82 protein-coding genes and 1 other RNA gene are annotated in these 85761 nt (G+C 63.8%); 59 read left to right on the plus strand and 24 right to left on the minus strand.

All coding sequences use genetic code 11. The annotated features are described in order from the left end of the window. The first annotated feature begins 292 nt into the window (after positions 1-292). Together ABIB91_RS32455 and ABIB91_RS32460 are read left to right on the plus strand one after the other, a co-directional pair. On the plus strand, positions 293-1411 hold the full coding sequence (locus ABIB91_RS32455) for a DUF2336 domain-containing protein (protein ID WP_219683464.1): 1119 nt from the start codon (positions 293-295) through the stop codon (positions 1409-1411). Positions 1412-1469: 58 nt separating this feature from the next. Beyond that, positions 1470-1721 carry a hypothetical protein gene (locus tag ABIB91_RS32460; protein WP_219683465.1) on the plus strand — a complete coding sequence of 84 codons (252 nt, stop codon included), beginning with the start codon at positions 1470-1472 and terminating at the stop codon, positions 1719-1721. Between the two features lie 147 nt (positions 1722-1868). On the opposite strand, the gene ABIB91_RS32465 is transcribed toward ABIB91_RS32460, so the two are convergent. Further along, positions 1869-2366, minus strand: a complete 498-nt coding sequence (locus tag ABIB91_RS32465; protein ID WP_354170578.1) for a GNAT family N-acetyltransferase — start codon at positions 2364-2366, stop codon at positions 1869-1871. Between the two features lie 162 nt (positions 2367-2528). On the opposite strand from ABIB91_RS32465, the gene soxC reads away from it, so the two are divergent. From soxC to ABIB91_RS32485, 4 genes are read left to right on the plus strand one after another with little or no spacing between them, the layout of a single operon-like run. Further along, positions 2529-3800: a sulfite dehydrogenase gene (gene soxC, locus ABIB91_RS32470; protein ID WP_354170580.1), complete on the plus strand. Its 1272-nt coding sequence runs from the start codon at positions 2529-2531 to the stop codon at positions 3798-3800. Continuing rightward, complete coding sequence (locus ABIB91_RS32475; RefSeq protein ID WP_354170582.1) at positions 3787-4335, plus strand: c-type cytochrome; 549 nt, start codon at positions 3787-3789, stop codon at positions 4333-4335. The genes soxC and ABIB91_RS32475 overlap by 14 nt, the downstream gene beginning before the upstream one ends. Before the next feature lie 10 nt (positions 4336-4345). Then, the gene (locus tag ABIB91_RS32480) at positions 4346-4816 is read left to right on the plus strand and encodes a DUF302 domain-containing protein (RefSeq protein WP_354170584.1); all 471 of its coding nucleotides are present in this window, start codon (positions 4346-4348) and stop codon (positions 4814-4816) included. Positions 4817-4861: 45 nt separating this feature from the next. Beyond that, positions 4862-5215, plus strand: coding sequence for a hypothetical protein (locus tag ABIB91_RS32485; protein ID WP_354170586.1), 354 nt, complete (start codon positions 4862-4864; stop codon positions 5213-5215). A gap of 94 nt (positions 5216-5309) precedes the next feature. Here the strand turns inward: ABIB91_RS32485 and ABIB91_RS32490 are convergent, their stop codons facing one another. Beyond that, positions 5310-6299 (minus strand): alpha/beta fold hydrolase, encoded by a 990-nt coding sequence (locus ABIB91_RS32490; RefSeq protein WP_354170589.1) that lies wholly within the window; start codon positions 6297-6299, stop codon positions 5310-5312. Positions 6300-6556: 257 nt separating this feature from the next. On the opposite strand from ABIB91_RS32490, the gene ABIB91_RS32495 reads away from it, so the two are divergent. Beyond that, on the plus strand, positions 6557-7171 hold the full coding sequence (locus tag ABIB91_RS32495) for a TetR/AcrR family transcriptional regulator (protein WP_354170591.1): 615 nt from the start codon (positions 6557-6559) through the stop codon (positions 7169-7171). Positions 7172-7430: 259 nt separating this feature from the next. Here ABIB91_RS32495 and feoB read toward each other — a convergent pair whose 3' ends face one another. The 7 genes from feoB to ssrA all read right to left on the minus strand — a co-directional run bounded on the left by feoB (position 7431) and on the right by ssrA (position 13011). Continuing rightward, positions 7431-9302, minus strand: coding sequence for a ferrous iron transporter B (gene feoB, locus ABIB91_RS32500; RefSeq protein ID WP_354170593.1), 1872 nt, complete (start codon positions 9300-9302; stop codon positions 7431-7433). 20 nt (positions 9303-9322) lie between these two features. Then, positions 9323-9598 carry a FeoA family protein gene (locus tag ABIB91_RS32505; RefSeq protein ID WP_007600961.1) on the minus strand — a complete coding sequence of 92 codons (276 nt, stop codon included), beginning with the start codon at positions 9596-9598 and terminating at the stop codon, positions 9323-9325. A gap of 140 nt (positions 9599-9738) precedes the next feature. Then, the gene (locus tag ABIB91_RS32510) at positions 9739-9993 is read right to left on the minus strand and encodes a ribbon-helix-helix domain-containing protein (RefSeq protein WP_007600962.1); all 255 of its coding nucleotides are present in this window, start codon (positions 9991-9993) and stop codon (positions 9739-9741) included. Further along, entirely contained in the window at positions 9990-10178 is a 189-nt protein-coding gene (locus ABIB91_RS32515) for a DUF4169 family protein (protein ID WP_354170596.1), read from the minus strand. Before ABIB91_RS32515 ends, ABIB91_RS32510 begins: the two co-directional genes overlap by 4 nt. Before the next feature lie 277 nt (positions 10179-10455). Next, positions 10456-11928, minus strand: coding sequence for a class II fumarate hydratase (gene fumC / locus ABIB91_RS32520; protein WP_219683513.1), 1473 nt, complete (start codon positions 11926-11928; stop codon positions 10456-10458). 87 nt (positions 11929-12015) lie between these two features. Further along, positions 12016-12531, minus strand: a complete 516-nt coding sequence (locus ABIB91_RS32525) for an SspB family protein (protein ID WP_354170598.1) — start codon at positions 12529-12531, stop codon at positions 12016-12018. Between the two features lie 114 nt (positions 12532-12645). Next, positions 12646-13011, minus strand: a transfer-messenger RNA (tmRNA) gene (gene ssrA / locus ABIB91_RS32530). A gap of 84 nt (positions 13012-13095) precedes the next feature. On the opposite strand from ssrA, the gene ABIB91_RS32535 reads away from it, so the two are divergent. The 11 genes from ABIB91_RS32535 (at position 13096) to ABIB91_RS32585 (ending at position 22801) form a co-directional block, all read left to right on the plus strand. Then, positions 13096-13713, plus strand: a complete 618-nt coding sequence (locus tag ABIB91_RS32535) for a chromate transporter (protein WP_354170600.1) — start codon at positions 13096-13098, stop codon at positions 13711-13713. Next, positions 13710-14240, plus strand: coding sequence for a chromate transporter (locus ABIB91_RS32540; RefSeq protein ID WP_007600971.1), 531 nt, complete (start codon positions 13710-13712; stop codon positions 14238-14240). Before ABIB91_RS32535 ends, ABIB91_RS32540 begins: the two co-directional genes overlap by 4 nt. Positions 14241-14335: 95 nt before the next feature. Beyond that, positions 14336-15097, plus strand: coding sequence for a tripartite tricarboxylate transporter TctB family protein (locus ABIB91_RS32545; RefSeq protein ID WP_219683471.1), 762 nt, complete (start codon positions 14336-14338; stop codon positions 15095-15097). A 7-nt stretch (positions 15098-15104) separates the two neighbouring features. Then, positions 15105-16670: a tripartite tricarboxylate transporter permease gene (locus tag ABIB91_RS32550; RefSeq protein ID WP_007600973.1), complete on the plus strand. Its 1566-nt coding sequence runs from the start codon at positions 15105-15107 to the stop codon at positions 16668-16670. Positions 16671-16892: 222 nt separating this feature from the next. Then, entirely contained in the window at positions 16893-17687 is a 795-nt protein-coding gene (locus ABIB91_RS32555) for a thymidylate synthase (RefSeq protein ID WP_354170603.1), read from the plus strand. Between the two features lie 5 nt (positions 17688-17692). Then, positions 17693-18178 carry a GNAT family N-acetyltransferase gene (locus tag ABIB91_RS32560; protein ID WP_354170605.1) on the plus strand — a complete coding sequence of 162 codons (486 nt, stop codon included), beginning with the start codon at positions 17693-17695 and terminating at the stop codon, positions 18176-18178. Beyond that, positions 18178-18687 carry a dihydrofolate reductase gene (locus tag ABIB91_RS32565; protein WP_354170607.1) on the plus strand — a complete coding sequence of 170 codons (510 nt, stop codon included), beginning with the start codon at positions 18178-18180 and terminating at the stop codon, positions 18685-18687. Before ABIB91_RS32560 ends, ABIB91_RS32565 begins: the two co-directional genes overlap by 1 nt. A gap of 153 nt (positions 18688-18840) precedes the next feature. Continuing rightward, complete coding sequence (hflK, locus tag ABIB91_RS32570) at positions 18841-19977, plus strand: FtsH protease activity modulator HflK (protein WP_007600977.1); 1137 nt, start codon at positions 18841-18843, stop codon at positions 19975-19977. Then, a complete protein-coding gene (gene hflC / locus ABIB91_RS32575; RefSeq protein ID WP_007600978.1) occupies positions 19974-20870 on the plus strand; it encodes a protease modulator HflC in 897 nt (298 codons plus the stop codon). Before hflK ends, hflC begins: the two co-directional genes overlap by 4 nt. A gap of 83 nt (positions 20871-20953) precedes the next feature. Continuing rightward, on the plus strand, positions 20954-21160 hold the full coding sequence (locus ABIB91_RS32580; protein WP_007600979.1) for a DUF2065 domain-containing protein: 207 nt from the start codon (positions 20954-20956) through the stop codon (positions 21158-21160). 144 nt (positions 21161-21304) lie between these two features. Beyond that, the gene (locus ABIB91_RS32585) at positions 21305-22801 is read left to right on the plus strand and encodes a Do family serine endopeptidase (protein ID WP_007600980.1); all 1497 of its coding nucleotides are present in this window, start codon (positions 21305-21307) and stop codon (positions 22799-22801) included. A gap of 139 nt (positions 22802-22940) precedes the next feature. Here the strand turns inward: ABIB91_RS32585 and serB are convergent, their stop codons facing one another. Continuing rightward, complete coding sequence (serB, locus tag ABIB91_RS32590) at positions 22941-23846, minus strand: phosphoserine phosphatase SerB (RefSeq protein ID WP_007600981.1); 906 nt, start codon at positions 23844-23846, stop codon at positions 22941-22943. An 11-nt stretch (positions 23847-23857) separates the two neighbouring features. On the opposite strand from serB, the gene miaA reads away from it, so the two are divergent. The 12 genes from miaA to ABIB91_RS32655 all read left to right on the plus strand — a co-directional run bounded on the left by miaA (position 23858) and on the right by ABIB91_RS32655 (position 40120). After that, on the plus strand, positions 23858-24814 hold the full coding sequence (gene miaA / locus ABIB91_RS32595; protein ID WP_219683473.1) for a tRNA (adenosine(37)-N6)-dimethylallyltransferase MiaA: 957 nt from the start codon (positions 23858-23860) through the stop codon (positions 24812-24814). A 330-nt stretch (positions 24815-25144) separates the two neighbouring features. Next, the gene (locus tag ABIB91_RS32600) at positions 25145-26920 is read left to right on the plus strand and encodes an acetolactate synthase 3 large subunit (protein ID WP_354170612.1); all 1776 of its coding nucleotides are present in this window, start codon (positions 25145-25147) and stop codon (positions 26918-26920) included. A gap of 153 nt (positions 26921-27073) precedes the next feature. After that, positions 27074-28057, plus strand: coding sequence for a threonine dehydratase (locus tag ABIB91_RS32605; RefSeq protein ID WP_354170614.1), 984 nt, complete (start codon positions 27074-27076; stop codon positions 28055-28057). Positions 28058-28080: 23 nt separating this feature from the next. Further along, positions 28081-28623: an acetolactate synthase small subunit gene (ilvN, locus tag ABIB91_RS32610; protein WP_354170616.1), complete on the plus strand. Its 543-nt coding sequence runs from the start codon at positions 28081-28083 to the stop codon at positions 28621-28623. Positions 28624-28626: 3 nt separating this feature from the next. Then, positions 28627-29316, plus strand: a complete 690-nt coding sequence (locus ABIB91_RS32615; protein ID WP_354170618.1) for a class I SAM-dependent methyltransferase — start codon at positions 28627-28629, stop codon at positions 29314-29316. 189 nt (positions 29317-29505) lie between these two features. After that, on the plus strand, positions 29506-30396 hold the full coding sequence (locus ABIB91_RS32620; RefSeq protein ID WP_354170620.1) for an EamA family transporter: 891 nt from the start codon (positions 29506-29508) through the stop codon (positions 30394-30396). A 7-nt stretch (positions 30397-30403) separates the two neighbouring features. After that, positions 30404-31006 carry a LysE family translocator gene (locus ABIB91_RS32625; RefSeq protein ID WP_354170623.1) on the plus strand — a complete coding sequence of 201 codons (603 nt, stop codon included), beginning with the start codon at positions 30404-30406 and terminating at the stop codon, positions 31004-31006. Between the two features lie 147 nt (positions 31007-31153). Next, positions 31154-32173: a ketol-acid reductoisomerase gene (ilvC, locus tag ABIB91_RS32630; RefSeq protein WP_007600992.1), complete on the plus strand. Its 1020-nt coding sequence runs from the start codon at positions 31154-31156 to the stop codon at positions 32171-32173. Between the two features lie 351 nt (positions 32174-32524). Beyond that, positions 32525-35908, plus strand: coding sequence for a bifunctional diguanylate cyclase/phosphodiesterase (locus tag ABIB91_RS32635; RefSeq protein WP_354170625.1), 3384 nt, complete (start codon positions 32525-32527; stop codon positions 35906-35908). Between the two features lie 51 nt (positions 35909-35959). After that, entirely contained in the window at positions 35960-37060 is a 1101-nt protein-coding gene (locus ABIB91_RS32640; RefSeq protein WP_354170627.1) for a DUF2336 domain-containing protein, read from the plus strand. A 58-nt stretch (positions 37061-37118) separates the two neighbouring features. Next, on the plus strand, positions 37119-37970 hold the full coding sequence (locus tag ABIB91_RS32645; protein ID WP_007600995.1) for an SDR family oxidoreductase: 852 nt from the start codon (positions 37119-37121) through the stop codon (positions 37968-37970). Between the two features lie 437 nt (positions 37971-38407). Further along, complete coding sequence (locus tag ABIB91_RS32655; protein WP_219683477.1) at positions 38408-40120, plus strand: sulfatase-like hydrolase/transferase; 1713 nt, start codon at positions 38408-38410, stop codon at positions 40118-40120. A gap of 33 nt (positions 40121-40153) precedes the next feature. Here the strand turns inward: ABIB91_RS32655 and ABIB91_RS32660 are convergent, their stop codons facing one another. Both ABIB91_RS32660 and ABIB91_RS32665 read right to left on the minus strand, forming a co-directional pair. Next, positions 40154-41713: a glycine betaine ABC transporter substrate-binding protein gene (locus ABIB91_RS32660; RefSeq protein ID WP_354170630.1), complete on the minus strand. Its 1560-nt coding sequence runs from the start codon at positions 41711-41713 to the stop codon at positions 40154-40156. After that, on the minus strand, positions 41710-42492 hold the full coding sequence (locus tag ABIB91_RS32665) for an ATP-binding cassette domain-containing protein (RefSeq protein WP_354170632.1): 783 nt from the start codon (positions 42490-42492) through the stop codon (positions 41710-41712). Before ABIB91_RS32665 ends, ABIB91_RS32660 begins: the two co-directional genes overlap by 4 nt. 142 nt (positions 42493-42634) lie before the next feature. Here ABIB91_RS32665 and ABIB91_RS32670 point away from each other — a divergent pair, with 142 nt between their 5' ends. Both ABIB91_RS32670 and ABIB91_RS32675 read left to right on the plus strand, forming a co-directional pair. Beyond that, entirely contained in the window at positions 42635-43453 is an 819-nt protein-coding gene (locus ABIB91_RS32670) for an ABC transporter ATP-binding protein (RefSeq protein ID WP_354170634.1), read from the plus strand. Continuing rightward, entirely contained in the window at positions 43453-44238 is a 786-nt protein-coding gene (locus tag ABIB91_RS32675) for an ABC transporter permease (protein WP_007601005.1), read from the plus strand. Before ABIB91_RS32670 ends, ABIB91_RS32675 begins: the two co-directional genes overlap by 1 nt. Before the next feature lie 44 nt (positions 44239-44282). Here ABIB91_RS32675 and ABIB91_RS32680 read toward each other — a convergent pair whose 3' ends face one another. Continuing rightward, a complete protein-coding gene (locus ABIB91_RS32680; RefSeq protein WP_247288096.1) occupies positions 44283-44732 on the minus strand; it encodes a cupin domain-containing protein in 450 nt (149 codons plus the stop codon). Between the two features lie 137 nt (positions 44733-44869). Between ABIB91_RS32680 and ABIB91_RS32685 the strand changes: the two genes are divergently transcribed. The 10 genes from ABIB91_RS32685 to ABIB91_RS32730 all read left to right on the plus strand — a co-directional run bounded on the left by ABIB91_RS32685 (position 44870) and on the right by ABIB91_RS32730 (position 56861). Continuing rightward, the gene (locus tag ABIB91_RS32685) at positions 44870-45895 is read left to right on the plus strand and encodes an ABC transporter substrate-binding protein (RefSeq protein WP_354170636.1); all 1026 of its coding nucleotides are present in this window, start codon (positions 44870-44872) and stop codon (positions 45893-45895) included. Between the two features lie 29 nt (positions 45896-45924). Beyond that, positions 45925-46629 (plus strand): NUDIX hydrolase, encoded by a 705-nt coding sequence (locus ABIB91_RS32690; protein WP_354170638.1) that lies wholly within the window; start codon positions 45925-45927, stop codon positions 46627-46629. Positions 46630-46724: 95 nt separating this feature from the next. Then, a complete protein-coding gene (locus ABIB91_RS32695) occupies positions 46725-48047 on the plus strand; it encodes an ABC transporter substrate-binding protein (protein WP_354170640.1) in 1323 nt (440 codons plus the stop codon). Between the two features lie 31 nt (positions 48048-48078). Continuing rightward, positions 48079-48846 carry an ABC transporter ATP-binding protein gene (locus tag ABIB91_RS32700; RefSeq protein ID WP_354170642.1) on the plus strand — a complete coding sequence of 256 codons (768 nt, stop codon included), beginning with the start codon at positions 48079-48081 and terminating at the stop codon, positions 48844-48846. Positions 48847-48849: 3 nt separating this feature from the next. Then, positions 48850-49554 carry an ABC transporter ATP-binding protein gene (locus tag ABIB91_RS32705; RefSeq protein ID WP_354170644.1) on the plus strand — a complete coding sequence of 235 codons (705 nt, stop codon included), beginning with the start codon at positions 48850-48852 and terminating at the stop codon, positions 49552-49554. A gap of 13 nt (positions 49555-49567) precedes the next feature. Next, a complete protein-coding gene (locus ABIB91_RS32710; protein WP_027519515.1) occupies positions 49568-50449 on the plus strand; it encodes a branched-chain amino acid ABC transporter permease in 882 nt (293 codons plus the stop codon). Then, a complete protein-coding gene (locus ABIB91_RS32715) occupies positions 50446-51465 on the plus strand; it encodes a branched-chain amino acid ABC transporter permease (RefSeq protein WP_354170647.1) in 1020 nt (339 codons plus the stop codon). Before ABIB91_RS32710 ends, ABIB91_RS32715 begins: the two co-directional genes overlap by 4 nt. After that, positions 51425-52384: a polyphosphate kinase 2 family protein gene (locus tag ABIB91_RS32720; RefSeq protein WP_354170649.1), complete on the plus strand. Its 960-nt coding sequence runs from the start codon at positions 51425-51427 to the stop codon at positions 52382-52384. Before ABIB91_RS32715 ends, ABIB91_RS32720 begins: the two co-directional genes overlap by 41 nt. A gap of 1049 nt (positions 52385-53433) precedes the next feature. Then, positions 53434-55764, plus strand: a complete 2331-nt coding sequence (locus ABIB91_RS32725; RefSeq protein ID WP_354170651.1) for a mechanosensitive ion channel domain-containing protein — start codon at positions 53434-53436, stop codon at positions 55762-55764. A 98-nt stretch (positions 55765-55862) separates the two neighbouring features. After that, the gene (locus tag ABIB91_RS32730) at positions 55863-56861 is read left to right on the plus strand and encodes a Bug family tripartite tricarboxylate transporter substrate binding protein (RefSeq protein WP_354170653.1); all 999 of its coding nucleotides are present in this window, start codon (positions 55863-55865) and stop codon (positions 56859-56861) included. Between the two features lie 132 nt (positions 56862-56993). Here the strand turns inward: ABIB91_RS32730 and ABIB91_RS32735 are convergent, their stop codons facing one another. Beyond that, entirely contained in the window at positions 56994-57641 is a 648-nt protein-coding gene (locus ABIB91_RS32735) for a Clp protease N-terminal domain-containing protein (RefSeq protein ID WP_354170656.1), read from the minus strand. A 350-nt stretch (positions 57642-57991) separates the two neighbouring features. On the opposite strand from ABIB91_RS32735, the gene ABIB91_RS32740 reads away from it, so the two are divergent. The 9 genes from ABIB91_RS32740 (at position 57992) to ABIB91_RS32780 (ending at position 67404) form a co-directional block, all read left to right on the plus strand. After that, entirely contained in the window at positions 57992-58309 is a 318-nt protein-coding gene (locus ABIB91_RS32740; protein WP_354170658.1) for an SdpI family protein, read from the plus strand. A gap of 270 nt (positions 58310-58579) precedes the next feature. Beyond that, positions 58580-60232, plus strand: coding sequence for an NAD-dependent malic enzyme (locus ABIB91_RS32745; protein WP_354170660.1), 1653 nt, complete (start codon positions 58580-58582; stop codon positions 60230-60232). A 263-nt stretch (positions 60233-60495) separates the two neighbouring features. Continuing rightward, on the plus strand, positions 60496-60888 hold the full coding sequence (locus ABIB91_RS32750) for a BlaI/MecI/CopY family transcriptional regulator (RefSeq protein ID WP_027570822.1): 393 nt from the start codon (positions 60496-60498) through the stop codon (positions 60886-60888). Beyond that, entirely contained in the window at positions 60885-63404 is a 2520-nt protein-coding gene (locus ABIB91_RS32755; protein ID WP_354170662.1) for a M56 family metallopeptidase, read from the plus strand. The genes ABIB91_RS32750 and ABIB91_RS32755 overlap by 4 nt, the downstream gene beginning before the upstream one ends. Positions 63405-63567: 163 nt before the next feature. Then, the gene (locus ABIB91_RS32760; RefSeq protein ID WP_354170664.1) at positions 63568-65019 is read left to right on the plus strand and encodes a DUF1800 domain-containing protein; all 1452 of its coding nucleotides are present in this window, start codon (positions 63568-63570) and stop codon (positions 65017-65019) included. Positions 65020-65021: 2 nt separating this feature from the next. Then, positions 65022-66272 (plus strand): DUF1501 domain-containing protein, encoded by a 1251-nt coding sequence (locus ABIB91_RS32765; RefSeq protein WP_354170666.1) that lies wholly within the window; start codon positions 65022-65024, stop codon positions 66270-66272. Positions 66273-66302: 30 nt separating this feature from the next. Next, on the plus strand, positions 66303-66527 hold the full coding sequence (locus tag ABIB91_RS32770) for a hypothetical protein (protein WP_007601051.1): 225 nt from the start codon (positions 66303-66305) through the stop codon (positions 66525-66527). A 94-nt stretch (positions 66528-66621) separates the two neighbouring features. Then, positions 66622-67137, plus strand: coding sequence for a septal ring lytic transglycosylase RlpA family protein (locus ABIB91_RS32775; protein ID WP_354170668.1), 516 nt, complete (start codon positions 66622-66624; stop codon positions 67135-67137). A 111-nt stretch (positions 67138-67248) separates the two neighbouring features. Next, complete coding sequence (locus tag ABIB91_RS32780) at positions 67249-67404, plus strand: hypothetical protein (protein ID WP_198288273.1); 156 nt, start codon at positions 67249-67251, stop codon at positions 67402-67404. A gap of 20 nt (positions 67405-67424) precedes the next feature. Here the strand turns inward: ABIB91_RS32780 and ABIB91_RS32785 are convergent, their stop codons facing one another. The 3 genes from ABIB91_RS32785 to ABIB91_RS32795 all read right to left on the minus strand — a co-directional run bounded on the left by ABIB91_RS32785 (position 67425) and on the right by ABIB91_RS32795 (position 70910). After that, positions 67425-67730 (minus strand): hypothetical protein, encoded by a 306-nt coding sequence (locus tag ABIB91_RS32785; protein ID WP_354170671.1) that lies wholly within the window; start codon positions 67728-67730, stop codon positions 67425-67427. Positions 67731-67817: 87 nt separating this feature from the next. After that, positions 67818-68090: a hypothetical protein gene (locus ABIB91_RS32790; protein WP_018457466.1), complete on the minus strand. Its 273-nt coding sequence runs from the start codon at positions 68088-68090 to the stop codon at positions 67818-67820. A gap of 129 nt (positions 68091-68219) precedes the next feature. After that, a complete protein-coding gene (locus tag ABIB91_RS32795; protein WP_354170673.1) occupies positions 68220-70910 on the minus strand; it encodes a flavin-containing monooxygenase in 2691 nt (896 codons plus the stop codon). Positions 70911-71101: 191 nt separating this feature from the next. Between ABIB91_RS32795 and ABIB91_RS32800 the strand changes: the two genes are divergently transcribed. Together ABIB91_RS32800 and ABIB91_RS32805 are read left to right on the plus strand one after the other, a co-directional pair. Further along, positions 71102-71347, plus strand: a complete 246-nt coding sequence (locus ABIB91_RS32800; RefSeq protein WP_007601066.1) for a hypothetical protein — start codon at positions 71102-71104, stop codon at positions 71345-71347. A gap of 81 nt (positions 71348-71428) precedes the next feature. Beyond that, positions 71429-72889, plus strand: coding sequence for a carboxylesterase/lipase family protein (locus tag ABIB91_RS32805; RefSeq protein ID WP_354170675.1), 1461 nt, complete (start codon positions 71429-71431; stop codon positions 72887-72889). A gap of 17 nt (positions 72890-72906) precedes the next feature. Here ABIB91_RS32805 and ABIB91_RS32810 read toward each other — a convergent pair whose 3' ends face one another. Continuing rightward, positions 72907-73086 carry a hypothetical protein gene (locus ABIB91_RS32810; RefSeq protein ID WP_007601069.1) on the minus strand — a complete coding sequence of 60 codons (180 nt, stop codon included), beginning with the start codon at positions 73084-73086 and terminating at the stop codon, positions 72907-72909. Between the two features lie 156 nt (positions 73087-73242). On the opposite strand from ABIB91_RS32810, the gene ABIB91_RS32815 reads away from it, so the two are divergent. After that, positions 73243-74037 (plus strand): DODA-type extradiol aromatic ring-opening family dioxygenase, encoded by a 795-nt coding sequence (locus ABIB91_RS32815; protein ID WP_007601070.1) that lies wholly within the window; start codon positions 73243-73245, stop codon positions 74035-74037. Between the two features lie 96 nt (positions 74038-74133). Here ABIB91_RS32815 and ABIB91_RS32820 read toward each other — a convergent pair whose 3' ends face one another. Genes ABIB91_RS32820 through glgC form a run of 3 tightly spaced genes read right to left on the minus strand, consistent with a single transcriptional unit; the run spans position 74134 to position 77144 of the window. Further along, positions 74134-74394, minus strand: a complete 261-nt coding sequence (locus ABIB91_RS32820) for a SemiSWEET transporter (RefSeq protein ID WP_007601071.1) — start codon at positions 74392-74394, stop codon at positions 74134-74136. 36 nt (positions 74395-74430) lie between these two features. Beyond that, positions 74431-75885: a glycogen synthase GlgA gene (gene glgA / locus ABIB91_RS32825; RefSeq protein ID WP_354170678.1), complete on the minus strand. Its 1455-nt coding sequence runs from the start codon at positions 75883-75885 to the stop codon at positions 74431-74433. Then, the gene (gene glgC / locus ABIB91_RS32830) at positions 75882-77144 is read right to left on the minus strand and encodes a glucose-1-phosphate adenylyltransferase (RefSeq protein WP_007601076.1); all 1263 of its coding nucleotides are present in this window, start codon (positions 77142-77144) and stop codon (positions 75882-75884) included. Before glgC ends, glgA begins: the two co-directional genes overlap by 4 nt. Positions 77145-77489: 345 nt before the next feature. On the opposite strand from glgC, the gene ABIB91_RS32835 reads away from it, so the two are divergent. Then, on the plus strand, positions 77490-77936 hold the full coding sequence (locus ABIB91_RS32835) for a hypothetical protein (protein WP_354170680.1): 447 nt from the start codon (positions 77490-77492) through the stop codon (positions 77934-77936). 4 nt (positions 77937-77940) lie between these two features. Here ABIB91_RS32835 and ABIB91_RS32840 read toward each other — a convergent pair whose 3' ends face one another. Both ABIB91_RS32840 and ABIB91_RS32845 read right to left on the minus strand, forming a co-directional pair. After that, positions 77941-78144 (minus strand): hypothetical protein, encoded by a 204-nt coding sequence (locus ABIB91_RS32840; RefSeq protein WP_354170682.1) that lies wholly within the window; start codon positions 78142-78144, stop codon positions 77941-77943. Next, the gene (locus tag ABIB91_RS32845; RefSeq protein WP_007601079.1) at positions 78141-78320 is read right to left on the minus strand and encodes a hypothetical protein; all 180 of its coding nucleotides are present in this window, start codon (positions 78318-78320) and stop codon (positions 78141-78143) included. The genes ABIB91_RS32840 and ABIB91_RS32845 overlap by 4 nt, the downstream gene beginning before the upstream one ends. A gap of 202 nt (positions 78321-78522) precedes the next feature. Here ABIB91_RS32845 and ABIB91_RS32850 point away from each other — a divergent pair, with 202 nt between their 5' ends. Further along, positions 78523-81597, plus strand: coding sequence for an ATP-binding protein (locus tag ABIB91_RS32850; RefSeq protein WP_354170684.1), 3075 nt, complete (start codon positions 78523-78525; stop codon positions 81595-81597). Positions 81598-81602: 5 nt separating this feature from the next. Here ABIB91_RS32850 and ABIB91_RS32855 read toward each other — a convergent pair whose 3' ends face one another. Then, positions 81603-82697 (minus strand): catalase family protein, encoded by a 1095-nt coding sequence (locus ABIB91_RS32855; RefSeq protein WP_354170686.1) that lies wholly within the window; start codon positions 82695-82697, stop codon positions 81603-81605. 440 nt (positions 82698-83137) lie between these two features. On the opposite strand from ABIB91_RS32855, the gene ABIB91_RS32860 reads away from it, so the two are divergent. The 3 genes from ABIB91_RS32860 (at position 83138) to ABIB91_RS32870 (ending at position 85603) form a co-directional block, all read left to right on the plus strand. After that, positions 83138-83965 carry a CmcJ/NvfI family oxidoreductase gene (locus tag ABIB91_RS32860; RefSeq protein ID WP_354170688.1) on the plus strand — a complete coding sequence of 276 codons (828 nt, stop codon included), beginning with the start codon at positions 83138-83140 and terminating at the stop codon, positions 83963-83965. A 107-nt stretch (positions 83966-84072) separates the two neighbouring features. After that, entirely contained in the window at positions 84073-84384 is a 312-nt protein-coding gene (locus ABIB91_RS32865; protein WP_007601095.1) for a septal ring lytic transglycosylase RlpA family protein, read from the plus strand. 49 nt (positions 84385-84433) lie between these two features. Further along, on the plus strand, positions 84434-85603 hold the full coding sequence (locus ABIB91_RS32870) for a Gfo/Idh/MocA family protein (protein WP_354170690.1): 1170 nt from the start codon (positions 84434-84436) through the stop codon (positions 85601-85603). The last annotated feature ends 158 nt before the right edge of the window (positions 85604-85761 follow it).

Genomic DNA, 85761 nt, shown 5'->3' on the forward strand with positions numbered 1-85761 from the left:
AGCTCGGTTGCCCCACCTGCCGATATGCCATCCCCAGATCCTCTTCAGATGTCTCTTAGAGAATCGCAGATTCGCGATTTACGCAAAGCCCTCGCAGGCGGGAGAGGGAGCGCACCTTCGCCGGTGGCCCACCGGTAAACTCATTCCCTCGCTTTTTAACGAATTTTGCCCGGCAAAACTGATCTGCCGACTTTACCGGATTCTCGCGTTTGTTCCCTAGTCTCTGTTCCCAGAGGAACTCGGCGTCCTGCGGCACAAGCAGGATGGCTAGCCAAGAACTGGGGTCATCGGGATGAACGGCGCGACAACACTTCTGCAGGATCTGGACGACGCGATCGCACGCGGCACCGACGAAAGCCGGAACAAGGCGTTGTGGCATGCGACCGACATTCTGATCACCGGCCGCTATAGCGACGACGAGATCAGCACGTTCGGCGAGGTCATCGGCCGGCTCGCCGACGAGATCGAGGTTGCTGCGCGGGTGCAGCTCTCCGAGGTCATGGCAGCCTGCGATCACGCTCCGCTCAATGTCATTGCGCAACTCGCGACCGCCGACGAGATCGAGGTCGCAGGCCCCGTGCTGCGCGACTCCAATCGTATCGACGAGAAGCTGCTGATCGAGAGCGCCATGACCAAGAGCCAGTCGCATCTGCTTGCGATCGCCCAGCGCAAGTCGATCGGCGAGGCCGTCACCGACGTGCTGGTCAAGCGCGGCGACCAGGAGGTCGTGACGTCGGTTGCCCGGAACGAGGGCGCGCGCTTCTCCGGCTCGGGCCTGCTCCACATGGTTCGCCGTGCCGAGGGTGACTCGATTCTTGCGGAGCAGCTTGGCCTGCGCAAGGACGTGCCGCGTCACATCTTCCAGCAGCTGATCTCGAAGGCGTCGGAGGACGTCCGCCGCCGACTCGAGCACGAGCGCCCGGAAATGATGGCGCAGATCCAAAACTCGGTGAGCGACGTCACCGGCGACCTGCAATCCAAGTTCGGCCCGTCCTCGCGCAGCTATTTCGTCGCCAAGCGCGTGGTGACGACGCAGTACCGGCAGGGCAACCTCAACCAGGACTCGATCTCGAACTATGCGCGCCAGCACCGCTTCGACGAGGTGCAGATCGGGCTGTCGCTGCTGTCATCGCTGCCTGTCGACGTGATCGAGCGTGCGATGATGGACCGCAATCGCGAGATGATCCTGGTGCTGTGCAAGGCGCTCGATTTCTCATGGGACACCACGATGTCGCTGCTGTTCCTCGGCGCCAAGGATCACCTGATCACGGCGCGCGAGCTCCACGACAACGAGCGCGATTTCGGCAAGCTCAAGATCGAGACCTCGCGCAGCGTCTTGAAGTTCTACCAGTCGCGCAAGACCGGCACCGATCCCGTCACGGGTCGTCAGCCCGAGCTGCAGGTGCACTGAGCGGTCCACCGAACAGGTACACCGAGCATCATCCGGGAATTGGCAGGGAGTATTTGCAATGTTGCCTCAATTCGGCACCGCCGTTCGCAAGAATCCAAACAAGAACCTCAACAAGGCCGCAGCCGGCGAGATCGGCGGGGGAGCAGCGGACCAGGCCTCGGTCGATGCCGCCTGGCTCGTGCTGGAAGCCGCCAACGACCTCGGTGACCACGCCGCGATCGAAGCTTGCCGCCGCGTCATCGACGCCGAGCTGAACGGCACGGTGGCCGGCAGCGCGGATGTCGATCTCGTGCTGGGGTATTTCAGGTAGGACTTCAGGTGTCCAATGGCACGCCAATGCGCCGACAGCGGCGCAGCTGTAGGATGGGTAGAGCCCTTGCGAAACCCATCTTGCCTCCGGGCGTGTTGATGCGTGATGGGTTCGCTTCGCTCTACCCATCCTACGAACTTGCGTCTCTCACCGCCGAATCCGGTAGATGACGACGTTCTCGCCGTGACGGAACGTGGTTCGCTCGAGGAGATAGTTGGCCTTCTCCAGCACGCGGCGCGATGCGCCATTGCCGACATAGACCAGGCCGATGAGGGACGGCAGCTCGTGGTGTAACAGTCCGATATCGGTCAGTGCGGTCGCGGTCTCGCTTGCAAGGCCACGGCCCCAGAATTCGCGCTTGAACGCATAGGCAATCTCGATCTCGTCGATATCGTCCACCAGGATGTGCCGGATGCCCGCTCGCCCGGCGAATGCCCCGTCTTTCGTTCGCAACACCCACAGCCCGAAGCCATGCTGGTCCCAATGCGCCATATTGGCTTCGAGATAGGTCTTCGTCCTCTCCGCCGGGCGCACGCCGCCGAGATATCGGGACACCTCGGCGTCGAGATGCAACGCGACGAGGTCGGCGAGGTGATCTTCACGAAGCCTCTCGGCAGTCAGGTTCTCCGTGCTGAAATGATCCATGGACCCGGATAGCCGCTTTCGGAGCAGGGCAGGATGACGCGCCTTCGCCACCCCTCATGATTTCTAACACATCCTAACGGGCAATTTCGGCGGCATCCGGTCAATGTCCCCATGGAAAAGCGGTGGAATTTCCAAATCAGCACGAAGCTCGACGGAGATTGCATGACGTCCAAAACGCAAATCGAATCACCGCCACGGCCCGCGAGCGTCTCGCGTCGTGGTTTCGTGGGAGGCCTGTCGGCGGGCGTTCTGGGGGCGGTTGCGACCGAAGCGGCGGCGGCGCAAACGCTGGCCGAAATCCCTGATCGCGGGCCCGGCGCCGATCTCGGTGCGCACAGCGAACGATCGCGCTTCGTCAAGATCGATCGCATTCCCGAGGCAGGACCAGGCAAGCGCAACGTCGACCCCAGTGATGCCATCAATTCCAAGACGCCGCATCAGAAGCTGGTGGGCAACATCACGCCAACCGATCTGCATTACGAGCGCAGCCATTCCGGGGTGCCGGACATCGATCCCGCGCAGCACCGTCTGCTCATCCATGGCCTGGTTCAGAAGCCGCTGGTGTTCAGCGTCGACGATCTCAAGCGGATGCCGTCTGTCACGCGCGTGGTCTTCATCGAATGCACGGGAAACGGATGGGAAAACTGGAAGAAGGCGGACCCTGATCTGACGGTGCAGAACACGCACGGCCTCGTCAGCACCAATGAGTGGACCGGCGTTCCGCTGAAGTTCCTCATTGGTCTCGCGAGCAAGGAGAAGAACTCGAACTGGATGCTCGCCGAGGGAGGCGACGGCGCGGGCGTCGACCGCAGCATTCCGCTGACCGACGAAATCGTGAACGAGGCCTTTGTCGCCTACGGTCAGAACGGCGAACCACTGCGCCCCGCGCATGGATTTCCAATGCGGCTGGTGATGCCGGGCTTCGAGGGCAATCTCAACATCAAATGGCTGCGCCGTCTCAAGTTCGGCACTGAGCCCTGGATGACCCGCTGGGAAACGGCGCGCTACACGCAGCTGCTGGCCAACGGCACGGCCCGCCAGTTTCAGCTGAGGATGGAAACCAACTCCGTCATCACGCAGCCCTCGGGCACGATGCAGATCCAGCCCGGCTACAACATAATCTCCGGTCTCGCCTGGAGCGGCCATGGCAAGATCGCCAAGGTCGAGATATCGACCGACGGCGCGAAAATTTGGAAACAGGCGCAGCTGAATCAGCCGGTGCTCTCCAAAGCCCAGGTTCGATTCCAGATGGACTGGGTCTGGGACGGCAAGCCGACACGGATCGTGAGCCGCTCGACCGACGAGCAAGGTAATGTTCAGCCGGACCGGCAGTCCTTCATCGCCGCGATGGGGAGCAATGCGCTGTTCCACTACAACGCCCAGCAGACCTGGAGCATCGACGAGGCCGGGAGGGTGCGCAATGTCCTCGCATGACAATGGGCTTGTCGCAGCGGCTCTCACGCTCAGCCTGCTCGCGCCGCCCGCATTTGCATTCGATTTCGGCCGTCCCGCCACTCCGGAGGAGATCAAGCCATGGGACATCGACGTCGCACCCGATGGCAAGGGTCTGCCTGTCGGCAGCGGGACGGTTGCGCAGGGTAAGCAGGTCTTCGCCGACAATTGCGCGGCCTGTCATGGCGACAACGGCCAGGGCGGGATCAAGGATCGTCTGGCCGGTGGGCAGGGCACACTCGCCTCCAGCGCGCCGGTCAAGACCGTCGGCAGCTTCTGGCCCTATGCGACGACCTTGTACGACTACATTCACCGCGCGATGCCATATCCCACACCGGGTTCGCTCAGCACCGACGACACCTATGCCGTCACCGCCTACATCCTGAGTCTGAACGGCATCGTTCCCCCCGACGGCAAGGTCGACAAGGACAGCTTGCCGAAGATCAAGATGCCCAACCGCGACGGCTTCATTCCGGATCCGCAATTCGATCCGGCAAAACTATTCCGCAACAAATGAGCGTGTGATCATGAGAGTTTCGGCGCTGCTCAAGATCCTTGTTCTGGTTGCTGCGACATGTTTATGGGAGACCCAAGCAATGGCCGTCGACGGACTCATCACGATTAGGAGCAGTTTCGGGCCTGAAGAGACGATGAAGCGGCTGGAAGCGGAAGTGACGGCCAAGGGCCTCACAATATTCGCCCATGTCGATCATGCCACCGGCGCCGCCGCTGCCGGCCTGCCGTTGCGCCCGACCAATCTCATCATCTTCGGGAACGCCAGGGGTGGTACGCCATTGATGCAGCAGTCGCAGACCAGCGGCATCGATCTGCCGCTAAAGGCGCTGGTCTGGCAGGACGAGCAAGGCGCGACCTGGTTGTCCTACAACGATCCGGCGTATATCGCCGGGCGTCACGGCATCGGCGAGCCGGCCAAGGCTGCAATCGTCGCCATGACGGCGGCCCTGCACGCGATCGCGACCACGGTCACCGCACCCTAGCGTGACGGGATAGCCGCGCGACGCATGCGCCATGAGGAGAGATCCATGAACAGCACAGACGGGCAACCGGAATCACCCGCTCCCGGAGACGGCAAGATCGCCAGATGGCTGGTCATAGCGGTGTTATGCGCCTTCCTCGTCGGTGCCGGCGCGCTCGGCTATCTTGGCTGGTTCAGCACGACGACGGAGGTGCCAGCGTCGGGTTATGTCGCACTGGTGCTCGGTGTCGTGTTTTCGCTGGTCGTCGGCATCGGCTTGATGGCGCTGGTGTTCTACAGCAGCCGCAAGGGTTACGACGAACCGGCCGTGCTGATCCAGGAGCCGGAGAGCCATTCGAACGAAGAAGACGTCAGTTCGGGCTCCAGTACACCGAGCGAACGCACTGAGCGAGTACGCTGAGCCGGATAGCTCGGCATCGAGATGCAATGCGACGAGGAGGCCGGCCAGGTGATCTTCACGAAGCCCCTCGGCGCTTAGCCTCGCAAGACCGGGCTCAGCTTCCTGAATCTTTCAACCAGGAGGCAATCGTCTGATTAAGGTAGTCCGGCACTTCATGCTGAATGAAGTGGCCAACGCCAGGTACGATTTTGACCGTGAGATTGTCGGGATTTTCAATCCATGACTTTTCCAAATCAATAGTGCTTAGCAAAGCGTGGCTCTCCTCGATTCCGTGCACATGCAAGACCGGGCATTTGATCGCGGCACCGGTGAGCTTCTTCATGGTTGGATCGAAAAGATTGAGCGCAAGCTGAGAAAACGCGTAGTTGGCTTTGTAATAATTCATCATGGACGTGATGGAGGATTTCGCGAAAGCCTCGATGTATCGACTCCTAACTTGGGGATCGACGACCCAGTATGCCAAATCCTGCGCAGTCAGATTGTCGCCTTTGCCTCGAGCGAAGAACCGTGTGGCGTAGGCGCTGGCCTTGGCCTGCGCGATAGGGTGGTTCCAAGGGAGCAACTCCCTCGTGATGGCGCCTGGATGAGGCACGCTGAGGACGACAAGTCTTTCGATCAGATCCGGATTTTGCCCGGTGAATAGCCACGATAAAGCGGCGCCCCAGTCGTGCCCAATCAGGATGGCCTTGCGCCCGTTTGCCTCTGCATCGATCACGGCGCGGATGTCATCAAGGAGAACCGGAAACTTATAGTTCTCGACACCTTCTGGCCGATCGCTCAAATCGTAACCGCGCAGATCAAGGGCGACCACCTGATAATTTGCTGAAAATTCGTGGAGCTGATTTCGCCAGGAATACCAAAAGTCGGGAAATCCGTGCACAAACACCATCAGCGGTTTTTGATTGGATCCCATGGTGACGTAGTGGATTTTCGTTCCCGCATTCTCCGCATATCTGTGCTGAAGGTTCGGATCCTTATCGATATCAGCGGCAGGCTCACTCAAAGCGGCAGGGATTTTATTGTGCCAGATGGCATCGCCTGACGTCTCTCCGGAAACGACGCGAGTGGACATCCCAGTGAACATGGCAGCTCCTAAAAGCATCATCGCGCAGGATCTAGAGGCCATCTCAGTGATCCCGTTCGCTGGAACAATTGCCGAAACTGAAGTTGCTCGAACTCATGGGTATTTCCTGCGCAGCAATCCGGGAGAGTGTCGTGCCCTCGCATGCAACTTCTGGAGGTCGATTTGAGAGCGGTGTACAGCGGGCACATTTACTATGGTGATCGCCATAGTATGGCGATCACCATAGCGGTGTCAAGCCAGGCGTGTTACGTTGAAGGATGCCCCGTAAGACTGACGCCCGCGCTCGCGCGATTGCCACTGCCGAGCGACTGTTTCGCATCCAAGGCTACACTGCGACGGGATTGAACCAGATCATCGAAGAAAGCGGCTCGCCCAAAGGATCGTTCTATTTTCATTTTCCGCGCGGTAAGGCACAGCTCGCAGAAGAAGCAATCGATCGCTACGTTGCGAGTAGAATTGCTGTGTTGCGGGGCATCTCGGCGAATACGACCGGTGACGCCCTGAGTTTTGTTCGTCAGATTTTCGGCGCGTTCGCGGCCGAAATGGTCGCCTCTGATTTCCAGTATGGATGTCTCATGCAAAATCTGGCGAACGAGCTTCCTGCACTCGACGCTGATCTGACCAAACGAGTCGCGCGCGGATTTGCTGATTCAACCGAGATCGTTGTGGAGCATTTCAGGGGGTGCGGTTTCACTTCCGCCCGCGCTTCTTCGACCGCTTCCGCGTTGGTCGCTGCCGTCGAAGGCGCCCGTACGATCGCCCGCCTGGAACGCACAGCGGCTATATTCGACGCGCTGGCGGATGTGAGTGTTCAGGGGTGGGCGGCGCCCGAGGGGCGACCCGCGGTCAGCTCTCGGCGGAGCGGACGGTAGCTGCAACGGCGGACTTCCTTGCCGCTGCGCGCTATGCGGGCCTATCTTGCCGTCACGGAGCGTCGCGCCAATTCTCCGACAATGCCATCATGCGCCTGTTTTGCCCGACGGCGCAACCGGCGAACAGCCGGTCGCGCGGATTGTACGGGCTCTATCCGGCTACGGTCCGACGATTTTCACACACGCGTAACCCATTGATCTCACAGCATCCGTCTACTGTGCATGGGGTTGTTTTCGCGCTTTTTATTTTCGGGAGGGGCTATCCCGCCCCGAACGCGACCGCGACATTGTAGGTCAGAAGGCTCGCGGCATAGGCCAGCACCAGCATGTAGAAGAAGGTCACGGCCATCCAGGTCCAGCTTCCGGTCTCGCGCCGGATCACGGCGAGCGTGGATGCGCATTGCGGGGCGAAGATGTACCAGGCCAGCATCGATAGCGCGGTCGCGAGCGACCATTTCGTCGCTAGCACCTGGCCGATCTGCTCGGCCGCTTCCTTGCCGCCTTCGATCGCATAGACGGTGCCGAGCGCTGCGACCGCGACCTCGCGGGCCGCCATGCCGGGGATCAGCGCGACCGCGATCTGCCAGTTGAAGCCGACCGGCGCCAGCAGCGGCTCGAGCGCCTTGCCGATGATCGCGGCCAGGCTGAAATCAATCGCCGGCTCGGTGGCGCCCGCGGGCGGCTGCGGGAACGAGGCCAGGAACCAGATCAGCACCATCATCGAGAAGATCGTGGTGCCGGCACGGTGCAGGAACATCTTGGCCCGCGTGTAGACGCCGATCGCGATCGATTTCAGCCGCGGCATCTTGTAGTCCGGCAGCTCCAGCATGAACGGCGCCGGCGCATAGTCGCGCAGCATGAAGAACTTGATGAGGAACGAGACGGCAAGCGCGCTGGTGATGCCGGCAGCGTAGAGGCCGAACATCACGAGGCCCTGGAGGTTGATAAAGCCCCAGACGTCTCTGGCCGGAATGAAGGCGGAGATGATCAGTGTGTAGACGGGAATGCGCGCCGAGCAGGTCATCAGCGGCGCGATCAGGATCGTGGTCAGCCGGTCGCGCTTGTTGTCGATCACGCGGGTCGCCATGATGCCGGGGATGGCGCAGGCAAAGCTCGACAGCAGCGGGATGAAGGCGCGGCCGTGCAGGCCGGCGCCACCCATGATGCGGTCCATCAGGAACGCGGCGCGCGCCATGTAGCCGAAATCTTCCAGCAGCAGGATGAACAGGAAGATGATGATGATCTGCGGCAGGAACACGATGACGCTGCCGACGCCCGATATCACGCCGTTCTGCAGGAAGCTCTGCAGCAGGCCGGCGGGCAGGGTGGCGTGCACGAACTCGCCGAGCGCGTCGAAGCCGGAATTGAGCAGCTCCATCAGCGGCTGGGCCCAGGCGAACACCGCCTGGAACATCACGAACAGGATCGCCGCGAGCACGATCAGCCCGCCGACGGGATGCAGCACGATCGCGTCGATCCGCGCGGTCCAGGTGTCGGGCCGGCTGGGCAGGCTGACGCAGTCTGCGATGATGCGGTCGGCTTCGCGCTGGGTGGCGCGCAAATCGGCCACGCTGAGCGCCCGCCAATTGTTCTCTCCCGGCTCGGCCGCGAGCTTTGCCGAAATCTCGTCGGTCAGCGACAGCAGGTCGGCGGTGCCGCCCTTGCGCACCGCGATCGAGGTGACCACGGGCACGCCGAGCTCCTTGGCGAGCCGCTCGACGTCGACAGTGATGCCGCGGCGGCTCGCGATGTCGAACATGTTGAGCACGAGGATCATCGGCCGGCCGGTGCGCTTGAGCTCCAGCAGCAGCCGAATGGTCAGGCGCAGATTGGTGGAATCGGCCACGCACAGCACCAGGTCGGGCACGATCTCGCCGGTGGCCTTGCCGAGCACGAAGTCGCGGGTGATCTCCTCGTCCGGGCTGCGGCCGCGCAGCGAATAGGTGCCGGGCAGGTCGACCACGGAGACCTGGCGTCCCATGGGCGTGACGAAGAAGCCTTCCTTGCGTTCGACGGTGACGCCGGGATAGTTCGCGACCTTCTGCCGGCTGCCGGTCAGCGCATTGAACAGCGAGGTCTTGCCGCTGTTTGGCGTGCCGACCAGGGCGAGATGAAGTAGGGGCAATTCCATGGAATTAGGGTCCGGTCGCTTCAGGCGACGATGATGGCCATGGCTTCGCGACGGCGGACCGCGATGGTAATGCTGTCGACCCGCACGGCGATCGGGTCGCGCCCGACCAGCCCCTCGTGCAGGACCTCGACCCGGGCGCCCTCGACGAAGCCAAGCTCGATCAGCCGGCTCTCGAGCTCGATGTCCGAGAGCGCCGAACCCGCGTCCTTGGGGGAAAGGTGTTGGATGACGCCGGTATAGCCGCGCTGGGCCAGGCCCAGCGGCATCTGCGGACGCGTATCATGGATGTCGGTCATGCCCTGTATTTTCAACGCAGGGCATCGAGGTCAAGCGCGCTCGGTCGCTGAAACTGCACCTTAGAGTGATTTTAAAGTATCAGCTTCGTGACGGAGGCGATTGGCGCCAAGATCGGGCACCAAGCTCGGCACCAAGTCGGCTACTGGGCCGGGACTTTTTCCGCCTGGATGGCGGCCATGGCGCGGCTCTTGAAGTAGTCGAGCACGAACAGGCGGATCGCCGAGGACAGATTGCCCTGCTGGCGGTTGCCGTCGATCTCGCCGACCAGCTCGGACAGCGTCATGTTGCGCAGGCCCGAGATCTCCTTCATGCCGTTCCAGAACGCCTCTTCCAGGCTGACGCTGGTCTTGTGGCCGGCGACGACGATCGACCGTTTCACGACGGGCGACTTCATGGCAGCTCCTCGCGATCGATCCGGTGCTGGTCCAGGTGCGCCTTCGCCTGGTCCGCGCGCGTCTCCTCCGCCGACCGCTCCGCCTTCGTGCGGCCGAACTTCGTTCGGTTGGCGTCCGCCTGCTTCGCCGTGGCTTGCCGCTCGGCGCGCTTCCGGAAACGATTCAGGTTGATGACGTTCGCCATGTCGCGTCTCCATCATCCGATCCTCCGTGGGCAGGATGAAACATTCAGAAACTGTGCGCCGCACTGCGCCCAATGAGACTTGATCGCCATTCGCTTGTCCTCGTCAATCGACCCTTGGGCCATCAAACGATGAATTCCGCCCCGTTGGGGACGGAGGGGCTGCGTAACACGCAATCCCGCCGCGACATTGACGGTAATCAAATCCCGTCCTTTAAGCCCTACATTTAATGGAGCTTGGGGCTCCGTATCATTACGGATGGCTATCGGAATTCGGAATTTATCCCGGGCTGGTCATCTTCTCGGGGCGCACCAGGCGGTCGAACTCCTCCGCCGAGACGAAGCCGAGCCGCAGCGCCTCTTCCTTCAGCGTGGTGCCGTTGGCATGCGCCGTCTTGGCCACCTTGGCCGCGTTGTCGTAGCCGATCTTGGGGGCAAGCGCCGTCACCAGCATCAGCGAACGCTGCATCAGTTCCTTGATGCGCTTCTCGTCGGCGCGGATGCCGCTGACGCAATGCTCGGTGAAGGAGCGTGCGGCGTCCGCCATCAGCCGGATCGAGTGCAGCATGTTGTAGGCCAGCACAGGCTTGTAGACGTTGAGCTCGAAATGGCCCTGGCTGCCGGCGACCGTGATCGCGGTGTGATTGCCGAACACTTGGCAGCACACCATCGTCATCGCCTCGCACTGCGTCGGATTGACCTTGCCCGGCATGATCGAGGAGCCCGGCTCGTTCTCCGGCAGCATCAGTTCGCCGAGGCCCGAACGCGGACCCGATCCGAGCAGGCGGATGTCGTTGGCGATCTTGAACAGTCCTGTCGCGACCGAATTGATGGCGCCGTGCGCCAGCACATAGGCGTCGTTCGAGGCCAGCGCCTCGAATTTGTTGGCGGCGCTGGTGAAGGGCAGCTTGGTAATCCCGGCAACGTGCTTTGCGAACAGTTTTGCAAAGCGCGGCTTCGAATTGAGCCCGGTGCCGACGGCGGTGCCGCCCTGCGCCAGCGGATAGAGCTCCTTCACGGCGACCTTGAGCCGGGCGATGCCGCTTTCGACCTGCGCGGCATAGCCGGAAAATTCCTGGCCGAGCGTCAGCGGCGTCGCGTCCTGGGTGTGGGTGCGGCCGATCTTGACGATCTTTGCGAACTCCTTCTCCTTCTTGCGCAGCGCGCGCAGCAATTCGCCGAGGGCAGGGACGAGATCGGCGGTGATGCGGCTTGCCGCCGCGATATGCATCGCGGTCGGGAACGAGTCGTTCGACGACTGGCTCATGTTGACGTGATCGTTGGGATGCACCGGCTTCTTGGTGCCGAGCTCGCCGCCGAGCATCTCATTGGCGCGGTTGGCGATGACCTCGTTGAGATTCATGTTGCTCTGGGTGCCCGAGCCGGTCTGCCACACCACCAGCGGAAAATGATCGTCCAGCTTGCCCTCGATCACCTCGCGTGCGGCGCGGATAACGGCGTTGGCGCGGCGCTGGTCGAGCAGGCCGAGCTCCTGGTTGGACTGCGCCGCGGCGAGCTTGACGATGCCGAGCGCGTGCACGAGCGAGATCGGCATGCGATCGGTGCCGATCCGGAAATTCTGGCGCGAGCGTTCGGTCTGCGCCCCCCAATAGCGATCGGCGAGGACCTCGATGGGGCCGAAGCTGTCGGTCTCGGTTCGGGTCGCCGGGCGCGAGGCGCGATCGGTCTTCGAACGGGAAGTCTTCGAGAGGGAAGTCTTCGAGGAGGAAGTTTTGGCCATGAGCACATCCATTCCGCCGCGCGAAATGCCGCGCGGCCTCTTCATGCGCCTCTATATAGGGAGTTTGGCCGCCTGCGACGGGCGCCAGTCCGATCTAGATCATTTCTTGCGGAAACGATCCAATCGCACGACTTCGGCGCCGCCCTGGTTCGGGGCCGCCGGCTCTTCCGTGCCTTCCGCAGGTTCAGTGGCAGGGGGCACCGCGACCGCGGACGGGGCGGGAGCGGCCGGCAATGTCTCGCCCGAGACGTCGGCGACATCGGAAGTCTCGAACTGGAGGCCGAATTTCACGGACGGATCAAGGAAGCTCTTGATGGCGCTGAACGGCACGATCAGCCGCTCCGGAATGCCGCCAAAGGACAGGCCGACCTCGAAGCGGTCCTCGAGCACGGTCAGATCCCAGAACTGGTGCTGCAGGATGATCGTCATCTCTTCCGGATATTGCGCCAGCAGCCGCGACGACAGCTTCACGCCCTCGGCCTTCGACACGAAGGTGATGAAGAAATGGTGCTCGCCGGGCAGTCCCTGGGACGCGGCGTCGGTCAGCACCTTGCGCAACACGCCGCGCAGCGCGTCGCGGGCCAGCACATCGTATCGGATATGATCGGTCGCCATGGTGGTCCTGTTGCATTCCAGGAGCTGGGCCCTGCCGGCCCGACTCGCCAAGCCGCAATAGTACCGCGCCTGACGGGTCAGCAGGAGTCCCCGCGGGGTAGGAAATAAGAGGTAAGTGGAGGCTTCTGTTGCCAGGTGCCTCCGAACCCCGCCTAACGGAGCTTAACCCGTTAGGACTTCAGAATGGTCTTTCAAACTGCGTTACGCAGCCTGAGCAACCGGAGCAAAGTTGTCGTTGGCAACTATTGCATAGCCCGATAACGGCGGAACAATACCGGGAAAAAGAACGCCCTTTACGCCCTCGTCGATCCTATTTCGCCCCCGCCAAAGCCCGCCTCAGGGCTAGCCCGCTGGTGGGCTTTGGTGGAGGCGCCGGGTACCGCCCCCGGGTCCGAATGGTTTATTGCGACGACCGTTTATTTCCATAGCCGGCGAACCGGCACTCCCAATATAGGGGGCAAACGTTTCAAATAACAGGTGTTTCGAGCGATCATTCCGAGGTTCCCTATGGATAGGTTCCCGCCAGGCTTGGCCGCGCGCCGGCCGGCGTTCTAAGCTCCTGACATGTCCGAGGATTCCGCACCGGCCGCCCAACAACCAGTTCAAGAGCCGGACGGTCTGGCCACCAGCGCCGTTCCGCCGGGCTTGCTCGCGCTGTTCCTCGCCTTCGCCCGGATGTCGCTGGCAGGTTTCGGCGGGGTTTTGGTATTCGCCCGGCAGGCCATCGTCGAACAGCACCGCTGGATGACGGCGGACGAGTTCAACGAGACGTTCGCGCTCTGCCATTTCCTGCCCGGGCCCAACATCGTCAATCTGTCGATGGTGTTCGGCGCGCGGCTGCGCGGAATCGCCGGCGGCATTGCCGCCTTTGCAGGGCTGTTGCTCCCGCCCACGCTGATCATGACGGTGCTCGCGATCATCTACGCCCGGTTCGGCGATGTGGACGTGCTGCGCCGCAGCCTCGCGGGCATCTCCTGTGCGGCCGTCGGCCTCTTGATCGCGGTGGTCTTCCGGATGATGACGCCGCTGCTCAAGCGGCTGGACGCCGTCGCGCTCATCCTGATGCTGGGCGTGTTCCTCGCCATCGGCGTCCTTCGCCTGCCGCTCCAGGCCGTGCTTTTGGTCGCGATCCCCCTCAGCGTCGGCGCCATTTTCCTGATGCGGCGGAAGGTAGCAGCATGAACGCGGAGAACCCGATCTGGGCGCTGATCTCGACCTTCGGTCTGATGTCGCTGTTCGCGGTCGGCGGTGCCGCGGCGGCCGTGCCCGAGATGCACCGCATCGCGGTCGAGGTGCATCACTGGATGACCGACAAGCAGTTCGCCGACGCCTATGCGATCGCGCAGCTCTCGCCAGGTCCGAACGTCCTTATCGTCACGTTAATCGGCTATGCCGTCGCCGGCATCCCCGGCGCCCTGGCGGCGACCTTGGCCATGTGCCTGCCCACCGCGCTGCTTGCCTATTATGTCAGCCGGCTCCTCAATCGGCCGAGCCAATCGCGCTGGCCCGGGCTGATCCAGGCTGCACTGGTTCCGCTCTCGATCGGCTTGATGGCGGCGAGCGCCCTGATCCTCGCCGAGTCGACCGATCGCACGCTTGCTGCGCTGCTTCTGACCGCGACGGTTGCAGTGGTCGCATCCGTCTCGCGCATCAATCCACTATGGATTTTGCTGGTCGGGGGCTTGTTGGGTTTTGCTGGCATTGTGTAGTGAAAATGGCTAGGCAGGGATCCGGGCGGGGGCATCGATTTCCAGCCGATTAGAACAACAGTGCTCGTGACTTACGGGTCGCGGAGGAGACATGCATGGCCGATACGATGGGCCACTCGGCGACAGCCAACCGAAACACCTCGGTGGTGATCAGCTTTTGTCTGCTGGCCATAGCGCCGCAGATTTTCGAATTCATCTGGTCGTTCGGGACGATCTTTGGCTGGGGCGCCGGACGTGGCCCGGCCGCCGTGGTGATCAGCCACGCTACGGCGCTGCTCGCGGGCGCGCCCGGCGCGTTGCTCGGGGCGGTCGGCGGTGACGCCAAGAAGGCGTCATCCGATGTGCTGCTGGCGCTGATCTATTCCTATCCGATCTTTGCGGTGGCGATTCTCACGTTCTTCATGACGATCAGGTCGGCGCAGGACTATGTCGGCGGGATCGTGTTGATGGCGCTCGCCTTGTTCGCACTGTGGGCCTCCAGCGATTTGCAGGGGATGCGCGGCTTCTCCTTCGGCGCCGGCACGGCGCCGCGGATGTTTGGCGGGCTGCTCGTCGCACTTGGCGCCGGCATCGCGTTGACGGGACTGCTGACCGACGGGCCGGGCATGGCGCACTATGCCTGGCGTGGGCCGCTCTTTGTGATGATCTCGATCGTCTTCTTCGCGCTGGCGATTCGTCCGCTTGGGGTGGTGGTTACGGCATTCGCAAGCTTCCTGATCGCGGCGATGGGCACGCATGAAACGCGCTGGCTCGAAGCGATCATCGTCGGCGCCTGCCTGACGCTCGGCTGCGCGCTGCTTTTCCCCTACGTGCTCGGGCTGCCGATGCCGATGTTCCCGCGCTTCCTGGTTCAGTGAGGGTGTGATGTTCGATCTCTTCCACAATCTGGGCCTCGGTTTCGGTGTGGTGTTTCAGATCTCCTGGTGGTCACCCTGGTGGCTCTACGGTCTGTCGCTGCCGATCTCGATCAACATTCTCATGTGCCTGATTGGCGCATTGGTCGGCACGCTGGTCGGCGTGCTGCCCGGTATCGGCACCGTCGCAACCGTGGCGATGCTCCTGCCCATCACGTTCGGATTGCCGCCGGTCGGCGCGCTGATCATGCTCGCCGGCATCTATTACGGCGCCCAGTACGGCGGCTCGACCACCTCGATCCTGGTCAATATTCCCGGTGAGGCGACGTCGGTCGTCACCGCCATCGACGGCCATCAGATGGCAAAGCAAGGCCGTGCCGGCCCGGCGCTGGCGATCGCGGCGATCGGCTCGTTCTTCGCCGGCTGCGTCGCGACCGTGCTCATTGCCGTTCTCGGTGCGCCGCTGACCAAGCTCGCGCTGGCGTTCGGCCCGGCCGAATATTTCTCGCTGATGGTGCTGGGCCTGATCTTCGCGGTGGTGCTGGCCAAGGGCTCGGTGCTGAAGGCGATCGCGATGATCGTGTTCGGCCTGATGCTGTCGATGGTCGGCTCTGACATCGAGACCGGCGCCTCGCGCATGGCGTTCAACATTCCGGAGCTTGCCGATGGTCTCGGCTTTGCGACGGTGGCGATGGGCGTGTTTGGCTTCGCCGAGATCATCCGCAACCTCGACGCCGGCGCCGAGATGAACCGCGACCTCGTGCAGCAGAAGATCACCGGCCTGATGCCGACCAGGAAGGACCTGATCGACTCGGCACCTGCGATCCTGCGCGGCACCGTGCTCGGCTCGATCCTCGGCATCCTGCCGGGCGGCGGCGCCGTCATCGCGTCCTTTGCGTCCTACACGCTCGAGAAGAAGATCGCCAAGAACCCGTCGCGGTTCGGCCGCGGTGCGATCGAGGGCGTGGCGGCGCCGGAAAGCGCCAACAATGCCGCGGCGCAGACCTCCTTCATCCCGCTGCTGACACTCGGCATCCCGCCCAACGCCGTGATGGCGCTGATGGTGGGCGCGATGACCATCCACGGCATCGTACCGGGTCCGCAAGTGATGCAGAAGCAGCCGGAGCTGGTCTGGGGCATGATCGCCTCGATGTGGATCGGCAATCTGATGCTGATCATCATCAACCTGCCGCTGGTTGGAATCTGGGTGCGGCTGTTGCGCGTTCCCTACCGGCTGATGTTCCCCTCGATCGTGATCTTCTGCGCGATCGGCATCTACTCGGTGAATAACGCGCCGGTCGACGTCATCCTCGCAGGCGTGTTCGGTCTGGTCGGCTACTGGCTGATCAAGCACGATTTCGAGCCGGCGCCGCTGCTGCTCGGCATGGTGCTCGGACCGCTGATGGAAGAGAACCTGCGCCGCGCGCTGCTGATCTCGCGCGGCGACTGGAGCGTGTTCCTGACGCGTCCGCTGTCGGCCGTGCTGCTCGCGATCGCCGCTTTCCTCCTGGTGCTCACGGTGCTGCCCGCGTTGCGTGCCAAGCGCGACGAGGTATTCACGGAATCCGAAAACTAAGGGCGCCGCGCCTGCGTCGGCGCGTCGTGCCTCGAACCCAGCCGGCAAGTTGGCCAGCAGGATCAATCTGATAGACGAGGGGCGGAATGCTGAGTTCCGCCCCTTGTCGTTTGCACCGGGAACGCTCACTTTTCCGGGTATAATGCGTATCGATGGCGAATCGCCGCTGTCGCAGCGCGGGGGCGGCCGCTAAATTCGCCGCCTCCCCAAAGGCTCACGCACATGCACCAGTATCAGGACCTGCTCGAGCGGATTCTTTCAGACGGCGCCGAAAAGACCGACCGGACCGGCACCGGCACGCTGTCGGTGTTCGGCCATCAGATGCGCTTCAACCTGTCTGCCGGTTTTCCGATGCTGACCACCAAGCGCCTGCCGCTGAAGGCGATCGTGCATGAGCTATTGTGGTTCCTGAAGGGCGATACCAACATCAAATATCTGCGCGACAACGGTGTCACCATCTGGGACGAGTGGGCCGACGCCAATGGCGATCTCGGCCCCGTCTACGGCCATCAGTGGCGCTCCTGGCCCGCGCCGGACGGACGCAGCATCGATCAGATCGCGAACGTGATCGACATGATCAAGCGCAATCCGGACTCGCGCCGCCTGATCGTCTCGGCCTGGAATCCGGCCGAGGTCGACAAGATGGCGCTGCCGCCGTGCCACTGCCTGTTCCAGTTCTACGTCGCCAACGGCAAGCTGTCGTGCCAGCTCTATCAGCGCTCGGCCGACGTGTTCCTCGGCGTGCCCTTCAACATCGCCTCCTATGCGCTGCTCACCCTGATGGTGGCGCAGGTCACGGGCCTGAAGGCCGGCGACTTCGTGCACTCATTCGGTGACACTCATCTCTATTCCAACCATCTGGAGCAGGCGAAGCTCCAGCTCACGCGCGCGCCGCGCGCGCTGCCGGTGATGCGGATCAATCCCGAGGTGAAGGATATCTTCTCCTTCCGTTACGAGGACTTTGAGCTCGTCGGCTACGACCCGCATCCGCACATCAAGGCCGCGGTCGCGGTCTGACGCCGATGTCGCTCAACATCCGCCCTGTGCGTCCCGGCGAAGCCGGGCTGGTTCTTGCTTTCATCCGCGAGCTCGCCGAGTACGAAAAGCTTTCGCACGAGGTCGAGGCGACCGAGGCTGACATCGCCGACGCACTGTTCGGGGAGCGACCGCAACTCCATTGCGCCCTCGCCGAGTGGAACGGCGAGCCGGTCGGCTTCGCGGTGTGGTTTGCGAATTTCTCGACGTTCAGCGGCCGGCACGGCATCTATCTCGAAGATTTGTATGTGCGGCCGTCGCATCGGGGCAGGGGCCTCGGAAAGGCTCTGCTCGTGCACCTTGCCAGGGAATGCGTCGAGAACGGCTGGTCGCGGCTGCAATGGGCGGTGCTCGACTGGAACGCGCCGTCGATCGCGTTCTACAAGTCGCTCGGTGCCGTCATGCTGGAGGACTGGACGCTGTGCCGCGTCACCGGTCCGGCGCTGACACGGCTTGCCGGGAGCGCGACCTGATGGAGATCGTCTTCGTCGTCGCCATCGCGGAGAACGGCGTCATCGGCGCCGGCAACGCGATGCCGTGGCGAATGAAATCCGACATGGCGCGCTTCAAGGCGCTCACGATCGGCAAGCCCGTGATCATGGGCCGCAGGACCTTCGAATCCCTGCCCCGGCCGCTTCCGGGCCGCACCAATATCGTCGTCACGCGCGATGCGGAGTATCGCGCCACCGGCGCCATCGTCACGACATCGACTGCCGAGGCAGACGCCATCGCGCGCGGCGATGCCCTGCGGCGTTCGGTCACCGAGATCGCCGTGATTGGCGGTGCCGAAATCTATCGGCAATGGCTCGATCGCGCCGATCGCCTCGAAATCACCGAAGTGCATGCCCGCCCCGAAGGCGACACGCATTTCGACATCGACAGGGCAGAGTGGGACGAGGTCGAGCGCATCCGTCATCCTGCCGGACCCCACGACAGCGCCGACTACTCCTATGTGACATATCGTCGGCGGGCGGGCCATTAACCGCATTTGCCAATGTTAACATTGACTTTTCTGCCCCCAAGCTTAGCTCGGAGGGCGGCGAGGGCTGCGTTGTAAGGGACCTGCCTGTCCCCTATAAAGCCGGACCGGACAAAGCGGGCGGGGGCAATTTCACCCTGCCGAGGAGAGCGTCGAATGCCGTGGAAGAATCAGGGCGGTGGCCCATGGGGCTCGGGTCCGAAGGGACCATGGGGCAACGGCCCGCAACCGGTCGGGCCAAGGCCGCCGGATCTGGAAGACCTTCTGCGGCGCGGCCAGGATCGCCTCCAGCAGATCATGCCGGGCGGCTATTTCTCCGGCATCGGCATCACGCTGATCGTGCTGCTCATCGTCGCGTTTTGGCTGCTGTCGGGCTTCTTCCGGGTGCAGTCCGAAGAGCTCGGCGTCGTGCTGCGCTTCGGCAAGCATGTCCGCACCGTGGAGCCCGGCCTGAACTATCACCTGCCGTATCCGATCGAGACCGTGCTGCTGCCAAAGGCATTGCGCGTTTCTACCATTTCCATCGGCATGACGCTGATCGACGATCCGGCGCGGCGCGGCCGTTCCATTCGTGACGTGCCGGAAGAGAGCCTGATGCTGACCGGCGACGAGAACATCGTCGACGTCGACTTCACCGTGCTCTGGCGCATCAAGCCCAATGGCGTCGGCGATTTCCTCTTCAACATCCAGAATCCCGAAGGCACCGTGAAGGCGGTCGCCGAGAGCGCGATGCGCGAGGTGATCGGCCGCTCGCAGATCCAGCCGATCCTGACCGGCGCGCGCAACGTCACCGAACAGGGCGTGCAGGAACTGATCCAGAAGACCCTGGACAGCTACGGCGCCGGCATTCAGATCAGCCAGGTGCAGATGCAGAAGGTCGACCCGCCGGCGCAGGTGATCGACGCCTTCCGCGACGTCCAGGCGGCGCGCGCCAACCTCGAGCAGCTGCAGAACGAGGCGCAGACCTACGCCAACCAGGTCGTGCCGCAGGCACGCGGACGTGCGGCGCAGATCATGCAGGCCGCCGAAGGCTACAGGGAGCAGACGGTCGCCGAGGCCAAGGGCCAGAGCTCGCGCTTCCTGAAGGTTTACGAGGAATACAAGAAGGCGCCCGACGTGACGCGTGAACGGATTTATCTGGAGACGATGGAGCGCGTGCTCGGCGGCTCGGAAAAGCTCATCTATGACGGCGGCCAGTCGGGCCAGGGCGTCGTGCCTTATCTGCCGCTCAGCGAATTGACGGCCAAGCGGCCGCCTGCAACCGGCCAGCAGACGACCGGAGGCAACCGATGAGATCTCCGGTCACAGGCATTGTCACGCTGCTCGGCCTCCTGCTCGTCGTGATCGTGGGCTACATGTCCCTGTTCACGGTGGCGCAGACCGAGCAGACCATCGTGCTGCAATTCGGCAAGCCCGTCGACGTCGTCACCGATCCCGGCCTGCACTTCAAGGCACCGTGGAATTCGGTGATCAACATCGACAAGCGCATCCTCGATCTGGAGAACCCGTCGCAGGAAGCGATCGCGTCCGACCAGAAGCGGCTCGTGGTCGACGCCTTCGCGCGTTACCGCATCAAGGACGCGCTCCGCTTCTATCAGAGCATCGGCTCGATCCAGGCCGCCAACATCCAGCTCACCACGCTCTTGAACGCGGCGCTGCGCCGCGTGCTCGGCGAGGTCACCTTCATCAACGTGGTCCGGGACGACCGCGAGAAGCTGATGCAGCGCATCCGCGATCAGCTCGATCATGAGGCCGACGGCTACGGCATCCAGGTCGTCGACGTCCGGATCCGCCGTGCGGATCTGCCCGAGCAGAACAGCCAGGCGGTCTATCAGCGCATGAAGACGGAACGCGAGCGCGAAGCCGCCGAGTTCCGCGCGCAGGGCGGCCAGAAGGCCCAAGAGATCCGCTCCAAGGCCGACCGCGAGGCGACCGTAATCGAGGCGGATGCGAGGTCGCTGGCCGAGCAGACGCGCGGCGTCGGCGATGCCGAGCGCAACCGTCTGTTCGCCGAAGCCTACGGCAAGGATGCGGATTTCTTCTCCTTCTACCGCTCGATGACGGCCTATGAGAACGGGCTGCGCGCGAACGACACCCGCTTCCTGCTGCGCCCGGACTCGGATTTCTTCCGGTTCTTTGGTAACCCGTCCGGCAAGACGGCGACCACGACGCCAGCGAAGCCGTAAGTGAGACAAGGGCGGCAAGTCGGGCCTCAGGTCTGGCCGCCCCTCGTCCAGACAAGAACAGCACAACGGGAGGTTCCAATCCGATGAGGTCCATTGCGTTCACCGACTTCCTCATCGGTTTGGGCATCCTGTTCGTGCTGGAAGGCTTGATGTTCGCGGCAAGCCCGGCCTGGATGCGCAAGGCCATGAAAAGCGCGATGGCCACACCGGACAATGTCCTGCGAGCGGTCGGCATTGGTTCGGCCGTGGCCGGCTTGGTCCTGATCTGGGTTATGCGACGGCCAATTTAGCCGTCGCACCAACGCCAAAGTGAAGGCGAGGGACCGGTTTTCGCCTTATTGTCCGGGTCTTGAGGCCCGTTAAGGTCCGCGCTTGCGCCGTCCCCCCGTTCGAGCGCAGTCTTGACGCCGAATCCTTGCTTCCTGGAGATCACAATGACCGCTGCCACCATTGCCCCGACCCGTTTGCGCTTAGGGCTGGCCGCGCTCGCCGTTGGCGCTTTCAGCGCATTCGGCACACCGGCCTCTGCGCGCGGACCGGACGGCATCGCCGACGTCGCCGAGAAGGTGATCGACGCGGTCGTCAACATCTCGACCTCGCAAACCGTCGAAGCCAAGGGCGGCGGCGGCAATGCCATGCCGCAACTGCCGCCCGGCTCGCCCTTCGAGGAGTTCTTCGACGACTTCTTCAAGAATCGCAAGGGTCCCGGCGGCGGCAGCAAGGGCGGAGAGAATAGCCCGGCGCCGCGCAAGACCAACTCGCTCGGAAGCGGCTTCATCATCGACACGTCAGGCGTCGTCGTCACCAACAACCACGTCATCGCGGACGCCGACGAGATCAACGTCATCCTCAACGACGGGACCAAGATCAAGGCCGACCTGGTCGGCGTCGACAAGAAGACCGACCTTGCCGTGCTGAAGTTCAAGCCGCCGAAGCCGCTGGTGTCGGTGAAGTTCGGCGATTCCGACAAGCTGCGCCTCGGCGACTGGGTCGTCGCGATCGGCAATCCTTTCAGCCTCGGCGGCACCGTGACGGCCGGTATTGTTTCGGCGAAGAACCGTGACATCTCGTCAGGTCCGTACGACAGCTACATTCAGACCGACGCCTCCATCAACCGCGGCAATTCCGGCGGTCCGCTGTTCAACCTCGATGGCGACGTCATCGGCGTCAACACATTGATCATCTCGCCCTCCGGCGGCTCGATCGGCATCGGCTTCGCCGTACCGTCGAAGACGGTCGCGGGTGTGGTCGACCAGCTCCGCCAGTTCGGCGAGTTGCGCCGCGGCTGGCTGGGCGTGCGCATCCAGAGCGTTACCGACGAGATCGCCGAGAGCCTCAACATCAAGCCGCCGCGCGGCGCGCTGGTTGCCGGCGTCGACGACAAGGGCCCGGCCAAGCCGGCCGGCATCGAGCCCGGCGACGTCGTCGTCAAGTTTGACGGCAAGGACGTCAAGGACCCGAAGGATCTGTCTCGCGTGGTCGCCGACACGGCGGTCGGCAAGGAGGTCGACGTCGTCATCATCCGCAAGAGTCAGGAGGAGACCAAGAAGGTCACGCTCGGCAGGTTGCAGGATCCCGACAAGGTGCAGGCCGCAGTGAAGACCGACGAGCCTCCGCCTGAAAAGACCGTGACGCAGAAGGCGCTCGGCCTCGATCTCGCGGCGCTGAGCAAGGACCTGCGTGCGCGCTACAAGATCAAGGACAGCGTCAAGGGTGTGGTCGTCACCAATGTCGACGCCAATTCGGACGCCGCCGAGAAGCGCCTCTCCGCCGGCGACGTCATCGTCGAGGTGGCGCAGGAGGGCGTCTCCAGCGGCGCCGACATCCAGAAGCGGGTCGACCAGCTCAAGAAGGACGGCAAGAAGTCGGTGCTGCTGCTGGTGTCGAACGCCGACGGCGAGCTGCGCTTCGTGGCGTTGAGCGTGCAGTAAGGGGCATGAGTCGCCACACATTCACTGTCATGCTCCGCGAAAGCGGGGCATCCAGTACGCCGCGGCCTTTCCGTATCCTCGCCCTGTCTCTGGAATACTGGATCACCCGCTTTCGCGGGTGATGACAGCGGAGAGGAGGCTACGCCTCCACGAACTCCTCGCGCCGATACCCCTGCGCATACAGCAGCGCGGTGAGATCGCCATGATCGATCCGGGCTGCCGCAGCCGCGGCCACCGCAGGCTTGGCATGATACGCCACGCCCAGCCCAGCCGCCTGGATCATCGCGAGATCATTGGCGCCGTCGCCGACCGCCAGCGAGTCGACGTCGTCGAGATCGAACGACTCCATCAGATCCACCAGCGTCGCGAGCTTTGCCGCGCGCCCCAAAATCGGCTCCTTCACCTCGCCGGTGAACTTGCCGTCGCGGACGACGAGCTCGTTGGCGCGGTTCTCCTGGAAACCGATCCTGGTGGCGACCGCACTGGTGAACAGTGTGAAGCCGCCGGAGACGAGACAGGCATAGGCGCCATGGGCGCGCATGGTCGCGACCAATTCGCGGCCACCCGGCGTCAGCGTAATGCGCTTGGCCAGCACCTCGTCGACGGCACTGGCGGGGAGGTCTTTGAGCAGCGCGACGCGCTCGCGCAGCGCCGGCTCGAACTCGACCTCGCCGCGCATCGCACGCTCGGTGATGGCTGCCACATGGGCCTTCACCCCGACGCAATCGGCGAGCTCGTCGATGCATTCCTGGCCGATCATGGTGGAATCCATGTCGGCGAGAAAAAGCTTCTTGCGCCGGAAGCCGACTGGTTGCACCACGATATCAATCGGTAGGTCGCCGCGAAGCTCGCGGAGCCGCTGTTCGATGGCGTGACGGTCGCCTTCGAGGTTACTGTCGGCGCCGAAGGGGATGTCGACTGCCACCCCGTCGAACAGCCAGTGCGCGGGAGCTGCCTGAGGCAGCACGGCGCGGGCTCCGTCGACGATGGTCGAGTCGAGCGCGGGGTTATTCGGGTTGCAGATCAGCGTGGCAACGAGGGACATTTGAGGTTTTCGTGAGCGAGGGGCAAGTCGGCAGAGGGCATGTTGGCAAGGCCGTGCTTATCGCAGGCCCGACCGCCAGCGGCAAGTCGGCGCTCGCGATCGAGCTTGCGCTCGCTGCGAACGGGGTCGTGATCAATGCCGATTCCATGCAGGTCTACCGCGACCTCCGCATCATCACCGCGCGCCCCACCCTTGGCGACGAGGCGCAGGTGCCTCATCGCCTGTACGGCCATGTCGATGCGGCCGTGAATTTTTCGGCCGGAGCCTGGGTGAGTGACGCGGCGAGGGCGCTTGAAGAGGCGCAAGCCGAAGGCCGCCTGCCGATCTTCATCGGCGGCACCGGGCTGTATTTCAAGGCGCTGACGGCGGGCCTTTCCGTGGTGCCGCCAATCCCCGCCGAGGTGCGCGAGGACGTCCGGGCGCGGCTGGAGCGGAACGGCGTTGAGGCGATGCACGCGGAACTCGCAGCCGCCGATCCCAGGGCGGCCGAGCGATTGAACCTGCGTGACCGCACGCGCATTGCGCGCGCGCTCGAAGTGGTCGAAGCCACCGGCCGTTCGCTGCTGGACTGGCACCATGAGGGGCAGCCGCCGCTCTTGCCCAAGGACAGTTTTCGCGCGGTGTTCCTCGCGCCCGAGCGCGACGACCTCTATGCGCGCATCGACGCCCGCTTTGATGTCATGTTGGAGGCCGGCGCGCTGGAGGAGGTCGAGCGTCTCGCCGCCCGAGACCTCGATCCGCTGCTGCCGGCGATGAAGGCTCACGGCGTGCCGGCCCTGGTCCGGCATCTGCGTGGTGAGCTCAGCCTGGAGCAGGCGGCCACCATCGGCCGCGCCGACACCCGCCACTACGCCAAGCGGCAGTTCACCTGGTTTCGGCACCAATTGCCCGAATTCGAGTGGGTGAAGCCGGAGGGGGTGCGGGGCTGGCTGGCGGCGGCGGTGAACGCGGCCCGGGACCCCGGTTGACACGCTTTTGTGCCTCGGTCGCCGAATTTACCTCTCGCCCAACCCCGGGAACGCCGCTACACTGCCAAAATCGCGCAGGAACGGCCGCATCGCCTTGACATCCGGGCTTTGGCCGCTATGTTTCGCGCAACCTTTGGGAAGCCGAGCCGCCGCCATGCGTAATATTATTACCAAACTCCTTATCGCCGTCGTACCCAGGCACACCGCCGGGGGTGGCTAGCTGCCATCCACATGACAGGCGGTGTGCATGGGCCCTCTTCGGGGCCTTTTTTATTTCCGAAAACCCGACACGAACGAAGCCGCTGACAACAGCGCATCCGGAGCAAACCAATGAGCGACAAGAGCCACGATCCGAACCAGATGACCGGCGCCGCAATGATCGTCCGCGCGCTCATCGATCATGGCGTGACCGACATTTTCGGCTATCCCGGCGGCGCGGTGCTTCCGATCTACGACGAGATCTTCCAGCAGAGCGAAGTCCAGCACATCCTGGTCCGCCACGAGCAGGGGGCGGGCCACGCCGCCGAGGGCTATGCGCGTTCGACCGGCAGGCCGGGCGTTGCACTGGTGACCTCCGGCCCCGGCGCCACCAACATGGTGACGCCGCTCACCGACGCGCTGATGGACTCGATCCCGCTGGTCTGCATCTCCGGCCAGGTGCCGACGCATCTGATCGGCAACGACGCGTTCCAGGAATGCGACACGGTCGGCATCACGCGCCCCTGCACCAAACACAACTGGCTGGTGCGCGACGTCAACGATCTCGCAAAGGTGCTGCACGAGGCGTTTTACGTTGCGACCACGGGTCGGCCGGGCCCGGTGCTCGTCGACGTGCCCAAGGACGTGCAGTTCGCGACCGGCACCTATCATCCGCCGCGCAAGTCCGACGTGCATCGCTCCTACGCGCCGCGCGTGAAGGGCGATGCGACGCAGATCCGCAAGGCCGTGGCGCTGCTCGCAGGCGCCAAGCGCCCCGTGATCTACAGCGGCGGCGGCGTGATCAATTCCGGTCCCGAGGCCACCAGGCTGCTGCGCGAGCTGGTCGAGGTCACCGGCTTTCCGATCACCTCCACGCTGATGGGCCTCGGCGCATATCCCGCGTCGGGCAAGAGCTGGCTCGGCATGCTCGGCATGCACGGTACCTACGAAGCCAACATGACCATGCATGATTGTGACGTCATGCTGTGCGTCGGTGCGCGCTTCGACGACCGCATCACCGGCCGCGTCGATGCGTTCTCGCCGGGCTCGAAGAAGATCCACATCGATATCGACCCGTCCTCGATCAACAAGAACATCCGCGTCGACGTGCCGATCATCGGCGACTGCGGCAACATCCTCGGCGACATTCTCCAGGTGTTCAAGGCGGAGGCGAAGAAGCCCGACATCAAGGCGTGGTGGCAGCAGATCGCGCAGTGGCGTGCCCGCAACTCGCTCTATTACAGGAAGAGCAACGACGTCATCCTGCCGCAACACGCGATCCAGAGCCTGTTCGAGGCGACGCGCGGCAGGGACACCTACATCACCACCGAGGTCGGCCAGCATCAGATGTGGGCCGCGCAGTTCTACGGCTTCGAGGAGCCGCATCGCTGGATGACCTCGGGTGGTCTCGGCACCATGGGTTACGGCCTGCCGGCCGCGGTCGGCGTGCAGGTTGCCCATCCCGACAGCCTCGTCATCGACATCGCGGGCGATGCCTCGGTGCAGATGACGATGCACGAGATGTCGACGGCGGTGCAGTACGAGCTGCCGATCAAGATCTTCATCCTGAACAACCAGTACATGGGCATGGTGCGGCAGTGGCAGCAGCTGCTCCATGGCAACCGCCTGTCGCATTCCTACTCGGAGGCGATGCCGGACTTCGTCAAGCTCGCGGAAGCCTATGGCGGCGTCGGCATCCAGGTGCACAAGCCGGGCGATCTCGACGGCGCCATCCAGGAAATGATCTCGGTCAAGCGTCCGGTGCTGTTCGACTGCCGCGTCGCGTCGCTGGAAAATTGTTTCCCGATGATCCCCTCCGGCAAGGCGCACAACGAGATGCTGTTGCCGGAGCAGGCGAACGACGAAGCCACCGCAAAGGCGTTCGCCGGCGGCAAGGCGCTGGTGTGAGCGTGATCGTCACAAATTCCGCTGTCATCGCCCGGCTTGACCGGGCGATCCAGTACGCCGCGGCCTCTCGATCGCTCTCGGGGCCTCTGGAATACTGGATCCCCGCCTTCGCGGGGATGACAGTCGCGAGAGATGGATTGATGAGAAGGTGAAATGTTCGACCTGAACGAGCTCGAACGCGCACATGCGATCGTGGGGCAGGCGGTGCCGGCAACGCCGGCGCACGCCTGGCCGCTGCTCGCCGAGCGGCTCGGCACGCAGGTCCTCGTCAAGCACGAGAATCACACGCCGACAGGCGCCTTCAAGGTGCGCGGCGGGTTGGTCTATCTCGATCGGCTGAAGCGCGAACGGCCGAACATTCCGGGCATCATCTCGGCGACGCGCGGCAATCATGGTCAGAGCCTCGCTTTTGCGGCGAGCCGCCATGGCGTGCCCGCCGTGATCTATGTGCCGCGCGGCAATTCGGTCGAGAAGAACCGCGCGATGAAGGCGTTTGGCGCAGAGCTTGTTGAACATGGCGAGGACTTTCAGGCCGCACGCGAGGAGGCCGGGCGCCACGCGCAGTTCGCCGGACTGCACATGGTGCCGTCGTTCCATACGGACCTGGTGCTGGGCGTGGCGACCTATGCGCTCGAAATGCTCCGGGCCGCGCCCGATCTCGACGTCCTCTATGTGCCGATCGGGCAGGGCTCGGGGATCTGCGGCTGCATCATGGCGCGCGATCTGCTCGGCCTGAAGACCGAGATCGTCGGCGTGCAGTCGACCGAGGCGCCGTCCTACGCGCTGTCGTTCGCGGCGGGCCACGTCGTGACGACCGAGACCAGCAACACGCTCGCGGACGGCATGGCGACGCGGATTCCCGATCCGGAAGCGCTCGCGGTCATCCTCAAGGGCGCCTCGCGTATCGTCCAGGTGACGGACGATGAGATCGCGCTCGCGATCCATGCGTTCTGGACCGACACGCACAATCTCGCCGAAGGCGCCGGCGCCGCCACGCTCGCCGCAGCGCTTCAGGACAAGTCAAGACTGTCGGGCAAGCGCGTCGGTCTCGTGCTGTCAGGCGGCAATATCGATTTCGATCTGTTCCGCGGTTGGGTCGGGACGGATGCGCCGATCGCTGATCGGGCAACGGCGTAAAGACGAGAATAGAGGGGACGACAATGAACCAGCCCGCATCCGCCTACTTCATCGAGGAGCGCCACGACCCGAACGAGACACACACGCTTTCGGTGCTCGTGCAGAACGAGCCCGGCGTGCTCGCGCGCGTCATCGGACTGTTCTCGGGGCGTGGCTACAACATCGAGAGCCTCACCGTCTCGGAGACCGAGAGCCAGAAGCATCTCTCGCGCATCACCATCGTCACCACGGGCACGCCGATGGTGATCGAGCAGATCAAGCATCAGCTTGACCGCATGATCCCGGTCTATCGCGTCGTCGATATGACGCTGACCAAGCGCTCGATCGAGCGCGAGCTGGCGATGGTGAAGGTGCGCGGAGAGGGCGAGCATCGCGTCGAGGCGCTGCGGCTGGCGGACGCGTTCCGCGCCCGCGTGATCGACGCCACCACCGAGAGCTTTGTGTTCGAGATCACAGGCAATACCGAGAAAATCAATCAGTTTATCGACCTGATGCGTCCGCTTGGCCTCGTCGAAGTGTCGCGCACCGGTGTTGCCGCGATTGGTCGCGGGCCTGAAGGAATGTGAGCCATGCTGGCGCGCGACTGGTATTATAACGAGCGGAACCGGATGGGGATCGGGCCTGCTGTGGCGTCGATCTACGACAGCCACGACGATGCCGATCTACGGGCGTGCGCGGCGCTGAAAATGCTCGGCGTCCAGCGCGGCTGGCGCATCGCCGATATCGGTTGCGGCAACGGCGTGCTCGCGACCGAGGCTGCGCTCATGGGCGCCGAGGTCGACGCCATCGACATCTCGCCCGCGATGCTGGCGCTCGCCGAGATCTACGCGCGCGACCGCAAGGCGCCCGTGCGCACGCAGTCCGCCGGCCTGCTCAGCTTCGCCTACCGGCCGGAATCCTATGACCTGATCGTCAGCGAGTTCACGCTGCACCATCTGCCGGATTTCTGGAAGGCGGTGGCGATGTCGCGGATCTATCGCGCGCTCAAGCCCGGTGCCACGTTCTATTTGCGCGACATCGTCTACGCCTCGATGCCCGACGCCTTGGAGCGCGACGTCGAGCAATGGGCCGACTTCGAGATCAAGAACCACGATGTGCCGCGTGAAAGCGTCGTCACCCACATGCGCGACGAGTATTCCACTTTTGGTTGGGTCATGGAGCGGATGCTGACCGACGTCGGCTTTACGCTGGTCTCGGCCGATTACCACGCCCCGATGCACGGCACTTATCTGCTGCGGAAACCCAATTCTTCCACGTAAAGGCCGGCAAGCAAGGCTAAAGCTGTGAGAGCAAACTGCAACTACGATGTAGCTGCGCTCCCTCCCCCGCTTGCGGGGGAGGGCTGGGGAGAGGGTGTCTCCGCAATCGAGAATCCCCAAGAGGAGAGAACCCTCACCCGCGCCTTCGGCGCGACCTCTCCCGCAAGCGGGAGAGGTTAGGAGTTTGGAATGAAGCCGGCCGACATCCTCATCGCCATCCTGGTGGCGGTCATCTGGGGGCTTGCCTTCGTGGCGAGCCGGATCGCGCTCGACGAATTTTCGCCGGAGCTCATGACGGCGATGCGCTTCACCATTGCCGCGGTCCCGTGCCTGTTCATTCGCAAGCCGAAAGTCGCCTGGTCGCTCCTGATCGCGATCAGCTTTACGCTCTTTCTCGGCCAGTTTCTGAGCCAGGCCTATGGCATCGCCCATGGCGTGCCAGTCGGATTGACTTCCGTCGTCGTGCAGAGCCAGGCGCTGTTCACGATCGGCTTTGCCGCGATCGCATTCGGCGAGCGGCCGACGCCGGTTCAGACGCTGGGCATCGTCATCGCAGCAATCGGCCTTTTGATGATCTGCGGCACGGTCGGCTATGATTTCAGCGTCGGTGCCTTCGCGGTGCTGATGATCGCGCCGGTCAGCTTTGCGGTCGGCAATATCCTGCTGCGCGGCGCCCGCGGCGTGCCGATGTTCGATCTGTTCGCCTGGTTGTGCCTTGCCACCGCGGTGCCGCTGTTCGCGCTCACGCTGGTCGTCAATGGACCGACGCCGACCTGGCAGTCGCTGATCCACATGTCGCTCACCGGCCTCATTTGCATGCTGTTGATCGGCGGCATCTCCACCAGTATCGCCTATTGGCTGTGGGGCCGGCTGCTGCGTGACTATCCCACCGCGCAAGTGGTGCCGTTCGCGCTGCTAGTGCCGTTCGTCGGCTCGGCCGCGTCCAGCATCATGTTCGGCGAGCGCTTCGGTCCGCTGCGCCTTGCCGGCATGCTCACGGTGATCGGCGGTATCGCTGTGATGGTGCTGGCGAAGCGCCCCGAGGCGGTCTCCAAAGAACCACAGCCGAGGGCCGCGTGAGGTGAGCATGTCCCAGTCGCTGCTGTATGCCTTCCTCGCCTTCATGGCCGTGATGTATTTCACGCCTGGGCCGAACAACATCATGTTGCTGTCCTCGGGGCTGACTTATGGCTTCCGTCGCACGATTCCCCACATCGCCGGCGTCGTCATCGGCTTCGCCTTCATGATTGCAGCGGTCGGCTTCGGGCTCGGCACAGTGTTCCTGGCTTATCCGATCCTGCAGACCATTCTAAAATATGCCGGTGCCGCCTACCTGGTCTACCTCTCCGCCGTGATCGCTTTATCGGGTCCGGCGAAGCCGGGCGAGGGAGACGGCCGGGGTCCGATGACCTTCCTGGGCGCCGCCATGTTCCAATGGATCAACGCAAAAGGCTGGGTGATCGTGATCGGCACCATCACCGCCTATGCGGCTATCGCCCAATTCCCGCTCAACATCGCGATCCAGACCTTGATCAGCCTGCTCGTGGGCACGGTCTCGACGGTAGCCTGGGTCTTCTTCGGCACTGCACTACGGCCGGTCCTGACCTCCGTGCGGCTGGTCCGCGCCTTCAACATCCTGATGGCCATCCTGCTGCTGGCGTCCCTCTATCCCGTGGTCATGGATGCATGATGCCCCGACTTTCCATGCAGAAACGGGTTTCCCAGGGGGCCGAAAATGCTCTAGACAGCCCCCGAAATCCGCAAATTTCACCGTCCGAGACCTGACTGACAAGACCTGACCAACGGCCGATTTCGGCCCCTGAACGAGGAAACGACCATGCGTGTTTATTACGATCGCGACGCCGACCTGAACCTGATCAAGGGCAAGAAGGTCGTCATCGTCGGCTATGGCAGCCAGGGCCACGCCCATGCGCTGAACCTGAAGGATTCCGGCGTCAAGGACGTGGCGATTGCGCTCCGCAAGGGTTCGGCCTCGGCCAAGAAGGCGGAAGCTGCCGGCTTCAAGGTGATGGAAGTCGCCGAGGCCGCCAAATGGGCCGACCTCGTCATGATGCTGACCCCGGACGAGCTCCAGGGCGACATTTACCGCGAGCACCTGCATGACAACATGAAGAAGGGCGCCGCCCTCGTCTTCGCGCACGGTCTCAACGTTCACTTCAACCTGCTCGATCCGCGCGCCGATCTCGACGTTCTCATGATCGCGCCGAAGGGCCCCGGCCACACCGTGCGCTCGGAGTATCAGCGCGGCGGCGGCGTGCCCTGCCTGATCGCGATCGCCAAGGACGTCTCGGGTAACGCCCACGACCTCGGCCTGTCCTACGCCTCCGCCGTCGGCGGCGGCCGTGCCGGCATCATCGAGACCACCTTCAAGGAAGAGTGCGAGACCGACCTGTTCGGCGAACAGGTGGTGCTCTGCGGCGGCCTGGTCGAGCTGATCAAGGGCGGTTACGAAACGCTGGTCGAAGCCGGCTACGCCCCGGAGATGGCCTATTTCGAGTGCCTGCACGAAGTGAAGCTGATCGTCGACCTGATCTATGAAGGCGGCATCGCCAACATGAACTACTCGATCTCCAACACCGCGGAGTACGGCGAGTACGTCACCGGTCCGCGCATTGTCACCGACGAGACCAAGAAGGAGATGAAGCGGGTTCTGAACGACATCCAGTCCGGCAAGTTCGCCCGCGACTGGATGCTCGAGAACAAGGTCAACCAGACCTCGTTCAAGGCGACCCGCGCCAAGCTCGCCGAACACCCGATCGAGGAAGTCGGCGCCAAGCTGCGCGACATGATGCCCTGGATCAAGAAGGGCGCTCTGGTCGACAAGAGCAAGAACTAACGGCAACGACGTGGTTACCGGGGGCGCGACGGAGCGCCCCCGGGCCTCCGTCCATCTTCGCCGGTTTCCCGCGCTTGCGCGGACGCCGGCCTTGGAATGACGTGGCGAGACGCCGTCCCGCCTCCGCGCGATCTCGCTAATGATCTTAGCTCACCGCGCACGCGAGGCGCCCTGCTGAAACCGGTTTTACACGGTAGTATGGTGCGTTTTTCTAAGCTTTTTCGAACATTGCGACACAGTTACTGCCGTAGTTCCGTACGATTACGGAGTGAATTAGCGATAGGCAACTCAACCAAATCTTAGTGCGACCGGGCGATGGTGGAAGCTGATCGCTCGAACCACAGAAATGTAATGCTGAGAGCTTGGCGAAGGCTGGCCGGGTCGCCGGGATCGTCCGTCACGATCCTGGGGCTGCTGTTTTCTTTCGTTGTCGTCACCCTGTTTCTGGTTGATCTGGCTGCTCGCTATCGAGAAGCGGTCGCCTCTGCGAAAACCGATGCTCTCAATCTTTCGGCCATCCTGGCCGAGCATGCCGCAGTGATGTTCGAAGACATCGATCGTGTCCTGCTCGAGGCGCAGGCAATCCGCAACGATTCCTTGTCCGGAAAATACGCCGACGCCGGCGCGGCCAACACCGCGCTCCGTCAACTGGTCAAGAGCTCGTCGATCCTGGTCGCGGTTGGTTGGACCGACGCATCCGGAGCCGTCGTTGCGCACTCCTACGACCGTGCGCCGCCGCGCGGCAACATCTCCGAAATGCCGCACTTCATCGCGCAACGCGATGGCGCTGGCACCGAGTTGTTCGTTGCGCCGCCCTATCGGTCGGCAGGCGGTGATAAATGGTTCAGTGCGGCGTCGCGCCGGTTGAACAATTCGGATGGGAGCTTTGCGGGCGTCGTGACCGCGCCATTGGATCAATCCTATCTGTTGAAGATCTATCGCAAGATCAATCTGGGCCCGGGCGGCTCCGTCGTGTTGATCCATCGCAACGGACGGATCCTGGCGCGCGTGCCGGAACAGAAAGATGTGCTGGGCATGTCTGTTGCTGGCGGCCCGATGTTTACCCAGTATCTGCCAGTCTCGGAAGCGGGCTCATACGAACTGACGAGTCCCGTCGACGGCATCAACCGCATTGCGGCCTACAAGGCCGTATCCGGGCTGCCGCTGGTTCTGGTCGTGACCTATTCGCGTGATTACGTGCTGCAGCCGTGGTATCGGCATCTCTACACCTTCGGCCCGCCGGCTGCCGCGATCGTCACCATCATCCTGATCGGAACCTTGCTGCTGCGACGGCAAACAAACGCACTCGCGGCCGCGAGTTCCCGTTTCGACGCGGCATTGAGCAACATGCCGCATGGGCTCAGCATGTTCGACGCCGATGAGAAGCTGCTGATCGCCAACAGCCGCTATCGTGAGATGTATGATCTCACTGAGGCGCAGGTCGAACCTGGAACGCCGCTCGGCAGCATCGTCGGCCACTACAAGAGCGCCGGGGGTGATCTCGACGTCAAGGAATTCCTCGACGGCGCAAGACACCGGACTCCGAAGATCGTCATGCTCGCCGATGGCCGGATCATCTCGATCGTGCGTACGCCGATGCAGGATGGTGGCTGGGTCGCGACCCATGAGGACATCACCGAGAAGCGGCGCGACGAGACCTTGCTGGCGGAAAATGCTGCCGAGCTAAAACGCATCAACACGCGTTTCGACGTCGCCATCAGCAACATGTCCCAAGGGCTCTGCCTGTTCGATGCAGACAAAAACCTCGTGGTATCGAATAGTCGCTATCAGCAGATGTACGGTCTGCCCGACGAACTCGTCAGGCCCGGTACGCCCCTGCAACTCATATTGCAGCACTACGTGGATCGCGGCGAATCCAGTCCGCTCAGCGTCGACCAGCATGTCCGGCTGATGCCGACCCAGCGCCAGCAGGACTACGAGCTGAGAGACCACCGGCAGATACTGATCCAGCGCAAGCCGTTGCCGGATGGCGGCTGGGTCGCGACGCACGAAGACGTCACCGAGCAAAAGAGCGCCGAGAGAATGTTGGCGCAGAAGGCCGCTGAACTCGAGGCGATCAACATGCGCTTTGATGCCGCCCTCAACAACATGGCTCAGGGGCTTTGCATGTTCGATGCGGAGCAGAGGATCGTGGTGTCGAACGCGCGCTATTGCGACATTTACCATATTGACCCCGATCGGATAAGGCGCGGAACCACACTGGCGCAAATTCTCGAATATCGCCGCGAGCAAGGCACGCATTTCGTCGATGTCGCGCCGGAGGTCTATCTCGATCAGAACGTCAAGCAGCTCAGTGAGACGCGGGAGCTTGCGGACGGACGGGTGATCGCGATTGCTCGCCACATGATGCAGTACGGCGGTTGGCTCACGACCCACGAGGACATCACCGATCGGGCGAGAAACGAGAAGCGGATCGCATATCTGGCCCAGCACGATCTGCTCACCGGCTTGGCGAACCGCGCCGTGTTTGCGGAAAAGCTCGATGAAGCGGCAAGGCGGTCGCAGCGTCGTGGCACGACGTTTACCGTGCTGATGCTCGATCTCGACAGGTTCAAGCTCGTCAACGATACGCTCGGTCACGCCGCAGGCGATCAGCTGCTGATCGAGGTCGCGCAGCGACTGAGCTCATCACTGCGAGATACCGATGTGCTGGCCCGCCTCGGTGGCGACGAATTTGCGATCATCCAGGAGAACGAAAGCGATCAGAGAGAAGGTGCCATCGCGCTGGCGCTGAAGATCATTCGTCTGGTCGAGCAACCGTTCGATCTTGGCAGCAACCGTGTCAGCGTCGGTACCAGCATTGGCATCGCGTTCGCGCCCGAGCACGGCATCGACGCGGAGATATTACTACAGAAGGCGGACGTCGCGCTCTACGCGACGAAATCCTCAGGCCGGAATGATTTCCGAATCTTCCAGCCGGAAATGACCGTGGCTGCCGACACACAGAAGTCGATGGAGGGCGAGTTGCGGGAGGCGATGGCCCGCGACGAGTTCGAGCTGCACTACCAGCCGGTGATCGAGGCCGGAACGCGCGCGCTGACCGGGCTGGAATGCTTCGTGCGATGGCACCATCCATCGAGGGGCGTGCTGGCGCCTTCGCAGTTCCTCGATGTCGCCGAGCAGGCTGGATTGATGCTGCCGCTCGGTGAATGGATCTTGCAACAGGCCTGCCTGGACGCGGCCGCGTGGCCGGCGCACATCAGAGTCGCCGTCAACATGGGTGCCGCCCAGTTCCACAGGAGTAATGTGCTCGACGTCGTGCTGTGCGCGCTGGTTGAATCGGGATTATCGCCCGAACGCCTCGAACTCGAAATTCCCGACGCTGCGCTCTTGGGCGGGAATCCTGCGGCTCACTTGCTTGCGGTCCGACAACTGAAGAACCTCGGTGTCGGCGTCGTCCTCGACAATTCCGGGCTAGGCTATTCCGCGGCCAGCTACCTCCAGAGTTTCCCATTCGACAAGTTCAAGATCGACCGGGCGATCGTGCAGGGCTGCACGACGCGAAGGGATTGCGCCGCGGTCGTCGCCTCCGCTGTGGCATTGGGGCGCGGTCTTGATGTCACGACGGTGGCCAAGGGCGTCGAGACCCCAGCGCAGTTGGACGCCCTCCTTGCGGCAGGAGTGGACTACGTACAGGGCTATCTGATCGGACGGCCCGTGCCGAATTCCGAAATCTGTTTCGATTCACCGTTACAGGCGCGAAACGTCGCGTGATCCCATGACCTCCGTCGAAATACATGCAACTCAACCGCCAGGACACGAGAGATGACTCTGGAGAACGGTCTGATCGACCGGCTCGAGATCGCACTGGCGAGCCGGGAGCTGTCGAAGCGCGCCGAACTCCTGCGCCAGGTCGCCGATCTCTTCGTGGTCGGCTCAGGCAAGTTCACCGACGAGCAGATCGACCTGTTCGACGAGGTGATGAGCGCGCTCCTCAAGAATATCGAATGCGCCGCGCGAGCGGCGTTCGGGAGCCGGCTTTCAGGATTGCCCGATGCGCCGCGTCGGACGATCCGCTTGCTGGCCTTTGACGACGCGCCCGAGGTGGCGGCGCCGGTCCTGGAGCACTCACCACAGCTCGACGAGGCGAGCTTGGCGGAGAATGCGCGGACCAAGAGCCAGGATCATCTGCTGGCTATCGCCGGCCGCAGCCTGTTGACGGAACCCGTCACCGATGCCCTCCTCGAGCGCGGCAACAACGATGTCGCCATGCGGACCGCCGGCAACGACGGCGCCAGCTTCTCGACTAACGGAATGTCCAAGCTCCTCAGCCGGGCGCGGGACAACGGCGCGCTCGCGATGTGCATCTGGGCTCGGCCCGATATTCCTCGTGAGACCATGTTGAAGTTGTTCGTCCATGCATCTGAGATGGTGAGATCCAAGCTGGAGGCAGCCGATCCCCGCCAGGCAGCTCTGACCCGGCGTGCAATTGCGGAGGGCTCCGATGAGCTGCAAGCGATGGCGCGGGCAGGCTCCAGCGAGCACGCCCGGGCGTTGGCCGAGGTGACGTCCCTGTATTCGAGTGGGCAACTGGACGAGGCACGCGTACTCGGCTTCATCGGCGAGCGAAGCTTGGACAAGACGGCCGTCGCGCTATCGCTCATGAGCGACCTGCCGATCGGAGCGATTGAGCGTGCGGTGGTCCGTTCGCAGCCCGAGCAGATTCTCATCCTCGCGAAGGCGATCGGTCTGTCCTGGGACACGACGAAGGCAATCCTGACGCTTTACCCCGGTGAGGCTCACGAGAGCCGAGAGCGATTGGAGCAGTGCTTCGCGAGCTTCCTTCGGTTGAGTCCAAATACGGCGAAGGCTGCACTCCAGTTCTACAGGCTCCGTGAGCGTGCCGGCCCGGGTCCTGTCCACTAACGGCATTGCGCCCCAGCACCTTTCCCCTGCATGATGCGGGAGCTCTTGGGGGAAGACCATGCGATCCGTCGTCATCACCGGCGCGTCCACCGGCATCGGCTGGGCCATTGCGAAATTTCTGGTCGGGCGCGGCTATCGTGTTTTCGGTAGTGTCCGCAAGCAGGCCGATGCGGATCGGCTCATGGGTGAATTCGGTGCTAACTTCACGCCGCTGCTGTTCGACGTCACCGACGAGGCGGCGGTCCTCGCCGCTGCGCGAAAAGTCCGCGAGGCTCTGGGCGGTGAGACGCTGGCCGGTCTCGTCAACAACGCCGGCGTCGCGGTGGCGGGGCCAGTGCTCGAATTGTCGGTCGACGACTTCCGCCGGCAGATGGAGATCAACGTCATTGGCCCGGTCATCGCGACGCAGGCCTTTGGGCCGCTGCTCGGCGCCGATCCGTCGCTGAAGGGGCCGAAAGGACGGATCGTGATGATCAGCTCGGTCGCGGGCAAGAACGGCAATCCGTTGTCGGCGCCTTACAGTACCTCCAAGCACGCCATCGAAGGCCTGTCGGAGAGCTTGCGCCGCGAGTTGATGCTGTTCGGCATCGACGTCATCATCGTCGCCCCCGGCGCGGTGAAGACGCCGATCTGGAGTAAGGCCGAGCAGATCGATCTCTCAGTCTACCAGAACTCGCCTTATCTGCCGGCGCTGAACAAGGTCAGGGCGTTCATGATGAAGCTCGGCGAGACCGGGCTGCCGGCCGAGCGGATCGCCGAGGTCGTTTTCGAGGCGCTCACCGCCGAGAGGCCCAAGGTTCGCTACCAGATCACGCCGGACCGGATGCGACATTTGATGACGGCCACGCTGCCCAAACGTGTGGTCGACCGCATCATCGCCAAGCGGCTCGGGCTGCTGCCGCAGGGCTGACCGACGTTCAGCCCGCCTCTGCCGCACGTCGGGCCGCGGTTTCGCCGGGGGGCACCATTCCGGCACTTCCCCAACCGCGACGCATCCATGTCAGCGGCGGCCGAGGAGGCGCAGCCGCGCTTTCGGGCCGAGATCGAGGTGGCGCTGGAACAGGCACCCGCCGCCGACCCGGAGGAGGCGAGATCGAGCGGATGGCGGAGAGGGTCATCGACCTCTTCATCGCGGGCATCGCCAAAGCTTAAGCGTGGCTGGCCCATGCGGCCCATTCGCCCATCGCTAACATTAAGCGAAGGTCGGACCGCGACACGCGTTGCTTGTCCGTGACCGTTCAATTACAGTTTTATGACACGGTGCAGGCCTTCCGGCTGCGCCGAACGCCGCAGGCCCGGTCAGCCGGCTCGGCATCACCGTGCCGGACCAGCAGTTGCGTGTCGTCAATGGCGTCCGCGCCCAATCCAGGTCCTTCTGCCACGACCGCCGTATTGGCGAGCGTCGCCGCGCTCGGCATCTGGCGGCTGCTCGCGGTTGCGGCGCCGCATCTCGCCGCGCTCGTCCTGATGTACGAGACCGAGACGGATTTCGGTGCACGGCTCTCCTTCGTGCTGGCCTGGGGCATCCTCAACTTCTTCTGGATCATGCTGCTGCGGCGTCCGGCGCTCTCGGGTGCGCTGTCGCTGACCATGGTCGTGGTGCTGGTGCTGCTGTCACGGCTGAAGCACGACGTCGTGCAGATGACGGTCAACTTCATCGACCTGATGATGATCGACCGCGACACGGTCGCGTTCCTGTTCACGATCTTCCCGAATTTGCGCTGGTCGGTGATCGGGGCCGGCCTCGTCACGCTGCCGCTGATGTATGCGCTGTGGTGGCTCGACCCATTCCGCATCCGCAGGCTGCCGGCGCTCGCCTGCAAGCTCGCCTGCCTCGCCGCGCTGGTCGGCTATTCGCTCTATCATCCGGACGAGGCCTGGCGCGGCTATTACGACGACGGCTATCTCTCGAAGTTCTTCCGCTCCGGCGTCAGCGCGGTCTCCGACTTCGCGCAATACGGCTTTATGGAGTCGGCCGCTTCGACCAACGAACGGCTCAACATGCCGCTGGTCGATGCCTGCCATCCCGCCGGCCGGCGGCCGAACATCATCATGGTCCATGATGAATCGAGCTTCGACATCCGCGCCGCGCAGGGCATCAAGGTGCCGGCTGGCTACGGCAGCCATTTCAAATCCTGGGACGGCAAGGAGCGCACCTTTCTGGCCGAGAGCAATGGCGGGCCGAGCTGGTTCACCGAATACAATGTGCTCGCGGGGTTGTCGTCGCGTTCGTTCGGCCGCTTCGCCTATTTCGTGACGCGCATCGCGACAGGCCGTGTCGAGCGCGGCCTGCCGCTGGCGCTGCGCCGCTGCGGCTACGATACGATGTCGCTCTACCCCGCCTATGGCGGCTTCATGGCCGCGCGCAGTTTTCAGATGACGACCGGCGTCGAACGCTTCCTCGACTCCAAGGATCTCGGCGCCAAGGATGTCGAGCCGGATAGCTTCTTCTACGACAAGGCGCTCCGGCTGATGGGCGAGCGGACGCCGAACAAGCCGCTGTTTACCTTCATTTACCTCGGCGCCAATCATTTCCCCTGGGAGACGCGCTTCCGCCCGGATCTGCTGCCGAACTGGCGCGCACCGGGCAATGTGCCGTCCATCGACGAATATCTGCGCCGGCAGGCGATGAGCGCCGAGCAGTACAAGGCCTTCCTCGCGGGCTTGAAGAAGAATTTTCCCGGCGAGCCTTTCCTGATCGTGCGCTATGGCGATCATCAGCCCGAGTTTGCGCCTGCTATCCTCGAGCCCGGGCTCGACGAGGGTGCAATCGGCAAAAAGCTCGACGCCTACGACCCCCGCCTCTACGCGACCTACTACGCGATCGACGCCGTCAATTTCGACCCGGTGAAGAGCGAGGCCGTGATGGACACGGTCGATGGTCCGTATCTGCCGCTGGTCATCCAGGAAGCCGCCGGCATCCCGCTCGATCCGTCCTTCGCCGAGCAGAAGGAGATCATGCTCCGCTGCAAGGGCATCTTCTACGGCTGCAAGGACGGTGCCGAAGCGAGCCGGCTGAACCGGCTGCTGATCGATGCGGGGATGATCCGCGGGTTGTAGCGTCCTCCAACGTCGTCGAATGAATGGCGCGGCTTACCGCCCACCCACCTTCTCCCACAGCCATTTGGCCACCGCATCCGGGGACGAATTCGCGTCATTTCCGGCGGCGCGTAAATTGGCTTCGCGCATGGTCGCGATGTCGATCTTGCCGAGCAGCGGCTTCAGCGCAGCCTGCAGCCGCTCGTCCCCGGCGCGCTTCGGGGCCAGCAGCAGGATGGCATCGTAGGGCGGGATCGCGTGCCTGGGATCGTCGAGAGCAACGAGATCGTATTTTGCGATCAGCCCGTCGCTGGTGTAGCCCGCGATGACATCGACTTCGCCGCTGGCGACCGCCGCATACATGAAGTCCGGCTGCATCTGGCGCTGGGCGCGGAACGAGAGGCCATAGGCCTTTTGCAGCGCCGCCCATTCGGATCGCGAGAAGAACTCATAGTCGCCGGCGATCGACAGGGTCGAAGCATGCGCGGCGAGATCGGCGATGGTGCGGATGCCAAGCGCCTCCGCCCGCTTCTTCGGGATCACCAGCGCATAGGCATTCTCGAAACCGAGCTCGCCGAGTAGCGTGATGTTCTCCTTCGCAAGCGTCGTCTGCAGCTCCGCCAACAGCTCCGCGCGCGGCTTGATGTCCGTGCGGTGAAGCTGATTGGCCCAGAGCGTGCCGGAATAATCGACATAGAGATCGATATCACCGGCCTTCAATGCCTCGAAGATCACGCTCGAGCCGAGACCGGATCGTGCGACGGCGGAAAGACCGACCGCCTGCAGCCGGTCCCGCATCAACGCCGACAGCACGTACTGCTCGGCGAACGTCTTGGCGCCCACGACATAGCTTTGCGACGAGCGCCCCATCGTCGGCACCAATGTTGCGGCGACCAGTGCCGCGATCCCGGCCGCGCCAAGCGCGGTACGCACGCGGCTGCGCCGGCGCAGGCCGCTCTCGATCAGGCCGAGCAGTTGATCGACGGCGAGCGCCAGCAGGGCCGAGGCAAAGCAGCCGAACAGCACGAACACCCAGTTCTGGGTCTGGAGCCCGGCAAAGATATAATTGCCGAGGCTGGTCTGCCCGATCGGGGTCGACAGCGTCGCGGTGCCGATCACCCACACTGCGGCGGTACGGATGCCAGCCATCATCACGGGGAGGGCCAGCGGCAGTTCGACCATCACGAGCGACTGCCGTGCGGTCATTCCGACGCCTTTGGCAGCCTCGATCAGCGCGGGATCGATGCCGTTGAGGCCGGTGATGCCATTGCGCAGCACCGGCAGCATCGAATAGAGCGCCAGCGCCAGCACCGCCGGCAGGAAGCCGAAGGCGGAGAAGGAGACGCCGAACCAGGCCAGCGTCACGGAGGCCGCGAGCAGCAGCAGCGGATAGAACAGCGCGAGCAGCGCCAACCCCGGCACGGTCTGCACGATGCTGGCGAGCGCGAGCAGGACGGCGCGCGGCGTGGGGCGGTTGCGCGTCAGGATCGCCAGCGGCAGGCTGACGATCAGGCCGAGCGCAAGCGCGGCGAGACTCACCCGCACGTGGTTGCCGAGATAGTCGGGCAAATGCGCCAGCGCCTCGCCCCAGCGCGGATCGGTGAAAAGGCTCATGCCGCCCCGCTCTGCGGCAGCAGCGCGTTCAGCCGTTCCACCTGCCGTCGCGGCGTCCGCAACAGCTCCAGCACGTAGGCGTCGCTGCTTTTCGAGAGCTCCACTGGCGTGCCCTGCGCCAGCAGCTTCCCGCCGCGCATCACCGCGATGCGGTCGGCCAGCAAAATCGCTTCCGTCATGTCGTGGGTGATCATCACGGTGGTCAGGCCGAGCTTGCGGTGCAGCTCGCGAAAATCGTCGCCGAGCGCATCGCGGGTGAGGGGGTCGAGCGCGCCGAATGGCTCGTCCATCAGCACGATCCGGGGCCGTGCCGCGAGCGCCCGCGCCACGCCGACACGCTGGCGCTGGCCGCCCGAGAGCGCATCCGGCAGCCGCTCGCGGTGCGCGGCCCGGTCGAGCTGCACGAGCTCGAGCAACTCATCGACTCGCGTCGCGATATCCGCTGCCGGGACGCCGAGCAGTTTCGGCGTGATCCCGATATTGTCGGCGACGCTCAGATGCGGGAACAGCCCGCCGCTCTGGAAGACATAGCCGATGCGGCGCCGCAGCGCGACCGGATCGACCGATTGGACGTCGTCGCCCTCGACCGTGATCGTGCCGTCATCCGCCTCGATCAGGCGGTTGGCCAGCCGCAGCAGCGTCGTCTTGCCCGACCCCGAGCCGCCCACGACGGCCACAAACTCGCCTTCGGCAACGTCGAGTGACACATCGTCCACGGCCTTGAGCGCGCCGAAGCTCTTGGTGACATGGGCATAGCCGATCATCGGCCTGGACGGCATCGGGCGGGCCTCACTGCGCTGACCCGCCCCAAGGATTGGAGGAGGGAGGGGATGACAACGCCCATGCGTAGCACGCTTGGCGGCTTGATTGAACTTGGCCGCGCGAGCGGCTAAGGCATCGGGCCAAGTTCGGAGGGAACACATGATAACGCCTACGGCAGTGGCGCTGGACGACGCCAAGGTCGCGTTCCAGCTAGGGGACGGGCGGGTCTATACGGCGGTGGAGAAGGCGCATCTGACGGTCGCGCAGGGCGAGTTCGTCGCCATCGTCGGCCCGACCGGCTGCGGGAAATCGACCCTGCTCAACGTCGCGGCCGGGCTGCTCAAGCCGGCTGCCGGGAGCGTCAAAATATTCGACCAGCCGCTCGCCGGGCTGAACCGGGATGCCGGCTATCTGTTCCAGGCCGATGCGCTGTTCCCCTGGAAGACCACGCTCGACAATGTCGCGATCGGGCTCGAAGTCAGCGGCACGCCGCGTAGCGAGGCACTCCCGCGGGCGCAGAAATGGCTGACCTCGGTCGGCTTGGGCGCCTTCGCCAACCGCTATCCTCACATGCTCTCCGGCGGTCAGCGCAAGCGCGTGGCGCTGGCGCAGGTGCTGATCCGCGATCCAAAGATCCTGCTGATGGACGAGCCGTTCGGTCCGCTGGACGCGCAGACCCGGCAGGTGATGGGCAACCTGCTGCTCGACCTCTGGAACGCCGACCGCAAGGCCGTGCTGTTCGTCACCCATGATCTGGAAGAGGCGATCGCGCTCGCCGACCGCGTCGTGATCATGTCGGCGGGGCCGTCCTCCCGCATCATCGGCGACTGGCGCGTGAGCCTGCCGCGCCCGCGCGACATTTTCGAAGTGCGGCTGGACAAGGAATTCCATGCGCTTCATCGCGAGATCTGGAGCGTGCTCAAGGACGAGGTCATGAAGGGCTATGCGCAGTCCACCCAAGCGGCGGAGGCGGTGTGATGTCGCGCGTCACTCTCCTTGCGCTGCAAGTGCTGGTCGCGGTGGTCTGCCTCGCGCTGTGGCAATTACTCTCGACCGTGCCCGTGTTCGGCAAGATCCTGCTGCCGCCGTTCTTCTTTTCCAACCCGGTCGATGTCTTCGCCCAGATCGTCAAATGGTTCTCGTCCGGTGTGATCTGGAAGCATCTCGGCATCACGCTGACGGAATCGATCCTGGCCTTCGTGATCGGATCGGCCGGCGGCGTGCTGATCGGCTTCTGGTTCGCGCGCCAGCCGCTGGTCGCCGCGGTGTTCGATCCCTACGTCAAGATGGTCAACGCACTGCCGCGGGTGGTGCTGGCGCCGATCTTCGCGCTGTGGCTTGGGCTGGGCATCTGGTCCAAGGTCGCGCTCGGCGTCACGCTGGTGTTCTTTATCGTGTTCTTCAACGTCTATCAGGGCGTCAAGGAGGTCAGCCGTACCGTGCTCGATAACGGCCGCATGCTCGGCATGAGCGAGCGGCAGCTGATGCAGCACGTCTATTGGCCCTCGGCGCTGTCGTGGATGTTCTCCTCGCTGCACACGTCGGTGGGCTTTGCCGTGGTCGGTGCGGTCGTCGGCGAATATCTTGGATCGGCGGCGGGGCTCGGCTATCTCATCCAGCAGGCTGAAGGCATCTTCGACGTCGCCGGGGTGTTCGCCGGCATGTTCGTGCTGTCGGCCTTCGTCATCCTGATCGACTTTGGGGTGACATTGGTGGAGCGGAGGCTGCTGGTCTGGCGGCCGACCGTGGACGGGCGCGGCTAGGCCGAAAGGGGCCCGCGCGTCGCGCGAGCCCGGATCGCGAAAGTTCAATCCAGCAACTTGGTGTCGTCGGGCGCCTGCGGCGGCGTCTTGATCGCGATCGCCTTGACCTGTCCGCTGATCGGTTTGGTGCCGCCATGCGGCGTCCCCTTCGGGATGATGACGAGGTCGCCCGGCTTCACCGTGACTTCCTTGTCGCCGAACCAGATCGTGCCGGTGCCCTCCAGAATGTACTGGATCTCGTTGGTGTTGGGATGCATGTGCTTGGGCACATTGCCGACCTGGATCGAGATGGTGGCGCCGTCGGCACTCGCGAACATCTTGGAACGGAAGCCGACGGCGTTGGCGTTTCCGAGCGCGTCGCCCTCCATCTCGCCGGTGTGGATGATCTGCGGAGTGATGTTTTCCGCAGCCAGCGCCGGCCGCAGCAGGTGGGTTGCGCCGCACCCGGCGGCAAAAGCGGTGGCGATCGACAGTCCGATTGCAAGGCGATTCATGGATGATCCTCCCCATCAAGAATTGTTCTTGTGGGCTCATGCTATTGCGCCGAAAGGCCGATGGCCAGCGCCTTCGGTCCTGCTTCTCAAGCCAGCCCCGCTGCTCTATGGTGCCGCCAGCCGAACGGAGGAAACCAATGAAGAACACGATAGCCAGGCTCGCGGGCGCGCTGCTCGCGCTGACGCTCACCACCGGTCTTGCCGCGGCGCAAAGCAAGGTCACCATCGCGATCGGCGGCGGCTCGTGCCTGTGCTATTTGCCGACGGTGCTGGCAAGACAGCTCGGCGAATACGACAAGGCCGGTCTCAATGTCGAGCTCGTGGACCTCAAGGGCGGCTCGGACGCGCTCAAGGCCGTGCTCGGCGGCAGCGCCGACGTGGTCTCCGGCTATTTCGACCATTGCGTCAACCTCGCGGCCAAGAAGCAGGAGCTTCAGGCGTTCGTCGTCTATGACCGCTATCCCGGTCTTGTGCTGGTGGTTTCGCCGTCGCACACGAACGAGATCAAGTCGATTAAGGATCTTGCCGGCAAGAAGGTCGGCGTCAGCGCGCCCGGCTCCTCCACTGACTTCTTCCTGAAGTATATGCTGAAGAAGAACGGGGTCGATCCCGCCAGCACCGCCGTGATCGGCGTCGGCCTCGGTGCCACAGCGGTCGTCGCCATGGAGCAGGGCCAGATCGACGCGGCCGTGATGCTCGATCCGTCCGTGACCGTGCTCCAGGGCAGCCACAAGGATCTGCGCATCCTCTCGGACACCCGCACGCAAAAGGATACGCTCGAGACGTTCGGCGGCGAATATCCGGGCGGCGCGCTGTACTCGACCGCGGCCTGGGTCGCCGGCCACGAGAAGGAGACGCAGGCGCTCACCAACGCGATCCTGGGCACGCTCGCCTGGATCCACTCGCACTCGCCCGAGGAGATCATGGCGAAGATGCCGGAGGAGACGGTGGGCAAGAACAAGGACCTCTATCTCGCGGCACTCAAGAACACGATTCCGATGTACTCCGAGACCGGCAAGATGGATCCGAAGGGCGCTGACGCCGTGCTCGCGGTGTTCAGCGTCGGATCGCCCGAGGTCGCGAGCGCCAAGATCGACGTCAGCAAGACCTTCACCAACAAGTATGTCGAGCAGGCCAAGAAGACCACGGGGAGCGCCAAATAACTGACGCGAAGTCTCGGTAACCAGGCGTCATGACGTCACCGATCATCCATCGCGTCACGACGCTTGATCTTGCCGTGCGGCCGATCGTCTGGCCGTTCGCGGAGGAGCGGCGTGACGAGATCGCGGCGCATTTCGCCGAGAAGCAGCGCGAGCGACCAAAACTCTGGAACGGTGGCGTCCTGCTCGGGCGCGATGCAATGTTCGCCGACGGCCATCTCTCTACGACCTATTTCGAGACGGATTTCGCGAGCTTCCTCGCCTGGCGCGACTGGGGCTTTCCCGACAAGGCCGTGTTCAACGGCTTTGGCATGGGCGCGCTGCTCACCTCCGACGGCGCCTTCGTCATGGGCGAGATGGCGCAGCACACCGCCAATGCAGGCCGGATCTATTTCCCGTCGGGCACGCCCGATCTCGGCGACGTCAGGGGTGACACGCTGGACATTCCCGGCAGTGTGATCCGCGAACTCGAGGAAGAGACCGGCCTGACCGCGGCCGACTATCGGATCGAGCCCGACTGGCATTGCGTCGTCACTGGCCCAACGATTGCGATGCTGCAAATTATCAACCTGGACATGCCGGGTGATGTGGCGCGTGCGCGGATCGAAGCCAATCTTGCGGCCGAGGCCGAGCCAGAGCTGTCGGCTATCCATCTCGTGCGCGGGATGAGTGATCTCACGCCGTCCATGCCGCGATTTGTCACGGCTTTTGTCGAGCAGCAGTTCGCGTCGCGCTGATGCGCGAGGCTTGACATCGCTGCGCCCAGCCCATGTGATGGGTAAAAATACAAAACCAAAAAGAATGCAATGCACAATCGTCTAGGGAGGTTCTGATGCGCGTGCGCATGGCTGCCCGTTTGGTGCGTGGGCTGTTGGTCGCGATATCAGCGACGGGCTTGGCGCTGTCCGCCCAGGCCCAGGATCAAGGCAAAGAGAAGAAGATCAAGATCGGCGTCGTTTTCGATCTGACCGGGCCTCTCGCCGGCGGCGGCTCCGAACTCGGCTATATCGGGGCAAAGATCGTTCTCGACCATTTCGCCAAGACCGGCGTCGAGGGTTACAAGATCGAAGCAGTCTATGCCGATGCGCAGAGCAAGCCCGACATCGCGATCAACGAATCCGTCCGCCTGCTCGAGCAGGAAAAGGTCGACATGGTGCTCGGCTTCTTCTCCTCGGCTCAATGCGTGCCGGTCGCCGCTCGCGTCGAGCAGCTCAAGAAGTTCATGTGGATGACGACCTGCATCTCGTCGGCCGTGTTCAACGAGAAGGGTTATAAATACGTCTTCCGCCCGCAGGCGAGCGGCGATCAATTCGGCATGATGACGATGGATTTCATCGCGCAGAACGCCAAGGCGAAGTTCGACAAGGAGCCGAAGGATCTGCGCGTCGCCATCATTCACGAAGACGGCGCTTATGGCGTCGACGTGTCCAGGGGCAACGAGGCCGGCGCGAAGAAGGCGGGCTTCAACGTCGTGATGAAGGAGGGTTATTCGGCCACCGCGCCTGACCTCTCCGCGCTGGTGACCAAGCTGAAGCGCGCCAAGCCCGACGTCATTTTCCACACCGGCTACAACCCTGATATCACGCTGTTGCTGCGTCAGGCGCGCGAGCAGGGGCTGAAGTTCGGCGCGCTGATGGGACACGGTGCGGGTTACGGCGTCTACGAGAAGCTGAAGGAAGGCATGGGCACGGATGCCACCTACATCTTCAACACCGACCCGATCTCGATCTGGCTTGCCAACCAGAAGACCATGGATCCCAAGCTCCCGCCCGTGATCAAGATGGTCGGCGAGGAGTTCGACAAGATCCGGCCCGGCGTCGCCATCCGCTCGGCGCATGTAGGCATCGGTGCGTCCAACACGTATGTGTTCATGAATGACGTGCTGCCGCGCGCAATCAAGAAATATGGCGGGGTTGATCCGGATGCGCTGCGCAAGGCTGCGCTCGATACCGATATCCCCGAGGGCGGCACCATGCTCGGCTTCGGCGTCAAGTTTTACGGCGAGGGCACGCCGATGGCCGGGCAGAACGAGCGCTCGTTCCCGGTCGTGATCCAGTACATTGACGACAAGTCCTCCGTGGTGTGGCCCAAGAGCCAGGCGCAGCGCGAGGCCGTGCTGCCGTTGCCGAAGGGCACCACCTACAGCAACCAGTAGAGCAAATAAGCGAAGCAAGGAGAGAGGGACGGTGCTGGAAGTCAGCGGGCTGGTGAAGCGGTTTGGCGGCTTCACCGCCGTCAACAATGTGTCCTTCAAGGTCGATCAGGGCGAGATCCTCGGCCTGATCGGCCCCAACGGCTCGGGCAAGAGCACGATCTTCAATATGCTCTCGGGCACGCTGGCGCCAACGTCCGGTTCGATCCTGTTCGGCGGCTCCGAGATCGCAGGCCTTCCGCCGCACCGGATCATCAACACCGGTATCGGTCGCACCTTCCAGATTCCGCGGCCATTCCGCCGCTTGACGATCTTCGAGAACGTCGCGCTCGCCGGATTCTACGGCCAGGGCCGCCACAGCCGTGCCAGGGCCGAGGAGGCGGCCGAGCGATCGCTGGCGATGGTCGGCTTGCCGACCGATCGCCATGCCAGTGTCGATGGCCTCGGCGCAGCCGGTCTGAAAAAGCTCGAACTGGCGAAAGCGCTCGCCACCGCGCCAAAACTTCTGCTGGCCGATGAGAGCCTCGGCGGCCTCGACGAGGCCGAGATGGGTCAGGCGGCCGACATGCTGCGCAACATCCGCGACGAACTCGGCATCACCATCATCTGGGTCGAGCACATCATGGGCGTGCTGATGCGCGTCGTCGATCGCGTCATGGTGCTCGATCACGGCGAGAAGATCTCGGAAGGGTTGCCGAGTGCCGTTGCCGGCGATCCCCGTGTGATCGAGGTCTATCTCGGCACCGATGCCGAGACCACGCAAGCCGCGGCCGCCGCAGCGCGCCGCCGCGCGGGAGGGTAGCCGATGCTGGAGCTCCGCGGCGTCAATGCCGGCTACGGCACCTTCCAGGCACTGTTCGACGTCGATCTCGACGTGAGGGCGGGTGAGGCCGTCGGCGTTATCGGGCCCAACGGGGCCGGCAAGACCACCCTGATGCGTGTCATCTCCGGGCTGATCCGCCCCTCGCGCGGGTCGATCAGAATGGAAGCCGTCGACGTCGTGGCCACGCCGCCACACAAGATCGTCAGCCTCGGGATCGCGCATGTGCCGGAGAACCGGCGGCTGTTTCCGCAGCTGTCGGTCGATGACAATCTCAAGATGGGGGCGTTCATGAAGGAGGCGCGCAGCCATTATGCCGAGCGGCTGGACGTGGTGTTCGACCTGTTTCCGCGCCTGAAGGAGCGTCGCCACCAGATGGCCGGCACCATGTCCGGCGGCGAGCAGCAGATGTGCGCGATCGGCCGGGCGCTGATGTCGAATCCAAAGCTGCTGCTGCTCGACGAGCCGTCGGCGGGGCTCGCGCCGGTCGTGGTGCAGCAGGTGTTCGAGCTGGTGAAGCGGATCCGCGCCAGCGGGCTGACCGTGCTGATCGTCGAGCAGAATGTGCAGCAGGTGCTGCGGGTGGTCGATCGTGCCTATCTGATCGAGGCGGGCACGATCAGGTCCTCGGGCACCTCGGCCGAGATGCTGGCGAGCGACACGGTCAAGGAAGCGTATCTCGGGGTGTGAGGTTCATGCGGGCATGCAAGCATTTCTGGACATTTTCGACATCTACCTGCTGGAGGCCGTGATCAACGGCATCCTGCTCGGCGGCGTGCTGGCGCTGCTTGCGCTCGGGCTCAATTTGATTTTCGGCGTCATCGACGTGACCTGGATCTGCTACGCAGAGCTGGTGATGATCGGCATGTACGCCATGTACTTCCTGGTGCAGTATTACGGCATCAGCTATTTCCTCGCCGCGCCGCTCACTATCCTGCTGGTCGCGTTGCTCGGCGCGGCGCTGCATTACCTCGTGATCGCGCCGCTGCTCACGGCGCCGCCGATCAACCAGTTGCTCGCGACCGGCGGGGTGCTGTTCGTGCTGCAGAGCTTTGCCACCGTTGCCTTCGGCATCGACTTCCGCAACCTCGGCATCCGCCTGCCGGTGCTCGCTTTCGGCGACATGAATTTCAGCTACGCACGACTTCTGTCCTTCCTGGCCGCGCTGGTCGGCATGGTCGCGGTCTATCTGTTCATGACGCGGACTTTCACCGGCACCGCGATCCGGGCGATCTCGCAGGACCGGCAGATCATGGCTCTGATGGGCGTCGATACCAAGCGCATCTATCTCATTACATCCGCGATCGGCGGTGGGCTGGCCGGGCTCGCCGCCTGCCTGTTGGTTCTGCAATATGACGTGCATCCCTTCGTCGGCCTGTCGTTCGGGCCGATCACCTTTCTGATCTGCGTGCTCGGGGGCTTGGGCAATTTCATCGGCGGCTTCATCGCCGCCTTCGTGTTCGCCGAGATCATCTCGCTCGGCGGCCTGTTCTCCGATCTCGAATGGGGCTACGTGCTCGCCTTCGCCTTCTTCATCGTCATGATGTTCATCCGGCCCGCGGGCCTGCTCGCGAGGCGCCGATGATGGGGCGGGGACGGCTTGCAGCTTGGGGTATCGGATTGGCGGCGCTGGTCGCGCTGCCTTTCGTCTATCGCGATCCCTATCATCTGCACATCATGGTGCTGATCCTGATCTGGTCGTTCGCCTATACGTCATGGTCGATGATGGGGCGGTTCGGCCTGGTCTCGCTCGGCCATGGCGGGTTCATGGGCATCGGCGCCTATGTCACGGCGCTGCTCTGGAATCACCTGGGATGGTCGCCCTGGATCGGCATTCCCGTCAGCATGGCCGCGGCCGGCGCGCTGGCGCTGATCGTCGGCTATCCCTGTTTCCGCTTCCGCATCACCGGGCACTATTTCGTGCTGGTGACGCTGGCGCTCTCCGGCATCGTGCTCCAGGTCATCACGGCGACGCGCGATTACACCGGCGGGTCGCTCGGCTACACGCCGAACCGGGCCGCCGGCAACAAGCTCTGGTCGCTGCAATTCGACGACAAGATCACCTGGTACCTGATCGCGCTCGGGGTCTGGCTGTTCGGCATCGTGGTCTGGCACTGGGTCGACCGCAGCATGGCCCGCTATGCGCTGGAGGCGATTTCGGAGGACGAGGACGCCGCGGCCGCCGCCGGCGTCGACGTGACCGCGGAGAAGCTGAAGATCACGCTGCTCAGCGCGCTGATGACGGCCTTGGCCGGCGCGCTCTACTGCCAGTACCAGATGTTCATCACGCCAGACACCGTCAGCGGCATCGCGGTGTCGCTCCAGATGGTGTTCGCGGCCATCGTCGGCGGCCTGTTCGTCTCGCTCGGCCCGACCTTCGGCGCTATCATCACGATTATGCTGGCCGAGACCCTGCGCATCGGCTTCGGCACCAAGGCGGTCGGCTGGGACAATCTCGTCTACGGCGTGCTGCTGGTGCTTTTCATCATATTCCTTCCGAAGGGCATCCTTGGTAGCTTGCTCGATCGATTGAAGCCGCAACGCAAGGTGCCCCGCGCTCATGAGCAAGAAGCCGTCCAAATCGCTCGCCCAGGAACTTGACCGCTACATCACGCCATTCCGCTACGACGGTTCGGGCAAGTTTCATCTCAAGGACCACAAGACCGACGAGAAGGGCGATCTCGACAAGGAGAAGGCGCAGGAGCTTCTCGACGCCAACAAGAAGCGGCTGATTGCGTTTCAGGAGAAGCTCTACGCCCAGGACCGCTGGTCGGTGCTGATCGTGTTCCAGGCGATGGACGCTGGCGGCAAGGATTCTGCGATCAAGGCGATCTTCGAGGGCATCAATCCGCAGGGCTGCGCAGTCAGTGCCTTCAAGGCGCCGAGCAGCAGAGAGCTCGACCACGACTTCCTCTGGCGCCACGCGGTCGCGCTGCCGGAGCGCGGCCATATCGGCATCTTCAACCGCTCCCATTACGAGGAATGCCTGGTGACGCGGGTGCACCCGGAGATACTCGCCAAGGAGAAGCTGCCGCCAAAGCTCGTCACCAAGAGCATCTGGAAGGAGCGGTTCGAGGACATCTCTGCGTGGGAGCGCTATCTCTGTCGCAACGGCACCGTGGTGCTGAAATTCTTCCTCAACCTGTCCAAGGACGAGCAGCGCGAGCGCTTCCTCGACCGGCTGGAGGAGCCGGCCAAGCAATGGAAGTTCTCGATGGACGACATCAAGGAGCGCGCGCTGTGGCCGCGCTACCAGGCGGTCTATCAGGACATCGTCCGGCACACGGCAACGCCGCATGCGCCGTGGTATGTCGTGCCGGCCGATCACAAATGGTTCGCCCGCGTCGTGATCGGGTCGGCCATCGTCGCGGCGCTCGAAAAGCTCGATCTGCGCTTCCCCCGCGCCGACAAGGCCTCGCTGGGCGAATTCGAGGAGGTGCGCAAGGCGCTGGAGAAGGAGGAGAACGAGGAGAAGGCGGGCAAGAAACAAAAAACGCGAAAACAACCCCATGCACAGTAGCGGGGACAGCGAAATCAATGACTTGAAGGCCAGCGCGAGCGCCTGCGGATTTAACGAAATCGTTGACACGTCGGGCAAAACAGGAGCATGATGTCATCATCCCCAAACCCTCAGTACCCGCGCGCCATCCCGTAGCAGACGCGCTCCACATTGGCGGGAAGGGCGGTTCTTGCAATCCGCCGACTTCTCGTATTTCGCTGCAGCGAATCCCTCGCAGGTGAGATGGAACGCGCCCTCAAATGTGATTTGCGCACCATTGATCTTGCTTGACAGTCTTGCGTCACGGGAGGACCATCCCAATGGTCGCAAACAAGCGACGCGCAACGTCCACATCAAGAGCAAGGGGAGGTCTATGACACCACCTCCGCAGAACCAGCCGCGTTAAGTGCGATGGAGCTCGTTCGGACTATCGCATAGCGGCAGAAACGCGAACGGCACGCCGGGCCAAGGTCTAGTGGGCTGCATCAGTGTGGCATGGCCCCTACCTGCCCGGCGCTGTATTCTGCATCACATCGATTGCATCACAGCGATCATGTCGGATGGCCGTGACGAGGCCGCCGCGCTTTTGACATCCTGCTTCTCTCCTCCTCCTCATCGCGTCATTCCGGGCCGACTCCCGGAATGACGCAGGGCGATCGCATATCAGGGCGATCGCACATGACGTCTCGGCGGCGCCTGAGCGAGCGGCTCGTCCTTCGAGACGACCGCTTCGCGGCCTCCTCAGGATGAGGCTCAACTGCATCCATCTGCATTGAAATGCTGCCGCATACGCATCCCCTCATCCTGAGGGCCCGCCGCAGGCGGGCGTCTCGAAGGATGGCCGCAGCCGAGCTTCCAGCCGCGTGCCCGCATTCCAATCGCTGCACGTCCCGCCTTGAAATCGTGGTTCCCGCTTCCTGCACCGCGGCAAATGCCAAGAGAATGTCGCCTCATTGGCCAACTTCCGACACAGCGCCCGGGCGAATAGCGTCGATCCGACATGATGCATGTGCTTCGGCGGTGACGGTCCCGACGTCGCCGTCGCATTCATTTCTCCCAGGGAATCCCTCGTGTCGCATAAGCTTGTCTCCGCGCTTCTCGCCGCGCTCTTGATCGCGATCTCGTCTCTCTCCAGCGTCCGCGCCGCGCCGCCTGCGCCGGCGGCAGATCGCGCTGCCGCGTTGTCGCCCGATGAGGCCAAGCGCGCGCTGGAGACGCTGCAGGACGACAAGAAGCGCGCGCAGATGATCGACACGCTGCGCGCGATTGCCAATGTGTCCGGTGCACAGCAGCCCGCGCCCGAGCCAAAATCGCCGATCCCGCTCGCGGCCGACGGCCTCGGTGCGCAGCTCATGCTCACTGTGTCCGAGGAGATCGGCGAAATTTCGCGAGACGTCGCCGATATGGCCAGGACACTCACGCACTTCCCGGCGTTCTACTACTGGATCGTGCGGACCGCGAACGATCCCGCGGCCTACAATCTCCTGATCGAGATTGGTTGGAAGCTCGCGCTGGTGTTCGGCTGCGCCTTCTGCGCCGAATGGGTGATGTTCCGTCTGATCCGCCGCCCCGTCGCGTTCCTGGAAGGGCGCATGCCGCAAACGGCGCGTCTGCCGGTGCAGGTGTTGCCCATTACCGATCCGCCGTCATCGGTCGCCGATGTCACCCCGGCTCCCGAACTGCACATGCGCCGCCACAGCCTGGCGCGGGCCTGGCAAATCATGCTGCGGCTGCCGCTCGTGCTGGGACGCTTCCTGCTCGAGCTGCTTCCCGTGTTGGTCTTTGTCGGGGTCGCCACGGCGCTGCTCGGCACCGAGATCGGCGAGCCCACCACCGTCCGCCTCGTGATCCTCGCCGTCGTCAACGCCTATGCGTTCTCGCGCGGGCTCATCTGTGTGGTCCGTGTGCTGGCGGGACCGTTCGGCTTGTTTCCGGTCAAGGCCGAAACCGCCGCCTATATCGAGATCTGGGCGCGCCGTATCGTCGGTGTCGGCGTCTCCGGCATCGCCTTTGCGAATGTGGCGCTGCTGCTCGGCCTGCATCGCGGCGGCTATGCCGCGCTCCTGCGCATGGTGATGCTGGTCGTGCATCTCTTCATCGTCGTGATCATCCTGCAATGCCGCCGCCAGGTCGCCGAAGCCATCCGCGCGCCGGCCGACCGGCAGGGGATCGCGGCGGGACTGCGCAACCGCATCGCGGGCGGCTGGCACTATCTCGCCATCGCGCTCGACCTTGCGCTGTGGGCCGTGTGGGCGCTGAACATTCGCAATGGCTATTCGTTGCTGCTGCAATATTTCGTCGGCACCATCGCGGTGGCGCTGATCACGCGTGTCGCCATCATGCTGACGCTGGGCCTGATCGACCGCGGCTTCCGCATCAAGCCGGAGATCCTCCAGCGCTTTCCAGGCCTCGAGATCCGCGCCAACCGCTACCTGCCGCTGCTGCGCAAGATCGTATCCGGCGTGATCGCCTTCATCGGCCTGGTGGCCGTGCTCGAAGTCTGGGGCGTCGACGCCATCGTCTGGTTCTATGGCGGCCAGATCGGCAGCAGGTTGATCTCGGCGGTGGTGACGATCGGACTTGCCGTATTCATTGCAGCGGCGATCTGGGAAGCCAGCAACGCGCTGCTGGACCGCCAGATCAATACGCTGTCGCGCGACGGGCACTATGCCCGCGCCGCGCGGCTGCGGACCTTTCAGCCGATGCTGCGGACGGCTTTGCTGTGCGTGATCGCCACCGTCGTCGGCCTCACGGCGCTCAGCGAGATCGGCGTCAATGTCGCGCCGCTGCTGGCGGGCGCCGGCATCGTCGGCATCGCCATCGGCTTCGGCTCGCAGAAGCTGGTGCAGGATCTCATCACCGGGCTGTTCCTGCTGCTGGAAAACACGGTCCAGGTCGGCGACAGCGTCAGCGTGTCCGGCCTATCGGGCGTCGTCGAGAACGTCTCGATCCGCACGATCAGGCTCCGGGCCGGCGACGGTGCCGTGCACATCGTGCCGTTCAGCGCGGTCACCACCATCACCAATGCCAGCCGTGGCGCCGGCAATGCGTCCGTCAGCGTCAATGTCGCCTACAAGGAAGACACCGACCGCGCCGGCCAGATCCTCAAGGATATCGTCGACGAGATGCGCCGCGAGGTCGAATTCCGCAGCCTGATCCGCGGCGATCTCGAGCTCTGGGGTATCGACAAGGTCGACGGCGCCATGGTGTCGATCGTCGGCCAGATCCGTTGCACCGAGGCCGGCCGCTGGCCGGTGCAGCGCGAATTCAACCGCCGCATGAAGCAGCGTTTCCAGCACAACGGCATCGAGGTCGCATCCGCCACCCAGACCATCCTGATGCACATCGCGCCGCCGGCTGACAGCGCCGCTCATCTGACGCCGCGTCGAGCGGCAGGATAGTCGCTCGGTAAACTTACCGCTTGCCTTGGTTGAACCGGCAGCGTTCACTTCGCCCCAGTTCGCTGACGACATGCGGGCGGTGAAAAAGGGTGGATGGAATGTGGGGGCGGTGGGCTGGACTGCGCGGTCATGTGATCGTCATTTGTGCGTTGCTTGGATGTGCGGCGTGGGCCACACCGGCAAACGCGCAGCCGTTTCCGACGCGGCCGATCACCCTCGTGGTGCCGTTCGCGGCGGGCGGTCCGACCGACACGCTGGCGCGCATCCTGTCCGAACGCATCGCCGCCGAATTGCACGCGACGATCGTGGTCGAAAACGTGGCGGGCGCCTCCGGCAGCATCGCCGGCGCCCGCGTCGCGCGCGCAACGCCTGACGGCACCACGATCACGATCGGCCATTGGGGCACGCATGTGCTCAACGGCGCGATCTTCAAGCTGCCCTATGACGTGATCGCCGACTTCGAGCCGGTCGCGACGATCGCGATGGGCACGCAGCTCATCGTCGGCCGGAAGTCGATCGAGGCCAACACTCTGAAAGAGATGATCGCGTGGCTGAAGGCCAATCCCGGCAAGGTGACTGCCGGCACGGCCGGCGCCGGCACGGGGGCCCACGTCGCCGGTGTCTTCTTCAAGGAGAGAACCGGCACCGACTTCCAGTTCGTGCCCTATCGCGGCGCGGGGCCCGCCATGATCGATCTCGTGGCCGGGCAGATCGACATCATGTTCGATCAGGCCTCGAACTCGCTGCCGCACTACAAGAACGGTGCGATCAAGGCGTTCGCGGTGACGTCACCGACGCGGCTCGCCTCCGCGCCCGATATCCCGACGGTCGACGAGGCGGGGCTGCCCGGTCTCTACATCTCCTACTGGCACGGCATCTGGGCACCGAAGAACACGCCGAAGGAGATCGTTACGAAGCTCAACGCGGCCATCGTCACCGTGCTTGCCGATCCTGCCGTGAAGCAGCGGTTTGGCGAATTGGGGCAGGAGATTCCTCCGCCCGATCAGCAAACGCCCGCAGCGCTCGGAGCCTTCCAGAAGGCCGAGACCGAGAAATGGTGGCCAATCGTGAAGGCCGCTGACATCAAGGCGGAATGACGCTGTCACCTAGGGCGTGTGCTCATCAAGACTGGCCACCTGATGCCTAGTTTGCTGCCAACATCGGGGGAAGGGCGGATGGCCTCCGAGGTAGTAAGATGAGCCAATTCTAGACGTCCGCCTCGACGCGCTTCATCTGCGCCCTGCGCCATCGGTTCCGAATAGTTCCTGATAGGTAATTCCCTGTTCAGCGAGAAAGCGCGCAGCCGGGCTCTGCGTTTCGTAGAGAATTGCCCTAAGGACGTCTGCGCCGGTTACTATGGAGCGACCCACCGCTTTCCGCATAACCTCCGCACGCTGGACAACACGTTGAAAAGCAGCGGTCGGTTTGGGCTCGGCGCGGATCTCCATAATTAATTTCGTCAGGTCGCTGTCGATGTAATCGACAAGTCTCTCCGTTAGCCCAGTAGGATCGGCATTGCAGGTATTAATGGATGCCGAAGCATCAGCGTCTTCTAGTAGCGAAAGAAGAAGATGTTCCAGCGTGGCGTATTCATGATTTCGCTGGTCGGCGAAGCCGATGGCTCGACGTAGCGTCGTGGCAAGCTCTCCCGAAATCAGCGGGGACGAATTGCTTTGCAGGGCCGGCAACGAAGAGACCCTCTCCCGAGGAACAGCTTTCTCCGCCTTGATTGCGGCAGATAGCGTATTCCAATCGGCTAGACCGAACATCACAGCCATGAGTTCAAGGCTTTGGCTAACGGTGATCTTGATACCTTTGGCAGCAAGGCCCGCACGTAGCGTTTGGGCCATGGCCTTAGCGTTGCGGAAGTCGCGCATGTCTCCATCCTTTGCTCGTGAACGAGAAAGAAGTGCCAGAGCTTGCGTTACTGGCCCGACTCGTTCGGGCAAAGGGCTGAAAGCCTTGGATACGTTTACCATCCCCGGAGGGCGCAAGCAGCAGGTCGTATCAACCAAGAGCAAAAAATGGACTAAAGGCGAACTGGCGTCAATCTCCACGATTACGAAAGGCGGGGCTGGCTTCGGCGATGGGCCACAACCGGGCTCAGGTGACGGGTCAACCCGCTGGCAACCACACCGAAAGGAGACGCGAGCGCGTCCATGAAGACAAGCATAGATTGCCAATGCGTCTCGCGCAAAGTTTGCCATGTTTCCGGGAAGCGCAAACCATGTTGCCCGCAGATTACGTTTTTGGCGTGGCTAACGCGCTAGTCCTCACGTTCAACCTTTACTTTGGACCTCGTATCAAGCGCGAACGGGTTGCAATGCAGTGGGGCCGTAACGGCGAGCCGACGTGGTACGCCCCAAAATGGATGGTGATGTGGGGAATGATCGCCTTCATGGCGGCTGTTCGGCTGTTTATTTGGCTGGCTTCCACATACGCGCCGCAACGTGTGCACGGTGTCGAGCTGGACATAGTCATTTTCTCGGTAATTGCCGCAGGCTCCCACCTCTTCGTGTTGATGAAGGCGAGAGCGGCACGGTGAACGAGATTGCGCAAGTCGGCTAAGGGGTCACACGCCGCCGATCGCGCTCCAGGTGGGACCTTAGCTTTGCCTTGGAGTTTGTGAGTACACGTCCTAGGCGGCCTCCTCATGCCGAGGAGCGCCAGCATTGCGGCGTTAACCTTTGCCTCTCACGAATCCTCGCTGCGGTGCGGGATCACGATCCTTGCCGCAGGCTTCTGCCTCCTTGATCTCCAGTGAGCGCTGGCCGACAATGCCTGCCCTTCAATAAGAAACTCCCTGGGGGAATTCGTGAATAGACCTGCTCGGGTCAGCGCCCATTCGACATCGTCCGATTCCGTGCACGGCATGGCGCTGCTGCGCGATCCCCTGCTCAACAAGGGCACCGCCTTCACCGGGCAGGAGCGTGATGCGCTCGGCCTGCGCGGCCTGCTTCCGCCTTGCGTGCTGACGATGGAGACCCAGGTCGAGCGCGTGCTCGTCAATCTGCGCACGCTGCCGACCGATCTCGAGAAATATGTCGCGCTGAATGCGTTGCATGACCGCAACGAGGCGCTGTTCTTCCGTGTCGTCGTCGACAATATCGACGAGATCCAGCCGATCATCTACACGCCGACGGTCGGGCTCGCCTGCCAGAAATACGGCCTGATCTTCCAGCGCCCGCGCGGTATGTTCATCTCCTCGCGCGATCGCGGCCAGATCGCCGAGATCCTGAAGAACTGGCCCTATCCGGCCAAGCTGATCGTCGTCACCGATGGCGAGCGCATCCTCGGCCTCGGCGATCTCGGCGCCAACGGCATGGGCATTCCGGTCGGAAAGCTCTCGCTGTATTCCGCCTGCGCCGGCGTCCATCCCGAAACGTGCCTGCCGATCGTGCTCGACGTCGGCACCAACAACGAAGAGCTGCTGAAAGACCCGTATTATCTCGGCTTGCGCGAGCGGCGGCTCACGGGCGAGGCCTATGACAGCTTCGTCGACGAGTTCATGGTCGCCGCGCGCAAGACCTTTCCGGGTGTGCTGATCCAGTTCGAGGATTTCGCCAATCATTCGGCGTTCAAGCTGCTGCACAAATACCGCGATGAGGCCTGCGTCTTCAACGATGACATCCAGGGCACGGCTGCGGTGGCGCTCGCCGGCCTGTTTTCGGCGCTGCGCGTCAACGGCGGCAAGCTGAAGGACCAGCGCATCCTGTTCCTCGGCGCGGGCGAGGCCGCGACCGGCATCGCCGATCTCGTGACGTCCGCGATGATGGCGGAGGGCGCCTCTGAGGCAGAAGCGCTCCGCCGCAACTGGCTGGTGGATTCCCGCGGCCTCGTCGTCGGCGACCGTGAAGGCCTGTCCGGCCACAAGCTCCGTTATGCCCATGCCGGCCAGGCGCCGATCGCCGACTTCCTCACGGCGATCAGGACGCTGAAGCCGACGGCGATCATCGGTGTTGCCGCCGCCGGGGGTGCCTTCACGCCCGACGTGCTCAAGGCGATGGCCGAACTCAACGAACAGCCGATCGTGTTCGCGCTCTCCAATCCGACTTCGAAGGCCGAATGCTCGGCGGAGGACGCCTACCGCTACACCGGGGGCCGCGCGCTGTTTGCCTGCGGCAGCCCGTATGACCCGGTCAAGCTCAACGGCCGAACCTTCGTGCCGCGCCAGGGCAACAACTCCTACATCTTCCCGGGCGTCGGCCTCGGCGTGATCGCCAGCCGCTCGCGGCTGGTGACGGACGAGATGTTCATGGCGGCCGCGCATACGCTCGCCAATTGCGTCGGCAAGGACGATCTTGCGCAAGGCAGCCTCTATCCGGCGCTGCCGCGCATCCGCGAGGTCTCGGTGCGTATCGCCGCCGCCGTCGCCGATGTCGCCTTTCAGCGCGGGCTCGCGGACGGACCCGCGCCCAATGACGTGAAGGGACTGGTTCAGTCCCAGATGTACGAGCCGAAGTATTGAGCCGCCGCGCGCCCCAACGGCGCGGTTCGTACGCTAATCCTTCCACATCGTCATGCCCGGGCTTGTCCCGGCCATCCACGCGTTGCTCTGGGCACGAAGGACGTGGATGCCCGGGACAAGCCCGGGCATGACGACGGTCGGAATTCAAACCGCGGTTACGTCAGCACGCGATACCATTTCAGGTAGAAACCCCGTTGCGCGGCGCGGTCGTATATGCGACGCTCTGTAGCGCTACAAGAAATTCGAAACCAAGGTAAGCCGCCATGGACGATCGTTTGCCCGACCTGGGCGACCTCGAGCACGAGGTCATGCAACTGGTTTGGGCCCATGGTCCTGTCACGGCGGAAATCGTGCGCGAGAAGCTGTCGCGTCGGCTGAAGGAATCGACGGTCCGCACGGTGCTGCGCCGGCTGGAAGAAAAGGGCTATGCTCGGCACACGGTGGACGGACGCACCTATGTCTACCACGCAGCCGAAGCGCGCGCGCGGGTTGCGGCCAAGGCGGTGCAGCGCATCGTCGACTGGTTCTGCAACGGCTCGATGGAGGAGGTCCTCGTCGGCATGGTCGACAATGCAATGCTCGACCAGCAGCAGTTGCGCACGCTGGCCGACCAGGTGGCCAAGGCGAAGAAGGCGAGGGGAGTGAAGAAAGAATGATCGCAACTCTGGCGGAGGCGGCGCTGCGCTCCCTTGTGCTGGGAGGCGTCGTCTGGTTCGGTCTCAACCTGTTTCGCGTGCGCAATCCGCACGTCCACATGACGGCGTGGGTCGTCGTGCTGCTGGCGTCCGTGGCGATGCCGTTCGTGATGCATTGGCCGACGGTCACGATCACCCGGCTGCCACTGCCGTTACCCGTGCCGGATGATGTCCTGCCTGCCGATATCTCGATGCTCGAGATGCCTCAGCCCATGCAGCCGATCGCGCCCGGCGCGGCGATAGTTGCGCCGGCGCAGAGCGGCCTCTCCGTCAATTGGTGGCTGATCGCTACCGTCGTCCATGTCGGCGTCGCCAGCCTGTTGCTGCTGCGGCTGGCCATTGGGCTCTGTCTGACCTGGCGCCTCGCGCGCGCGGCAAGACCGATCAACGGTCTGCAGATGGTCGACGCCGATGTGCGCGTCAGCCGCGAGGTCGGCGGTCCCGTCACGTTTGGCTCGACCATTCTGGTGCCGCCGCAATTTTCCGGCTGGGACCCAAAGAAGCGCCTCGCGGTGCTCGCGCATGAGGGCGCGCATGTCGCCAACCGCGATTTCCATATCCTCCTGCTCGCTTCCCTCAATCGCGCGGTGTTCTGGTTCAGCCCGTTCGCCTGGTGGCAGCTCGCGCGTCTTGCCGAACTTGCCGAGATCATCAGTGACGCCGAGGCGATCGAGGTGATCGACGATCGGCTGTCCTATGCGGAAATCCTGCTTGATTTCGCAAGCACGGTAAACCCGCGGCCGGTCGAGCTCGCGATGGCGCGGGCCTCGACCGTGCGCGCGCGCGTCGAGCGCATCATCGCGACGGCCGCGATGCCGGTCGCGGTCGGCTGGCGCAAGCGGCTGTGGATCGCGGCCGCGATCGTCCCGGCCGTGATCGTGTCCGCCGGCATGATCGCCTATCGCACCCCAGAGCCTGCGCCGCTCGCCGGCGATAGTGGAGAGGTGCCGGCCCAACATTACCGCCCCTTCGTCAATTTCTACGCCATGGGCCCGGCCTCGGTGTTCGCCATCTTCCGCGAGGGTGATGATCTCTACGGCCAGCTCACCGGGCAACGTCGGCTGCGCCTGACCGTCGGCAGCGACGGCACCGCGTCCTACATGGCTTCGTCGGGCGAGATCACGTTCCCGCTCGATGCGGAACGCCGCTCCTCCGAACTGATGCTGCGGATCAACGGCCGCGACGTGCGCGCGGTGCGTGTCGCCGAGATGCCGGCGCCGACGACCGAACCTGCCTCGCTCGATCAATATGTCGGCTGGTATAGGATTGCGCCGAACCGCGTGCTCACCGTCCGCCGCGATGGCGACCGTCTCTGGCTGCAGGAAACCGGGCAGGGGGCGACGCAAGTCCTGGCCGAGGGCACTGATGCCTTCTCCTTCCGCGGCGACCATCTCGTGATCTTCCTGCGCGACGAGCAGTCGAGGGTCTCGCGCGTGTTGCTACAAAGTGCGGTCTTCGGCGGCCGCCTCGCAGCCCGCGTCGATGCGGCGGTGGCACAGGCGGTCGAAGCGGATTTCGCGCGCCGCCTTGCCGAAGTCCCCGATCGCTTCAGGGAGCAGGTCCCGGCGGTCGGCGGCAAGGAGATGATCTTGCGGGGGATCGAGGATCTGCGCGCCGGCACGCCGAACTACGATCGCATGAGCGCGCCGCTCGCGGCCAAGATCCACCGCCAGCTCAATGAAATGCACGCGACGTTCGTTGCGCTCGGCGGATTGGAATCGATCTTCTTCCGCGGCGTCGGTCCTGGCGGCTACGACATCTATGGCGCGAAATTCGAAAACGGCACGGCCGAATTCCGCCTGCTGATCGAGCCCGACGGCAAGGCCGGCGATGTGATCTTCCGGGCCGACGGCAACGACGAACTCGGTGGCATCGTGCCTTGCTCGGAGGAGGCGAACGTGCGCGGCCGTGCCGGCACCTCGCCGATCAGGATCATGGTCTATAACGAGATGGGCGACGACATCCAGGTCTTCAATCTCGATGCCGACGGCAATCGCAAGACGCAGAGCGTCGTCAGGCCCAACATGACTTGGGCTTCCACCACCACCGTGAACAATCCGTGGGTGATTGCCGACAAGTCGGGACGGTGCATGGAGATCCTGGTGCCGGGCCGGCAAACGCGCTTCCACAATGTCGAGGCCTCAAACATCGGCGCGCGTCCGGGTCGCGCAGCGCGTCGCGCCGTTCCGATCGCCAATGGCGAGGAGATGCTGCGCCGCTACATCGAGGGCGTCGGCAGGGGACAGCCGGACTACGAGCGCATGACGTCTGAGGTCGCCGACATCACACGCGCGCAGCTTCCGTTCGATCAGGCGATTCTGACGCGGCTGGGTGCGCTGCGTGCGGTCTCCTTCCGCGGCGTCACTGCGCTCGACAGCGATATCTATGTCGTCCAGTTCGCCAACGGTTCGGCGGAATGGCGCATCGGCGTCAGAAACGGCACGATCACGAAAATCGCGCTCGGGCCGAATTTTTAGGACGATTGCCGCTGGTCCGCGGGACCGGCGGCTCGCGAGTTGTTGACGGCGCTGTCTCAATCTCCGCTTGCCGGCTCTCGTCGTGAATGTTACGATCTGTAGCATTACAGTTCGTCGCCTGCGCCGACACCATCGGCAGGCTCGAAAGAATTGGGCATTCGCCATGAGCAGTTCTGCAAAGGCCAATTCTGTGCTGGCGCTTCATCGCTTCGGAATGGGGCCGCGTCCGGGATCGATCGCGGCTGTCGGGACCGACCCGCGCGGCGCGCTGATCGCCGAACTCGACCGCCCGCTCGTCTTGAACGCTGCCGCTAGCCTCCCCTCCAGCGCAAAGGCCTATCGCACCGTGGCCGATGCCAATGCGCGGCGCACGGCGCGCGCCAAGCAGGCCCAGCAGCAGGCTAAAAAGCAGCAGGTGGCGGCGACGCCGACCATGTCGGAAGACCAGACGCAAGGGCAGGTAGCGGACAAGGACGCCGCCGAGATGGCGGCCAAGCAGGCAGCCGACGCCATTCCCGATCCCGGACGTCCGATCTATTTGCAGGAAGCCAAGGTGCGCACGGAAGCTGCGCTTTCCGCCGACATCGGTTTCGCCGAGCGGTTGGTGTGGTTCTGGTCCAACCATTTCTGCGTCTCGGCCAACCGGATCCAGAGCATGTCCGGCGCCTATGAGCGCGAAGCCGTTCGCGCAAATGCGCTCGGCCGCTTCGTCGATCTCCTGCTGGCCGTCGAGGGCCATCCGGCGATGCTGGTCTATCTCGACAATCTTGGTTCGATGGGCGCGAACTCGACGGCCGGCATCAACCGTAGCAGCGGCCTCAACGAAAACTTCGCGCGCGAGATCATGGAGCTGCATACGCTCGGCGTGCGCGCAGGCTACACCCAGGACGACGTCATCAGCTTCGCCAATGTGCTGACCGGCTGGACGCTGGTGCCGCCGGGCGCCGATCCTCAGCACGGCGGCGATTTCACCTTCAATCCGCGGCTGCACGAGCCCGGCGGACAGACCGTGCTCGGCAAGCGCTACGAGCAGGAGGATGCCGAGCAGGGCCGCGCCGTGCTGCGCGATCTCGCCGCGCATCCCGCGACCGCGACCCATGTCGCGACCAAGCTCGCGCGCCATTTCGTCGCCGACGATCCGCCGCCGGTGCTCGTCGAGCAGATGGCAAAAATCTTTCGCGACACAGAGGGCGATCTCAAGCAGGTCGCGATTGCGATGGTGTCCTCGGACGAGGCCTGGCGCGGGCCGCCGTCAAAGCTCAAGCGCCCCGGCGAATGGGTCGTCGGCATGGTGCGTGCGACCGGCATCACGGTCGTCGATCCCGTCCGCTTCACCGGCGGCCAGGAACTGCTCGGCGAGGCGCTGTGGCGTCCGTCGGCGCCGAAGGGCTATCCGGATGACGAGCCCAGCTGGATCGACGGCGTCGGCCGGCGGCTCGACGTCGCCAACAATTTCGCCGAGCGCATCACTGGCATGGCCGATCCGCAGGCGATCATCGAGGACGTCTTCGGATCCGAGATCGCGCCCGAGGTGAAGCAGGCGGTCGGCCGTGCCGAGAGCCGGCAGCAGGCGTTGGCGCTCTTGTTCATGTCGGCGGATTTTCAGAGGAGGTGAGCATGGGCGTCGTCAATCATTTGCCCACGCGGCGCGAGCTTCTGGTCGGGTCCGGCGCGCTGTTCGCGTGGAGCCAGATGCCTGGGATCGCGCGCGCCGAAGGGCGCGATCCGCGACTGCTGGTCATCGTGCTGCGCGGAGCGCTCGACGGCCTCGGCGCGGTTGCGCCGGTCGGCGATCCCGACTGGATTTCCTTGCGCGGCGATCGTGCGCTGGTGCTGGACGGCAAGCCGCCAGCGCTGCCGCTCGATGCCTTCTTCGCGCTCAATCCGGCGATGCCGAACCTGCATCGGCTCTACAAGAGCGGCAAGGCTGCCATCGTCCATGCCACCGCGACGCCCTATCGCGAGCGTTCGCATTTCGACGGCCAGGACGTGCTGGAAAGCGGGCTCGTCAAGCCCTGCATGACCAGCTCGGGATGGCTCAACCGCGCGCTGCTCGCGCTGGAATCCGGCGGGCGTGTCGACCCGCGCGGCAGCCGCGCGCTCGGCATCGGCTCCGTGACGCCGCTGGTGGTGCGCGGTTCGGCGCCTGTCATGACATGGGTGCCGCAGCGATTGTTGCCGGCGAGCGAGGACACGCAGAACCGCCTGCTCGATCTCTACCAGCACACCGATCCGAAGCTTGCGACCGTGCTCCAGGCGCGCATGAAGCTCGCTTCGCTCGGCGGCGCATTGGGCACGGGCGATCCGATGTCTGACGATCCGACCTTGGCGCCGCCCGGCATCGCGCGCGTCCGCGCCTACTTCGCCGAAGCCGCCGGCACGGCCGCGCGCTATCTCGCCAAGCCCGACGGTCCGCGCGTCGGCGCCATGGGCTTTGTCGGCTGGGATACGCACATCGCCGAGGGCGCGGCCTCGGGCCAGCTCTACAATCTGCTCGGCGCGCTCGACGGCGCCTTTGCCGCGATCGAGAGCAACATGGGTGATGCGTGGCGCGAAACGGTCGTGGCCGTTGTCACCGAGTTCGGGCGAACCGCGCGTATCAACGGGACGCAGGGTACGGACCACGGTACGGGCACGGTCGCTTTCCTGATCGGCGGCGGGCTCACCGGTGGCCGCGTGATCGCGGACTGGCCGGGCCTGAAGCCGGCGCAACTCTTCGAGGATCGCGATCTCAGGCCGACCACGGATTTGCGCGCGGTGTTGAAGGGCCTGCTGCGGGATCATCTGCGTGTCGAGGAAAAGGTGCTCGCAGAAGCCGTCTTCCCGGGCAGCGCCGACGTCAAGCCGATGGGAGGCCTCGTCGGCTGACGGCGCGGCTCTCGCAACCGGATCGGGTTCATGATGTGCACGCTGACACAACGGGAGCTCGACTTTCTCGCCAGCCTGAAAACCGGCTGGCGGCGGCTCTATTGGCGCGAGCTCGCGCGGCTCTCGAGGAGCGACGCCGAGCCTGGCGAGGTTCAGCCGCAGATGCGCCCGATGATCTGGCGCGTCGTATCGGGCCTCTCCGACGAGTCTGTCTCGATTCAGGACAAGCCAGTGTGGTGGAATCGTCACAGCTAAACGCGAAACGGCTGCGGCCTCAGGCGCGCTTTCGTTCCGACAAGGTTCTGCCCTCATTGCCCACCGAAACTCGGGGCCGTTCGGAGGGCGCATCATGTCTCGATTTGCACGTGCCGAAACTGCCCGGATTTCGCCGGCAACCCTGTGCCGGATCCTGCTCGCCATCATCGGCGCGGCGTCGCTTGCGGCGTGTGCGCAATCGCCGGTCGGCCGCCAGAAGGCCGATCTCGGCACCCACCGCCAAGCCGCTGTCGAGCGCCCGCACAGGGTGGCGGCGCTGCATCCGCGTCCGATCAGCCGGGCGCGCGTCCCCGACGGTGATGCAAAGCAAAGCGTCTCGCATGGCGTCGCCAGTTTCTATTCGGACACGGAGACGGCAAGCGGCGAGCGGTTTGACAAGAACGAATTGACCGCGGCCCATCCCAGCCTGCCGTTCGGCACCAAGCTGCGCGTCACCGATGTCTCGTCCGGCCGGTTCGTGACCGTCAGGATCAACGATCGCGGGCCGTATGTTCGCGGACGCGTGGTCGACATCTCTCCCTCCGCGGCCGAGGCGCTCGGCATGGTCGACAAGGGTGTCACCAATGTCCGGCTCGACGTGGTGCGATAATTTGCAGTGACATCGATCCGAAATGCTGTGCTTAACCGACTGTTAGCCGCCTCCAGCGCACCATGGATACCGAGCAATTCGGGAATCCACCGAAGCAATTGGGGGCGGCGTTTGACCACGATCCAGTATCTCGAAGATCAGGCCGCACGCGCCGAGCGGCTGGCCAAACGGATCACGGATACATTGACGATCGAAAAGCTCCTGACCTTCGCGGGCGAACGCCGCCGCGAGATCGAGGTCATCGCCGGCAAGTACCGGCGCGCCTGATTTTCATCCTCCATGCACGCTCAGCTATGGCTCTCGACGAAGTCGCTGAGATAGTCGGGCAGCGTCACGCCATCGATGTCGCAGCGCGCCCGAATCTCGCCGGCGACGTCGGTCGAGATGTCCTTCATCCAGTGCTCGAGCGTGTTGAAGGAGATAACCTTGACGGGGTCGTTGAAGCAGCCGGCGACGAGTTCGCCAATCGTGGCGTCGAGATCGCTTCGCTCGACACGGATTTCGGTCGCCTTGTCGAGGCGGTCGATCACCACGAACAGGGTCTGGTCTGCGCCATAGGGCACGACCGGGGCTGTCACGCCGGCTTCAAGCATGTGAGGCACTCACGCCTTCGCTTCCGATCACCATCAACGGGAAAAACCGGAAGAAGGTTCCTGCGCTCAGAGGTGCTTCTGCGGGGATCAGAGAAATTCTCTCAGGCGCGCCAGCTCGGTGATGTGCTCAGGCGAGAGGATGTCCGTGACCAGCGGCGGCTGCGCGATCGTGCGGATCTCATAGAGATGCCGGGTCGCCGCCGGCTTCGCCATGAACGCCGAGATGCATTCGTCGAGCGTGCCCTCGATCACCTGGTACGACGCTCGGTCCGACCGTCGCTGGTTCGCAAGCGATGGCCATTTATGCAGCACCGCAAGGACACCAAAATCGACCTTTGAATCCCCAACTACGTCCCCCATCGTCCCGCCTCACGCAAAAAGAACCCCGGCACACGATCCTGCGTACCGGGGGCCTACACCCATTACTGCATCTCAATGCCACAGCACCAAACGCGATGACCCGGAAATAGTTCCCGCCAATATTCGCTTTCAGCTCGCGGCCGCCGCGATCTTATGCCCCGGGCTGGCATGAACCTGGCCGTGCTCGTCGCCGCGGCTGACCTCCGGCGGAAGCCCGGCGAAGCGCCGCAAGGCCTCGGCCATCTGCACCCGGCCGGAGACCCCGGTGATCACCACGTCCACCATGGTGAACGACGAATGGAAATGGCGGCGCGCCCTAAGTTGCTCGACCGGGACGCCGGCGGCAGCCATTTTCTCGGCATAGGCGATGCCTTCGTCACGCAGGGGGTCGAATTCGCAGGTGACGACGAAGGCCGGCGGCAACCCTGAGACCTTGCCGCGGAGCGGCGAGACGCGCGGATCGGTGCGGTCGGCCGGCGAGCAATAGAGGTCCCAGAACCAGTACATTAGCGACCGGGTCAGGAAATAGCCGGTCGCATTGTCGTTGTAGGAGGGGCGGTCGAAGCTGCAGTCGGTGACCGGGCAGATCAGGAGCTGGCCGGCGATCTCAGGGCCGCCGCGATCGCGCGCAAGCTGGCAGGTGACGGCGGCGATGTTGCCGCCGGCGCTCCAGCCCGCGACCAGCACCGGGCCTGGCCTGCCGCCGAGCTCGGCGGCGTGCTCCGCGATCCAGCGCGTCGCCGCGTAGCCGTCTTCGGCCGCGGCCGGGAAACGATGCTCGGGCGCATGACGATAGCCGACGCTGACGAGCATCATGCCGGTCCGCCGCACCATGTCGCGGCAGAACGGCTCGTCGGATTGCTCGTCGCCGAGCACCCAGCCGCCGCCGTGGAAATAGACCACGACCGGATGCGGCCCCGGTGTTGCCGGCCGGTACACCCGGTAGGGCAGCGGGCCGTCGGCGCCGGGCAGGGTGCCGTCGACGATCTCGCCGATCGGCCGTCCAGCCGGGCGGCCCTTGTTGAACTCGTCGACGAAGGCGCGGGCACCGATCGCGCCCATCGACTCGATCGGCGGCAGGTTGAGCGACGCCAGCAGGTTCAGCACCAGCCGCACATCTGGCTCCAGGCGCACCACCTCGCCGTCATTGCATTGCGCGGCGACATCGGGGCCGGTCAGCTTGAAGCCGAGCATGCCGCGGCTGACGACCTCGTCGCAGATGCCGCGATAGGGACCGACGCCGCCGGTATAGGGCATCAGGCCCTGCACCTTGCCGGGCACGTTGGCGCCGGTGTACCAGGTGTTGGCGAGCCGGTGCAGCGTCACCATCGAGCAGTCGGCCATGTGCCTGTTCCAGCCGGCCTGCGCCGTCGCGGTCGGCTCGATCGTGGTGAAGCCGGCGTCGCGCAATGCTGCGAGACGATCGACCACCCAGTCGACATGCTGTTCGATCGACACTGCCATGTTCGACAGCACCGACGGGCTGCCGGGGCCGGTGATCATGAAGAAGTTCGGGAAGCCTGCGACGGTGAGCCCGAGATAGGTCTGCGGCCCCTGCGCCCAGACATCGGTGAGCGATCTGCCGCCGCGTCCGCTGATCGGGTGCACGGCGCGGATCGCGCCGGTCATGGCGTCGAAGCCGGTCGCGAACACGATCACGTCAACGTCGACGATGCGCCTCGACGTCGTGATGCCGCTTGCGGTGATCGCCTTGATCGGTTCCTGACGCAGATTGACCAGCGTGACGTTCGGCCGGTTGTAGGTCGCGTAATAATTGGTATCGAGGCAGGGGCGTTTGGCGCCGAACGGATGATCGTCCGGCATCAGCGCCGCGGCGGTCTCGGGGTCTTTGACGGCGGCGCGGATCTTCTCGCGGATCAGGTCCTGGACGATCTTGTTGCCGTCGATGTCGACCGCCTGGTCGGCCCAGAGCTGGGTCAGGATGTGGACGAGGTCGCCGGCCGCCCAGGCGCGTTCGAACCGCTCACGACGCTCGGCATCGCTTAATTGCCAGCTCACGACCGTCTGCTGCGGATAGGGCACGCCGGCCATCGACTGGCGCGCCTGCTCGCGATAGGCCGCGCGATCGCCTTGCAGCAGGCTCATGCGATCGGAAGGCGCAGGGCCGTTATGCGCCGGTAATGCGAAATTCGGCGTGCGCTGGAACACGGTCACGTGTGCGGCCTGTTCGGCGATCAGCGGGATCGATTGGATGGCCGACGATCCCGTGCCGATCACCGCGACGCGTTTTCCCGCGAGATTGACGCCGTCATGCGGCCAGCGTCCGGTGAAATAGACCTCGCCCTTGAAGTCCTTGACGCCGTCGATCTCCGGCGGCTTCGGCGCCGAGAGGCAGCCGGTGGCCATGATGTAATGGCGGCAGGAGACCGCTGCGCCATTGTCGGTGGTGAGCTGCCAGCGTTCGGTGGCCTCGTCCCATTTCGCTTCCGTGACCTTGGTCTTGAAGCGGATGTCACGCCTGAGATCATAGCGGTCGGCGACGAAGCCGAGATAGCGCAGGATCTCCGGCTGGGTCGCGTATTTCTCCGACCAGGTCCAGGCGGTCTCGAGATCGGGATCGAAGGTGTAGCTGTAATCGATGGTCTGGATATCGCAGCGCGCGCCGGGATATCGGTTCCAGTACCAGGTGCCGCCGACGTCGCCGGCTTCTTCGAGGCCGACCGCCGTCAGGCCGGCCTTGCGCAGCCGATGGAGAAGATAGAGGCCGGCAAATCCGGCACCGACCACGGCAACATCGACCTGCTGGCTGGTTCCGCGCCCCGCGTCAGAGGCACGCGCAGCAACCATTGCATCAGGCATGGCATTTCCTCCCGTCTGTTTTGTTTTGCCGGCAGGCTATCGCTGCAGGTTCGGCTTGTCATCACGGCATGTGCAATCTTCGGTAGCCATTTGCGGCGTCATCATGGCCGCGTGAATGTTGCGGCAGCACACGCATCGCGATGCGCAATGGCCGTGATTTCCCGGGCTAATCAGGGTCGATCCACCTGTGTATGCTCTTGTTTTTGCCACGCGTGCCGACGGGCGTCATGACAGAGTTGAGTGAACGGACCAAAGCGAACATGGACGTCGTCCTTGAGGAGACGTGCCGCCAACTGCCGCACGGCGGCGATCACGACAGCCGCAGGTTCATCGCCCAGCGGCTGATCGAGGCAGCGCAGTCCGGTCACACCACGCTCGGTGAACTCGGCATCATCGCACGGCACGCACTGGCGGAGCTTGCGGCCAAGCGGAGCTAGGCGCAGCCGCGGCGCTTGCCTCGCAGCGGGCCACGGACATAACCTGCCCAAAATCCTTCCGCGCATCGAGATGCTCCGAAGATGCGGTCCGTGTTCGCGCTGTTTGCGACGTCTCTCGTCCTCTGTTGCGCCGGCTCGGCCGTGGCCCAGCCGGTCGGCCAATTTCCATTTGCGCTGACGCGCGAAGGACAGATGCTTGGCGCCGTCGAAGGCGAGATAGCCTCGTTCAAGGGGCTGGCCTATGCGGCCGCGCCGATCGGGCCGCTGCGCTGGCGTCCGCCGCAGGCCGCGCCCGAGAGTTCGGAGATGCGCACCGCCTATGCCTATGGCGCGCCGTGTCTTCAGCCCTCGCTGCCGGGTTCGAGCGAGGATTGCCTGACGCTGAACGTGTTCCGTCCGTTTGGGGTCGACGGCCCGCTGCCGGTGATGATGTTCATCCACGACGGCGCTTTCGTCAGCAGCACCGCGAATGATCCGCTGTTCGATGGTGCCAGGCTCGCGCAAGCCGGCGTCATCGTGGTGACCGTGAATTTTCGCCTCGGCGCGTTCGGCTGGCTCAGCGATCCCGCGCTGTCGGAAGGCGGCTCCGGTAATTACGGCCTGATGGACCAGATCGCGGCGCTGCATTGGGTGCACGACAACATCGCGGCCTTCGGCGGCGATCCCGCCAACGTCACCTTGTTCGGCAGTGGCGCAGGCGCGACCTCGATCGCGCTGCTGATGCTGTCTGAGCAATCGCGCGATCTCTTCCAGAGAGCCATTCTGCAATCGATCCCCGGCCGTGCGCGCCTGCGTTCGGCACAAGAGGCCGAGATTGTGGGTCGGCAATTCATGGCGGCGCTGGGGCGACAGGCCGACTTGCGCGCAGCCGAGCCGCGACGCCTGCTTGCCGTCGAAAAACATCTCCTGGAAAAATCACCGCGCAGCTTTGGGCCGACGATCGATGGAAGTCTGGTGAGCGAGGATGTCGCCGCGGGCTTCGCGGCCGGACATGAGAGCCGCATTCCCTTGATCATCGGCTCGAACGACGACGAGACCGGTTTCGACGACGAGCTGGATATCCGGGAAGAGCTGGCATCGTCAGGCACCACCAGCGATGAGCTGCGCAGGCTCTATTCCGACCTCGCCAGATCTTCCAGCCGCGCGGCAAGGTTTTACACCGACAAGATCTTCTCCGAGCCGGTGAGACTGCTGGCGCGCCTGCACGCCGCCAGCGGTGCGCCCACCTTTCGCTATCGCTTCGCCTATGTGCCGGAGGCACGGCGCGCCAACCCCGAGGGCGGTCACGGGCGGGAATTGCAGTTCATCTTCGGCGTGGAAGGCATGCCGGGTGCGGGCATCCTGTCACGAGCCGATCGCGAGGTCGCAAATCGCATGCGTGCCTACTGGATCAATTTCGCCAAGAGCGGCGATCCCAACGGTGCGGACCTGCCCCATTGGGACGCGGCCGCAGGCAGCGATCGCCTGCTGCTGATCACGAACGATCGCATCGCGAGCGGAGACGACCCCTGGTCGGAGCGCCTGGACCGGTTCGGGCGTTAGGGCAGGTTGAGTTGGATTTAAGCCGCGAGTTCGACGCGCGGCGCCGGGCTCAGCCGGTCTTCCTCCAGATAATCCATCGCGCCGTCTTTCTCGACGGCATAGAATTGCTGGCCTTCCTTCGACTTGTAGGCGGCGCGAACGACGCCGCGGCGGCCCTTGTCGCTGTTGACCACGTCCCCCAACGCAAACTTCTTCATTTCACGTCCCTGGCTGCTGGCCGACTCCTTCGGCTACCCCCCGGATTCTGGGTGAAAAATCGTTAACGTCTTGCTAACCATACGGGTTTGCCTATGCTCGCGGCCGATCGCGCGGGCAGCTCGCACGCGCGTTGCCAATGAAACGAGCCTTCGCTCATGGTGCGATTTCCGACCTTCTTCCTGTCGCATGGCGGCGGTCCCTGGCCGTTCATGGAAGACAGGCGGGTGCAATATGCGAAAACCGCCGGGGCGTTCGGCCAGCTGCCGCAGCTCTTGCCGGAGAGGCCGAAGGCCGTGCTCGTCATATCAGGACATTGGGAGGCTGACGCCTTCACCGTGTCCACCTCGGCGCATCCGCCGATGGTGTACGATTATCACGGTTTTCCCGAGCACACCTACCACCTCAAATATCCGGCGCCGGGGCGGCCCGAGCTCGCCGCCGAGGTGAAGGCGCTGCTCATGCGCGCGGGCGTCGATTGCCGGGAGGATCCCAACCAGGGCTTCGATCACGGCACCTTCGTGCCGCTCGGGCTGATGTATCCGAACGCCGACATGCCGATCGTGCTGCTGTCGCTGAGATCGACTTACGATCCGGCCGAGCACATCAGGGTGGGCCAGGCCATCACTTCGCTGCGGGACGAAGGCATTCTGATCGTCGGCAGCGGGCTGACCTATCACAACATGCGCGGGTTCGGCCGTGCCGAGTCGAAGCCGGTCTCGTATGATTTCGAGGCGTATCTGAACGAGGCGATCAGCCACAAGGACGCGGCGCGCCGCAACGCGATGCTGGTTGACTGGGAGAATGCACCGAGCGCGCGCCTGGCCCATCCGCGCGAAGATCATCTGCTGCCGCTGATGGTAGCCGCCGGCGCCGCCGGCAGCGACGCGGGCAAGCGCGTCTTCGTCGACGAGGTCGCGAATGTCGCGATGGCGTCGTATGTGTTCGGATGAATCGTAGGGTGGATTAGCGAAGCGTAATCCACCATCGGGCCGCAATGAAGGCGGCGGATTACGCCTTCGGCCAATCCGCCCTACGCAGCTTCGAGCTCACCCGTATTTCAGCTTCATGAACAGGATGCCGCCGGCGAGCACGATGGTGATGGCGTTTGCGGCGACGAGGGGCGCGTCGCCCGACAGCAGGCCGTAGACGAGCCAGAGCGCCAGCCCCAGCACCATGACCAGGAACATGCCGAGCGAAATATCGCCGGTGGAGCGGGTCTTCCACACTTTGATGGCTTGCGGCGCGTAGGCCACGGTGGTGCAGGTCGCGGCGGCAAAGCCGATCAGCTTGATCAAGAACGGGTCCATGACGGCTCTATAGCATTGATTCGACGATGTCGTGCCTCAGGCGCGCGCGGTCATGAGGCCGCGATAGAGCGCGGCATAGTCACCGGCGCGGTTGCGCCAGGACACGTCGGTCGCAAGGCCGCTCAGTTGCAGGCGGCGCCAGGTCAGCTTGTCGTGGAAGGCGATGTTGGCCTTGCGCAGCGTGCCGGCGAGAGCATCCGCAGTCACAGGACCGAACTTGAAGCCGGTGGCATCGTGGCCCGATTTATCGGCCTCGCCGATATCGACGATGGTATCCTCGAGGCCGCCGACGCGCGAGACGATGGGCACGGCGCCGTAGCGCAACGCGCAGAGCTGGGTGAGGCCGCACGGCTCGAACCGCGAGGGCACGATGAGCGCGTCCGAGCCGGCCTGGATCAGATGCGCCATGATCTCGTCGTAGCCGATCACGACTCCGATCCGGCCAGGGTGCGCGCGCGCAACGGCCTGATAGCGATCCTGGAGATCGCGGTCGCCGCTGCCGAGCAGCGCGAGCTGCATGCCTTCGCGCAAAATGGTCGGGATGGCCTCGAGCAGGAGATCGAGCCCCTTCTGCCAGGACAGGCGGCTGATGACGCCGAGCAATGGCGCTTCGTCCGAGGAATCCAGATTGAACTGTTGCTGAAGCACCGCCTTGTTGGCGGCCCGGAACGTGAGGTCCTCCGCGCCGAAGCGGTAGGCGATGTGCGGATCTTCTTGCGGATTCCAAACGGATACATCGATGCCGTTGAGGATTCCGCTCAGCACGTTGGCGCGGGCGCGAAGCAGGCCGCCGAACCCCATGCCGCCCTCGTCGGTCTGGATCTCCTGCGCATAGGTCGGCGAGACCGTGGTGATGCGATCGGCGAATTGCAGGCCGGCCTTCAAAAAACTAATGCCGCCGAAATATTCGAGGTCGTTGACGCCATAGGCGCGCCAGGGCAGGCCAATCGAACCGATCAGCTCGGGCGCGAACTTGCCCTGATAGGCCATGTTGTGGATGGTCATCACGGTGGCGGGCCGCGGCCGGTTGTCGTAGTGCAGATAGGCCGGCGCCAGCCCGGCCTGCCAATCGTGGGCATGCACCACGTCGGGCACGAAGGCAGGAACGAGGCCGTGGCCGATATCGGCCGCGATGCGCGACAGCGCGGCGAACCGCACGCCATTGTCCGCCCAGTCGACGCCTTCGGGTGTCACGTAGGGGTTGCCAGGCCGTGCGTAGAGATGCGGCACGTCGAGCACGAGCAGATCGAGGCCGTCATGCGAGCCGGCGAGCAGACGTCCGGGTCCGCCGAAATAATCCGGCCAGCGCCGGATTTCGTCGGCTCCCCCCAGCGCCCGCATCACGTCCGGATAGCCCGGCATCAGCGTGCGCATCTCGACGCCATGCGCCTTGAGCGCAATCGGCAGCGCTCCCGCGACATCGGCGAGGCCGCCGGTCTTGACGATGGGATAAACTTCAGAGGCGACCGCGAGGACGCGAACAGGCGTCATGTATTGAGCCTGTCGAGCATCGGCTGGGTGATGAGCGAAATGCCCTGCTCGGTGGTGCGGAAGCGTCTTGCGTCCAATTCGGGATCTTCGCCGACGACGAGCCCTTCCGGGATCTCGACGCCGCGATCGATCACGACGTTCTTCAGGCGCGCGCCGCGGCCGACATTGACGTAGGGCATGATCACGGCGTTCTCGACGTTGGCGTAGGAGTTGACGCGCACGCCGGTGAACAGCAGTGAGCGCCGCAGCGAGGCGCCGGAAATGATGCAGCCTCCCGAGACCAGCGAGCTCACGGCCTGGCCGCGCCGGCTCTCCTCGTCGTGGACGAATTTTGCCGGTGGTGTGATCTCCGAATAGGACCAGATCGGCCAGGCGCTGTCGAACAAATCGAGCTCGGGCACTACGTCGGTAAGGTCGATATTGGCGGCCCAATAGGCGTCGACGGTGCCGACATCGCGCCAATAGGCGCGGGGGTCGCTGCCGGAGCGGACGCAGGAGGTCGAGTACTGGTGCGCCATGGCGCGGCCGTTCTTGACGAGGTAGGGGATGATGTCCCTGCCGAAATCGTGGTTGGAATTCGGATCCTCGGCGTCGCGCTTCAGCTCCTCAAACAGGAATTTCGCGTCGAACACGTAGATGCCCATGCTGGCGAGCGAGACGTCCGGCTTGCCCGGCATCGGCGGCGGATCTTTCGGCTTTTCCAGGAACTCTTTGATCCAGCCGTTCTCGTCGATATGCATGATGCCGAAGCCGGAAGATTCCTGGCGCGGCATCTCCAGGCACCCGACGGTGACGTCGGCGCCGCTGTCGACATGCTGGCGCAGCATCACCTCGTAATCCATTTTATAGATATGGTCGCCGGCGAGAACCACGATGAAACGGCAGGCGTGGGATTCGATGATGTCGATGTTCTGGTAGACCGCATCGGCCGTGCCGACGTACCACATGTTTTCGGAGACACGCTGGCTCGCCGGGAGGATGTCGAAGCTCTCGTTGCGCTCGGGACGGAAGAAGTTCCAGCCCATCTGAAGGTGCCGGATCAGGCTGTGCGCCTTGTACTGGGTCGCGACTGCGATGCGACGGATGCCCGAGTTCACCGCGTTCGACAGCGCGAAATCGATGATGCGGGATTTTCCGCCGAAATAGACCGCGGGCTTGGCGCGTCGGTCGGTCAGCTCCAGGAGCCGGCTGCCGCGTCCGCCGGCCAGGACGAACGCCAGCGCCTGACGGGCAAGCGGCTCGGGTCTCGCGGCACTCATGTCATTCTCCCACAACTCTGGCGCTCGCGAGAAGCCTCCCGGCCGCGCTCATTTGGAACCGATAGTAACGGCACGAATAGTAAATCGGGAAGGTGGTTGTTGGTTGCGAATGCGCCGGAAGCTTAATGCTTTGCCGTGGTGATCGGGCCCCAGGCACCGTCTTGCCGGTGTCACACGCGGTGAGGTTGTCGAGCCCGTCGGGACCCGGTTGATCAGAATGGAGGCATGCGTCTTGTGCGGTGCACGCAAATTCGGGGCCGAATTTCTGGCTTTGACCTTGCGCCAGGATGGCCGATCATGGGCTGCATCCATGTCCAAGCAAAATGTCAGACAGGGAGTAAGACGATGACGATCTGGAAGACGGCAATTGCATGCTCGCTGGCCGGCGCGGTCATGGCCGGCCAAGTCGAGCAGGCGGCAGCGGGCCCGATGCCCACCAATGTCGCGACCATGAAGGCCGCGGCCGGCGATGATGTCACGCAGGTCTACTGGCGCGGCCGAGGTTTCGGCTGGGGTATTGGCGGCCTCGCCGCCGGCGCGATCATCGGCAGCGCCATCGCCAGCAGCGCGCCTTATGGCTATGGCTACTATGGCGGCGGTCCGTATTACGGCGGCTACGGATATCCCGGGCCGGCTTACGGTTATGCTCCTGCCTATTATGGCGGCTATGGACCAGGTTACGGTTATGGCGGCTACTACGCGCGTCCCCGCTATTACGGCTATCGCGCCTATCGTCCATATTACGGTCCGCGCTACGGCTACTACCGGGCCTATCACCGCGGATATTGGTGATCGATCAAACGGGCGGAGCGCCTCGCCGCAGCGCGATGATGCTGAAGACGTTTGAGGGCCGCTGGACGCAAGCGGCCCGATCGGCTTGCGCGCGTTGAGCCCGGTGATGCGGCACGACGAGCCGGCCATGCCCGCCCGCGACAATCCCGATGCAGATCGCGACGATGATCGCGATCTCGATGCACCATTCGAGCGGTCCCGAGTTCATGGCAGCGCGATGGTGTTGGCGAGATCGAACTCGGACAGGCCCGGGCCGCCGCACGCAAGGTAGATGGCGACGAGGAAGATGCGGCTGAGGACGGTGACGCCCAATATGACCCTGACGTCGTAATGGCGAATGGCCAAAGCGAGAGGCGGGATCGCCAAATGTTTTAAAATGCTCATGGCCAACTCCTTGCCAAAATTCAGGCATCGACTGCCTGTCGACTGAAATGACAGCGTGATGAAAAGGCCGTCCGACGACTTACCGGCGTCTCTGAAATGGACAGGCCGACGCTAGTACCGGCGCAGGGCGCAGGTCTTTAGCGTGCCCTTACATTTGGCTGAGCTTTGCCTTAAGATCAGGGATCATCCGGGGGTCGGAGCCGTGCGTACAGACGCGCTTGCCTTTGGTGAATTCCGCCTCGACCGGGCCAACGCGCTATTGTGGCGAGGCGGGGAGCGGATCGCGCTGGCGCCGAAGCCGTTCGAGGTTCTTTGCTATCTCGTCGGTCGGCCCGGTGAACTCGTCACCAAGGAAGAGTTGCTCGACGCAGTCTGGTCCGATCTACACGTCAGCGAGTCGAGCCTCGCCGTTGCCGTGAACGCGCTACGCTCGGTGCTCGGCGACGACAGGCAGTCCCCCAATTACATCGAGACGGTCACGCGGCGCGGCTATCGCTTCATTGCGGCGGTCGCGACCGCCGAATTGCCTGCGATCGAGCGGGCGCCCGAAGAGGAGGCGGCGTCCGTCACGGAGCAGGCTGCCGATCGACGGCGGCACTGGAGGGTCGGGCGCACGGGCGCACTCGACACGCTGGACAAGGCGTTGCAACTCGCTCGTACCGGACAGCGTCAGGTCGTCTTCATCACCGGCGAGGCCGGGATCGGCAAGACAACCCTCTTGCAGATGACGCTCGACAGGATGAACCAGCAGGGACTGGGCGTGCTGCACTGTAGCTGCAACGAGTTGTTCGGCACCCATGAGGCCTTTCTTCCGCTGATCGGAGCGCTGAACGAGTGCTGCCGTCGAACCGATGGAGCATCGCTGCTGACGTCGATCCGCGAGCACGCGCCGACCTGGCTCGCGCAAATGCCCGGATTCCTCGGAGAAGCAGACCGGGCCGCATTCCAGCATGAGGTCTTTGGCGCAACCCGGGAGCGCATGCTGCGCGAATTTGCTGATCTCATGGAACATCTCGCCGTCACGCGACCATGGGTGATCATCCTGGAAGATCTGCATTGGAGCGACTTTGCCACCGTGGATGTGCTCTCCCGGCTTGCGCGCCGGGATCGGAGGGCTTCTATCCTCGTGCTGGCCACCTACCGGCCGATGGAAGTCGCCGTCGGCGGACATCCTATCCGTGCCGTTCACCAGGACTTGCGGATTCATGGACACGCCACCGAGCTCGCGCTCGATCGACTGACCGGCATCGACGTCGAACGCTATCTTTCGCTGCGCTTCAACTCGGCCGATTTCGCCAGAGAGCTGGTCGAGCGCATCTTCGCGCGAACCGGCGGGCATCCTCTGTTCGTGTCGTCTCTGCTCGATCATCTCGTGGCGCAAGGCGCGCTGGTCGAGCACGAATTGGGCTGGCGGCTGGTCAGCGAAGACGCGGCCTCGCATGACAGCATGCCGCGCGATCTGGAAGGAATGATCAAGCAGCAGATCGATCACCTCACCGTGGACGAGCGCTGCCTGCTCGAGGTCGCCAGTGCGGCGGGAGCGGAGTTTTCCGCGCTTCATATCGCCGGTGCGCTGGACCGTCCCGTGCTGGATGTCGAGCAGATGTGCGAGGACCTGGCACGGACCGATCGCATTATCGTCGTGGCTGGCATGACCGAGTGGCCGAACGGAGGTGTCTCCGGTCGCTATGCGTTCCAGCACGCGCTGTACCAGGAGATCCTCTACCAGCGGCTCGCACCGGCGCGCCGCACGAAAACCCATGCGCTGCTTGGGGCAGGGCTCGAGCAGGGATACGGGCCGCAGGCTGTAGAGATCGCCGCGATTGTCGCGCGCCACTTCGAATTGGGCCGCGATTTCCCGAAAGCGATGCATTATCTGGGCGCGGCGGCCGAGGGCTCGGCGCGAAGGTTCAGCACGCGCGAGGCCGCCAATTACCTGTCCCGCGCCTTGGAACTGGTGCCGCATCTGCCGCCGGAGTTTCAGGTGGCGACACGTCTGAAGTTGCTGCTTCAGCGCGCCTGGGCCTGGCGGGCCAGTGGAGATTTCCTGAATTCCCTGCAGGATCTCAGCGCCGTCGTCGCGCACGCGGCGGAGAACGGGCACGTGCGCGAAGAGGTGAACGCGCTGGTCGATCTCAGCAGATTTTGTCTTTACGTCGATCGACGCCAGAGCCTGCCTGTTGCGGAACAGGCCCTTGTCAAGAGCAGGGCGATCGACGACGCCGCATTCAGCGCGCTGGTCCAGGGGAACGTTGCCAATTTGAAGCTGATGCTCCGCGGCTGGGATCGCGAGAATGCGGACCTTGCCGAGCATGCATCAGCACTGATCACCGGAGAGCAGGATCTGAGCATGCGGCTGCGACGCTGCTCGATGGAGATGGTGCTGGAATTCCTGCGCGCGAATTACCCGGCCTGCTGCGATGCGACGACCCGGGGAAAGGAGCTCGCCCGCCTGGTCGGTGACGTCTATCTGTTCGTCCTCTATGAATCGGTCGAGGCGTTTGCCCAGATTTATCTCGGTGAATGGGGACGGGCGCAACGAAACGTCGTCTCCGCGTTGGCCATCTCGGAGCGGAATGCAAATCCGCAGGCCGTCGCGCTGTGTCATCTCACGATCGGATGGCTGTATTCCGAGGCGGAGGAATATGGCAGCGCGTCACGGCGTGCGGAGGATGCGCTCGGCCCGATGATCGAGGCCAATCCGTTCACCTTCTTCGTCGGCAGGAACCTGCTGGCGCGAGCTTATGTCAGGATGGGCGACCTGCCTCGGGCGCGGCAGCATCTCGATGCGATGGAGCGGCGAATGGAGGTCGACCGGGTGCCGATGGAGTCGCTGGTCATCCCCCACTATCTGCTGACTTGCTGCGACTATTGGATCGCGATTGGCGATCTGGACCGCGCCCAGAGCTCGGCCAACCAATTTCACGAGGTGACGAGCGCGGCACCCGACCGGCCGTTTCTCGCGCTGTGCTACGAGGCCATGGCGAGAATTGCGATCGTGAAGCAGGATACGCAACTCGCCGGCGGGCATTTGGCGGCGGCCACTTCGATTCTCCGCCATGCCAGGCTACCGCACGCCGCCTGGCGGGTTTATCGCACGACCGCGGTGGTCTATGAGAGCCTCGGACAAGCGCAAAGGGCTGCCAAATGGCGGGACCGCTCCAGCCAGGTGATCGCATCGCTGGCAGAGACGCTTGATCCCGGCGATCCGCTGCGCTCGGCGTCCTTTTTCGACGCAGGCCGGGACACCACCGGGCCTCATCATGAGGGACGGTGATCGGCTCAATCCGGCAGGTCCGCGATCTCTCGCGGTTCGCCGGGCCGTTGCTTGACCTTGAATTGATTTTGCTGCTGCCGCAGCGTGCGGGAGGCACTGTAGGCATCCCTGCGCAACCGCATGATCGAGCCGAGCGGCTGATGCGCGGCGAGACATCGCCATGGGTCGAACGAAAGCACCTCGTCGGAATAGACGCGACGCGCGGGGCTGTCGGCGGTCTGGCGCGGAAGCGTGATCTTGCCGAGTGCTTGCGGCGGCGCGACGTCTTCGGGCCAGTCGATCGAGGCATCTTCGATCGGTGTTCGCTCCAGGTCGGTGCAGAGCTGGGCAAACAGTTCGTACTCGGCCGCATTGTCCTTGAAGAAGGCGACGACGCTGTTCAGCACGGCATGATCGGCATCGTGGCAGGGTTGGCCGGTGAGTTGTCGAACCGACGCCGAGATCGGCACCAGGCGAAGCCTTGCGATATAATCGCCAAACCGCAATGCTCCCTCCGTGTGAAAGGTTTCTCCGAGGATGTTGCTGCCGGCATCACCGAGCGCTTTCAAGACGATCGGGATCGGAATGCCTGTTCTGTCCGATGCGGCGACCAGCACGCGCGCGAGAAAGCCTATGGGTACGTACGCCAGATCAGGCAGGAACAGGGTGCGCTCGACGTTGTGCTGTGCGCGCATATAGGCCATCGCATCCGCGAAATAGCTGGGGTGATTGACGAGCAGAAGATCCTGGTTCGTCGAATCGTCGTCGCCGAGCGCCTTGGCCCCAGTCACGCCCAAGACCTTGATGGCAAACCCCCGCGGCGAGCGTACGCGATCGCTCCTGTTGAATGCGGTGGAGAGGCGGACGATGATCGGGAAGTGGCCAGCCTGCTTGAACAGGCCCTGGCGCAGATGATCCGGCAAATCCTCGTAGACGATCAGCTCGCCCCGGAGATAGCCGGCGCCCTTGGCGTGCTGCTGTCGGGTTCCGTGCTTGTCTTTGTGAAAAGTGCGATCGCTCGTTCGCGAAATCGAGGCAACGATCTCCTCGACGGCCGCCGCTTCCTCCGGCCGGATTTGTTCGACGGACGGATCGTAACGAAGATACTGATCGGCTGACATGGCGCTGATCTCCAGCCCGAAGGTCGCCTTCCCATTGCAAGCGTCGACGGCCGCAGGGTGAATGCCACTGTAAGCCCGTCCGGTCGGGATCGGCAACCCGAGAGCGAGTTGTGATTGCCTGGACAGGCCGTGGCATGAGGCATCCTGTTACCGACGCTATCACACGCTCGATGCTAGGCCAGCGGCGTCTCGGAAGTCCTTATCGGCTCCTTATGTTGTCCTGATCTTTTCCTTAAGGCCTGGCCGGGGCACGAGATCTCACAAGCTCTCAAGCAGCCGTGAAGCGGACAGAGCGCATTCCAATCCGACAGGATTCCGCGAAACGTTCGTTCTGCGTTTCATGCTAACGACAACACCCGCATTGCTATTTGCAAGACCTTCCTTGCGCCGCGCTCCCTCCCATCAAAAATCATAACGACGACCACATCGGGAGACCGGCCATGGGCCTGCAAGAAACAAAAATCGAATCGCTTCCCTTCGTCACCGCTGAACTCAACTATCTCGCGCCGGTTTCCGGCAAGCCGCGCACCTATGCCTTCGATCCGCCGCCTGGCGAGCCCAAGAGCACGTCGTTGCCGGAGCCGCATCAGGTCCCAATCTTCGATGCGCGACTGATCGCACAAAATTTCTCGCTCGACCGCGAAGGCTTTGCGCTGGTGCGGCATCCAACCCGAGTGAAGGACTTCAGCAACGACGAAGAGGTGAGGGCGGTCTACTATCCCGCCGTCGAGGCCTTCCTGCGCGCAACGCTGAAAGCAGACCGCGTCGTCATCTTCGACCATACCGTCCGCAGGCGTGTCGAGGGTGCCGCGGATATTCGTCAGCCGGCAACGCGCGTCCACGTCGACCAGACCGCAGTCTCGGGCGCCAACCGTGTGCGCGAGCATCTGCCCGACGAGGCCGAGGAGTTGCTAAAGGGCCGCGTCCAGGTGATCAATCTGTGGCGGCCGATCCGCGGTCCCTTGCGGGATTCGCCGCTGGCGATGGCTGACGGCACGACGGTCGCGCCTGACGATCTCGTCGCCTCCGATCTGATCTATCCTAACCGCCGCGGCGAGACTTATTCGGTGAAATATAACCCGAACCATCGCTGGTTCTATTTCCCCGAGATGACACCGGACGAAGCACTGCTGCTCAAGTGCTACGACTCCGCAACCGATGGCCGCACCCGCTTCGGGCCGCACACCGCGTTCGTCGATCCGACCACGCCGGCCGACGCGGCGCCGCGTGAGAGCATCGAAGTCCGCACGCTGGTCTTTCACAAATAGCAACAATGTGTGATGGCACCGCCGGGCGTGGCCCGGCGGCGGCTCAGGAACTCACCGGAACCAACAAACGTTGCTTGCGCGGGGCAGGGCCAACCGGGAGCGGTGCCGTGCGAGCGCAGACCACGCTATTTTCTTGCCTTGCCACTTTTTCGCTTTCTGCAGTTTCCTTTGCCCAGGCCGAAAGCGGGCTTGCCTCCTATTACGGATACGGAAAAGCCGGGAAAGGCGAGTTGACCTGCGCGCACCGGACGCGCCCCTTCGGAAGCGTGCTGAGGGTGTCGTACGGCAGCCGCTCGATTCAATGCCGCGTCAACGATCGCGGCCCCTTCATCCGCGGCCGGATCGTCGATCTCTCGGTGCCGGCCGCCAAGGCGCTGGGCATGATGAGTGCCGGCGTGGTGCGGGTCTCGGTGGAATAGACCTGCCAGCGCGCTATAGTGCTGCCCAAAGCATGGGTCAGGGGGCGCTATGGCCAGGATCAGGGTGGGACTCGTCGGCTGCGGGTTCGTGTCGGAGCTGCATATGTATGCGTTCCGGCGCGTCTACGGCGTGGATGTCGAGGTCGCGGCGGTCGCTGCGCGCGGCGACCACGTCGTCGAATTTGCACACCGCCACCAGATCCCACGGGTCCATCGCAGCTTCGCCGAGCTGATCGCGGACGGCGAGCTCGATGTCATCGACATCTGCACGCCGCCCAATCTTCATGCGGGGATGATCGTCGCCGCCATGCAGGCCGGCAAGCATGTCATCTGCGAAAAGCCGTTCGCCGGCTATTTCGGCCGTGACGGCGACCGGCAGCCGATCGGCAAGCATGTGCCGAAGGCGCTGATGTATGAGCGTGTGGTGGAAGAGATGGACGCCACGCGTGCCGCGATCGAGCGCACCGGAAAACTCTTCATGTATGCGGAGGACTGGATCTACGCGCCGGCCGTGACCAAGACCGCGGAGATCATCAAGGCGACGAAAGACAAAATCCTGTTCATGAAGGGCGAGGAGAGCCATTCCGGCTCGCATGCGGTCCATGCCGCGCAATGGGCGATGACCGGCGGCGGCTCGCTGATCCGAATGGGCTGCCATCCGCTCTCCGCCGTGCTGTATCTCAAGCAGGTCGAGGCCAAGGCGCGCGGTGAAACCATCCGCGTCGCCAGCGTCAGTGGCGATGTCGGCAATGTCACGGCCGTCCTCAAGCCGGAGGAGCGTACTTACATCAAGGCCAATCCTGTTGACGTCGAGGATTGGGGCACGCTGACCGCGACATTTTCGGACGGCACCAAGGCCACCGTGTTCTCCGGCGACATGATCATGGGCGGCGTGCGCAATCTGATCGAGACCTACACGTCAGGCGGCTCGCTGTTTGCCAATATCACGCCGAACAATCATCTGATGAGCTACCAAACCTCCGAGGAGAAGCTCGCCTCTGTCTACATCACCGAGAAGGTCGACCGCAAAACCGGCTGGCAATATGTCTGCCTCGAGGAGGAGTGGACCCGCGGCTATCTCCAGGAGATCCAGGACTTCATGGAATGCGCCGCGACGGGACGCCAGCCGCTGTCGGACCTGGCGCTGGCGTATGAGACGATCAAGGTGAACTACGCCGGCTATTGGGCGGCGGAGGAGGGACGGCGGGTGGTGTTGTAGAGCCGCGGTGAACTCACTGACCCAGCCGCAGGCACGCTGCTAATCCTTCTCCCCTTGCGGGCTTGTTGCGTAATCCGTCAATTGTGATTCTCTAAGGCAAAGCCTTGGAGGAATGACGATGGCGGTGAAGCAGACGGGGCAGCCGAGTTTTATTGAGG

The organism is Bradyrhizobium sp. JR4.3 (genome assembly GCF_040547695.1).
Classification (GTDB): Bacteria; Pseudomonadota; Alphaproteobacteria; order Rhizobiales; family Xanthobacteraceae; genus Bradyrhizobium; species Bradyrhizobium canariense.

Coding starts and splice junctions, on each gene's coding strand:
- ABIB91_RS32455 (WP_219683464.1), top strand. CDS start 293: ATGAACGGCGCGACAACACTTCTGCAGGATCTGGACGACGCGATCGCA.
- ABIB91_RS32460 (WP_219683465.1), top strand. CDS start 1,470: ATGTTGCCTCAATTCGGCACCGCCGTTCGCAAGAATCCAAACAAGAAC.
- ABIB91_RS32465 (WP_354170578.1), bottom strand. CDS start 2,366: ATGGATCATTTCAGCACGGAGAACCTGACTGCCGAGAGGCTTCGTGAA.
- soxC (WP_354170580.1), top strand. CDS start 2,529: ATGACGTCCAAAACGCAAATCGAATCACCGCCACGGCCCGCGAGCGTC.
- ABIB91_RS32475 (WP_354170582.1), top strand. CDS start 3,787: ATGTCCTCGCATGACAATGGGCTTGTCGCAGCGGCTCTCACGCTCAGC.
- ABIB91_RS32480 (WP_354170584.1), top strand. CDS start 4,346: ATGAGAGTTTCGGCGCTGCTCAAGATCCTTGTTCTGGTTGCTGCGACA.
- ABIB91_RS32485 (WP_354170586.1), top strand. CDS start 4,862: ATGAACAGCACAGACGGGCAACCGGAATCACCCGCTCCCGGAGACGGC.
- ABIB91_RS32490 (WP_354170589.1), bottom strand. CDS start 6,299: ATGTTCACTGGGATGTCCACTCGCGTCGTTTCCGGAGAGACGTCAGGC.
- ABIB91_RS32495 (WP_354170591.1), top strand. CDS start 6,557: ATGCCCCGTAAGACTGACGCCCGCGCTCGCGCGATTGCCACTGCCGAG.
- feoB (WP_354170593.1), bottom strand. CDS start 9,302: ATGGAATTGCCCCTACTTCATCTCGCCCTGGTCGGCACGCCAAACAGC.
- ABIB91_RS32505 (WP_007600961.1), bottom strand. CDS start 9,598: ATGACCGACATCCATGATACGCGTCCGCAGATGCCGCTGGGCCTGGCC.
- ABIB91_RS32510 (WP_007600962.1), bottom strand. CDS start 9,993: ATGAAGTCGCCCGTCGTGAAACGGTCGATCGTCGTCGCCGGCCACAAG.
- ABIB91_RS32515 (WP_354170596.1), bottom strand. CDS start 10,178: ATGGCGAACGTCATCAACCTGAATCGTTTCCGGAAGCGCGCCGAGCGG.
- fumC (WP_219683513.1), bottom strand. CDS start 11,928: ATGGATGTGCTCATGGCCAAAACTTCCTCCTCGAAGACTTCCCTCTCG.
- ABIB91_RS32525 (WP_354170598.1), bottom strand. CDS start 12,531: ATGGCGACCGATCATATCCGATACGATGTGCTGGCCCGCGACGCGCTG.
- ABIB91_RS32535 (WP_354170600.1), top strand. CDS start 13,096: ATGTCCGAGGATTCCGCACCGGCCGCCCAACAACCAGTTCAAGAGCCG.
- ABIB91_RS32540 (WP_007600971.1), top strand. CDS start 13,710: ATGAACGCGGAGAACCCGATCTGGGCGCTGATCTCGACCTTCGGTCTG.
- ABIB91_RS32545 (WP_219683471.1), top strand. CDS start 14,336: ATGGCCGATACGATGGGCCACTCGGCGACAGCCAACCGAAACACCTCG.
- ABIB91_RS32550 (WP_007600973.1), top strand. CDS start 15,105: ATGTTCGATCTCTTCCACAATCTGGGCCTCGGTTTCGGTGTGGTGTTT.
- ABIB91_RS32555 (WP_354170603.1), top strand. CDS start 16,893: ATGCACCAGTATCAGGACCTGCTCGAGCGGATTCTTTCAGACGGCGCC.
- ABIB91_RS32560 (WP_354170605.1), top strand. CDS start 17,693: ATGTCGCTCAACATCCGCCCTGTGCGTCCCGGCGAAGCCGGGCTGGTT.
- ABIB91_RS32565 (WP_354170607.1), top strand. CDS start 18,178: ATGGAGATCGTCTTCGTCGTCGCCATCGCGGAGAACGGCGTCATCGGC.
- hflK (WP_007600977.1), top strand. CDS start 18,841: ATGCCGTGGAAGAATCAGGGCGGTGGCCCATGGGGCTCGGGTCCGAAG.
- hflC (WP_007600978.1), top strand. CDS start 19,974: ATGAGATCTCCGGTCACAGGCATTGTCACGCTGCTCGGCCTCCTGCTC.
- ABIB91_RS32580 (WP_007600979.1), top strand. CDS start 20,954: ATGAGGTCCATTGCGTTCACCGACTTCCTCATCGGTTTGGGCATCCTG.
- ABIB91_RS32585 (WP_007600980.1), top strand. CDS start 21,305: ATGACCGCTGCCACCATTGCCCCGACCCGTTTGCGCTTAGGGCTGGCC.
- serB (WP_007600981.1), bottom strand. CDS start 23,846: ATGTCCCTCGTTGCCACGCTGATCTGCAACCCGAATAACCCCGCGCTC.
- ABIB91_RS32600 (WP_354170612.1), top strand. CDS start 25,145: ATGAGCGACAAGAGCCACGATCCGAACCAGATGACCGGCGCCGCAATG.
- ABIB91_RS32605 (WP_354170614.1), top strand. CDS start 27,074: ATGTTCGACCTGAACGAGCTCGAACGCGCACATGCGATCGTGGGGCAG.
- ilvN (WP_354170616.1), top strand. CDS start 28,081: ATGAACCAGCCCGCATCCGCCTACTTCATCGAGGAGCGCCACGACCCG.
- ABIB91_RS32615 (WP_354170618.1), top strand. CDS start 28,627: ATGCTGGCGCGCGACTGGTATTATAACGAGCGGAACCGGATGGGGATC.
- ABIB91_RS32620 (WP_354170620.1), top strand. CDS start 29,506: ATGAAGCCGGCCGACATCCTCATCGCCATCCTGGTGGCGGTCATCTGG.
- ABIB91_RS32625 (WP_354170623.1), top strand. CDS start 30,404: ATGTCCCAGTCGCTGCTGTATGCCTTCCTCGCCTTCATGGCCGTGATG.
- ilvC (WP_007600992.1), top strand. CDS start 31,154: ATGCGTGTTTATTACGATCGCGACGCCGACCTGAACCTGATCAAGGGC.
- ABIB91_RS32635 (WP_354170625.1), top strand. CDS start 32,525: ATGCTGAGAGCTTGGCGAAGGCTGGCCGGGTCGCCGGGATCGTCCGTC.
- ABIB91_RS32640 (WP_354170627.1), top strand. CDS start 35,960: ATGACTCTGGAGAACGGTCTGATCGACCGGCTCGAGATCGCACTGGCG.
- ABIB91_RS32645 (WP_007600995.1), top strand. CDS start 37,119: ATGCGATCCGTCGTCATCACCGGCGCGTCCACCGGCATCGGCTGGGCC.
- ABIB91_RS32655 (WP_219683477.1), top strand. CDS start 38,408: ATGGCGTCCGCGCCCAATCCAGGTCCTTCTGCCACGACCGCCGTATTG.
- ABIB91_RS32660 (WP_354170630.1), bottom strand. CDS start 41,713: ATGAGCCTTTTCACCGATCCGCGCTGGGGCGAGGCGCTGGCGCATTTG.
- ABIB91_RS32665 (WP_354170632.1), bottom strand. CDS start 42,492: ATGCCGTCCAGGCCGATGATCGGCTATGCCCATGTCACCAAGAGCTTC.
- ABIB91_RS32670 (WP_354170634.1), top strand. CDS start 42,635: ATGATAACGCCTACGGCAGTGGCGCTGGACGACGCCAAGGTCGCGTTC.
- ABIB91_RS32675 (WP_007601005.1), top strand. CDS start 43,453: ATGTCGCGCGTCACTCTCCTTGCGCTGCAAGTGCTGGTCGCGGTGGTC.
- ABIB91_RS32680 (WP_247288096.1), bottom strand. CDS start 44,732: ATGAATCGCCTTGCAATCGGACTGTCGATCGCCACCGCTTTTGCCGCC.
- ABIB91_RS32685 (WP_354170636.1), top strand. CDS start 44,870: ATGAAGAACACGATAGCCAGGCTCGCGGGCGCGCTGCTCGCGCTGACG.
- ABIB91_RS32690 (WP_354170638.1), top strand. CDS start 45,925: ATGACGTCACCGATCATCCATCGCGTCACGACGCTTGATCTTGCCGTG.
- ABIB91_RS32695 (WP_354170640.1), top strand. CDS start 46,725: ATGCGCGTGCGCATGGCTGCCCGTTTGGTGCGTGGGCTGTTGGTCGCG.
- ABIB91_RS32705 (WP_354170644.1), top strand. CDS start 48,850: ATGCTGGAGCTCCGCGGCGTCAATGCCGGCTACGGCACCTTCCAGGCA.
- ABIB91_RS32710 (WP_027519515.1), top strand. CDS start 49,568: ATGCAAGCATTTCTGGACATTTTCGACATCTACCTGCTGGAGGCCGTG.
- ABIB91_RS32715 (WP_354170647.1), top strand. CDS start 50,446: ATGATGGGGCGGGGACGGCTTGCAGCTTGGGGTATCGGATTGGCGGCG.
- ABIB91_RS32720 (WP_354170649.1), top strand. CDS start 51,425: ATGAGCAAGAAGCCGTCCAAATCGCTCGCCCAGGAACTTGACCGCTAC.
- ABIB91_RS32730 (WP_354170653.1), top strand. CDS start 55,863: ATGTGGGGGCGGTGGGCTGGACTGCGCGGTCATGTGATCGTCATTTGT.
- ABIB91_RS32735 (WP_354170656.1), bottom strand. CDS start 57,641: ATGCGCGACTTCCGCAACGCTAAGGCCATGGCCCAAACGCTACGTGCG.
- ABIB91_RS32740 (WP_354170658.1), top strand. CDS start 57,992: ATGTTGCCCGCAGATTACGTTTTTGGCGTGGCTAACGCGCTAGTCCTC.
- ABIB91_RS32750 (WP_027570822.1), top strand. CDS start 60,496: ATGGACGATCGTTTGCCCGACCTGGGCGACCTCGAGCACGAGGTCATG.
- ABIB91_RS32755 (WP_354170662.1), top strand. CDS start 60,885: ATGATCGCAACTCTGGCGGAGGCGGCGCTGCGCTCCCTTGTGCTGGGA.
- ABIB91_RS32760 (WP_354170664.1), top strand. CDS start 63,568: ATGAGCAGTTCTGCAAAGGCCAATTCTGTGCTGGCGCTTCATCGCTTC.
- ABIB91_RS32765 (WP_354170666.1), top strand. CDS start 65,022: ATGGGCGTCGTCAATCATTTGCCCACGCGGCGCGAGCTTCTGGTCGGG.
- ABIB91_RS32770 (WP_007601051.1), top strand. CDS start 66,303: ATGATGTGCACGCTGACACAACGGGAGCTCGACTTTCTCGCCAGCCTG.
- ABIB91_RS32775 (WP_354170668.1), top strand. CDS start 66,622: ATGTCTCGATTTGCACGTGCCGAAACTGCCCGGATTTCGCCGGCAACC.
- ABIB91_RS32785 (WP_354170671.1), bottom strand. CDS start 67,730: ATGCTTGAAGCCGGCGTGACAGCCCCGGTCGTGCCCTATGGCGCAGAC.
- ABIB91_RS32790 (WP_018457466.1), bottom strand. CDS start 68,090: ATGGGGGACGTAGTTGGGGATTCAAAGGTCGATTTTGGTGTCCTTGCG.
- ABIB91_RS32795 (WP_354170673.1), bottom strand. CDS start 70,910: ATGCCTGATGCAATGGTTGCTGCGCGTGCCTCTGACGCGGGGCGCGGA.
- ABIB91_RS32800 (WP_007601066.1), top strand. CDS start 71,102: ATGCTCTTGTTTTTGCCACGCGTGCCGACGGGCGTCATGACAGAGTTG.
- ABIB91_RS32805 (WP_354170675.1), top strand. CDS start 71,429: ATGCGGTCCGTGTTCGCGCTGTTTGCGACGTCTCTCGTCCTCTGTTGC.
- ABIB91_RS32810 (WP_007601069.1), bottom strand. CDS start 73,086: ATGAAGAAGTTTGCGTTGGGGGACGTGGTCAACAGCGACAAGGGCCGC.
- ABIB91_RS32815 (WP_007601070.1), top strand. CDS start 73,243: ATGGTGCGATTTCCGACCTTCTTCCTGTCGCATGGCGGCGGTCCCTGG.
- ABIB91_RS32820 (WP_007601071.1), bottom strand. CDS start 74,394: ATGGACCCGTTCTTGATCAAGCTGATCGGCTTTGCCGCCGCGACCTGC.
- glgA (WP_354170678.1), bottom strand. CDS start 75,885: ATGACGCCTGTTCGCGTCCTCGCGGTCGCCTCTGAAGTTTATCCCATC.
- glgC (WP_007601076.1), bottom strand. CDS start 77,144: ATGAGTGCCGCGAGACCCGAGCCGCTTGCCCGTCAGGCGCTGGCGTTC.
- ABIB91_RS32835 (WP_354170680.1), top strand. CDS start 77,490: ATGACGATCTGGAAGACGGCAATTGCATGCTCGCTGGCCGGCGCGGTC.
- ABIB91_RS32840 (WP_354170682.1), bottom strand. CDS start 78,144: ATGAACTCGGGACCGCTCGAATGGTGCATCGAGATCGCGATCATCGTC.
- ABIB91_RS32845 (WP_007601079.1), bottom strand. CDS start 78,320: ATGAGCATTTTAAAACATTTGGCGATCCCGCCTCTCGCTTTGGCCATT.
- ABIB91_RS32855 (WP_354170686.1), bottom strand. CDS start 82,697: ATGTCAGCCGATCAGTATCTTCGTTACGATCCGTCCGTCGAACAAATC.
- ABIB91_RS32860 (WP_354170688.1), top strand. CDS start 83,138: ATGGGCCTGCAAGAAACAAAAATCGAATCGCTTCCCTTCGTCACCGCT.
- ABIB91_RS32870 (WP_354170690.1), top strand. CDS start 84,434: ATGGCCAGGATCAGGGTGGGACTCGTCGGCTGCGGGTTCGTGTCGGAG.